This is a genomic window from Vibrio sp. 970, from assembly GCF_033339075.1.
The window spans coordinates 1-115,343 of sequence record NZ_JAWOTW010000007.1 but is presented as its reverse complement, the minus strand read 5'-3'; the positions used below and the strand labels follow the sequence as shown (position 1 = coordinate 115,343).

The 115,343-nt window shown below is 43.7% G+C and carries 89 protein-coding genes (1 of these 89 running past the window's edge); 47 read left to right on the top strand and 42 right to left on the bottom strand.

What is annotated here, in order from left to right:
* The 10 genes from R7Q11_RS12645 to R7Q11_RS12600 form a co-directional block, all read left to right on the top strand.
* Nucleotides 1–1,141, top strand: partial view of a 4Fe-4S dicluster domain-containing protein gene (locus R7Q11_RS12645; protein ID WP_225466487.1) — the 3' portion only. The gene continues 521 nt to the left of window position 1, outside the view; the window shows 1,141 of its 1,662 coding nt (coding positions 522–1,662); the start codon falls outside the window, past its left edge; it ends in the stop codon at nt 1,139–1,141.
* Nucleotides 1,142–1,150: 9 nt separating this feature from the next.
* Nucleotides 1,151–1,777: a molecular chaperone gene (locus tag R7Q11_RS12640; RefSeq protein ID WP_017820684.1), complete on the top strand. Its 627-nt coding sequence runs from the start codon at nt 1,151–1,153 to the stop codon at nt 1,775–1,777.
* Between the two features lie 73 nt (nt 1,778–1,850).
* Complete coding sequence (locus R7Q11_RS12635) at nt 1,851–2,051, top strand: twin-arginine translocation signal domain-containing protein (protein WP_005377542.1); 201 nt, start codon at nt 1,851–1,853, stop codon at nt 2,049–2,051.
* Between the two features lie 10 nt (nt 2,052–2,061).
* Nucleotides 2,062–4,917: a formate dehydrogenase subunit alpha gene (locus R7Q11_RS12630; protein WP_021033875.1), complete on the top strand. Its 2,856-nt coding sequence runs from the start codon at nt 2,062–2,064 to the stop codon at nt 4,915–4,917.
* Between the two features lie 11 nt (nt 4,918–4,928).
* On the top strand, nt 4,929–5,537 hold the full coding sequence (gene fdh3B / locus R7Q11_RS12625; RefSeq protein ID WP_005377536.1) for a formate dehydrogenase FDH3 subunit beta: 609 nt from the start codon (nt 4,929–4,931) through the stop codon (nt 5,535–5,537).
* Between the two features lie 14 nt (nt 5,538–5,551).
* Entirely contained in the window at nt 5,552–6,604 is a 1,053-nt protein-coding gene (locus R7Q11_RS12620) for a formate dehydrogenase subunit gamma (RefSeq protein WP_065274532.1), read from the top strand.
* Nucleotides 6,588–7,004 (top strand): membrane protein, encoded by a 417-nt coding sequence (locus R7Q11_RS12615; RefSeq protein WP_005377532.1) that lies wholly within the window; start codon nt 6,588–6,590, stop codon nt 7,002–7,004. Before R7Q11_RS12620 ends, R7Q11_RS12615 begins: the two co-directional genes overlap by 17 nt.
* Before the next feature lie 423 nt (nt 7,005–7,427).
* Nucleotides 7,428–11,813: an RHS repeat-associated core domain-containing protein gene (locus R7Q11_RS12610; protein ID WP_225466486.1), complete on the top strand. Its 4,386-nt coding sequence runs from the start codon at nt 7,428–7,430 to the stop codon at nt 11,811–11,813.
* Nucleotides 11,814–11,815: 2 nt separating this feature from the next.
* Nucleotides 11,816–12,718, top strand: coding sequence for an immunity 49 family protein (locus R7Q11_RS12605; RefSeq protein WP_042522968.1), 903 nt, complete (start codon nt 11,816–11,818; stop codon nt 12,716–12,718).
* Between the two features lie 342 nt (nt 12,719–13,060).
* Nucleotides 13,061–14,281, top strand: coding sequence for an ammonium transporter (locus R7Q11_RS12600; protein WP_222716693.1), 1,221 nt, complete (start codon nt 13,061–13,063; stop codon nt 14,279–14,281).
* A 32-nt stretch (nt 14,282–14,313) separates the two neighbouring features.
* On the opposite strand, the gene R7Q11_RS12595 is transcribed toward R7Q11_RS12600, so the two are convergent.
* Entirely contained in the window at nt 14,314–14,487 is a 174-nt protein-coding gene (locus tag R7Q11_RS12595) for a hypothetical protein (RefSeq protein ID WP_005377524.1), read from the bottom strand.
* A gap of 118 nt (nt 14,488–14,605) precedes the next feature.
* On the opposite strand from R7Q11_RS12595, the gene cobB reads away from it, so the two are divergent.
* Complete coding sequence (gene cobB / locus R7Q11_RS12590) at nt 14,606–15,337, top strand: Sir2 family NAD+-dependent deacetylase (protein ID WP_005377522.1); 732 nt, start codon at nt 14,606–14,608, stop codon at nt 15,335–15,337.
* 88 nt (nt 15,338–15,425) lie between these two features.
* Here the strand turns inward: cobB and R7Q11_RS12585 are convergent, their stop codons facing one another.
* The 5 genes from R7Q11_RS12585 to potA form a co-directional block, all read right to left on the bottom strand.
* Nucleotides 15,426–16,463 (bottom strand): extracellular solute-binding protein, encoded by a 1,038-nt coding sequence (locus tag R7Q11_RS12585; RefSeq protein WP_005377521.1) that lies wholly within the window; start codon nt 16,461–16,463, stop codon nt 15,426–15,428.
* A 249-nt stretch (nt 16,464–16,712) separates the two neighbouring features.
* Nucleotides 16,713–17,744 carry an extracellular solute-binding protein gene (locus R7Q11_RS12580; protein ID WP_005377519.1) on the bottom strand — a complete coding sequence of 344 codons (1,032 nt, stop codon included), beginning with the start codon at nt 17,742–17,744 and terminating at the stop codon, nt 16,713–16,715.
* A gap of 102 nt (nt 17,745–17,846) precedes the next feature.
* The gene (potC, locus tag R7Q11_RS12575) at nt 17,847–18,617 is read right to left on the bottom strand and encodes a spermidine/putrescine ABC transporter permease PotC (protein WP_054730196.1); all 771 of its coding nucleotides are present in this window, start codon (nt 18,615–18,617) and stop codon (nt 17,847–17,849) included.
* Nucleotides 18,617–19,477 carry a spermidine/putrescine ABC transporter permease PotB gene (gene potB / locus R7Q11_RS12570; RefSeq protein WP_005377512.1) on the bottom strand — a complete coding sequence of 287 codons (861 nt, stop codon included), beginning with the start codon at nt 19,475–19,477 and terminating at the stop codon, nt 18,617–18,619. Before potB ends, potC begins: the two co-directional genes overlap by 1 nt.
* Entirely contained in the window at nt 19,458–20,573 is a 1,116-nt protein-coding gene (potA, locus tag R7Q11_RS12565; protein WP_017634901.1) for a spermidine/putrescine ABC transporter ATP-binding protein PotA, read from the bottom strand. The genes potB and potA overlap by 20 nt, the downstream gene beginning before the upstream one ends.
* 400 nt (nt 20,574–20,973) lie before the next feature.
* On the opposite strand from potA, the gene R7Q11_RS12560 reads away from it, so the two are divergent.
* The 4 genes from R7Q11_RS12560 to ttcA all read left to right on the top strand — a co-directional run bounded on the left by R7Q11_RS12560 (nt 20,974) and on the right by ttcA (nt 24,369).
* Nucleotides 20,974–21,771, top strand: a complete 798-nt coding sequence (locus R7Q11_RS12560; protein WP_225466485.1) for a hypothetical protein — start codon at nt 20,974–20,976, stop codon at nt 21,769–21,771.
* Nucleotides 21,764–22,600 (top strand): glucosaminidase domain-containing protein, encoded by an 837-nt coding sequence (locus R7Q11_RS12555; protein ID WP_031778963.1) that lies wholly within the window; start codon nt 21,764–21,766, stop codon nt 22,598–22,600. The genes R7Q11_RS12560 and R7Q11_RS12555 overlap by 8 nt, the downstream gene beginning before the upstream one ends.
* A gap of 13 nt (nt 22,601–22,613) precedes the next feature.
* Entirely contained in the window at nt 22,614–23,276 is a 663-nt protein-coding gene (locus R7Q11_RS12550; protein WP_005377504.1) for a DUF2987 domain-containing protein, read from the top strand.
* Nucleotides 23,277–23,475: 199 nt separating this feature from the next.
* Nucleotides 23,476–24,369, top strand: coding sequence for a tRNA 2-thiocytidine(32) synthetase TtcA (gene ttcA, locus R7Q11_RS12545; protein ID WP_005377502.1), 894 nt, complete (start codon nt 23,476–23,478; stop codon nt 24,367–24,369).
* Nucleotides 24,370–24,509: 140 nt separating this feature from the next.
* Here ttcA and uspE read toward each other — a convergent pair whose 3' ends face one another.
* From uspE to ccoN, 10 genes are all read right to left on the bottom strand, one after another.
* Nucleotides 24,510–25,457: a universal stress protein UspE gene (gene uspE, locus R7Q11_RS12540; RefSeq protein WP_005377500.1), complete on the bottom strand. Its 948-nt coding sequence runs from the start codon at nt 25,455–25,457 to the stop codon at nt 24,510–24,512.
* A 180-nt stretch (nt 25,458–25,637) separates the two neighbouring features.
* Nucleotides 25,638–26,384, bottom strand: a complete 747-nt coding sequence (locus R7Q11_RS12535) for an FNR family transcription factor (protein WP_005377497.1) — start codon at nt 26,382–26,384, stop codon at nt 25,638–25,640.
* Between the two features lie 90 nt (nt 26,385–26,474).
* The gene (locus R7Q11_RS12530; RefSeq protein ID WP_225466484.1) at nt 26,475–27,155 is read right to left on the bottom strand and encodes a sulfite exporter TauE/SafE family protein; all 681 of its coding nucleotides are present in this window, start codon (nt 27,153–27,155) and stop codon (nt 26,475–26,477) included.
* An 8-nt stretch (nt 27,156–27,163) separates the two neighbouring features.
* Nucleotides 27,164–27,328 carry a cbb3-type cytochrome oxidase assembly protein CcoS gene (gene ccoS, locus R7Q11_RS12525; RefSeq protein ID WP_005377493.1) on the bottom strand — a complete coding sequence of 55 codons (165 nt, stop codon included), beginning with the start codon at nt 27,326–27,328 and terminating at the stop codon, nt 27,164–27,166.
* A gap of 15 nt (nt 27,329–27,343) precedes the next feature.
* Entirely contained in the window at nt 27,344–29,707 is a 2,364-nt protein-coding gene (locus R7Q11_RS12520) for a heavy metal translocating P-type ATPase (protein ID WP_213907247.1), read from the bottom strand.
* A gap of 4 nt (nt 29,708–29,711) precedes the next feature.
* A complete protein-coding gene (locus tag R7Q11_RS12515; RefSeq protein ID WP_005377489.1) occupies nt 29,712–30,188 on the bottom strand; it encodes a FixH family protein in 477 nt (158 codons plus the stop codon).
* Nucleotides 30,189–30,293: 105 nt separating this feature from the next.
* Nucleotides 30,294–31,268: a cytochrome-c oxidase, cbb3-type subunit III gene (ccoP, locus tag R7Q11_RS12510; RefSeq protein WP_005377487.1), complete on the bottom strand. Its 975-nt coding sequence runs from the start codon at nt 31,266–31,268 to the stop codon at nt 30,294–30,296.
* Entirely contained in the window at nt 31,268–31,441 is a 174-nt protein-coding gene (locus tag R7Q11_RS12505) for a cbb3-type cytochrome oxidase subunit 3 (RefSeq protein ID WP_005377485.1), read from the bottom strand. Before R7Q11_RS12505 ends, ccoP begins: the two co-directional genes overlap by 1 nt.
* Before the next feature lie 9 nt (nt 31,442–31,450).
* Nucleotides 31,451–32,071 carry a cytochrome-c oxidase, cbb3-type subunit II gene (gene ccoO / locus R7Q11_RS12500; protein ID WP_005377475.1) on the bottom strand — a complete coding sequence of 207 codons (621 nt, stop codon included), beginning with the start codon at nt 32,069–32,071 and terminating at the stop codon, nt 31,451–31,453.
* A gap of 12 nt (nt 32,072–32,083) precedes the next feature.
* Nucleotides 32,084–33,511 carry a cytochrome-c oxidase, cbb3-type subunit I gene (ccoN, locus tag R7Q11_RS12495; protein ID WP_005396488.1) on the bottom strand — a complete coding sequence of 476 codons (1,428 nt, stop codon included), beginning with the start codon at nt 33,509–33,511 and terminating at the stop codon, nt 32,084–32,086.
* 257 nt (nt 33,512–33,768) lie between these two features.
* Here ccoN and R7Q11_RS12490 point away from each other — a divergent pair, with 257 nt between their 5' ends.
* The 3 genes from R7Q11_RS12490 (at nt 33,769) to R7Q11_RS12480 (ending at nt 37,131) form a co-directional block, all read left to right on the top strand.
* Nucleotides 33,769–34,125: a hypothetical protein gene (locus tag R7Q11_RS12490; RefSeq protein ID WP_213907248.1), complete on the top strand. Its 357-nt coding sequence runs from the start codon at nt 33,769–33,771 to the stop codon at nt 34,123–34,125.
* A gap of 113 nt (nt 34,126–34,238) precedes the next feature.
* The gene (locus R7Q11_RS12485) at nt 34,239–35,420 is read left to right on the top strand and encodes an FIST signal transduction protein (protein ID WP_005377472.1); all 1,182 of its coding nucleotides are present in this window, start codon (nt 34,239–34,241) and stop codon (nt 35,418–35,420) included.
* Entirely contained in the window at nt 35,410–37,131 is a 1,722-nt protein-coding gene (locus tag R7Q11_RS12480; protein WP_005377471.1) for an ATP-binding protein, read from the top strand. The genes R7Q11_RS12485 and R7Q11_RS12480 overlap by 11 nt, the downstream gene beginning before the upstream one ends.
* A gap of 167 nt (nt 37,132–37,298) precedes the next feature.
* On the opposite strand, the gene R7Q11_RS12475 is transcribed toward R7Q11_RS12480, so the two are convergent.
* Nucleotides 37,299–37,667, bottom strand: coding sequence for a DUF3693 domain-containing protein (locus R7Q11_RS12475; protein ID WP_005389163.1), 369 nt, complete (start codon nt 37,665–37,667; stop codon nt 37,299–37,301).
* 112 nt (nt 37,668–37,779) lie between these two features.
* Between R7Q11_RS12475 and R7Q11_RS12470 the strand changes: the two genes are divergently transcribed.
* The 10 genes from R7Q11_RS12470 to R7Q11_RS12425 all read left to right on the top strand — a co-directional run bounded on the left by R7Q11_RS12470 (nt 37,780) and on the right by R7Q11_RS12425 (nt 46,820).
* Nucleotides 37,780–38,391, top strand: a complete 612-nt coding sequence (locus tag R7Q11_RS12470) for a hypothetical protein (RefSeq protein ID WP_225466483.1) — start codon at nt 37,780–37,782, stop codon at nt 38,389–38,391.
* Entirely contained in the window at nt 38,388–38,603 is a 216-nt protein-coding gene (locus R7Q11_RS12465) for a hypothetical protein (RefSeq protein WP_225466482.1), read from the top strand. The genes R7Q11_RS12470 and R7Q11_RS12465 overlap by 4 nt, the downstream gene beginning before the upstream one ends.
* Entirely contained in the window at nt 38,587–39,735 is a 1,149-nt protein-coding gene (locus R7Q11_RS12460) for a replication initiation factor domain-containing protein (protein WP_258654985.1), read from the top strand. Before R7Q11_RS12465 ends, R7Q11_RS12460 begins: the two co-directional genes overlap by 17 nt.
* 3 nt (nt 39,736–39,738) lie before the next feature.
* Complete coding sequence (locus R7Q11_RS12455) at nt 39,739–40,092, top strand: DUF1293 family protein (RefSeq protein WP_017822035.1); 354 nt, start codon at nt 39,739–39,741, stop codon at nt 40,090–40,092.
* 11 nt (nt 40,093–40,103) lie between these two features.
* Nucleotides 40,104–40,349: a hypothetical protein gene (locus R7Q11_RS12450; protein ID WP_015975174.1), complete on the top strand. Its 246-nt coding sequence runs from the start codon at nt 40,104–40,106 to the stop codon at nt 40,347–40,349.
* Nucleotides 40,350–40,359: 10 nt separating this feature from the next.
* On the top strand, nt 40,360–40,593 hold the full coding sequence (locus R7Q11_RS12445; protein WP_015975175.1) for a major coat protein: 234 nt from the start codon (nt 40,360–40,362) through the stop codon (nt 40,591–40,593).
* Between the two features lie 131 nt (nt 40,594–40,724).
* A complete protein-coding gene (locus R7Q11_RS12440) occupies nt 40,725–42,254 on the top strand; it encodes a methyl-accepting chemotaxis protein (protein WP_225466480.1) in 1,530 nt (509 codons plus the stop codon).
* Between the two features lies 1 nt (nt 42,255).
* Nucleotides 42,256–42,570 (top strand): DUF2523 family protein, encoded by a 315-nt coding sequence (locus tag R7Q11_RS12435; protein WP_017822026.1) that lies wholly within the window; start codon nt 42,256–42,258, stop codon nt 42,568–42,570.
* Nucleotides 42,567–43,709, top strand: coding sequence for a zonular occludens toxin domain-containing protein (locus tag R7Q11_RS12430; RefSeq protein ID WP_225466479.1), 1,143 nt, complete (start codon nt 42,567–42,569; stop codon nt 43,707–43,709). The genes R7Q11_RS12435 and R7Q11_RS12430 overlap by 4 nt, the downstream gene beginning before the upstream one ends.
* Nucleotides 43,710–44,180: 471 nt before the next feature.
* Nucleotides 44,181–46,820 carry an SIR2 family protein gene (locus R7Q11_RS12425; RefSeq protein ID WP_225466478.1) on the top strand — a complete coding sequence of 880 codons (2,640 nt, stop codon included), beginning with the start codon at nt 44,181–44,183 and terminating at the stop codon, nt 46,818–46,820.
* 104 nt (nt 46,821–46,924) lie between these two features.
* Here the strand turns inward: R7Q11_RS12425 and R7Q11_RS12420 are convergent, their stop codons facing one another.
* The 4 genes from R7Q11_RS12420 to matP all read right to left on the bottom strand — a co-directional run bounded on the left by R7Q11_RS12420 (nt 46,925) and on the right by matP (nt 49,007).
* A complete protein-coding gene (locus R7Q11_RS12420) occupies nt 46,925–47,290 on the bottom strand; it encodes a phage protein (RefSeq protein WP_080540156.1) in 366 nt (121 codons plus the stop codon).
* 502 nt (nt 47,291–47,792) lie between these two features.
* Nucleotides 47,793–48,116 (bottom strand): hypothetical protein, encoded by a 324-nt coding sequence (locus R7Q11_RS12415; RefSeq protein WP_054574161.1) that lies wholly within the window; start codon nt 48,114–48,116, stop codon nt 47,793–47,795.
* Nucleotides 48,117–48,230: 114 nt separating this feature from the next.
* Nucleotides 48,231–48,542 (bottom strand): DUF3634 family protein, encoded by a 312-nt coding sequence (locus R7Q11_RS12410; protein WP_225466477.1) that lies wholly within the window; start codon nt 48,540–48,542, stop codon nt 48,231–48,233.
* A 15-nt stretch (nt 48,543–48,557) separates the two neighbouring features.
* Entirely contained in the window at nt 48,558–49,007 is a 450-nt protein-coding gene (gene matP / locus R7Q11_RS12405; RefSeq protein WP_005396497.1) for a macrodomain Ter protein MatP, read from the bottom strand.
* Between the two features lie 210 nt (nt 49,008–49,217).
* Here matP and R7Q11_RS12400 point away from each other — a divergent pair, with 210 nt between their 5' ends.
* Both R7Q11_RS12400 and fabA read left to right on the top strand, forming a co-directional pair.
* Nucleotides 49,218–50,858, top strand: coding sequence for a Lon protease family protein (locus R7Q11_RS12400; protein WP_170890639.1), 1,641 nt, complete (start codon nt 49,218–49,220; stop codon nt 50,856–50,858).
* 70 nt (nt 50,859–50,928) lie between these two features.
* Nucleotides 50,929–51,447, top strand: a complete 519-nt coding sequence (gene fabA / locus R7Q11_RS12395; protein ID WP_005390081.1) for a bifunctional 3-hydroxydecanoyl-ACP dehydratase/trans-2-decenoyl-ACP isomerase — start codon at nt 50,929–50,931, stop codon at nt 51,445–51,447.
* A 140-nt stretch (nt 51,448–51,587) separates the two neighbouring features.
* Here fabA and rmf read toward each other — a convergent pair whose 3' ends face one another.
* The 14 genes from rmf to R7Q11_RS12325 all read right to left on the bottom strand — a co-directional run bounded on the left by rmf (nt 51,588) and on the right by R7Q11_RS12325 (nt 72,726).
* A complete protein-coding gene (gene rmf, locus R7Q11_RS12390) occupies nt 51,588–51,761 on the bottom strand; it encodes a ribosome modulation factor (RefSeq protein ID WP_005377453.1) in 174 nt (57 codons plus the stop codon).
* A 181-nt stretch (nt 51,762–51,942) separates the two neighbouring features.
* Complete coding sequence (locus tag R7Q11_RS12385; RefSeq protein ID WP_033905318.1) at nt 51,943–53,676, bottom strand: DUF3466 family protein; 1,734 nt, start codon at nt 53,674–53,676, stop codon at nt 51,943–51,945.
* A gap of 7 nt (nt 53,677–53,683) precedes the next feature.
* On the bottom strand, nt 53,684–55,603 hold the full coding sequence (locus R7Q11_RS12380; protein ID WP_225466476.1) for an ABC transporter ATP-binding protein: 1,920 nt from the start codon (nt 55,601–55,603) through the stop codon (nt 53,684–53,686).
* Entirely contained in the window at nt 55,581–55,823 is a 243-nt protein-coding gene (locus R7Q11_RS12375; protein ID WP_017821808.1) for a glutaredoxin family protein, read from the bottom strand. The genes R7Q11_RS12380 and R7Q11_RS12375 overlap by 23 nt, the downstream gene beginning before the upstream one ends.
* Nucleotides 55,824–55,844: 21 nt before the next feature.
* Nucleotides 55,845–57,965, bottom strand: coding sequence for a bifunctional 23S rRNA (guanine(2069)-N(7))-methyltransferase RlmK/23S rRNA (guanine(2445)-N(2))-methyltransferase RlmL (rlmKL, locus tag R7Q11_RS12370; protein ID WP_225466475.1), 2,121 nt, complete (start codon nt 57,963–57,965; stop codon nt 55,845–55,847).
* Nucleotides 57,966–58,451: 486 nt separating this feature from the next.
* Complete coding sequence (locus tag R7Q11_RS12365; RefSeq protein WP_005377444.1) at nt 58,452–58,994, bottom strand: cell division protein ZapC; 543 nt, start codon at nt 58,992–58,994, stop codon at nt 58,452–58,454.
* 168 nt (nt 58,995–59,162) lie between these two features.
* Nucleotides 59,163–60,173 carry a quinone-dependent dihydroorotate dehydrogenase gene (pyrD, locus tag R7Q11_RS12360; protein ID WP_017634281.1) on the bottom strand — a complete coding sequence of 337 codons (1,011 nt, stop codon included), beginning with the start codon at nt 60,171–60,173 and terminating at the stop codon, nt 59,163–59,165.
* 311 nt (nt 60,174–60,484) lie between these two features.
* Entirely contained in the window at nt 60,485–65,326 is a 4,842-nt protein-coding gene (locus R7Q11_RS12355; RefSeq protein ID WP_225466474.1) for an NAD-glutamate dehydrogenase, read from the bottom strand.
* A gap of 201 nt (nt 65,327–65,527) precedes the next feature.
* Nucleotides 65,528–65,746: a DUF2835 domain-containing protein gene (locus R7Q11_RS12350; RefSeq protein ID WP_005377440.1), complete on the bottom strand. Its 219-nt coding sequence runs from the start codon at nt 65,744–65,746 to the stop codon at nt 65,528–65,530.
* A 65-nt stretch (nt 65,747–65,811) separates the two neighbouring features.
* The gene (gene pepN / locus R7Q11_RS12345) at nt 65,812–68,418 is read right to left on the bottom strand and encodes an aminopeptidase N (RefSeq protein WP_225466473.1); all 2,607 of its coding nucleotides are present in this window, start codon (nt 68,416–68,418) and stop codon (nt 65,812–65,814) included.
* A 226-nt stretch (nt 68,419–68,644) separates the two neighbouring features.
* The gene (locus R7Q11_RS12340; protein WP_005377438.1) at nt 68,645–69,310 is read right to left on the bottom strand and encodes a hypothetical protein; all 666 of its coding nucleotides are present in this window, start codon (nt 69,308–69,310) and stop codon (nt 68,645–68,647) included.
* Between the two features lie 194 nt (nt 69,311–69,504).
* Nucleotides 69,505–71,511: a carboxy terminal-processing peptidase gene (gene prc / locus R7Q11_RS12335; protein ID WP_017634279.1), complete on the bottom strand. Its 2,007-nt coding sequence runs from the start codon at nt 71,509–71,511 to the stop codon at nt 69,505–69,507.
* A 17-nt stretch (nt 71,512–71,528) separates the two neighbouring features.
* Nucleotides 71,529–72,155: an RNA chaperone ProQ gene (gene proQ, locus R7Q11_RS12330; protein WP_225466472.1), complete on the bottom strand. Its 627-nt coding sequence runs from the start codon at nt 72,153–72,155 to the stop codon at nt 71,529–71,531.
* Nucleotides 72,156–72,252: 97 nt separating this feature from the next.
* Nucleotides 72,253–72,726: a GAF domain-containing protein gene (locus tag R7Q11_RS12325; protein WP_005377433.1), complete on the bottom strand. Its 474-nt coding sequence runs from the start codon at nt 72,724–72,726 to the stop codon at nt 72,253–72,255.
* Nucleotides 72,727–72,818: 92 nt separating this feature from the next.
* On the opposite strand from R7Q11_RS12325, the gene R7Q11_RS12320 reads away from it, so the two are divergent.
* The 4 genes from R7Q11_RS12320 (at nt 72,819) to rsmF (ending at nt 80,118) form a co-directional block, all read left to right on the top strand.
* Nucleotides 72,819–74,615, top strand: coding sequence for an ABC transporter ATP-binding protein (locus tag R7Q11_RS12320; RefSeq protein ID WP_225466471.1), 1,797 nt, complete (start codon nt 72,819–72,821; stop codon nt 74,613–74,615).
* Nucleotides 74,616–74,639: 24 nt separating this feature from the next.
* Nucleotides 74,640–75,890, top strand: coding sequence for a paraquat-inducible protein A (locus R7Q11_RS12315; RefSeq protein ID WP_225466470.1), 1,251 nt, complete (start codon nt 74,640–74,642; stop codon nt 75,888–75,890).
* Nucleotides 75,883–78,531, top strand: a complete 2,649-nt coding sequence (locus tag R7Q11_RS12310) for an MlaD family protein (RefSeq protein WP_017634276.1) — start codon at nt 75,883–75,885, stop codon at nt 78,529–78,531. Before R7Q11_RS12315 ends, R7Q11_RS12310 begins: the two co-directional genes overlap by 8 nt.
* Nucleotides 78,532–78,681: 150 nt before the next feature.
* Nucleotides 78,682–80,118 carry a 16S rRNA (cytosine(1407)-C(5))-methyltransferase RsmF gene (gene rsmF, locus R7Q11_RS12305; RefSeq protein ID WP_031781146.1) on the top strand — a complete coding sequence of 479 codons (1,437 nt, stop codon included), beginning with the start codon at nt 78,682–78,684 and terminating at the stop codon, nt 80,116–80,118.
* A gap of 283 nt (nt 80,119–80,401) precedes the next feature.
* On the opposite strand, the gene R7Q11_RS12300 is transcribed toward rsmF, so the two are convergent.
* Nucleotides 80,402–81,235 carry a S1 RNA-binding domain-containing protein gene (locus tag R7Q11_RS12300; protein ID WP_017633794.1) on the bottom strand — a complete coding sequence of 278 codons (834 nt, stop codon included), beginning with the start codon at nt 81,233–81,235 and terminating at the stop codon, nt 80,402–80,404.
* Nucleotides 81,236–81,427: 192 nt separating this feature from the next.
* Here R7Q11_RS12300 and R7Q11_RS12295 point away from each other — a divergent pair, with 192 nt between their 5' ends.
* A complete protein-coding gene (locus R7Q11_RS12295) occupies nt 81,428–82,780 on the top strand; it encodes a hypothetical protein (RefSeq protein WP_005377421.1) in 1,353 nt (450 codons plus the stop codon).
* Between the two features lie 33 nt (nt 82,781–82,813).
* Here the strand turns inward: R7Q11_RS12295 and R7Q11_RS12290 are convergent, their stop codons facing one another.
* A complete protein-coding gene (locus R7Q11_RS12290; protein ID WP_005377418.1) occupies nt 82,814–83,311 on the bottom strand; it encodes a DUF4442 domain-containing protein in 498 nt (165 codons plus the stop codon).
* A 371-nt stretch (nt 83,312–83,682) separates the two neighbouring features.
* On the opposite strand from R7Q11_RS12290, the gene R7Q11_RS12285 reads away from it, so the two are divergent.
* Together R7Q11_RS12285 and R7Q11_RS12280 are read left to right on the top strand one after the other, a co-directional pair.
* The gene (locus R7Q11_RS12285; protein ID WP_213914985.1) at nt 83,683–84,741 is read left to right on the top strand and encodes a 3-deoxy-7-phosphoheptulonate synthase; all 1,059 of its coding nucleotides are present in this window, start codon (nt 83,683–83,685) and stop codon (nt 84,739–84,741) included.
* Nucleotides 84,742–84,762: 21 nt separating this feature from the next.
* The gene (locus tag R7Q11_RS12280; RefSeq protein ID WP_005377415.1) at nt 84,763–85,245 is read left to right on the top strand and encodes a YajQ family cyclic di-GMP-binding protein; all 483 of its coding nucleotides are present in this window, start codon (nt 84,763–84,765) and stop codon (nt 85,243–85,245) included.
* Between the two features lie 101 nt (nt 85,246–85,346).
* Here R7Q11_RS12280 and R7Q11_RS12275 read toward each other — a convergent pair whose 3' ends face one another.
* Entirely contained in the window at nt 85,347–86,267 is a 921-nt protein-coding gene (locus R7Q11_RS12275; protein ID WP_213914984.1) for a bifunctional precorrin-2 dehydrogenase/sirohydrochlorin ferrochelatase, read from the bottom strand.
* A 460-nt stretch (nt 86,268–86,727) separates the two neighbouring features.
* Here R7Q11_RS12275 and R7Q11_RS12270 point away from each other — a divergent pair, with 460 nt between their 5' ends.
* The 5 genes from R7Q11_RS12270 (at nt 86,728) to R7Q11_RS12250 (ending at nt 91,964) form a co-directional block, all read left to right on the top strand.
* Nucleotides 86,728–87,756, top strand: a complete 1,029-nt coding sequence (locus tag R7Q11_RS12270; protein ID WP_025766608.1) for an amino acid ABC transporter substrate-binding protein — start codon at nt 86,728–86,730, stop codon at nt 87,754–87,756.
* 218 nt (nt 87,757–87,974) lie between these two features.
* A complete protein-coding gene (locus tag R7Q11_RS12265; protein WP_225466469.1) occupies nt 87,975–89,180 on the top strand; it encodes an amino acid ABC transporter permease in 1,206 nt (401 codons plus the stop codon).
* Nucleotide 89,181: 1 nt separating this feature from the next.
* Nucleotides 89,182–90,279, top strand: coding sequence for an amino acid ABC transporter permease (locus R7Q11_RS12260; protein WP_017821868.1), 1,098 nt, complete (start codon nt 89,182–89,184; stop codon nt 90,277–90,279).
* A gap of 23 nt (nt 90,280–90,302) precedes the next feature.
* On the top strand, nt 90,303–91,052 hold the full coding sequence (locus R7Q11_RS12255; RefSeq protein WP_005377400.1) for an amino acid ABC transporter ATP-binding protein: 750 nt from the start codon (nt 90,303–90,305) through the stop codon (nt 91,050–91,052).
* Nucleotides 91,053–91,301: 249 nt separating this feature from the next.
* A complete protein-coding gene (locus R7Q11_RS12250) occupies nt 91,302–91,964 on the top strand; it encodes a Bax inhibitor-1/YccA family protein (protein ID WP_005377399.1) in 663 nt (220 codons plus the stop codon).
* Between the two features lie 76 nt (nt 91,965–92,040).
* On the opposite strand, the gene R7Q11_RS12245 is transcribed toward R7Q11_RS12250, so the two are convergent.
* Nucleotides 92,041–92,415: a chromosome partitioning protein ParB gene (locus tag R7Q11_RS12245; protein ID WP_005377398.1), complete on the bottom strand. Its 375-nt coding sequence runs from the start codon at nt 92,413–92,415 to the stop codon at nt 92,041–92,043.
* A 408-nt stretch (nt 92,416–92,823) separates the two neighbouring features.
* Here R7Q11_RS12245 and R7Q11_RS12240 point away from each other — a divergent pair, with 408 nt between their 5' ends.
* Nucleotides 92,824–93,153 (top strand): TusE/DsrC/DsvC family sulfur relay protein, encoded by a 330-nt coding sequence (locus tag R7Q11_RS12240; protein ID WP_005377396.1) that lies wholly within the window; start codon nt 92,824–92,826, stop codon nt 93,151–93,153.
* Between the two features lie 2 nt (nt 93,154–93,155).
* Here R7Q11_RS12240 and yccX read toward each other — a convergent pair whose 3' ends face one another.
* Nucleotides 93,156–93,428 (bottom strand): acylphosphatase, encoded by a 273-nt coding sequence (gene yccX / locus R7Q11_RS12235; protein WP_005377386.1) that lies wholly within the window; start codon nt 93,426–93,428, stop codon nt 93,156–93,158.
* A 90-nt stretch (nt 93,429–93,518) separates the two neighbouring features.
* Here yccX and R7Q11_RS12230 point away from each other — a divergent pair, with 90 nt between their 5' ends.
* On the top strand, nt 93,519–94,922 hold the full coding sequence (locus tag R7Q11_RS12230; protein WP_225466468.1) for a methyl-accepting chemotaxis protein: 1,404 nt from the start codon (nt 93,519–93,521) through the stop codon (nt 94,920–94,922).
* Nucleotides 94,923–95,082: 160 nt separating this feature from the next.
* Nucleotides 95,083–96,276 carry a class I SAM-dependent methyltransferase gene (locus tag R7Q11_RS12225; protein ID WP_042523010.1) on the top strand — a complete coding sequence of 398 codons (1,194 nt, stop codon included), beginning with the start codon at nt 95,083–95,085 and terminating at the stop codon, nt 96,274–96,276.
* A 53-nt stretch (nt 96,277–96,329) separates the two neighbouring features.
* Here the strand turns inward: R7Q11_RS12225 and R7Q11_RS12220 are convergent, their stop codons facing one another.
* Nucleotides 96,330–105,797, bottom strand: a complete 9,468-nt coding sequence (locus R7Q11_RS12220) for a Calx-beta domain-containing protein (protein ID WP_225466467.1) — start codon at nt 105,795–105,797, stop codon at nt 96,330–96,332.
* 389 nt (nt 105,798–106,186) lie between these two features.
* On the opposite strand from R7Q11_RS12220, the gene R7Q11_RS12215 reads away from it, so the two are divergent.
* Both R7Q11_RS12215 and R7Q11_RS12210 read left to right on the top strand, forming a co-directional pair.
* Nucleotides 106,187–107,500, top strand: a complete 1,314-nt coding sequence (locus tag R7Q11_RS12215) for a TolC family outer membrane protein (protein WP_136976587.1) — start codon at nt 106,187–106,189, stop codon at nt 107,498–107,500.
* 2 nt (nt 107,501–107,502) lie between these two features.
* Complete coding sequence (locus R7Q11_RS12210) at nt 107,503–108,117, top strand: OmpA family protein (protein ID WP_005377363.1); 615 nt, start codon at nt 107,503–107,505, stop codon at nt 108,115–108,117.
* Nucleotides 108,118–108,203: 86 nt separating this feature from the next.
* On the opposite strand, the gene R7Q11_RS12205 is transcribed toward R7Q11_RS12210, so the two are convergent.
* Nucleotides 108,204–115,277, bottom strand: a complete 7,074-nt coding sequence (locus R7Q11_RS12205) for an Ig-like domain-containing protein (protein WP_318094405.1) — start codon at nt 115,275–115,277, stop codon at nt 108,204–108,206.
* Nucleotides 115,278–115,343: the final 66 nt, after the last annotated feature.

Genomic DNA, 115,343 nt, shown 5'->3' with positions numbered 1-115,343 from the left:
TTTATGTGCACACAGCTCTCGTGGCGTAAAAGGTTGCGAACGGTGTGTGGATGCTTGTCCGGCAGGGGCACTATCGAGTGAAGGCAGCGACAAAACGGGCCATCGCATCGAGATCAACCCATACCTATGTCAAGGCGTGGGTACTTGTGCTACAGCGTGTCCGACAGAAGCGATTCATTACGCACTGCCAAACCCTGAAGATACGCAAAAGTTTATTGAACGTACGCTAGCTAACTATGAGCAAGCGGGTGGTTTAGATCCTATCGTATTGATTTGCAGTTCTCGCCACGAGAGCTACAACGTGATGGCACTAAAAGCACTGCCAGATAATGTGATTCCAATTGTGGTGGAAGAACTGCCTTCGGTTGGTATTGATACTTGGTTCGCCGCGCTTGTGAATGGTGCTACTCAGGTGCTGTTTGCGGCTTCACGTTTTATGCCTCAAACCATTATTCGTGTGCTTAATAGCGAAGTAGGTATTGCTCAAGAGCTGCTCGATCAGCTTGGTATCGCCAAAGAAACCATCGACATTCTGTATCTAGAGTCACTACGTGAAGGTGCTCCGACACTTTGTACCGAGTCTTTTGATTTGGCATTAGGAGACTTGCAAGGCAACAAACGTCAGCGTCTATTTACGGCGTTGGATGCGTTGTCCGCATCACGTATTCCAGTTGAGAACATTGTTGAACTTCCAGCGAACGCACCTTACGGCACAGTCTCTTGTGAAAGTAAAGATTGTACGTTGTGTATGAGCTGTGTGGCGGTGTGTCCAACACGTGCATTGCATACGGACGGTCGATCTCCGTCACTTAAATTCGTCGAGCAAGACTGCATTCAATGTGGGCTGTGCGAGAAAGCGTGTCCAGAGAAAGTGCTGACGCTTACTCCTCGTATGAACTGGGTGAAAGAAGAACGCCAGAAAGCGGTTGTGATTCATGAAGAAAAGGCAGCCGAGTGCATTCGTTGTCACAAGCCTTTTGCTCCGCAATCGATGATCGACATGCTACAAAACAAGTTACGCGGTCACTCTCACTTCTCTGATGAAGCGGCGATCAATCGTATCGCGATGTGTGAAGACTGCCGTGTGATCGACATGTTTGAGTCGATGGCAGAAGACCCAATGAAACAACTGAAATACTAGGAGCTCGCAGTGGACACACAACAAGAACAAACACTGAGAACAGACATTTATCTCGTTCTATCTGCACTTTTTCGTAGTGCGCCTAGTGATGAAATGCTGGCGTTCCTGAAATCGCTAGAAATTGAACCGTCTGAGAGCGCGATGCAAAAAGCTTGGCTCGCACTGCAACAAGCCGCGAACGAAGCGCAGCGAGAAGCGTTAGAAGAAGAATATCAAGATCTGTTTATTGGCATTGGACGTGGTGAAGTTGTGCCATTCGGATCTTGGCATCGCACTGGCTCGATGATGGAAAAACCGTTAGCGGAAATTCGTCGCGATTTGGATCTTTTAGGCATCGAACGAGAAGAGAACGTGAAAGAGCCTGAAGACCATATTTCTGCACTGTGCGAAGTGATGGCAATGCTGACAGGTGAAGAGGAAGAACTTCAACAAGCGGTGTTTAACAAACACATCGCCCCTTGGTTCCAATCTTTTACGCGCCAACTAGAGAGCGCAGAAAGCGTGAACTTCTACAAGCCAGCTGCACAGCTTTGCGATGCGTTTTTAACGTTAGAGCAAGTGCGCTTTAGCGTGAACACCAAAAGCAGTAAGAACAAATTAAAAATTGATGTGAAAAACGTCACTGATTACGAGTAATCGAGCAGTACTTGGTCATATCGATAGAGAGGCATGAGTCTCCAAAGATCTACCGTAAGGTAAGGAAGCAATGATGAAAGATAATAAAGAAATAAACACAAGCCGTAGGGATCTCCTAAAAGGCTTCACAACCGCTGCCGTTGCCGGTGCTGTTGTTGCGGGAACCACGAAAGTGGCCGTTGCTTCAGAAACGGTTGAGCCTTCTGAAAATGACGTGAAGAAGAAAGGGTATCGTGAAACTCAACACATTCGCGATTACTACGACACACTTTAGGAGATAACGGATGAAACTTGTCAAACGCTCCGACAGTGTGAGCAAAGAAACGAATCAGCTTGGCGTATCTCGTCGTGCATTCATGAAAAACACTTCGCTTGCCGCTGGTGGCGCAGTGGTTGGTGCTAGTCTATTCGCACCGGGAATGATGAAAAAAGCGCAAGCAAAATCAGTCGATCCAGAAGCGAAAACAGAAATAAAACGTACTATCTGTTCTCACTGCTCAGTGGGTTGTGGTATTTACGCAGAAGTTCAAAATGGTGTTTGGACGGGTCAAGAGCCTGCATTCGACCACCCATTTAACGCCGGTGGTCACTGTGCAAAAGGCGCAGCACTGCGTGAACATGGCCACGGTGAGCGCCGTCTTAAATACCCAATGAAGCTTGAAAACGGTAAGTGGAAAAAGCTTTCTTGGGATCAAGCGATCGAAGAAATCGGTAACAAGGTGATGGACATCCGCAAAGAGTCCGGTCCTGATTCGGTTTACTTCTTGGGGAGCGCAAAGCACAGCAACGAACAAGCGTACTTGTTCCGAAAAATGGCATCACTTTGGGGTACGAACAACGTTGACCACCAAGCGCGTATTTGTCACTCAACAACCGTGGCTGGTGTAGCGAATACTTGGGGTTACGGTGCGATGACCAACTCTTTCAATGACATGCACAACTGTAAGTCGATGCTATTCATTGGTTCAAACCCAGCTGAAGCACACCCAGTAGCGATGCAGCACATTCTGATCGCAAAAGAGAAGAACAACTGTAAGATCGTCGTAGCGGATCCTCGTCGTACACGTACGGCAGCAAAATCGGATCACTATGTATCACTTCGTCCTGGTTCTGACGTAGCATTCATTTGGGGTGTGTTGTGGCACATCTTCGAAAACCAATGGGAAGATAAAGAGTTCATCCGTCAACGTGTATTCGGTATGGATGAGATCCGTGCTGAAGTGGCGAAATGGACGCCAGCAGAAGTTGAGCGCGTAACAGGCGTAAGCGAAGAAGACGTTTACCAAACAGCAAAACTGCTTTCTGAAAATCGCCCAGGCTGTATTGTTTGGTGTATGGGTGGTACTCAGCATACTACTGGTAACAACAACACACGTGCTTACTGTGTGCTTGAGCTAGCGCTTGGTAACATTGGTAAATCAGGCGGCGGCGCAAACATCTTCCGTGGTCACGATAACGTACAAGGCGCAACCGACCTTGGCGTACTTTCTGACACGCTACCGGGCTACTACGGCCTTTCTGAAGGCGCTTGGCGTCATTGGTCAAAAGTGTGGGAAATCGATTACGAATGGATCAAAGGTCGTTTCGATGACAACGCTTATAGCGGTCAGAAACCAATGCACAGTGCAGGTATTCCTGTATCTCGTTGGGTTGATGGTGTACTGGAAAACAAAGACAACATTCGTCAACGCGAAAACATCCGTGCAATGTTCTACTGGGGACACGCAGTGAACTCTCAAACACGTGGTGTTGAGATGAAAAAAGCGATGCAGAAGTTGGACATGATGGTGATTGTGGACCCTTACCCAACGGTTGCTGCGGTAATGAACGACCGTACCGACGGCGTTTACCTGCTTCCTGCAACAACACAGTTTGAAACACACGGCAGCGTTACCGCATCTAACCGTTCTCTACAATGGCGTGATCAGGTGATTGAACCTCTGTTTGAATCAAAACCAGACCACGAAATCATGTACCTGCTTTCGAAGAAACTGGGCTATTCCGATCTTCTGTTCAAAAACATCCGTGTTGAAAACAACCAGCCGGTGATTGAAGACCTAACGCGTGAATTCAACAAAGGCATGTGGACGATTGGTTACACAGGCCAAAGCCCAGAGCGTTTGAAAGCGCACCAACAAAACTGGCATACGTTCCACAAAACCACATTGGAAGCGGAAGGTGGCCCTGTCAACGGTGAAACCTACGGTCTACCTTGGCCATGTTGGGGTACACCGGAAATGAAACACCCAGGTACACACATTCTGTACGATACGTCTAAGACGGTTGCAGAAGGTGGCGGTAACTTCCGTACGCGCTTTGGTGTGGAATTTGAAGGCAAGAGCCTACTTGCTGAAGACAGCTATTCGAAGGGCTGTGAAATCAAAGACGGTTACCCAGAGTTCACTGACAAGTTGTTGAAACAACTTGGTTGGTGGGACGATCTAACTGCTGAAGAGAAAGTGGCAGCAGAGGGTAAAAACTGGAAGACTGACCTTTCTGGCGGTATTCAGCGTGTCGCGATCAAGCACGGTTGTATTCCATTTGGTAACGCGAAAGCGCGTGCGATTGTTTGGACGTTCCCAGACCGTGTGCCACTGCATCGTGAACCACTTTACACACCACGTCGTGACCTTGTAACGGATTACCCAACTTGGGAAGACAAAGATGCAATCTTCCGTGTTCCTACGTTGTATAAATCCATTCAAGAGCAAGACAAATCGGGCGAGTACCCAATCGTTCTGACTTCTGGCCGTCTGGTTGAATACGAAGGTGGTGGTGAAGAGACGCGTTCAAACCCTTGGCTTGCCGAGCTTCAACAAGAAATGTTTGTTGAAGTGAACCCGAAAGACGCGAACGATCTTGGCTTTAGAGATGGTGATGATGTTTGGGTTGAAGGTGCAGAGAAAGGACGAATCAAGGTGAAAGCGATGGTAACACGTCGTGTGAAACCTGGTTTGGCGTTCATTCCGTTCCACTTTGGCGGTAAGTTCGAAGGTGAAGACCTACGTCCTAAATACCCAGAAGGTACACAACCTTACGTTGTTGGCGAATCGGCTAACACGGCAACCACTTACGGTTACGACCCGGTTACCTTGATGCAGGAAACCAAAGTAACCCTATGTAACATTCGTAAAGCGTAAGGAGTCTGACAATGGCACGAATGAAATTTCTATGTGACACGAAACGCTGTATCGAGTGTAACGGCTGTGTTACTGCATGTAAGAACGAAAACGACGATGCGCTTGAATGGGGCATTCAACGTCGCCGCGTGGTAACACTAAACGACGGTGAAGCTGGTGAAAACTCTATCTCTGTTGCTTGTATGCACTGTACCGATGCGCCTTGTATGGCAGTTTGTCCAGCTGATTGTTTCGAACATACCGAAGACGGCATCGTTCTTCACAATAAAGATCTGTGTATCGGTTGTGGTTACTGTTTGTTTGCTTGTCCGTTTGGCGCACCTCAATTTCCTAAACAAGAGGCGTTTGGTGAACGTGGCAAAATGGATAAATGTACTTTCTGCGCGGGCGGCCCAGAAACAGAGCCTGGCTCTGAGGAAGAACGTCAAAAATACGGTGCGAACCGTATCGCAGAAGGCAAGTTACCGATGTGTGCATCGCTTTGTTCAACCAAAGCGCTGCTTGCGGGTGACGCAGAGAAAGTCTCTGACATTTTCCGTCAACGTGTGGTAGAACGCGGCGCGAAAAACGCAGGTTGGACAGACGGAAACGATCTTTCTTACGATGCGACGAAAAGCTAAGTAAGGAGAGGCACATGTTAAACACGCTTAAACGTGCATCTCTAGCAATGCTGTCAATGATGACGGCATTGCTGCTGACTTTCGCAATGCCTGCTTCAGGAGAGGAACAATCTTCTAAAGTTATTCAACAGGAGATCACGCAACTCGCCGGGGCAGACTATTGGCGCGAAGTCAGAGAGGGGCAAGAAGGCTACACCACGTCCCAATCGCCAGAACATGGCGTATTGATCAGTAAACCTGGTGAGACTTGGTACATTCTAAAAGAGAAATGGATGTCTCCTGCTGGTGCTGTCGCGATTTTCGGCAGTATCGCGATGGTTATCATGGCTTACGTATTCGTTGGTCCTTTGATGCTTAGCAAGCCGCGTACTGGTAAAAAGATGAAGCGTTGGTCTCGTTTAGACCGCGCGCTTCACTGGAGTATGGCGTTTACATTCTTAACGTTGGCATTCAGTGGTTTGATGCTGGTTTACGGTAAGCACTTCTTAAAACCGTACGTTCCTACTGAGTTCTGGGGCTTTATCGTCATGTTGGCGAAGCAGTACCACAATTACATGGGACCATTGTTCTTCATTTTGCTGATGCTCGTGCTCTTTAAATGGTGGCGCAAGTCGATTCCAAACATGACTGATGTTCGTTGGTTCATGAAAATGGGCGGTATGGTTGGTAAACACAAAGGCACACATCCGTCAGCTGGTTTCTCAAACGGTGGCGAGAAGGCAATCTATTGGTTGTTGATCTTCTTTGGTGCTATCGCGGCAGTGAGTGGCTTAGTTCTGGACTTTCCTATCTTTGGCCAAACTCGCCGTGACATGGAGCTTTCTAACTTAGTTCATGCGATTTCGGCACTGATTCTAATCTGTGGCTTTATCTTCCACATCTATATTGGTCTATTCGGTATGGAAGGTGCGTTAGAAGGCATGGTGACTGGTGAAGTTGACGAGACATGGGCGAAAGAACACCACGATCTTTGGTATGAGGAAGTGAAGTCCAAAGAAGCAATGGGCGAAACAGATACGGCACAAACGGAAGTAAAAGGAGCGAAAGCGAATGAACAAACCTCATAACGGGATTTGGGTTGCGTACATCCTGAGCTGTCTGACCCCGTTTACGTTTCTGATCTCAGGCGTTATCGCAATTATCTATGCGGGTTACCGATTAGATAAGGGAGAAGACAGCGACGTAGTGATTTCTCATTACTACGGTTTAATTCGCACCTTCTTTCTCTACCTGACGTTTTTTGTTGTGTTGATCGTCACCGTCGCGACTTCTAACGGTGTACTCGTTGGCGTGAGTGATTATTGGTTGCATAGTACTTTGCTTGAAACCATCGCTTACTTTATTCCTTGGGTAGGGATGGTGTTTGCTGCATTAGCCATTTTGGTGTGGTTTATGCGAATGTTTCAAGGGATGCAGCAACTGCTCAATAACCAACCACACAGACCATCGACAGGTCCAAACCTTTAATCAGTATTCTTTAAGCAAAACCGCCGTAATAGGCGGTTTTTTTGTTGCTGTTTTGTCTCAAATATGAAGCGCTGAGTCGCAGTGGTGATACTTGATGCAACTTATTGAGTGAATTTACGTAACTGGGCAGAAAATCATAGTTAAGTAAGAAACATGTAAAAAAATCGCGTCACGATGAGACATTAGTCTCACTCACGCTATTGTTCATTTACTCAGGATTCATCGTCCCGTTAAAGTACGCTGCGCTCAGAAATTCAAAGAGTTGCATACGTGAAAATTGCCATCAATACATTCAGTCTACGCATACAGAGGAATCTCTATCGGAGGATGTTTGATTAAGGCATCTTGCTCTCACAAATAAAAAGAGCGAAACGAGCATTAAATGATGCGGCAAGGTAAGAAAAGGACAAACACGTTACGGCTATGATCCCTCAATTCGTAATTCCTATCACGAATCGCTTTGGTGAAAGTTATCACTTCTCTGGTCAGTTACTTACTAGCGGCGAACCTAAAACATTCGTGACCAAACAAGAGGCAATAGAGTTTCTTGAGAGCTTTGGTGAGCTTGACCTTCGCTCTGTCGAGGACTTGTTCTATGCGATTGGTCAATTCAAGCCAAACATACCTGACGGTGAGCTTACTTCCCAACACTATAATTCAACGTTTGCCAATGCTTTGGTGAACGGTGACTTGCATGTCGCTCGAATTGTACCTACCGGCGAAAACTACGCACTCTCGTCAGCGGTTACGCCTCCACCGACTCAAAATACCGTCAATGCAAAACCATCGAAGGGAAAGGGGAAGTCGAATAAAAAGAGGGGCAGAAGTGCCGCATCCGACAAGCCTCAGCAACAAAGCAGCGAAAAACATGAGAAAGCCGGTGATCCTGTATCACTTGTGACGGGTGAAGAAATTCTCGAACTCTATGATATCGAGCTACAACAAGGTACTACTTGGCAGCGTACTTACCGCTCTTCGCAGTCGGATGTAAATCATGGAATGGGCTTTGGTTGGCGACATGCATTTCAGTTTGAATTACGCGAAAAGACGAACGAGAAAGACAATGTGATCGCTTGGGAGTTTGTTGACGATAAGGCCGATATCACAGAATTTGAGCCAGTAGATATTGGAGCAACAAGTTACCAGATATACGCTGGTGCGAGCTGTTATTTCCTAAATTCAGCAACTCGGATCGTGACGCTCGCTAATGGGCATCAATATCGATTTGAACAGAAAGATGATCGTTGGCTTGTTAAACAAGTCAGAAATGGCACGTTTTCAACGTTTCAACTGCAGTATTCTCGAAACCATCGATTGATCGAGATCGCATATAACAAGCGTTCGGTTCTTGAATGTCAATATGATAAGCAAGGACGCCTTGTAGAACTGCTTAATGCAAAGTCCCAAAAAGTTCTGACAACTTATACCTATGATGAGCACGATGATTTGGTCAGTGCAACTAATCATTTGGGCTTAAAGGAACAATATCAATATAGCGGTCATTTAATTGTTAAGCGTATACGACCAACTGGCTTTACTCATTATTTTGCATGGGATGGCGAAGGTGCAAAAGCGAAATGCATCAGAAACGTTGGGGACGCAGGAATTTATGACTATCGCTTCCATTATCAAGGAAATCACTCTTCTTATTCTGACTCGTTAGATCATCAATGGTCTTTCTTGCATGACGAGCAGGGTAACTTACTCGAGAAAATAAGCCCCACAGGTAAAACTTGGCGATGGCAATATGATGAATTAGGACGAAAAGCACAAGCTATCTATCCTGATCAGTCAACGGTCAATTATCAATATAATCAGCATGGTCAATTAGTTTCTAAGTTTCATTCCTCTGGCAAAGAAATTCAATATGGTTATGACGGCTTAGGTAAGTTAGTTAAAACGGTTTCACCTGACGGGGATATCGAGAAGGCTTACTACAATAGCCTCGGTCAAAGAGTTTGGGATACCGATCAGTTCGGCTGTGTCACGGAATATGATTACGATAAACACGGTCAAGTCGTCAAAAAAGAGTCTGAAGATGGTAAGAAAAGTCAGTGGTGGTGGGATGAACAACAAAGACTTATCGCGAATGAAATAGACGGTACATTACTTCGTTACAGCTACAACGAAGAAGATCTAGTGAATGGCGTCGCTTATCCCGATGGGTGTATTGCTCAACTCGCTTATGATCAATTTGGCAGGCGTACATCAGTTCGTTATTTTAACGACGAAGACAAAGTCGGTTATAGCGAAGAATATTCTTACGATGAGCACAGCCGTGTTGCTCAGATTCGAACGCCAGCAGGCATTACCTCGTATCAATGGGGATCACTCGCGCAACAAGAAGCAGTCATCTTTCCCGATGGCAGCCATATTTCTTACGAATACGATCAACAACGTAACCTGACTAAATTAGTTCGGAGTGACGGCTTAGAGTTCGAATTCCTGTATGACGATGAAGGCCAGCTGTCAGGAACTATCGGGTTTGATAATCTACAAAGCCAATTTGATTATGACGATATGGGGCGGATCCATCGTAAGCAAGTCGCCGATAGGACCGTGCTGTACCGCTATGACGCTGCGGGTTATCTCAAGCACGTCAAAGCAGGAAATGCTAGCGGTATTGTAGAGCACCACTTTAATTATACGCTTGGTGGGCGACTTACGTTCGCCTCCAATCGCCATCAAACATTGCAATACCAATACTCTTCATTCGGGCATTTAACAAAGCGCATTCAAGGTCAGTTTGAGATAGCGCAGGAGTTTAACAGAGTTGGCCAACGCGTATCTCAGGTACTGCCAGATAATACGGAGCTGAACTTCTCTTATGATCGATATGGGCGTTTTTCAGCGATTCGGTTTGGAAACCTAGATTTACCTCAAATCAAATTTCATTACGATGAAATGGGACGAGTTTCCCAAATTGAAACGGCACATTTTAATGAGCGCATCATTTATGATGGTGTTGGTCGTTTGGTTGAACAACATTGGCCAGATAGAGAGAAAAAGTACGTTTACAATGCGCAAAACCGTATTTCATCAATCATTGATAATACGGCAGGAGCAACGCACTATCAGTACGATGCCTTAGGGCAACTGAAACGAGTCAATGCTTCCGGAGAAGTGACTAAGTTTGAATACGATAGTTTTGGCAATCCTACTTTGCCATCTTCAGAGGTATTCGCTGATCGTATTGAAGTACACGATGGTGTCCGGTTCAAATATGACGCGCAAGGAAACCAGACAAAACGTGAGGGGCAAGGACATGTTCAGACTCGCGTATTTGATGCGTTAAATCAGCTCATTGAAGTTCACACCGACGATGGCATCAGTCAATATGAATATGATGCATTAGGGCGCAGGACGAAGAAAATTACACAACAAGGCGTTACGGAGTTCTTGTGGGAAGGGGAACGTTTAATTGGTGAACGCTCTTCATGCGCTTTCCGCTGGTACCTATATCAACCAGAAACCTACACGCCAGTGGCACTGCTAGAAAATGACGTTATTTATTGGTACCAGTGCGATCAAGTTGGTAAACCAGAGCGACTGATCGATTGCGAGGGGAATGTTGTATGGAGTGCCAGCTACGATGCTCATGGCTTTGCTCATGTACATATTGAAAAAGTAGTAAATCCACTGCGTTTTCAAGGGCAGTACTTCGATCAAGAAACCGACTTACACTACAACCTCGCTCGGTATTACGATCCTAAGCTAGGACGCTTTATCCAACAAGATCCGATATCTATTGCTGGTGGCATTAACCATTACCAATATGCAGTCAATCCTATCCAGTGGATTGATCCAACAGGTTTCCTTTGTGAAGAAGGGTTAAAACGCTTGGGTCAAATGTTGGCAGCGTATCAGGCGCAAAGCGATGTCCCCCAAGAGGTTTGCGATCAGATTTTAGAGGCAGCAAAAGAATCATCCGTCGGAGAAGATGGCGTTCGCTCGCAAGTCAAAATCCGAAAACCCAAAGGTAAAAATCATATTCGATATGAATACGATTTAGACCATATTGATTGCGAGAAAAATGAAATTACTTTTTATCGTCATATCAATCATTCAGATGGCAGCAGGCACGAAGTTCAGTATGTTGTTGGGATTGAGGAATTTGTAAATGCGCATGTTTTTGACTCAGAGAAAGTTGGCGGGGAAGAAGGTTGCACGATCTTTACTGAAGATCTTGTGCTGAATAAAGCAGAGTATAAAGAAAACTCTGAACTCAATACGAGTGATTATGAGCTAACAGAAAGAAACAAAGAAAAAATTGACGAATGCTTAAAAGAGCGTCAAGAGGCAATCGACGCTCGAGCTGGCGAAGAGGGATATAACGCTCAAATTGGTAATATTAACCAACAGTCTGCAAAAATAGGTGAGTTGGCCGCGGATGACTTTGTCCGGAGTAAACGTCCTAATGCTAAGCTGCTTCATCCCAAAGATATTGGAACCTCAATTTCGAAGCCGGGCGACTTTGATATGGTTTACGAGGTGGAAGAGCCGCCACCAGGTGAAATTATAATTGTTGAGGCTAAAGGAGGGAGCAGCCCGCTGGGCAGCCGCAAGATTGGAAACGAGGCGTATCAGCAAGGGACAAGTAAATATACGGCGGAAATAGTTAAGCTAATGTCGAAAAATTTAGAAGGAACAACAGAAAAAGTAGCTGCCGACGAAATTCAATACGCCGCTTTATCCGGTAGACCTATTCGATATATACATACGCAAGCAAGCATCCCTGAAAGTGGAAAGGCCTCGGACTTAAAGCTAGAAGTGGCAGAGTTTAAAATTAATTCCAAAGGATTAAAGTAAAAATGCAAAGTAATGAATCGAGCAAGGTTGTAGAACGCAAAGCAAATCCTGAACTTGACACACAAGCAATTGTGAGTAAAAAAAAATTTATAAATAGAGTCCTAGATAACAGAAAAGAAGGTCTTAAAGTCAGGCGGGAAAACCTAGTCAGTCTTGGTGATTTTGCCATCGACCAGGTTCGCTGGTATACATGGTTTCAAACCTCACATGAAGACGAACAAATTTGTACATTACGCCTTTATGAAACTTCATTAATGGGGGCTTGTTATCATCGGCTGGCTATGTTTCCTAATGAGCCATTAACTGTTCAGATACTAGATTATCCAGAAGTAACATGGGATGGTGAAGGTATCTTAGAAATGGGCTTCATTTGTCCTTCAATGTGGCTGGATGCTTATTTTATATCGGCAATTGTGCGTGACAGGCCAAGTATGGATGTATTGGCGAACTTTCCCATTTCTCTGATGAAACAAAGTGCCACTAGGGCGGGTAAGTTGTCTTATATGCTAGTAGATGTCATCCAGTCGTTCCATAACCGCACATCGGACTACCCTGATAAACTGGTGGCCGCGATGGACGCGGCAGTTGCTCAGGGTGATAATTGGGCGTTAGAAATCGCCATGGGTATTTTGGAAACTTTTGCTGCCCTGACAACTGACATCGGTTATGACTTTGAAGAAGTACTTATTAAGAACCTTCAGTTCCAAGAGAAATACCAAATGAGGCTCGATAAGTCAGAGGACTTGATTTCTATAGAAACTTTCATCTCTTTCCCTCTGCTTGGCATGGCTTGCATGTGGTATGACAAAGGTAACCGTTTATCTGTTGAAACTGGTTGGCTCCCTCCCTATCTTGTCGAAGGACGTTGGTTAGAAGAAGTAAAAGCAGGGAAGATCACTCGATAAACTCCTTTAGTTAGCAATTCCGTATATAAGCCACCTCTCATGGGGTGGCTTTTACGTTTATCGTATAAAGTTTGCTGTTTGTTGAGCTATATGGTGCGCATTATGTTGGTGCACTAAAACCACATTGGTGCATTTATTAGCATGTTAAACACCATTTCAAGAATACCTAATTTTATTAAAGTTCATACAAAACAATAAATTAAAGCGTAAGTGTTAGAAATATAAATTATGGAATGAGAATTGCTCTGTTAGACGCTCTATAAATCAAGTTCACCAAATTGGTGATGAGCCTAACTTTGATGCACAGGATAAGTGCGCTACAGATCAATGGAGACAATTATAATGAGTGTAACTGCCAATCAGGTACACGGCGCTGTACAAACTCTCACGCAAAGTTCCGACACACTTTTCTTACTACTTGGCGCAATCATGGTTTTTTTGATGCATGCTGGTTTCGCTTTTCTTGAAGTAGGAACCGTGCGCCAAAAGAACCAAGTTAATGCTTTAGTTAAGATATTGGTTGATTTCGGTATATCCGCCATCGCGTATTTTTTTATTGGATACTGGGTCGCTTATGGCGGCACCTTCTTTGCTGATGCTGAGACATTATCTCAAGGCAATGGTTACGAGTTAGTGAAGTTCTTTTTCTTGCTGACCTTCGCTGCAGCGATTCCCGCTATTGTTTCAGGTGGTATCGCAGAACGAGCTCGTTTTTATCCGATTCTAATCGCAACATTTTTCACTGTCGGCATCGTATACCCGTTATTTGAGGGAATGATCTGGAACGGAAACTTTGGTGTTCAAGCTTGGTTTGAAAATACCTTTGGTTATGGCTTCCACGATTTTGCAGGTTCAGTCGTTGTACATGGTGTTGGCGGCTGGATAGCGCTTGTTGCCGTCGTGTTTTTGGGCATGAGAAAAGGCAGAGTTCGAGCAGGAAAGCACACCAACTTTGCACCTTCGAATATTCCATTTTTGGCCTTGGGAGCTTGGATCTTATGTGTGGGGTGGTTTGGCTTCAACGTCATGTCAGCTCAAACTGTGTCAGGCATAAGTGGCTTGGTGGCTATGAACTCATTGATGGCAATGGTCGGAGGCATTGTCGCGTCATTGTTGGCTGGTAAGAATGACCCTGGCTTTATTCATAACGGCCCACTGGCTGGCTTGGTTGCTGTATGTGCGGGCTCAGACTTAATGCATCCTATCGGTGCTTTAGTGACAGGTGCGATTGCTGGCGTGCTATTTGTTTATCTTTTTACCCACCTACAAAACAAAACCAAGATTGATGATGTGCTGGGTGTCTGGCCTTTACACGGTGTATGTGGCGCTTGGGGTGGTATTGCCGCTGGGATTTTTGGTCAAAGCGCATTGGGTGGGCTAGGTGGCGTGAGCATTATCGTTCAGCTTCTAGGAACGCTTTTGGGCCTTTCCATCGCAGCGCTTGGTGCACTTGTAGTCTACGGTGCGATTAATACCAGTATGGGACTGAGGCTTTCAGAAGAAGACGAATTCAATGGCGCTGACCTAGCCATTCATAAAATATCTTCGACCAACGAGGATTGAGGCCAATATGGGAGCGGCATAAAGCCGCTCTTTTAGCAATTGTCTTTCTTGGCTTGGCCCGGAGGACAGAAATTACCATTACCTCGATGGTCATCATCATTGGTGCTGACTCTTACCTTTACATCATCGACTTCGCCTTCAACATTGGTAAGTTGACAGCCTGCCAAAGTCAGAAGCAATGTAAACGTTAGAGATACTTGTCTCATTGCTGTTCCTCTTAAATTGTAATTCTAATAGTGACCATTACGACTATGGTCTAATCCATATTACTACTGTTGCTATTCTTTCAGTGTTAAGCTAATGAAAAAACAGCAAGGATGAGTTATGAATTTCCCTTATAGAAATATTGTAGTACTTACTGGTGCAGGTATCTCGGCCGAATCTGGTATTCAAACATTTCGTGCGCAAGATGGCCTATGGGAGAATCACCGTATCGAAGATGTAGCAACGCCTGAAGGGTTTGCTCGCGATCCGGACCTTGTTCAAGACTTTTACAACCAACGCCGCAAGAAACTTCAAGATAATGCGATAAAGCCTAATGCAGCGCATGAAGCATTGGGTCGTTTAGAGGCTGAGTTAGAAGGTAAAGTGACGGTCATCACTCAAAATATAGACAACCTTCACGAAAGAGGCGGCAGTCAGAATGTGATTCACATGCATGGTGAGTTGCTCAAGGCCCGCTGTAGTGAATCTAACCAAGTAGTAGAGCACAATGAGGACATTAAGACCGGCGAGCTTTGTCACTGTTGTCAGATCCCTTCACAAATGCGACCACATATTGTTTGGTTTGGTGAAATGCCACTGCGAATGGGTGATATCTACGCGTCATTAGAAGAAGCAGATTTGTTTATTTCTATTGGGACTTCTGGCGTTGTGTATCCCGCAGCAGGTTTTGTTCATGATGCAAAAATGCACGGCGCACATACCATTGAAATTAACCTAGAACCTAGTGCGGTAGAAAGTGAATTTGAGGAAAAACGCTACGGAAAAGCAAGCGTTGAGGTTCCAAAATTAGTTGACGAGATACTGGCTCTAGAAGGAAAAGAAAGAGCGTAATAACTTCAACAGGAAGAGTTTTTGTCTTGTCATTAAGAACAAAAAAGCGGCTCATGAGCCGCTTTTTCATCTCTTTAAAACTAACGAATTAGTTGTTCACTTTTAGCTTTTGGAAGTACTCATCGTACATTACGCTCGCTTCGCCAACTTCATCTTGCCAAGTACCGCTGTCCATCACTTCTTGTGGTGGGAAGATGCTTGGATCATTAGCAAATTCTTTCGGTAGCAGATCGTGTGCCGTTTTAACTGGCGTAGGATAACCAATCTCAAGTGCAATCTTAGCTGCGTTCTCAGGACGTAGTAGGAAATCGATCATCTTATGAGCTGCGTCAACGTTCTTCGCACCAGCTGGAATTGCTAGGCTGTCCATCCAGAAGATAGTGCCTTTTTCTGGCCAGATGATGTCGATGTTCGCGCCTTCTTGACGAGCCATGTATGCAGAACCGTTCCAAAGCATGCCTAGTGAAACTTCACCCGCAAGGTAAGGGTTTGCAGGAAAGTCTGAGTTAAATACTAATACGTTTGGCATTAGCTTTTTCAGTTCTTCGTAAGCGGCTTTGATTTCTTCTGGGTTAGTCGTGTTTGGTGAGTAACCAAGCTTAGTCAATGCAATGTGGAATACTTCGCGAGAATCATCCATCAGCATTAGTTGACCTTCCCACTTGCTATCCCAGAAATCATCCCATTTAGAAACCGATGACTTGTCTAGCATGTCAGCATTGATACCAATACCGGTCGCACCCCAAATGTATGGGATAGAGTAGTTGTTGTTCGGATCGAACGGTTTGTTTAGGAAGTTAGTATCAAGATCGGCAAAATGAGATAATTTCTCTTTGTCGATCTGTTGTAGCATGCCTTCTTTACGCATTTTAGAGACGAAATAGGTAGACGGTACTACCAAGTCGTAACCAGAACCTTGAGTTTTTAGTTTTGCGTACATACTCTCGTTAGATTCGTATGTAGAGTAAATAACTTTGATTCCGGTTTCTTTTGTAAAGTCTTCAAGAACTTCGTTTGGAATGTATTCCGACCAGTTGTAGAAATACAGTTCTTGATCAGCAGCCATTGCAGGGGTAGCGATGAGCGTCGCTGCACATAGAGCGCTTGCGTAGAATTTACTTTTCATTTGTTTTCCGTTTTGTTTCGCGATTGGACAAGTCAATACTAGCTGGAGTTATCGAGTTGAGCCAAATCGCAGTAAGCACAAATATGTTCATTTAGCTTGAATATCGTTGTCTCCTTGTTATGAGACGATAAATCTATGATACCAAGACAAATAAACCTAGCAACGCGCGATTATATCAGCCTAAGACAAAAATAGGCAGCGTATTGCTGCCTATTTTCCTATGGTTGATGACTTGTTACACAAGCTAGATTATTGCCCCGCTTTCAGCTTGAGGAAGTAATCTTCGTATTTAACGGTTAGATCACCAACCGCATCTTGCCATTCAACGCGGTCAAGGTCTTCTTGAGAAGGGAATAGTGGGGCAACGTCTTTAAACTTAGCATTCGATTCCTCCACCGCCGTTAGGTAGCCAGTATCACGAGAGATTTGCTCTGCGATTTCTGGGCGCAGTAAGAAGTCGATCATCTTGTGAGCTGCTTCTACGTTCTTCGCACCGGAAGAGATAGCGAAGTTATCAACCCAGCCGATACCGCCTTCTTTAGGAAAAACGAGTTTAAGGTTCAGGCCTTCACTTTGTGCCGCTGCGGCGCTACCGTTCCAAAGCATACCAACGCCCACTTCACCAGACATGTAAGGTGCGCCAGGGTTGTCAGAGTTGAAAACTAAAACGTTAGGCATCAACTTTTGTAGCTCAGCGTACGCTTCATCGATTTGCTTAGGGTCTTTTGAGTTACCTGAGTAGCCAAGTTTACGCAGAGCGATATGGAACACTTCACGAGTGTCGTCCATCAACATTACTTGACCTTCAAGCTCAGGCTTCCATAGGTCAGCCCAGCTTTGGAACTCGTTTGGATCGTACATGTCTGCGTTAACCGCTAGGCCTGTAATCGCAACAACGTGTGGGATAGAGTAGTCGTTACTTGGATCGTAAGGCTTGTCTAGGTAGTTTTTATCTAGGTTGCCGAAGTTTTTCAGCTTAGTCTTATCGATCTTTTGTAGCATGCCTTCGTCACGCATCTTCGCCACGAAGTACGTTGAAGGTACTACTAGGTCATAACCTTGGTTATGAGTTTTTAGCTTTGCATACAAAGTTTCGTTCGACTCGTAAGTCGAGTAGATCACTTTGATGCCAGTTTCTTTAGTAAATTGCTCTAGGATATTACTGTTGATGTAAGGACCCCAGTTCATAAATACTAGTTCTTTATCATCCGCTGTCGCTGTACCAGAGAACAGAGAAAGCGCACATGCACTACCAGCTAATAGAGTAGCCCATTTTTTCATTGACGTTAGCTCCAAACCAAACGTTGTCCAATTTTGGACGATAGATAGAAAAACAGAATGGCATGTAACCATTCTGTTTCGTGATGTTAACAGGTGCGGATTCTACTTCACTTTTTCTCTTGCTAGCAACTGAGAAATTACTACCAAGACCAAAGAAACAATCAACATCACCGTTGCTAGGGCGTTAACTTCCGGTGAAATGCCCACCTTAACCATTGAGTAAATCTTCAATGGCAAGATTTCGTATGTTGGACCCGTTACAAACGAGCTGATGATCACATCGTCCAAAGACAAGGTAAAGCTCAATAGCCAACCTGCGGCAACCGCTGGTTTAGCGAGAGGAAGGATGATCTGTTTCAAGATAACCCACTCGCTTGCACCAAGGTCTTTTGCTGCTTCCAACATTTTCACATCAAAGCCATTTAAGCGGCTGTATACAGTTACCACAACGAATGGTAGACAAAAGGTGATGTGAGCAATCAATAGTGTAAAGAAGCCAAGCTGTGCGCCTAATACTAGGAACAGAGCAAGTAATGAAATCGCCATTACAATATCGGGAGACATCATCACGACAAACAGCATGCCGTTTACCGCACCTTTACCTTTGAACGAGTAACGGAATAGGGCAACGGCCGTTAAGCTACCAATGATGGTTGCTGCTGTCGCTGAGAATACCGCTACGTTCAATGAATGCCATGCAGCTTGCATTAGGCTGTCGTTATTTACTAAGGTTTCGTACCATTTCGTGGTGAAACCACCCCATTTCATACCAAATTTGTTGGCATTAAATGAGTTAACAATTAAGACGATGATTGGCAGATACAAAAATGAATACACCAGCGCCATAAAGCTAAATCTAACTGTGCGTCCCATTAGTCTAGCTCCACTTTCTTATTCAATAGTTTGCCTGCTCTGTAGTAAGCGTAAAGCATCACAGCCATTGCGAAGGTGAGGGCGATACTGGTCGCAGCACCAAATGGCCAGTCACGAGCGTTCAATACTTGGCTCTTAATAACGTTACCAATCAGTAGGTTCTTCGCACCACCAAGAAGGTCAGAGATGTAGAACATACCTAGTGCTGGTAGCAGAACCAACAAACAACCACCGATAATGCCAGGCATTGTAAGAGGTAGAATCACTTTCGTAATGGTTTGGAACTTGTTCGCACCAAGATCTTTCGCCGCCTCGATATAAGTGTTGTCCAACTTCTCGATTGCCGAGTAAAGCGGCAGAATCATAAATGGAAGCAGGATGTACACAAGACCAATCATTACTGCTGTTTCGGTGTACATAATACGTAATGGCTTATCGATGATTTCCATCGCCATTAATGATTTGTTCAAAATACCTTGTGTACCCAGAACAATCTTCAGGCCGTAAGTACGGATAAGAGAGTTTGTCCAAAAAGGTACAATAACTAAGAACAACATGAATGGGCGCCATTTCTCTGGCATTTTCGCTATGATGTAAGCAAATGGGTAACCAATTACTAAACACAACAACGTCGCCACAATCGCCATGTAGAACGAGTGCATCAGCACTTTCGCATACAAGGGGTCGAGTAGACGTAAGTAGTTGTCGAAAGTAAATGTCATTTCGATTAAGTTTGCTTCATCACGCGTTAAGAAACTCGTACCGATAATCATCACATTTGGTACCAACACGAAAAGTGTTAGCCAACCGACGATTAAGGTAATGATCGCGTTTTGAAGATTAATCTTCTTGCTTATCATTGAGGACTACCTCCCAGCTCTCAACCCAAGTGATAGCGACTTTCTGGCCAAGTGAGTGGTCCACATCAGGATCATCTTCGTTAAAGAATTCGCTAACCATTACACGCATGCCCGAATCCAATTGGATAACTGAATCAAGCGTCATACCTTTATAGGTACGCTCTGTTACGTGACCTACGATGCCTTTTTCTTCAGACTCTTTGATCTCTTCGATACGTAAGTCTTCTGGGCGAAGTAGTACTTGCAGTTTTTCACCTGCTTGCGCTTCCTGATCGTAGTAAACAACAGACTCGACACCTTCGATTTCTGCACGGATACGTTTCTCGTCGATACGCTCTAGCATGGTTGCGTTGAATACGTTGATCTCACCGATAAAGCGAGCAACAAATAGGTTCTTCGGCTCTTCGTAAATCTCACGTGGAGAACCATCCTGCTCAATAACACCGTCGCGCATTACAATAATGCGGTCAGACATCGATAGGGCTTCTTCCTGATCGTGCGTAACGAAGATAAAGGTAATACCAAGTTGACGCTGAAGCTGTTTAAGCTCAATTTGCATTTGCTTACGCAGTTTGTAATCAAGTGCAGATAGAGATTCATCTAGCAGCAGTACTTTTGGTTTGTTAACAACCGCACGCGCAATGGCGATACGTTGTTGCTGACCACCAGAAAGCTGATGAGGCTTACGCTGTGCCATTTTTTCTAGGCGCACCATGCGCAGTGCTTCCATTACTCGTGGTTCAATGTCCGCAGTAGGCGTTTTCTGCATACGAAGACCAAAAGCGACATTCTCATATACGGTCATATGTGGAAACAATGCGTAACTTTGAAATACCGTGTTGACGTGCCTTTGCTCTGCAGGAACCTGTGTTACATCCTGGTCATCCAAAATAATTTGACCGTTATCTGCCGTTTCAAAACCTGCAATCATGCGTAAAACTGTTGTCTTACCACAACCAGAAGGCCCGAGAATCGTCAGAAATTCACCATGATTAACATCCAGATTTAAATTACCGATGATTTCCTTACCATCGAAACTTTTACTAATACCAGATAAACGAATAACTGGCTTTCCTGCTTGCGGTTTTGCGTTCAACGTCTGTATTTCCCCCACGTTCAAGCCGGGATTATCCCAGCTGATGTGACACTAACCATTCACTTTTGAGGCGCGCATCATAATCACCAAAAGTGTGAAATTAAAGCATTTTCTTATCTTGAAACAGAAATAATTTTGCAGGAAAAAGCCATCATTCCTTACCATACTGTTTTTATGAGATTAATTGGCATCTAGACACAGTTTGATAGCACTAAACTTTGTTCAACAATTGTTTCAATTTCATGACCTTGAAAGTGGTTAATTATCAACCATACAGTTGAGATTGCAAGGATTGTAGGTGAGTTGTGATGTTAGATGTGGAAAGATTTCTTTATAATGACGATTACATTAATTGACTGGAATTCCAGTCAAAATTTTACAAGTTAGTCTTGGATAAACTATGAACGACGATTTTGAGAAAGATTTCAATCTTGGGGGGAGTGTAGAGCGAGCTTTGTCTGGCAACTACGAGCTTAAAGCTGGCGCGGTTTTTAACGAAGCTTGGCGAGCAACCATCCAGCACTTTTTATCATTTTCTCCTGCCATTATTGTATTGCTTTTTGTCCAGTTAGGTATTTTCTATATTGCATTAAAACTGCAGTTGGGCGATTTGACCGTTATTCTTGATGCGTTTGAGAACCCAGAGTCGTTCACAAACGATATTGTGTCTTCTATTTATGTCGCGAATTTCAGTTATGAGGTGATTAGCGCACCAATTTATGCGGGGATCAGCTTGATGGCTATGAGCCATGTCGCTGGCCTGAAGACTAAGTTGCGCCATGTTGGAAAGGGGTTGCAGTTCACCATTCCTGTTATTCTAGCAACGCTCATGAGCTTAATGCTACAAGGTGTGGTTGGTATGATTTTTCCTTTACTGTCGCTGTATCTTTCCTTGGCATTTAGTCACTCTATTTTGTTGATTTGTGAGAAAAGGGTGCCACCAATGCAAGCGTTGCTGTTATCACTTCGCGCAATCAACAAGAAGATTTTTGTGGTCGCGGGGCTTTACTTAGGCGTGATGTTAATGTTTATTATTGCAGCAATGTTCTACGGTATTGGCTTGATTTTTGTGCTGCCATTCTTCTTCCATTTGAAAGGCATACTCTACCGCGAAATGTTTGGAATTAAGCTTAAGACCGTTACAACACAGAAAAACGATAATGATCACGATGGTAACTCACAGGTGTTTGATGCCTAATTCTTTGAAATCAATAAGTTTACGAGTGGCGGCAACCTGTATAGCCGCCACTTTCATTTCTATAGGCCCATATTTACACTACGAGAAACAGTTTAAATATGTGGAAAATCCTGACGTACTCTCTGGCAAGATTAAGCATGTCGATTTATCACACTTGCCATACATCGGTGATATCCCAGACTTCAATTCAATAAAAGATACGAAAGAGAAAAAAGCTGCTTTTTTTGATTTTTTAAGGCCTAAAATTGCTCTTGAGAATCAACGAATTCGTCATGAGCGGGCCTTTCTTACCTCTTTAAAGGTGGGACAAGTGACGCAAGAACAAGAAGAGTATGCTCAGCGGTTATCATCTCTGTATTCGTTGCCCTTGAGTAACGATAAGATTGATCAAGCATGGCTAGACGAGATGCTTGTGAGAGTGAACGTCTTACCAGAAGCGTTGGTTCTAACTCAAGCGGCAAATGAATCTGCGTGGGGCACTTCTCGTTTTGCTACTCAAGCAAACAACTTGTTCGGCCAATGGTGTTATAAAAAGGGCTGTGGAATTGTTCCAGCGCAACGTGGCGCTAACAAAGTTCATGAAGTTGAAAAATTCGATTCTGTACAACAGTCTGTTCATGGCTACTTTATGAATGTTAATCGAAACCCAGCGTATGCAGACCTGCGTGAAATCAGAACATCTCTGGCTGAAAAGAACAAGGGCTTGTTAACGGTCGCAACCGCGTCAGAGTTAACGCATGGGTTGCTAGCCTATTCTGAACGTGGCATCGCCTATGTACACGATCTTCGCGCTATGATTCGTCATAACAACGCCTACTGGACGCAATAAAATAACGGATAAAATGAAAAAGTTAAGCCTAAGTCTGTTGGGAAGTGCGGCGCTAATTCTTGCATCGCCGATAACCCAAGCTCAAGAGTACATGTTCACGTACTCAAAGTTATATACTCAACTAAAAAACAACAATAAAGAAGGGCATGACGATGTGAAAGTTGGTGTCTTTTTTGTGGACGCAAAAACTAAACAAATTTGTACGATAGAAAAAGCTTGGATGGAAAAAGAAGAGCACTATGAAGAGTTTGTTATCCCTGCTTCACAAGAGTTGCCTTTACCAGTTGATAAAAACTTAAAGTCAGCGAATCCGTTGGTTTTTGTCGATACCCCAAAAGATACACGTTGCGATTACTCACTTGTCGTGATGACCAAAGAACCATTACAGGGTAACGTTTCTTACGAGCAACTTAAGCCTCTTCTACCTCAAATGCAGACGATGCTGGAAGATTTAGGCGGTATATTTGCGGGTTGGTTTACACCGGAAGTTCAAGGTGTGACGATGGAGTTTGCAAATCAACTGAATGATAAAGTGATTTTCTCAAACGGAACCGAAAAGCCAATTGTCAATGGCAAGATACAAGTCGCACTAAGTGAAATAGGGCAAGGTGGCACAATGACACTACCAGAACCGACGATGCGAGTGCTACCTTATCTGCCTAACGCAAAGAAGTGAACACTGAGAGTTTAGAAAGGGCTGCAATTGCGGCTCTTTTTTCAGTTGTGACCGTAACTAAAGTATCTTTCACACTCTTTTCTTAAAGACTCAATAAGACAAGCATTTAATCCTGCGTAAAAAGCTCGTATAATCCACGCCCCAAAGAAACCCATGTTAGGAAGTCCTAGTCGATTTATCGGCGATGTGAGAGCCCGCAATGAACCAAATAGATACAAGAAAAGAAACCCTAGAATTCAACAAGCTTCAGAAACGCCTGAGAAGACATGTTGGAAATGCCATTACTGATTACAACATGATCGAAGAAGGCGATGTTGTGATGGCATGTATTAGCGGTGGTAAAGATTCATTCGCGATGCTTGATATCCTGCTGAATCTTCAAAAAGCCGCACCGATCAAATTTGAAGTGGTTGCGGTAAACCTAGACCAAAAACAACCGGGCTTCCCTGAGCACATTCTGCCAGAGTATTTCGAAACACTGAATATCCCTTACTATATTGTCGATAAGGACACTTATTCCGTCGTAAAAGAGAAGGTACCAGAAGGCAAAACCACTTGTGGTCTGTGTTCACGCCTGCGACGTGGTACGCTGTATTCATTTGCAGAGAAGATTGGTGCAACTAAGCTTGCGCTAGGTCATCACATGGATGACATCGTCGAAACAATGTTCTTGAATATGTTCCACGGCTCTCGCCTTAAAGCGATGCCACCAAAGCTACGCTCTGATGATGGTCGTAACGTGGTCATTCGTCCATTGACTTACTGTCGTGAAAAAGATCTGATCAAATACGCTGAGCACAAGGATTTCCCAATTATTCCGTGTAACCTTTGTGGCTCTCAAGAGAATCTTCAGCGTCAATCTATAAAAGCAATGTTGATTGAATGGGATAAGAAGACGCCAGGGCGTGTGGAAGCGATTTTTAAATCAATTCAAAACGTAAGCCCAAGCCAACTAGCAGACCGCGAATTGTTCGACTTTGTTAACTTACCGCTAGATCGTGAAGGTAACCGCGAAGAGTATGAATTTAATGAGGCTGTCGTTTCTTCGACGAATATTGATGAATCAATGTTCATCGATGTTACGAACATCTAACTCGTAAAAAAGGAGGTCAATTAGACCTCCTTTTTTGTACCCAACGCTTTAACTGTTCCCAAACAAAAATCCCCCTGTATTGGGGGGATTTATTAGCGCTTATTTGAAAGCGCTCAATACATAGCAATACTAAGGAGAGATTAGGTTGCTGTATTTGGGTCGAGAGGGCTAATGTAGCCTTTTGGTTTTAGAGCCAACACATCGCAATTTATTTTATCAATTACGTGCTCCGCTGTATTACCAATAAAGACAGCAGAAAGCCCAGTTCGCCCTGTAGTACCTAAAATAACCATTGCAGCATTCAAGCGCTCTGCAGCTGCCGGAATGACATCTTCAGGTAAACCTTGCTCAACTATCGTTTGTTCTTCATCAAGACCATGTTTTTGGCGTAGTGCTTTCATAGCCGTTAAATGATGACCTCGCACTGCATCGGTATAAGTCGTTGGGTCAAATTCAGGAAGTTCAATCGTAATGTTCGCCGGTGTAACGGGGTAGGCGTTAACAAGATATGGCTTGGCCTCAAGCCGAGTGGTGATTTCTTTTAATCGCTCGACCATCGTATCGTTGAGATCAATATGAGTCGGGTTTTCTGAGCCCACATGTACTGAGGCAAGGATACTTGCTTGTTCCGGCCAAGCAGCATTCTTAATAAGAAGCACTGGAATAGGGCATTTTCGCAACAAGTGCCAATCTGTCGGTGTAAAAATGACAGACTCTAAAACATCATGCTTACGTGTGCCTTTGATGACTAGGTCATGATTGCCTGCATAGACTTCAGCAATAATCGCCTCATAAGGACGGTTGTGCCAGACAACACAAACATCAAAGTCGAAGCCATCGTTTAGGTATGGTTGAGCAATTTTACGCATCCACTGCTCACGCTGATGAATGACACCTCGACGCATAGCATCTCTTTCATCCACTGATAGCATTGACGTCATGTCATACGAGAAATCGTAAATGGATAAAAAGAAAGTGATTCGGCTTCTAGATACACTTTTCTGAGCTAATTGAACAGCTCTTGCAAGTGCGGGCTGCTCATCATTATTGATGTCAGCTACAACAAGGATCTTACTGTATATACTCATAACTAAGCCCACTTCTATTGCAAAACCAGATTCTGAATGTAAATTAAATCAGTATTTTGGAGTACTCACCGTACATTTTTACTGTAGCTTAGTTTGGAGAACTTTTTGAGGACTTTCGAAAGGAATTTATGAGAAATATGATGTAGCTCATTTTCGAGCTACATCAATAATTAGGGTGTATTATTCTTTAGTTACACCAGCAAGTTCCATCAATGCATCGTGGTCTAAGATAGTGATATATTTACCTTTTACGCTTAGGATCTCAGATTTCTGGAAACGACCTAACAAACGACTGATCGTTTCGACTGTAAGACCAAGGTAGTTGCCAATATCACCACGAGTCATAGTTAAACGAAACTCTCTAGGGCTGAAGCCACGCTGAGAAAAACGCGTTGATAGGTTGTAAAGGAAAGCAGCTAGTCGCTCTTCTGCGTTCTTTTTAGAAAGAAGCAAAATCATTTCCTGATCACCTTTAATTTCGTTACTCATCAAACGCATGATTTGCTGGCGAAGCTTAGGCATTTTACCCGATAGATCGTCTAAAATTTCGTATGGGATTTCACATACCATCGACGTTTCGAGTGCTTGAGCAAAGCTAGGGTGGGAGTCACCAGTGATAGCATCGAAACCGACTAAGTCTCCAGCTAAGTGAAACGCTGTGATTTGCTCATCACCTTGCTCTGTGATCGTATAGCTCTTGATGGTACCAGAGCGGATAGCGTATAGCGATTTTAGCTCATCACCGGCCTTAAAAAGCTCTTGTCCTTTTTGAATAGGCTTCTTACGTTCGATGATTTGGTCAAGCTGATCAAGTTCTGCCTCATTTAGAGTGAACGGGATACACAGTTGACTAATGCTACAATCTTGGCAATGAATGGCGCAACCGCCTGATTGGATACGCTTTGTTGCAGGTTTTTCAGAAATCATAACAACCTTTCACTATTTGATATACATCAATATTTTAGCATCGCTTAATCTTAAAGGGTAGCAAAAATGTCACCTCAATAGAGTTTAACGTTATATGAAACCGAGTAACGCTAAGGCTCCTACAGCGGTATACGTACCATAGCCAATAAGGACTAATGCTGAAATATTTCTAAATATTAATGATTTTTGTAATTTCTGAAAATGATTGGCACCGTATCCAATAATAAGCATTGCAGGTAGTGTTCCGAGCCCAAACGCAAGCATAATTAGGCCGCCGTTCATCGCACTACCAGAAACCGCCGACCAAGTAAGCGCTGAATAAACTAAGCCACATGGTAACCAACCCCAAATAAAGCCAAATGGCAACGCGTGAAGAGGATGCTTTAGTGGCAACAGATTCTTCCCTGCCGGCGAGATAAAGCGCCAGATATACTGCCCTAGCTTTTCTATTAAAAGTAAGCCTTGCCACCATTTAGCAATATACAGCGCGACCAGAATCATGAATAACGCAGCAATCAGCCTTAACCAAGCAAGAGAATGCGTTAACCCACTAAGCTCAGATAAACCTGATATAGCACCACCCACTAATGCTCCTATTAAGGTATAACTGATCAATCGTCCGAGGTTGTAGAAGAGGGGGATAAGAGGGGTGGTTTTATTTTTAGCAGAAGAGCCCATGGTAAGCAGAGACGCGATACCACCACACATACCCATACAATGACCGGCTCCTACTAAGCCGATCATCAACGCACCGATAAAATCAGGAGTCATAAAGGTCGCTACTTTTTATCACTATTAGATTGGTCTTCTTCGTCGAGAAGAATGTTGTGCCCTTGCCGTTCAAGATCTTCAAACTGATCGCTTCTTACCGCCCAAAGAAAAACGGCGACAGCAACACAAACGAGAACGATAGCGATGGGAATCAATATATAAAGACTTTCCATGTTTGCTTTCTCTACTTATTTCTCTTTGAGCAGGCGCAAAGAGTTAGATACAACGATAATTGAGCTTGCAGACATGCCAACTACTGCAATGTAGGGAGCCACTAAACCTGCGACCGCCAAAGGCAAAATTAACAGGTTGTAACCCAAAGACCAAGCCAAGTTTTCTCGAATAATCTTTCTTGTACGCAGTGCAAGCAAACGTGCTTCTAGTAGCTTTTCGAGATTATCCCCAAGTAACGTCATATCTGCAGAAGCTTTAGCGACATCTGTACCACCGCCCATTGCGACAGAAAGGTGAGCTCCGGCGAGAGTCGGCGCGTCATTGATTCCATCACCAACCATCATAGTGATACTGTTTTCGTCCAAGCTCTTAAGGTATGCAAGCTTATCTTCTGGCTTTGCTGACGCGACGATGTGATCGATACCAATTTCATTCGCCACTGGTTGGGCGTTTGAGAGAGAATCACCAGTTAGCAGGGTTGTCTTAATTCCAGCGTCAGCAAAACGTTGAATAAAGGCTTTGCTTTCTTTTCGGATAGGGTCGCGGTAGTAAAAGCTAGCGACATGCTTGCCATCAACCGACAGATAGACCGCCTGGCTTTCACCACTTTCTTTGCCTTGAACAAAAGCCGCACTGCCTATCTTAACGATTTTGCCATTCCATATCCCTTCAATCCCTGACCCAATCACGTTTTGCACATCAGACACGATAAAGTCATCATTGGCGTAACTTGCAAAAGAGCGAGCGATAGGATGGTTTGCATGAGCTTCTAATGCTGCGGCTAGAGAGAGACAATCTTCTTTTGGAAGATCACTCAACACTTTTGTATCACAGATCTCAATATCACCTTTCGTTAGAGTGCCTGTTTTATCTACAACTAAGTGGTTGATCTTACATAATGTCTCAAACACATGGCCTTTACGAAGTAAAATGCCAAAATTACCCATTCTAGAGGTAGCACAAGTGAGTGCGGTCGGTGTGGCCAGAGATAGCGCACATGGACACGTAGCGACTAGCACAGACAGCATGATCCAAAACGCATCATCTGGTTTTGTTTGATGCCAGTAAAACCAAGTACCAGCAGAGATAATAAGAATCACACCAACAAAGTAACGGGCGACAATGTCTGCAATTTCCGCAATTTTAGGTTTGGAGTGTTGAGCTTCATCTTGTAAACGCACGATGTTAGAAATCATTGAATCGGCCTTTGAGCTTACTACCTCAAGTTCAAATGATTCGTCTCCGTTTAGCGTTCCCGCATAAACAATATCGCCTTCTCGTTTCACAACATGCACTGACTCACCCGTTAGCATGGATTCATCAATATGAATACGGCCTGAAATAACTTTACCGTCAGCGGGGATATGTTCACCAGGTAGAACGCGAATACGATCGCCAACTTTTAGCGTCTTCACGGGTATCTGATCACCGTCCAGCGTTGTAGCAATTGCCGGAATCAACTTAAGAAGGTTACCACTCGCTGCAGCAGCTTTGCGACGAGCGCGCATCTCTAAGAATCGACCTACTAACAAAAAGAAGGTAAACATCGAGATAGATTCAAAGAAGACTTCGCCTTGTTCAGTTACTGTTGCAACTAAACTTGCAACATAGGCAAAGATCAACGCAATAGAAACCGGGACATCCATACCAAGGGTTCGGCCTTTGATACTGCGCCATGCGTTTAAGTAAAATGGAAGAGCGGAATAAAGCAAAACAGGAGTAGCAAAAATCAAACTTACCCAACGAAAGTAACTTTTAAACTCTGGCTCTAAATCACCAAAGACTTCGAGATACAGTGCAACGGCGAGCATCATGACCTGCATGGTTGCTAAACCTGCAATACCTAGCCGATATAGATATTGCTTCATCATTCGATGGTAAGAGGCTTCTTGCTTATCTGCTTCAAAAGGTGCAGCTTTGTAACCAAGTTTATGAATAACGGAAAGGAGCTCGCTTAACCGTACCTGAGTTTTATCCCAGGCTAGTAACGCTCGATTGGTGGTTGTATTAACACGGATAGATACCAACCCGGCCGTATTAGAAACTTGCTTTTCGATTAACCACGCACAAGCGGCACATGAAACGCCTTCCAAAGAAAGGGTTACTTCAGAAACATTTTCGCGATTTCGTACGAATTCAGATTGTACATCCGCATTGTCATAATGAATTAAAGCTTGGAGTTGCTCTGGTACTAGGTCTGCCTTTTCTGCAGGCGCAGTGCGGTATTGGTAATATGATACAAGACCACTATCGACAATAGTCTGCGCCACAGTTTCGCAGCCCGGACAACACATGTCGCGAATTTCACCCAATATTTCTACTTTGAAATCCGTGTTGGCTGGTACATCTTCACCGCAGTGATAACAGGATTTACACATATGCTTACTTCATTAACGGTGTTGAAGAGGCAGGAAACTCAACTTTACCTTGGATCATCCATTGCTTGTCGTGTGGTTGTAGTTCAACAAACCATGGTCCTTGAATAGATTCCTCAGCTTTTAGTCGGTAATTACCAGATGCATCCGCTGTTACAAGCTTTGTGAAGTCACGATCAGGAAGAGTACGATGAGTGAAAGTGGCCGTTAGAGCAGGGTAATGAGGTAGCTTCCCTTTAGCGAAAACAATCACAACATTGTTATTTTCAGAGGAAATCTCAGCGTTAAGACCTAGGTCACGAGCGACATTCATTTTACTAATGTCGATATTAATGCCTTTGCCTTTTTTATAGTAATCCTCGGCGACTAAAGAAACAGAGTTGTTCGAGAAAACGACCACAGTAATCACAGTCCAAACTACGACAGTAAGAGGAAGGATGATTAGGAACCACGGCCAAAATTGTTTATACCAAGGCTTTACCATAAAAAAGTTCTCAACAGCTAAATGAAAAAATGTAAGGCGTTAAATTTAAAGGAAAGACAGCCCCTATGAAAGGGGCTGTTATTGCTATGTTACGTAATATCTCAGTTACTTACTCTCTGAGTTACTTAAACTCCAGACATATGAGGCAACGAGCTGAACTTTATCTTCACCCAAAATGTCTTTCCACGCAGGCATTACGCCTGAGCGTCCGTTCATTACGGTTTCTGTTACAGCTGCACGAGAGTCACCAAATAACCAGTCTTGGTCTGTAAGGTCAGGCGCACCGACTGCAGGGTTACCCTTACCATCGGTACCATGACAAGCTGCACACACTACGAAGCGTGCTTTACCTGCCGCGGCTTCACGAGCATTTACTTTACGACCAGATAGACTAAGTGTGTAACTTACAACTTCTTGAACACCTTGCTCACCAAGGGCATCTTTCCATGCTGGCATTTGACCAATACGGCCGTGCATGATGGTTGTAACGATCGCTGCTGGCTCGCCACCATATAGCCATGCATCATCAGTCAGGTTAGGGAAGCCTTTCTGACCACGTGCATCAGAGCCATGGCATTGAGAACAGTTTTGCAAAAACAAACGCTGACCAACTTTTAATGCTTCAGGATCTTGCGCAATTTCAGGAATTGGGCGTAGACCACTGTCATTGTGCGCAAGTTTACGGAATGCTTCGCCGAAGTAAGCGTCGGCATCATCCAGTTCTTTTGCATATTGGTTTAGTTGCTTGTTCTCTTGTGCTGCAGCGATGGCTTCTTTTGACTCTTCTAGTGAGCGAACGGTTTGAGCCGAACTCTGCCAGTTTAAAAAGCCCTTGAAGCTACCTAGACCTGGGAATAGGGCAAGGTAAACTGCTGCGAACACAAATGTGCTTACAAACAGGTAAGTCCACCACTTTGGTAGAGGGTTGTTTAGCTCGCGAATACCATCGTACTCGTGGCCCATGTCTTCCCCTTCCTCGACGCCCATTTTATCTTTAGCGCACCAAGTCAGGAGAATCGCACAGCCTACTAGCGTACCGACAGTAATCACGATAATCCAGAGACTCCAGAATGTAGTCATTACTTCTTCACTCCTTGGTTATTAGGGGTCTTTTGTTCTTCGTCAGCAAACACCAAGTTGGCATCTTCTTCAAAGCGTGCTTTACGCTTTTTACTAAATGCCCACCATACGATGCCAATAAAACTAGCGAAGAGTACAACGGTATAAATACTATGAATTGTACCGAAATCCATATGATCCCCTTACTTCATTGCATGACCAAGAGACTGAAGGTAAGCGATGATTGCATCCATCTCTGTTTTACCTTCTACTTCTTTAGCCGAATTCGCGATCTCTTCATCAGTGTATGGAACGCCGAACTGATCACGAAATAGCTCAAGTTTCTTCTGAGTTAGCTTACCGTCTAAAACGTTTTCAGCTAGCCACGGGAAACCTGGCATGTTTGACTCAGGTACAAGCTCACGAGGATCTAACAGGTGAACACGGTGCCATTCGTCAGAATAACGACCACCAACACGAGCTAAATCCGGGCCTGTACGCTTAGAGCCCCAAAGGAATGGGTGTTCCCAAACACTCTCACCAGCAACAGAGTAGTGACCGTAACGTTCAGTCTCTGAGCGGAAAGGACGAACCATCTGGCTGTGACAGACGTTACAACCTTCACGGATGTAGATATCACGGCCTTCCATCTCCAAAGGAGTGTAAGCGCGCAGATTTTCTACAGGTTCAGTCGTTTGCTTTTGGAAAATCAGAGGAGTGATCTCTACAAGAGCACCCCAACTGATAGCAAACACGATAAAAATAGCCAACAAACCGACATTACGTTCTAAGATTTCATGGCGATTATTAGAATTATTACTCATTCTTAAATCTCCTTATGCCGGATGTGGGATAGCTTTTAGGCTTTCTTTAGGTGCACTTACCGTTTTGTACGTGTTGTATGCCATTAGGAACATACCTGATAGGAAGATAAATCCGCCTAGGAAACGTACAAAGTAGAACGGATAAGACGCTTCTACAGACTCAACAAAGCTGTAAGTTAGCGTACCGTCAGAGTTAACCGCGCGCCACATAAGACCTTGCATTACACCAGAGATCCACATCGCAACGATGTAAAGAACGGTACCGATTGTTGCTAGCCAGAAATGCACATTAACTAGACCAACAGAGTACATACGCTCTTGGCCAAATAGGCGAGGTACCAAGTGATATACAGAGCCGATAGAGACCATCGCAACCCAACCTAACGCACCAGAGTGAACGTGACCAATGGTCCAGTCTGTGTAGTGAGAAAGTGCGTTAACCGTCTTAATCGACATCATCGGGCCTTCAAAGGTAGACATGCCGTAGAACGACAGTGAAACGATTAGGAAACGTAGGATAGGGTCATAACGAAGCTTATGCCATGCACCAGATAACGTCATAATACCGTTGATCATACCACCCCAAGAAGGAGCAAATAGAACCAGCGACATAACCATACCTAGAGACTGAGTCCAGTCTGGTAGCGCTGTATAATGAAGGTGGTGAGGGCCTGCCCAAATATATAGAGAAATAAGTGCCCAGAAGTGAACGATAGATAGACGGTAAGAATAAACAGGACGTTCAGCTTGTTTAGGAACGAAGTAGTACATCATACCTAGGAAACCAGCGGTCAGTAGGAAACCTACCGCATTGTGTCCATACCACCACTGAACCATCGCATCCACTGCGCCCGAGTAAATCGAGTAAGATTTACCAAGTGACACAGGAATAGCCATGCTGTTCACGATGTGAAGTACTGCTACTGTGATAATAAAGGCACCGAAGAACCAGTTTGCCACATAAATATGTGACGTGTTTCGCTTCACTAGTGTGCCGAAGAACACCACCGCATATGATACCCATACTAGCGCAATTGCGATATCAATAGGCCATTCTAGCTCAGCATACTCTTTACCCGATGTTAAACCGAGAGGCAAAGTAATGGCTGCTGCCAGGATGATTGCTTGCCAACCCCAAAAGGTGAAGGCAACTAGTGGGCCACCAAAAAGACGTGTTTGACATGTGCGCTGTACAACATAATAAGACGTTGCGAACAGAGCACTGGTACCAAACGCAAAAATTACCGCATTAGTATGCAGTGGACGTAAGCGACTGTACGTCAACCACGGCGTATCAAAGTTTAGCTGTGGCCAAACTAATTGAGCGGCAATCAAAACACCAACAGCCATACCAACTATGCCCCATAAAATGGTCACAAGGGTAAATTGGCGAACGACTGTATAGTTGTAGTTTTGTTCAAGCTGCTTTACTTGGCTCATTTGCATGCTTCCAATTTCTAATTAACTACACTTTTACTTCCAACACGACTTGCGTCGTAACACCACCCAAGTAAACTCTAGAATTCAAGTGTTATCATCACCTTATTTCCATTGCTGACTTTAATAAAAAGTGGCATTTTCAGCGTGACACTATACTTGAATTAACAATTCAATGACAGGGTAGTAACCTTACTGGACCTCTGGAAATCATTTTTTATTTAAAAAGTTTGAAGTTTGTAACAAGGATATTAGTAATTATGCCTGCACAAAAGTTAACAAAGGCGCGACTTGCACAAATCTTAATCATGCTCAGTGTTTTAATAAGCGCATTTTTCTGGCGTACCTTTACACACGAGAGTGTTAATAGCGTTGACTGTTCACAAAAAGAACGATGCGATGTAACAATTGAAGGAGAAATAATCACGATTAATCGTGACTCAATGGGAATTTCGCTCGAAACGACAGAAAGTAGCACTCTAAAAATTGATCTAAATCAATCTGGTAATTTTATCAATCTCAACGAAAAGCATAAGTCAGTAGAATGGGACATCATGCCTGAATCGAAAAAAATCACCTTTAAAAAAGGTGAAAACATTGTTGTAGTTCAATTATAAATACGATCTATCACGAGATAATCGTAACTTATTAATGAAATTAACACCTTCTTACCTAGAGAAAATTGGTTGGAATGGTATAACAGCAGAGTGATATCCAATTATAAAATCGTATGCATTGCCAATCAGTTTTTACTCATATTAAAGATGAAGACTCAGCGATAAAAACGCTCAGGTCCGAATTGACACAACAGAACTTGTCTTACGTGATGTGTTACTACACGGAAGAATACAATTTCGAGTTGATTCGAGAAGCGTTTCTTGCGCATTTTCCTGGTGTGCCTTTTCATGGCGCCAGTTCATGTCAAGCCGTAATGACAGATCAGGGCTTTCATACAGGCCCAGTAATTGCGGCACTTGCTGTTTATGATACAGGTCCTCATGCTTATGGTACTGGTATTTCTAATCACAACTCAGGTGACAGCGTCACCAAGGCTTTGGATATGGCCCTTGAGAACGCAAACCGTGTAGGAGAGGTACCAAACTTAATTCTACTTCATGCTACACCAGGGCAAGAGGAATCAATCATTGCGTCTATAGATGAAAGATTTGGAACTCTAATTCCAATTATTGGTGGTTCGGCCGCTGATAATAACATCGCTGGGAAATGGTCTGTGATAACCGCCCAAGGTTCTCAAACTTCAGGTTTAAGCTTAACTCTCTTTTACTCCTCTCAACCTGTTGATATCGCTTTTAGCGCTGGACATACACCAACTAATATCAAAGGTGTTGCAACCAAGACCAACGATAGATGCTTACTTGAAATTGATAACGAACCTGCGCTCAATGTTTATAGAAGGTGGACAAATCACCAGGATAACCAAGTAGGTAAAGATAATATGCTGTTTACAAACTCGAGTGCTTATCCATTAGGGCGGATCGCAGGTCATCTCTATGATCGCCCATATTACAAGTTATCCCATCCGATCCGTGAGACGCAAGATGGTGGAATCGAGTTGTTTACACGAATAGAAGAGGGTGACGAGCTCACATTAATGAAAGGAAGTCGTGAGCATCTCGTTGCGCGCGCTGCAAAAGTCGTCAATGCCGCTTTTAACCAAAAATTAGAAGAGTCTCGAAAAATTGGAGTGATAAATATCTTTTGCGCAGGTCCCATGTTGCACTTAATGCAAGACATGAATAGCGTTTGTGAACAAATTAACCAAGAACTAGAACATTTGCCTTTTATTTGCCCTTTTACTTTCGGCGAGCAAGGTAGATTTATTGGTGGTGAGAATGGACATGGAAACCTGATGATTTCATCGGCTATATTCCATAAACCTTATGAAAGATAAATACTTAGACATATATCAACAGGAAGCGCTTCAAGAAGCGTTAGTTGAGCTAAAGCAGGCTAGACAAAGAGAACGACTACTCGCCGATGAAAACAAGGCCATTCTTTCCGCGATATCTGCGATGAGTGAGGCAAAGAATCGGCATGAGATATTTACGGGATTAAACAATGTCCTCAAAAAGTACATCAACTTCGATGATTTTATTGTACTGACTCGTGATGGTGAACGATATCCCTTCAAGACATTGATATCAACTAATAGCGTATTTGATAATGTATCCTGGTTACACGGTAACACCTATCAAAGAGCTCTCAATGGTGAATGCATTCTACTGTTCGAGCCAGATAAACTCGCTGAGTTTGTTAACTTAAACAGCTTTATAAAAAGCCATGTAAACTCGGTCGTTTTAACTGGTATACGTTCAGAAGTAACGCAAACCGTAATCCTACTTATTGGAGCTCAGAAAGGGCACTTTAGCATAGAGAATAAGGAAACCTTGAGGCGGTTTCGTCCCTTAATTGAAAGGGCGGTCATTGATATCGAGACCAAAGAGAAGTTACAACGTATCGTTGAAGTAAGAACAACTCAGCTCGCTAAAGCAAGAGAAGAAGCAGAGCTTGCGAACCGGTCTAAGTCGGAGTTCTTAGCGATGATGAGTCATGAAATAAGAACCCCTTTAAATTCCGTTCTTGGAATGCTAGATATACTGAAGCAATCAACCTTGTCAGAAGAACAAATTGATGCTTTGAGCCAAATGGAGTGCTCTGCAGAGTTACTTCTCGCGATAATCAGTGACATTCTTGATCTTTCTAAAATCGAGTCAGGTCGCTTTCAGCTCAATGAACAATGGATTAACTTAAGAGACACTGTCACTTTTGTTATTTCTCAGCAAAAACAAATAGCTAAGAAGAAAAATCTTAAATTCAAGCTCAACTGTACTGTCACTAATGACAAACAATTTTGGATTGACTCCACGCGGTTATCTCAAATTCTGTTTAATCTAATAGGGAATGCAATAAAGTTTACAGACGAAGGTGAAGTAAAAGTTTCTGTATCTGAGCAAGATGCTGAACTTGTGATCTCAATATCTGACACTGGAATTGGTATATCTAAAGCAAAGCAAGAGCATTTGTTTACGGCATTTCATCAAGGAGACCGTTCCATCACGAGACGCTTCGGTGGTACAGGACTGGGGCTCGCAATAACCAAGCATTTAGTCGAAATGATGCGTGGAAAGATTGCCGTTAAAAGTGATGAGCATGTTGGTTCAACCTTTACGATTTCGATTCCAGTTTTGACTCGTTGTAATCAAAATCGTCCAGTTAGAATCGAAACCAATCAACCGACAAAAGCAATGGAACTTCTCGTCGTAGAAGATACCGAATCGAATCAGTTCGTAATAAAGCTTATCTTAAATAAGCTTGGCCATAATGTTCATATCGCAAGCCATGGAGCAGAGGCATTAACATTTTTAGAAGAGAATGAGGATTTAATCGATTTGATTCTCATGGATGTCTCGATGCCAGTGATGGATGGAATTACCGCAACAAGACTTATTCGAGATAAAGGTCTCAGGACCCCAATTATAGCGTTAACTGCACATGCGCTAGAAAGCGATAGAGATAAATGCCTGGATGCCGGTATGGACGGATTCATTTCCAAGCCAGTTAGAAGACAAGATATCTTTGAAGCTATACAGTCATTTCAATAAGTAAAAAGGCGTTAATATAGATCTTAACAATCGATAGATTATTAAGATCTATATTAAGTATTTTATGGTAAATAACCATTATGTTTAATGCTAAAGCCCTTAAATTTAAAATCTGCAAGGGAATAGGAGCATACTCAGATAATATTTAGCGTACGGCGATATATAATTTAACATAACACATATAATGCGCACTGTAATAGTGGTTCCTGTGGACTTGCAATCACTAAAGCCAATCCGGCACAAACCATTGAAATGCTTGATAATCCAAGTCCGTTATACTTTTTTGCAATGCTTTCCCACATGCTTTTTATAGCTGGGTTTTCATTGCGATCAGCGTGACATCCTAGCAACGCAATCTCCGGGTCTATACCTGCGCCGTGTGCTAGAAAAACTGCTTCTTCATCAGTAAGTTGTCTAACACCTTTGCGAATTTTACTAATCTTCGGCGGGTCTAGATTCAAATCGTGCGCAACCTGCTTATCTTGTACGTAGTTTTTCGCCTTTTTGTAGGCGTTAATTAGTTCAGCTGTGTACATAAGAACCTCCATTTCTTCTCATTGTAGCCACAAAGTTGCCATAAATCGCATCTTGCAGTTGCCATTCTTCGCAACTACGATTGCCATAAATCGCAATTGGTCAGGTGTCATTATGCTTACGGAACAAATCAAATCCCTTATCGAAAATGAATGTGCGCTTAGTCCTCGACTTACTGGCGTGTTCTTCCGTAAGCACCTGAATCAATCTATGTATGATGATGACGGCCAACTCACTGAGTTCGCCATTCAATGTCATCACTACTTTAACGAACTCAAACGCGCTGCTGAGCAAAAAGCCTTTCATGCTCGTCTTGAACAGCGTCGTCTTCAACACGAACAACAGCAAGAATCCGTTAAACGCGTTAATCAGTCCGTAAAGAAATCCGCTAACCAATCACGAGCTCAGTTCATCGGCTCTCTGCGCTTTGAACTCAATCAAGGCGTTCTGATGGTTCGCTCAGTTTCCCGTTCAATGCCAACTCCAACCAAATGGATTCGTCGCTATCTCAAGAAACTTGGCGTACATCGCATTGGTAAGTCTTTGTCTAACGGGATTTTATTTTCTGGTGACGCTGTCACTGAAATCCTTGCTTGTTTGCAAGCTAAACAGGCTAAGAACGACACCGTACCGCTTGAACTGAATATCAGCGCCCTGCCGATTTTAACTTGGTTTCGTTCGCCACTCAGCTTTGGTACTCCAACATTGGAGGCTCAGTGCTCATGAACGAAGCTCAAATCATCTATTACGACTTGCTGCCTGACTACACGGTTTCTGTGTTGGTCAAAGGTTCCGACGAATGGGATTTGCTTAAATCCATGTCTCATCTTGAGTCTTGGGCTTCGTCTCAGTTCGCTTCTTATGAGTTGGTGTCCATCACCAACACGACCGTTGAACAACGTATCAATTTGGGGGTGTTTGATGACTACCGCAACTAACATCCTCAAAAAGTTCGATGAGCAAAGCGTTCATATTGATTACCTGTGTTTTACGTTTGCTGTGAAAGACTTACGTCATTGTCATGATGCCGTTCGTCGATTGCACAAGCATGAAGAATACAAAGGCTTTGCCAAACCAGGACTGTTACAGCGTCACTGTCGTGCACCTAAGTTCCCTGCTCCACCTGTGTTTAATCCGACGGTCGCTAAGACGTCTGAAGACATTGAAGCGTACAACAAAGCCTTTGATATCTGCTATCGCAACTATTTGGAAGACTGCTTGCGCATCTTCACCAATCAAGTGCTTGGTCTGTCGCTGTCTGCACCTCGCGGTTTGGGTTTTCAGTTCTACACCGAATCCATGAAACTGACTTCGCCAGATGGTGAGGACTTCTGCGGCTTCGTTGGTATCGGCGGTAACAATGACACGGTGCATTTCCAAATCAACGGAACGGGATGCAAGCATGTATTTGCCCGTCGTCCTACGTGGTCGCTGCATGACTGGCTGACTAATGTCCTTGGTGTGCAAACTCTGGCGCGTGTTGACTTGGCCTATGACGATTACGACGGCATTTTTGATTGCGAATACGCTTACAAGGCGTGGCGTGACGACTGTTTCCGCACCGCAGAACGTGGTCGTGGCCCTGTGCTTCATGAAGATATGACCATTGCCAGCATCGGCAAAGATGGCAAACCGATTTACACCAAAGAGCAATACTCGATTGGTTCGCGTACCTCGCGCATTTACTGGCGTATCTACAACAAGGCGCTTGAGCAGAAACTCGCGAACACGGGTCTTGTCTGGTATCGCTCTGAAGTTGAGCTTAAAAAATGGAATGTTGATGTGTTGCTGAATCCGGCTGGCGCGTATGCCGCGCTCAATGATTTCGCTGCGTCTATTTCTACCGCTAAGAAATTCAATACCAAACCTGTCCCGACTAAACGCGCGGCGTTAGACCTGTTGGCCTCTGCGCATTGGATGCGTCGCCAGTACGGGAAAATCCTTAATTCACTTATCGAGTTCCATGAGGGCGACATTGAAACCGTGGTCGGTTCCCTTGTCCGTGATGGAACGAAATTCACCTTCCCCGATACCTACGGCAAGTTGGTGACTCACATATTGGAGACTTAACAAATGGCTAAATCCGTTTTTGTACTTGGCATGGATATCACTTGGAACTCAGCACGTGGTGACAGTGCTCAACTGAACGTGTCGCGTCCTCTACGTGAAATCAACTCAGAGAAATTCAAACGCCGCACTATCGGTGAATCCGGTGATGTGAATCCACAGTGGGACCAACCGTTGATGATTGATCATCAATACGCCCTATTACTTGAACGTACGGGCGCCCTCGTTCCTCGCCGTGAATACCAATTGCGTTTGGAGATTAACCCAGACGATCCATTGGCAGGTGCCATTGTGACAGAACTCATCCCTGTGGATGACGACATCAAGAAACATTTTGAAGCCTCGTTAAAGGCTAAATAAGGAATTTCGTTATGCCTGTGTGTGCTTTACCTAACGCGGACGGTTTTCTCGCTGTCGTTCCTGACATTGAAGCGGCTTCATGCAGTGGTTATGTCATGGTCACGGCTCAAGAATATGACACGTTAATGAGCTACACACAGCTGACTCCAGGAGAGATATCTCAAGCGTTCGGCTTGGGTTTCACCTTGGTGTTCGTTGGCGGATATCTCTCAACTTACGCCATCAAAATGGCAATACGTTTAATAAAACTACTTTGAGGAATCTGTTATGAAACGTCTAAACGCGCTTAAAAAGTTCGGTAAACAAGCGGCGGCAACCGTCACTGTTGCGGTGCTTTCTGTCCCTGCTATGGCGGCGGAAGGTGGTGCCGCTGACCCGTTCTCCGCTATCGACTTATCTGGTGTGGCAACCAAAATCGGCGCGGCTGGTCTGGTGATTGTCGGCATTACTATGGCTTACAAATCCATCACTCTTGCTAAGCGTGCTGTGAACAAGGCTTAAGTTTATGTTGGCCGTTCTCCACGATGTCCAACTCATCGTCTTTGTGCTTTTGGGTGGCATTGCCGGATACGTGGCCAGCCAAAACTTTAGAGGATAAGGGGGCTTCGGTCCCCTTTTTTAATGGTGAAAACGTGAATAAATCACTCTTTTTGCTTCTGTTTTCGTGCTTGTTCCTGTCATGGCATGCAAGCGCAGCTCAACCTACTTACGCTGTGAGAGATGTTATCGCTTATCCCGACTGTAAGCTGTCTAGGGGGATGAGAGTTAATCCTTATTCTTATGTCTCTTGTTATGAAAATAAGTTTGTTCGATACAAAGACTTCTCCACTAAGTCATGTTACATGGATAGCGATGAGTTCGGCTTACGTATAATGTGTAATACCGACAGCTCTTCTTTCCCGAAAATTCAAACTGTATGGTTCCGTCATGATACTGCTAAGTGTCCAGCTGACTATGAAATGATAGAGGATGGTGACAGTGTCACCTGCGAACCTATCGTTCCTGCCTGTGAGTATGGTGAAAACCCTGACGGCACCTGTATGGACGCTTGCCAGTTCAAAAAATCTATTGATGAAACCAAGCTGCTTCAATGGCTGGCGTACGTCTACGGTGAACAAGTTACTGGGGCATGCTATGGCGACTTTGGTGCAACCCGATGCGAACTAGAACGCATTCCTAGTGATACCACGCTGTGTACGGGCGTTGATTCTGGCGAATGGACACAAAACACAATCTGTCATGGAACGTTCCAGTTCAAAGGCAATCAGTGTGAAGGCGGCACACTCTTCTGGGGTAAAGATGGCCCTGACACCCCTATTATTCCTGATGACCCCATTCATGAACCTGACGACCCGACAGGTGACATCGAAGACCCTAGCGTATTACCTGACGACTCAACCAATACGGTGAATCCACCGGATACCGACAGTGAGCCAGACGTGGAAGAGCCTGACACCGATGAATCGACAGACACGGCAGTTCTGAAAGCCATTACTGGGATGAATAAGGACGTCAACAAAGCCCTGAATGACATGAACATCGACATCAATCAAGCCAGTGCTGACGTTCAAAACCAAATCATTGCGCTGAATGCGTCGATGGTCACCAACACGCAAGCCATTCAAAAGCAGCAAATCAACGACAACAAGATTTACGAAAACACTAAGGCCCTTATCCAACAAGCGAATGCTGACATCACCACGGCCATGAACAAGAACACCAATGCCGTTAATGGTGTGGGTGACGACGTAGAGAAAATTGCAGGCGCAATGGATGGTATCGCGGATGAAGTTTCCGGTATTTCTGACACCTTAGACGGTATCGCAAACACAGATACGTCTGGCGCAGGTACGGGTGGTACGTGTATCGAGTCCCAAAGTTGTACTGGCTTTTATGAGTCGGGCTATCCCGATGGTTTAGGTGGTTTGGTGTCCGGTCAGTTAGATGATCTTAAACACAACACCATCGACAACTTTGTGAACTCGTTTGGTGACCTCGACTTATCCAGTGCCAAGCGCCCTTCTTTCGTGCTCCCTGTGCCGTTCTTTGGTGACTTCAGCTTTGAGGAACAAATCAGCTTTGATTGGGTGTTCGGTTTTATTCGTGCGGTACTCATCATGACGTCAGTGTTTGCGGCGCGTCGTATTATTTTTGGAGGTTAATATGGATTGGTTAGTCGATTTATTTAACAAGCTGTTGGTGTTCCTCTATCAGCTTTTAATCTCGCTGGTCAACATGCTCAAAGACCTGTTCTTTTGGGCGGTTGAGCAAATCATGGCAATGGTGAATCTGTTGCTCTCTGGTGTGTTCTCCCTATTCGCTCCGGTCGATATGAGCCAGTACATGACCAGTATTCCGCCTACGGTGGCTTGGGTCATGGCGGCGGTCGGTGTGCCTCAATGCCTGTCTATCATTCTGGCCGCTATTACGGTGCGCTTGATGCTGCAATTGATTCCGTTTACGAGGTTAGGCTCATGATATACGCCATAGCAGGAAGACCAGGAGGCGGTAAAACCTATGAGGCGGTTGCCTACCACATTATTCCGGCCATTAAGGATGGCCGTAAAGTCATCACCAATATCACCTTAAACATTGATTGGTTCGTTAAGGTATTTGGTGAAGACGTTCGAGAACTCATCAAAATTGTGGATGGCCGTTTAACGGATTTTGGTTCAACCTCGCGCCCGTTCAGCCAGATTGAAGATTACTCGGACGAATGGCGCAATGAAAAAGGACAAGGACCACTTTATGTGGTCGATGAGGCGCACATGAGCTTGCCAAGTCGAGGTTTGGCCGCGCCCATTCTAGAATGGTACTCAATACACCGTCACTACGGTGTCGATATCATCTTGCTCACGCAGAACATCCGCAAAGTGCATCGAGACATTAAGGACATGATTGAAGTGACCTACCGATGCACAAAGAACACGGCCATGGGCTCAACCAGTTCTTACACCAAGAAAGTGCAAGATGGTTGTGCCGGTGAAGTGGTGAACACCTCTACCCGATTTTATAAGTCAGAATACTTCCCGTTCTATAAGAGTCATTCGCAATCCAACAAACAAGTGCAGGAAGCCGAAGCAAAAGACATTCGCCCGTTCTGGAAGCGTTGGCCTGTCGTCGGAACGGTGGTGCTGTTATCGCTTGGGTTGGTTTTCAATATCTGGGCTTGGTGGCCGGAGCCAGAGCAACCGCCCGCCCCCGTTAAACCGCCACAACCAGTACAAACGCAACTGCCTGATGGAACGCCTACGGTAGATACGGCAGAAACCAAAGCGAAGAAGAAAAAGAAAGCATCAGGGTTTGGGCCTTTGGAAGATTACGACTTCTACATCACCGGATACGCAAAGCAAATCGCCTACGCCAAACGGCTGAAGTATGCTGCCGAACTCGACCGTGAACTGACGTTCTACAAGATATACATCGATGTGTACGATGGCCGCGACAAGCTATTCAGTTTCGATCATCTGGACTTGGTAAAGATTGGGTATCAGTTCGAAGTGTTGAGCGATTGCGTGTATCGAGTGACTTGGGAAGAAACAGAGAGGATTTTCACGTGCGGCCAAAGAGAAAAGCCATCTGACATATTGCAGCAAAACATGCCTGTCCATATCTAGACCGCTCGCCACAGCGTCGAAGCTAGCGCAGTCTGCGTAGACCGAGGAAGCGGAACATGTAGGACACCAAACCTTGGCACTTCCACACCGAACTTAATCATGGGGCTCTATACGAGCCCTTTTTTATTATGTGCGCGGTATTGCGAGCATTTTGGGAGGGGCCCGCTTTGCGGGAGGGACCTAAAAGCGGAGCAAACCCCCGAATCTGTATTACGGGGGTAAATTCCCACTCCTTAATAGCGTTGTGCACTAGCACAAAAAACGAATTAAGAAGGCTTGGCTCAATCTATTAAATATGTCCTATATACATTATGGAATTTCTTCTTATCAAAACTGAAGCAAATCAAATACAGGTGTTTGTAAGAACCTTGTCAGATCTCTTTGCTTAAGTTAGATCACATATATGTGTGTGATCACTATTCCATAGTTTTATTAGTGTTTATGATAACTCAAACCATTTAGCTTGAGGAAATGATGAAGTATCTGGAACTAAAAAAAGAGCTTGGGCATAAAGAAAGAACTATCAATGACTTGGTTTCATACCTTAGAACAAGGACGAGTCTCTCAAACCCCAATTACAGCTTACTATTGGGAGCTGGAGCTTCAGTAACATCGGGAATACGAAGCGGAGCTCAATTGGTAGATACTTGGAGAAAGGAAATTTACGAACTTTACTCTAGTGAAGAGTATATAGATTCTCAAACTGCAAAAAACTACCTGATGACTAAAGAAGGCTCTTGGTACTCTGAACAAAACGAATACTCTGCTCTATTTGAAAAAAAGTTTGATTTGCCATCGCAACGTAGGCGGTTTGTAGAGCAAGAAGTTGATCAAGCTACGCCTTCTATTGGTTACGCGTATTTAGTGTCGCTAGCAAATGAATGTGATAGGTATCTAGGAACGATATATACAACCAATTTTGATGATTTGATAAACGAAGCTTTCTACCAGTTTTCCTTGAACAGACCCCTAGTTTGCGCTCACGACTCAAGTGTGAATTCACTTAGTGTCAGTTCAACTAGACCAAAAATAATCAAATTGCATGGTGATTATTTGTTTGATGATATAAAAAGCACGCTCAGGGAAACAGAGTCTTTGGAAACAAATATAAAAAATAAATTTATAGAGTTTTCTAAAGAATATGGGTTAATTGTTGTAGGTTATGCAGGTCATGACAGGTCAATAATGGATGTGTTAAACCATTTATTAAAATCAGAAGATTATTTTAAAAATGGTATTTACTGGTGCATTAGAGATGGTGACGTAATTAGTCCTGAAGTAAGAAAATTAATTTGGAAAGAAAGAGTTTACTTTGTAAAAATTGATGGTTATGACCAACTAATGGCTGAGTTACACCATAAGTTAATAGGTGAACTCCCAGTTAAGGACAATCTTTTTGAGTCAAAGCATGAGAGAATTTTAGGCTCCTTTGCCACTGATAGAAATGAACTATCTAAAACTTCCGATTTCATTCGTTCAGACATAACGAAATTAAAGCGACATAAAAGCGAAATTGATATATCAAACTCAATCCGTGACTTAAATCTTAGTGAGTTTGAAGATGAGATATCAGAGTCAATTTTTAAATCATTACTAAAAATCGATTCTTTAATAAAAAATAATGAGTTCGAGCCTGCGCTTAGTATTGCTGAGAAGTATATTAACGAGTTAAATGGATCACGAGAAACAGCACTATTTATAAGAAAAATGATTTTCATGTGCTCGAAAACCAATAGGCATACAGATGCCATTAAGTATTGTGACATGCTAATTGATATAGACGAGTACAATCACGAGTACTACTTAATGAAAGCAGACTCTTACCAGAAGATTACAGAGACTTGTACTTTCTTAAAAGAGCACCTAAACAGATTCCCATCAAACTCCGAGTTTCTAGTAGGTATAACTAGAAGAGCCCTTCGAGAATACTCTTCAGTTAGAAGACCTACATTTGAGATAAAAGAAATCTTTGATATTGTAGAGAGCTGTCTAACTTTAGACCCTTCTCTTGACAACCCCTCGTGGAGTTTAATGCTTTCTTTGATTGAGTTGAAGTATAAAGGAAAGAACGATAAAAACTCATACGAAAAAAAGAAAGAAGAAGTTGACGAACTCATTAATCGAGCTGGGGCCATTAATCCAGATCACATCAGGTATTTGAATCTCATATCTGAAAGTGTGATACTTGATAGTAAAGAATCTATAGATAGTGCTTTGCAGCGTAACCAAAAAGTATTTGATAAGTCTAAACGTTCTAAGAAGAAAAAAATATTCTCAAATATATGCGGAGTTTATTCTTATCTCGCTGAATGCCCCCTTAATGATATAAACTCTCATGAAATGCTGCAAAACTTCTTCGAAGGAGATTTGGTTAAAGAAGCAAGCTTTAAAAAAGATATTTCTTCCTATTATTTAATCAAGGCGTTTTATGAGATTAACGTCAATGATGATTTTAAAGAGTTTAAAGACTGCGTTATAAAAGCTAGCAAGGCTAGTGATGCCTATGAATCAGCGGCAGCTATTGTAAATATGATGCTCCGCCAACTTGACAACCCAGATTTGGCTCGCTCATTCTTGAAAGAGAATGAAAGTGAACTCAACGAAGTTGTTTACTTCCACCTACAATCTGAAGTAGAGCTTTTCTTAGGTAACTTCGATTTGGCCTTAGATCATTTAGAGAGTTCATATTCATTCGGACTAACTCTTGAAAACTATATAACATCTAAATGTTTTATTTTAGTGAAGAGTGAAAAGTATAAAAAAGTTATCGACTTTGTAGATGAAAATAAAGATTTAAATCTAAGCGAAGAGCAAAAATCCATATTACTTGTGAATAAGGAATTTTCAAAGAAACAGTTAAATATGGGAATAAAAGAAGTAATTTTGAGAAATATTATTGGTAAAAAACTGGGAATGGGAATGAACGCTGCTTGCTTCTCAATTCTTGGTGATTTAGCAGCTGCACAGAGAGCTATCGATGATAACATTAAGAAAGATAGACTTAATTATGGATTACATAAAACTTGGATTGTTCTAGACAGCTCATTGTTAGAAAAGCATGACCATACTATCTCTGGATCTCAGAAAAAGCCGAACTTGGCAGTAGCTTAAAAAAAATGGCACAGTTATCTGTGCCATTTTCTTAGCATTATTCTGAAATGAAGAAAACTTAGAAGTGTTTTAAGATTACCAGGCTCCTTGTTGTGGAGCCTTTTTTACATCATTTTCTTTAGTGCTCTAGCATACCTCAACACTCGCCCTGCAGCTTCTAGGTCAGTCAAAGCCCCAATTTCTAACAATGCTATTCCGGTTAAAACTTGCTGAGCAGTAACTAACTGGCCTGTTGGAAGTTCTAATCTATCGTAATGCATTTTAAAGTGTTCCCACTGTACAGATGGGCTCAGTTCCCTTCCTTTGGTCATTCTCATGAGCCGTTTACACTCAGGAGGAATGGTTTTCCCTTTATCCCATTCTTTGACTGTTCTCACAGTTTTTAAACAAAGTTCAGCAGCTTGTTCGACGGTTAAACCACATTCAAATTCACGAAAAATATAGTTTTTAGTCATTTCGTGATACTTCATTGAATAGTCCCTCAAAAGAGAGACATTTTATAGGACTGGCATATGCAATCGCATTCAACATAAGCAGATATAATGCGCACTGAGGGGAATGTAAACTCAAAGCAATAATGTCCGGTTTTAGCTACTTTAATGTCATCCTAAGATTAACAGCTTTAACCGAGGTTTCTGTGGGCTTGCAATCGCTAGTTTGGTTTGTGGTTATGCTTACGAAGCAAATCAAATCTCTTATTGAAAATTGATGCGCGCTTAGTCCTCGACTTACTGGCGTGTTCTTCCGTAAGTACCTGAATCAATCTATGTATGGTGATGATGGCCAACTCACTGAATTTGCCATTCAATGGCATCACGATTACTAACTTAAGCGCTACCAAACAAAAAAGCCTTTCATACTCGCCTCGTACAACAGCAAAAATCAGCTAAACGCTCTAATCGCTCCGCAACGAAATCTGCCAAAAATCACGAGCTCAGTTCACTCGCTCTTAATCAAGGCGTTCTGAAACATTTATAAGCCTGTGGTTATATGGAGGCGAATGTACTTTTCGGGGTATTTGTAACGATAGCGTTTTCCTTTCTTCAAGTTGGACTTAACGTACCTACACACTTTTTGGTCACCACTACTGGTTACTCTTTTTATTACTGCGTTTTTACTTTTGTGCTCCATTTCTATCATGACGTCACAATAACCTTGATAGCCATCAAACTTATTGTCTACTTTCTTTTGAAGCTTAGTCTTAATCTTTTTAGCCAACAGGTTCGTTTCTGAATCGTCAGCAAAAACTGAATTACTTGCAAAGATCAATATCATTAAAGTTACAACGTATCTCATCGTTTTGGTCCGTTTATGTTGTTGATTGTTCAATGATAAGTAATTTTTCTGTAGATACGAAAATGGGACGCCACATTGCGTCCCATTTAACATGATGAAGTAACTGATATGTAATTAAGCGCGCTTCTTGCCTTTGTTTGCTTTGAAGCCCTGGTGCGGAAAAACGTTACGAATCCTCTGTTGAACTTTTTTGGGAATGCCTTTGGAAAAGCTTAAGCGCATTCCTGTTCGTTGGCTATACACCTTCATTTCACCAGTAAACGGGTTATGCTCACTAATATCCTGTAAGTTGTGTTTGAAAGAAGGAGGTAGATGCCCTTTTACGTTACTAATATGGCCATTATCGAACTTTACTTTTAACACCGGCCTATCGACTGCGATCAACCAAAAGATCACGATGGCTGCAATTAAGGTTACATATAACATTTGGCACTCCCTATCCTAGCTAGATAGCAATTTACTCAAATCCTCTTTAATTGAGGTAACTTTTTGACTCGCTTTTTCACTTCTCGACGCTTCGGAAAGCAAATATTCAATTGCGTCAGATAACGTACAACCAAGTTCATTCGCTCTACTAGAAAGCTTTTCCCAAACTCGGTAATCTAAATCAATGGATTTCTTCTTTGTATGGACTTGCTCTGCATTGAAGTGACGTTTCCGTTTCGCTCGGATAGCCTGCTTGAGTTTATTATCTAACTCTTCTGACATGTGGTTTTCTATCCAAGCTAAGACAAGTGTAGGCTCGTGTTCAAGGCGTTTTAGTTCTGCGACCGCTGCATCTGCTTCGCTTGTATCAATATGTCGGGTAATCGCTTCACCATCTTTCCATTTTTTGATGAGATACTTCCATTTCCACCCACATTCTAGATTCTCAAGCTGCTGATATTTCATTTGTTCCGACCCATAAACATAACCTAGTGACAGCGTAACCCAGATGGTTTGCTTGGGCAAATAAAACTCTTAGAAGTATCGATGTTGATCACTCATTTGTCTAAGTATTGTTCATTGAGAGATGAATGCCGAGAGCAAACCAAATTGGTGCTAGGGTGTTATAGTCCGTTTCGTTATAATGTCGGCAAGATTGAATTACGATGAATTTTAATGAACCAACTTAATTGGCAAGACGTAACACCTTCACTTGAGCAGTACGAAGCACTTTTAAAGTCTGCACCTTCGTTAACAAAGAAGTCTTTTACTGATCTCCAACCGAGAATGTCGGCAACGATATCTCGTTTTTCAAAAATTTCCGGATTGACGCGAGTACTACTCATTAACTGCGTAGATAATTCTGTATATAGAGAGTTCATCAGTAAAGCTCTTCAGAGCCAGTCTAACGCTGCGATAGTTTTTTCGGAATCACTTGATGCCAAACGTTTATTTGACCGTTACAGTGTTGATGTAAGTGGTGATATTGCCTTCCAACCTGGTTTAATTTCACAGGCAGATAACGGTTACTTAATTGTACCGGCTAATCTAATTTTGGCTAACCCAGGGCTTTGGCCAAATATAAAGTCTGCAATTCAACAAAACCTTATCGAGCCACTGAACCTAAGCCCTACTCGTTTACCTACTTCAGTACCGCAAGCTAAAGCTTATGATGTAAAACTGATTGTAACAGGAGAAAGAAGTCAGTTAGCAGAGCTAGAATACATCGATGAAGACTTCTGTTCTGGCTTTGCCATGTATACGGAAGTTGAAGAAGATATTCATCTGTCAGAGCAGAATTTGACAGATTACTTTGGTTTAGTGAACTGGATATGTTCTCAATATCAGCTGCCTCACTTAACTGAATGTGGTTTTAGAAGATTGTTGCTAGCCGGTATGAGATTTACTGAAGATCAACATTATCTGCCTTTAGGAGTAATGTGGCACTCTCAACTTCTAACGCTTGCCAGCCAGTTCAGTGATGGTCACGCATTAGATTACAAGTCGTTAGATAAAGCGATTGACGACAAGTATTACCGAGAATCTTACCTTCCTCAGCGTGCCGTGTACGATATTTTAGATGGCCAAGTCATCATTGAGACAACTGGGGAACAAGTTGGTCAAATCAATGGCCTAACCGTTATTGATATGGCTGGGCACCCTGTCAGCTATGGTGAGCCTGCACGAATATCTTGTGTAATTCATTTTGGTGATGGCGATGTTTCCGATGTTGAGCGCAAAGCTGAGCTTGGAGGCAATCTACATGCAAAAGGCATGATGATTATGCAAGCTTTCTTGAGCTCTGCTCTGAAACTGGATGAACCACTGCCTTACTCAGCCTCCATCGTATTTGAACAGTCTTATAGTGAAGTTGATGGTGACAGCGCATCTCTTGCAGAACTTTGTTGCTTGGTAAGTGCTTTATCTGAATCTCCAATTAATCAACAAGTTGCGGTTACAGGGGCTGTTGATCAGTTTGGTCGAGTGCAAGCCGTTGGTGGCTTGAACGAAAAAATTGAAGGTTTTTATCAGGTTTGTAAACATCAAGGTTTTACAGGAAATCAAGGTGTTGTGATGCCAAAATCAAACCTTAAACACCTTGCATTACATAAAGATGTAATAGAAAGCATTAAAAATGGTGAGTTCCATATTTGGTCCGTTTCTACCGTAGATGAAGCTATTCCGATTGTAATGAATAAACCTTTTAGAGGTGAAGACGATAGCATTATTGGCAAAATAGCGGAACGTATTGAAAACTTTGAAAGACATGAGCATCCAGAAGGAATTGTGCAGCGCATCAAAAACTGGTTTGTCTAGTACTGATCGGAGTTGTTTAGCGTACACGTGTTCACTAAGATGCAGCTATCAAAAATTGGAGTAATTGATAATGCAAAACAAACGTGATTCTTATAACCGTGACGATCTACTTGCTTCTAGCCAAGGCGAACTGTTTGGGCCTGGTTACCCTCAGCTTCCTGCGCCAAACATGCTAATGATGGATCGTGTTACTAAAATGTCTGAGACTGAAGGCGATTTTGGTAAAGGTTTGATCTTGGCGGAATTGGATATTACTCCAGATTTGTGGTTCTTTGACTGCCACTTCCCTGGCGACCCAGTAATGCCGGGTTGTCTTGGCCTTGATGCGATGTGGCAACTTGTTGGTTTCTTCCTTGGCTGGGTTGGTGGCAAAGGAAAAGGTCGTGCTCTGGGTGTTGGCGAAGTGAAGTTTACAGGTCAGATCCTGCCAACAGCGAAAAAAGTGACGTACGAAATCCACATGAAACGCGTTGTAAACCGTAAGCTTGTGATGGGTTTGGCTGACGGTCGTGTATGTGTGGACGGCAAAGAAATCTACGTAGCAAAAGATTTGAAAGTTGGCTTGTTCCAAGACACTTCAAGCTTCTAATCACGATTTTAATCGATTTATTAAGGCTCCTATTTAGGAGCCTTTTTGTTATCGAGTGTTAACCTACTTCCCTATGTCCCTATAATGTAGAAAAGGCTCCGTAGAGCCCTTTCGAATCCTTCTTTTTGTATGTGGAGAGTTTATTTGTAGAGACCAGATTGTCTTTCATCTCTGGCATCACGCCAACCACCTAACCAATACGACCGAGCATCAACTTGTTGATATGGGCAAGCCTCTTGAGACCTTCCATTCAATCCAGCTTTGTAGCCTTGAGATTGAGCTCGTTCTAGGCGATCACGCTTTTGTCTCTTCATAGTTAATTCCTCATACAGGTCCATTTACTAACGTACAGCTGTTATTGTGAAACTTTGATGGAGTTTTTATGACTCCACTTATAAGAATCGATCAAAGTAGGCAATTTCTCAAGGCATAAAAAAAGCAGAGACTCAAATGTGTGAGCCTCTGCTTGATTTAAAAATTACTGACGATTTTTAACTATTTTCTACGGAACCCAAACAATCCAAGCATGGTCAAAGCTAACCAACCAAGGCCTGCACCTTGACGCTCTGTCGTCGTTGAGTCAATGCTTCGAGATACGATGTCGTCCTTAGTTGCGTCAGCAATAGGTACTAGTTTGACTGCTACAATTTGCTCTTCAGAGCTACATGTCGCATTGTTTGCTGTTGTGCTATAACCACCTGCACATTTCATAGCAGTACCAGAGATCACACCTGCATCATTGATATCAGTTGCGTCGATAATACGGAACTGATTGTTTTGTTCAGAGTAATCACCGCCATTAGTCAAACTGTCTAGGAACCAAGCTTTTCCATTAAACAATGTTGCAGCACGTTCACTAGTCTCGCCACCTAGGCTATATGGATAGATAAAACCGCGCTTACGACGTGGCTTGCCATCGTCTTCACGAGTCGTTTCCGCATCAAGTTGCCCGACGATTTCATTGTAAGAGTTGATACCGCCCATCTTACCGCCCGCACCGCTAAAGAAAATGCCAGTAGTTGGGTAAAAAGCGCTAATAGAATCCTTACGAACATCATCTACGATAAAGAGACGATTCGGAGCAGAGCCCGTTGGCATTAAGTATCCGCCCGAACGTTTCGCTTCACCAATAGCAACAAAATTAGAGTTAACGTCGGTTAAGCGTGAGTTTGTATGAACCGTATCATCACCTTCGCGCTGTCTAGCTCCTACAACAACTTTATTTTTCCAAGTTGCGTTTTCAACGCTACCTTCGGCTTCTAGAGTTCCGACAAAAACAGTCGCATTCAGGTAGTTATCATCACTGTAAGTGTTGTAACCTACGCCATAGACCGTTGTTCCATCAGTGACAAGGTCACGCATGCTCCCTTGAGCTAACCTTTCTCCATCTTTAGATGTGCCACTAGGCCAAGCCAATTCACTGACGGTTCCGCTTTGATCCCAAATCGCTGCTTTTGATGTGTGGTGAGATCCATTGGTATTGCTTGCTGTTCGAGAAACACTGCCAACAGTAAAAATGCCGTCTGTGCTCCAAGCATGGCTTTGCACAACACTTGCGTCACTATCGCCAGTAAGAATATTTGGCTCTACTGGTGCAACTACGGTATTTCGTGTTTCTAATGTAGAAGCATTTTCTGTGCTAACTTTACTCTGATTACCGACAGCTGCACCATCCTCGGTAAGCTGGTTGATAACATTGTTATATTCATTTTTATAAGCAGCAGAATCTTCTTCTATGAACGCTAACGCATTAGAAGTAAAGTCTTTACTACGTTCTTTATTCCACGGCGTCCAGTTTACTGAAGCCCATGAGTCACAGGTGGAATAGCGAAGCTGGTTGTAACAGTAACGCTCAAAGTCTTTGAGTTCTTGGATGTAATAAAAGCCAGCGTCTAATCCGAATGGGATTTCTTCACGATAGCTGTTCCCATCCACGGCTTGTGTCGCTGAAATCGGTGTAGTGCGAGTTTCCATTGCAAGTTTAAACTGCTCTGGCGTGCAGTTTGCTGCTGCATCAAAGCAGCCTAAAGCGAAAGGTGAACCTGTTGAAGGGTCTGTACCTGCATCGCCCTGTTGAATTGCAACCCCGTAAGCCGTTTGGTAGTCACCGTTTGAACCATGATCCTGAGGTGAAACCTCAACAACTTGATACAATGCCGCCTGTGCGTTCATTGTGGTACCAACCATCATTGCAATGGCGGTCAATTTGAATTTATTACTACAATTCATTGAATTCTTAACTATCCTGTTGCATTGCTTCGAGTTCTTCCCATCTCTCGAATGCGATTTCCAACTCCTGCTCTAGTGCAGCAAGCTGTTCCAATACCGGCTGAGTTTGCTCTACAGGTTTAGCAAAGAACTCTGGATCGTTCACTTGCTCCTGAAGGCTCTCGATATCCGACTCTAATTGTTCAAGTTTAGCTGGTAGAGCCTCTAATTCTCTTTGCAGTTTATACGATAACTTCTTCGAATTGTTCTTAGGTTGCGTAGTTTTGGGAGTTTCCTCAACCACTTTCTCTTTCTTCGTTGCTTTTTCAACCTGGTTGCGCGAAGCAAGAACTTGGTCACGTTGCTGTTTAGCATCATGATAACCACCAACGAACTCTTCGATCATACCGTTACCCTCAAAAATCCAGCTGGTTGTTACTGTGTTGTCTACGAACTCACGGTCGTGACTCACTAACAATAATGTACCCTGATAATTGGCAAGCATTTCTTCTAAAAGTTCCAACGTTTCGATATCCAAATCGTTAGTTGGTTCATCAAGAATAAGTAAGTTGTTTGGTTTCAACAAGATACGGGCTAGCAATAATCGGTTTTTCTCACCACCAGAAAGTGCCTTAACCGGGGTTCTGGCGCGCTTAGGTGCAAATAAGAAGTCTTGAAGATAACTCAGCGCATGACGCTGACGTCCCCCAACCATTACTTCTTGTTTCCCATCCGCTAAGTTATCGATCACTGTCTTTTCTGGATCCAAAATCTCTCGGTACTGATCAAAGTACGCGACTTCTAATTTTGTTCCGCAGTGTAAACGACCAGACTGCGCTGACAATTGCCCTAGTAGCAATTTAAGTACCGTACTCTTACCGCAGCCATTTGGTCCGATAAGTGCAATACGGTCACCACGCATGATGTTAAAGCTAAAGTCGTCGACAATTGTCTTGCCTTCGTAAGCAAAAGATACATTTTCTGCTTCAAATACAATCTTACCTGAACGAGAAGCATCATCGATGTTTAGGTTAACTTTACCTTGAACTTCACGACGGTCACGACGCTCTTCACGAAGTTTTTTAAGGGCTCGAACACGGCCTTCATTACGAGTACGACGTGCTTTAATGCCTTGACGAATCCACACTTCTTCCTGAGCTAGTTTCTTATCGAACTCAGCATTCTGCATTTCTTCGACGCGAAGCATTTCTTCTTTGTCATTCAAATACTGTTCGTAATTACCAGGGAAAGAAGCTAATTGACCGCGATCTAAGTCGACGATGCGTGTCGCCATCGACTTGATGAATGCACGGTCGTGAGAAATAAAGATGATCGAGCCTTTGAAGTCTTTTAAGAAGTTCTCTAACCATTCGATCGTTGTCACATCGAGATGGTTTGTTGGTTCATCAAGAAGCAATACATCAGGATCACAAACCAGCGCACGAGCTAAAGCAGCTTTACGTTGCCAGCCACCGGATAGATCGGTCAGTTTGGTTTCAGGGCTTAGTTTTAAAGCGCCAAGTACGTTCTTAACACGGTCATCAAAGCGCCAAGCATTAGAATGATCAAGCTGCTCTTGAACTTTCGCCAAACGGTTAATGTTCTTCTCACTTGGGTCTTGAGCAACAAGATCGAGAAGATCGTGATAAATCTTCAATTGTTCGCCGATTTCAGCCAAACCGCCAGATACGTATTCGTAAACCGTACCCTCTTGATTGCGCGGTGGATCTTGTTCAAGCCGAGAAACTACTACGTCTTGAGTTATTTGAATCTTGCCATCATCCAACAAAATGTCGCCGGCAAGCACTTTCATTAACGTGGACTTACCTGCTCCGTTACGACCAACTAAACAAACGCGTTCGTTTTCTTGAAGAGCGAACTCCGCTTTGTCTAGCAATGGGTGGTCACCAAATGCAAGTTGTGCGTTATGAATGGTAAGTAATGCCATTATTATCCAACCAATGTGTGAGTTGTTCTAAGTCAAACGGCCAGTTCAACTCAGAATCTTGATATTTTAATACGGGTATTGTGACGCCGTAACGAGAAAATAGTACATCATCAAACGCAATATCAATGATATCTGTTTGCTCGGCCAAACCGACTTGGTCTACTAGAGCAAATGCCATCTCACAAAGATGGCATCCCTCCGTGCTATACAATATCAGCACGTATTAATCCTTTTGTTTATACTACGCGTGCGTTACTAGCCAACAGTTATGAATCTGTTTATTACGCGAAAAATCTAATGGTAACGTTTGAGAAGAAATATTCTGAGCCTTCAAACCCAATTCAGCGAGTGATTCTTCATCCATCTTGAAGTGACGTTTGTTATTTGAAAATACGATTGTGCCTTCACTTCTCAGTAAACGTTTGAGGTTCTTCATTAGCTTAATGTGGTCACGTTGTACATCGAATGATGTTTCCATACGCTTAGAGTTAGAGAACGTAGGAGGGTCAATAAAGATCAAGTCGTACTCACCTTTTGCGTTTTCTAGCCATTGCAAACAGTCCGCTTGTTCATATTTATGTTGGCGCCCTACACAGCCATTAAGCTGCATATTGTCTTTCGCCCAGTTCAAGTAGGTGTTTGACATATCGACAGTTGTAGTGGAACGCGCACCACCAACTGCAGCGTGCACTGTTGCACTACCAGTGTAAGCAAACAAGTTAAGGAAATCTTTACCCTGTGCCATTTCGCCAAGACGACGACGAGTGATCTTATGATCCAAGAACAGGCCTGTGTCTAGGTAGTCATGAAGGTTCACGATCAGCTTCACACCGTACTCGTTTACTTCGAGCGTCTCTGATACCTGACCTAATTTTTGGTACTGGCTTCGACCTTTCTGCTTCTCACGAACTTTCAGTACAACTTTGTTCGCTTCGACACCTGTCACCTGAATCGTCGCACGGATAATGTCCGTTAGACGACGCTTGGCTTTTTCTTCAGGGATGTTCTTAGGTGCTGCGTACTCTTGAATCACAATTTGATCGCCGTACACGTCGATCGCTACGTTATATTCTGGAAGGTCTGCATCGTAGATACGGTAGCAGTCTAGTTTCTCTTTACGCGCCCACTTGCCAATCTTGCCAATGTTTTTCTTCAAACGGTTTGAGAAGTCTGGTGCGATTTGAACGTTAGTATCTGCACCTTTAACTTCATCAGCGCTGCGCTCGGCAATGCTGTAGTTCTTTTGGTTACACGGTAACGCACCATTGTTCAATTTAAACTGTTTATCAGCGCGCATACGAAGGCAACTCAAGAGCTCGTCTGAGCTAGAGAAGATAGATGCTTTACATCCGCCAAACTCAGATTTTAGCTGTCCACCGAATGCGGTATAGAGCGCAATCAGCCCCGGCTCAGTTCCTAGACGCTCACCGTAAGGTGGGTTTGAAACGATAACACCGTGTTCAAATCCTGCGGGACGAGTAATAGTTGCAGCATCACCTTGCGCAAACTCAATCAACTCTTCAACACCTGCTCTGCGGGCGTTTTCTTGAGCGACTTTTAATACTTTGGGGTCGTTATCGAATCCAAAAAACTTAGCGTCAACTTTCTTGACACCTCGTCTAGCTTGAACATTAGCCTCTGATTTAATCTCAGCCCAGGTCTCCGGTTCAAAGTCTTCCAAAACTTCGAAGCCCCATTGTTTGCGCTTAACGCCAGGTGCCATGTTGGCTGCCATCATCGCCGCTTCAATAAGCAAAGTACCAGAACCACACATTGGATCGAGTAGTGGTTGATGCCCATCCCAGCCACAACGCATGATAATCGCAGAAGCAAGCGTTTCACGTAATGGCGCACGACCCGATTCTGGTCGATAACCACGCTGATGAAGACCACTACCTACCATGTCTACCCCAAGCAACGCTTTATCTTTATGCAAACGAACGTGAATACGAATATCTGGGCGTTCTTTGCTGATATTAGGACGTGGCAAGCCTTTATTCTCAAAGCAATCTACGATGCCATCTTTGACCTTCATAGCTCCGTATTGGCTATTTCTAATCTCACGGTTTGTGCCGTTAAAGTCCACAACAAAGCGTTTAGAGCTATGAAATTGGTTAACCCAGTTAATAGTGGAAGTGGATAGATACAAGTCCATGTCGTTGTTACACGTGAACTCAGATAAAACACGTACAAATCGAGACGCTAAACGGCTCCACAAACAACAGCGATAAACCTGTTCGTTTGTCGCTTTAAATTTTACGCCTGCCTGTACTGGTTTCGCATTTTCAATGCCTAGTTTAGTCAGTTCTTCAACAAGCAAATTTTCCATGCCATTTGAAGTTACCGCGAGATATTGATTCATAGTGTTCTTTCGCTGATAAAAAATGGCTTCAATTATACCTGACTTTACGATCAATGCCTCGTTTTTAAAGGTATTTTCCCACCCGTTAGTTCAAATCATCACCACTCAAATGATCTAAAACTTTCAACATCTTTAGTTTGAATGTTTTTCATTCATGAACGTATTTTGTTTCCTTTAGAAGAAGTGAATACTTATTTACATGCATTTTGGTATACACCAGTCGGGATTGGTTGATGTAAATTACTTACAAATACCCTTTATAGGGGAATAAATAGGGTTGTTTTAGGCGCTAGGTTGCCTAATTAAAGGAGTAATCAAATTGAAATAAGTAAAATAAAAGTGACCAGCTTCATGTTTGCATGCATAGAAAACAAACAGTTTCATGGTCTTTCGGATTGGAGTGTCAGAGGAAAGGACAAAAAAAATCGACCCAATAAGGTCGATTAAGGCAAACAAAGGAACGAAATAAAGAAAAATTAAACAGCTTCAACCCACCATTGCCATAGGGGTCATTGCAAAGAGGTGGTTTGCACAAGCCATGCGATCATGCATTACTTTAATCGGCTGCCCAAATTGAAGCGCCTTATTGCCATCAAGAACAAAGGCTTCTTGGTTAACATAAGCACATAAGCTCGATGTTTCGCCTGGTTCTAGAACGATGAACATACCATCAGAATATTGATTTGTGAGAAAGACCATGTCCCCTTCTTGAGGTTCATAATCAGAGGACTGTGCATCGAAGAACCAGCTCTTAGGCTGTACAGGTTTATGAAAACGCTTTGCAGCAACACAATACAGTGTTAATTCAGCTTGGCGATATTCACTGATATCGAGACAGCGAATGCGCTCATTAAACGTTTGAAATGCGCTGGCGTCATCAACGGTAAATTCACTGTTTGAGAAGGCACAGTTAACCAACAATTTTCGGGATAGATTGGTTTGGAAAATCATTTCCTCCCCCAGATCCAGCATTAAGCAAGCTTTTTGCTCGTCAAAATACCAATTCCATTTGTCGCTGGGTTTAAGCATTATTCCGTTCTCTCTTGACTAGTTAAATCAGTGGTAAAGAGGTAAGACGCTTAATTACCTACTCGTGATTTTTAAATTCTACAAACGAACGGATAAAAAAAAAGAGGAAACAAAGTCCTCTTTTTTATGTAACAGGTACTGATTTTTCAGTAGTTTTTGATGTATGTGTTAAAGATTCTTAACAATATCACGTACGAGACCTGGGCCGTGGTAAATAAAGCCAGTGTAGACTTGAACAAGTTTAGCGCCTGCCATGATCTTTTCTTTGGCTGCAACATAGGAATCTACACCACCAACACCGATAATTGGAAGTTTGTCTCCAAGCTCTTCATGAAGCTTACGTACGACCTCCGTAGAGCGTGATTGCACAGGGCGACCACTCAAGCCACCTGCCTCATTGGCGTGTTTCATCCCTTCTACGATCGTGCGATCCAAAGTTGTGTTAGTCGCGATCACACCATCTATATTGTTTTTCAATAAAGAATCGCAAATTTGGCAGATTTCATCGTCACTTAAATCTGGCGCAATCTTTAATGCTAACGGGACATACTTGTTGTACTTCTCTGATAACTCCGCTTGTTTCGCTTTTAATTCGGAAAGCAGTTCATCAAGCGCTTCACCATATTGAAGTGAACGAAGACCTGGAGTGTTTGGCGATGAGATGTTTACTGCAATATAGCCAGCATACTCATACACTTTTTCCATACAAATCAGGTAGTCCTCTGCCCCTTTCTCAATTGGCGTATCTTTATTTTTACCGATATTAATTCCGAGAACACAATTGAATTTTGCTCGTTTAACATTCTCGATCAAATTATCAACGCCTAGGTTATTAAAGCCCATGCGGTTGATGATCCCTTCTGCTTCCACTAAACGGAATAAGCGTGGTTTATCATTACCTGGTTGTGGTCGTGGCGTTACAGTGCCGACTTCGACAAAGCCAAAGCCCATGGCATCAAATGCTTCAATACATTCGCCGTTTTTATCTAAACCAGCCGCAAGACCAACAGGGTTACGGAATGTTAGACCCATACACTCAACTGGACGAGTTGGTAACTGTTGGCGGTAAAAGAGATCAAGTGGTGTGCCGTTAAAGCGTTGGAAGTTCTTGATTGCAAGATCATGTGCCTTCTCGGCATCGAGTTGGAAAAAGCCAGTTCTGGCTAGACGGTAAAGCATTGTGCCTCCGAAAGAAAAAAGCCCCGTATAAACGGGACAATATTATTTACCGTTTTTCATCGTAATTCAATGAAAATGAACGTAATAAGTAAAAACCTATATCTTTATAAGATTTTTAAATATAAAACAAACAATTACAATCAAGTTTCTGCGATAAAAATCGTAACTAACCGCTTAAAAGCAATCGATTTCACTCTGTTTTAATTTCAATTAAATGTGACAATGTAACTATTTTCGTTCCAAATGTGAATAATAGATAATAAAAAGCCCCGTTAAATAACGAGGCTTTTACTTATGACTTGATTATTCCACTACTCTTTCGATGAGCAGTTGAGGTTTAAAAGTACTAGCTCTCGAAGTGCTACAGAGAACTTAGCAAATTCGTGTACTGAGCCAACTTTGAACTCGTTTAAGATACTCTCCCAGCGGTGCAACGATTGCTCGTTAGTTTCAATCCAATCTTCTAACGCAGCCATCACGTCAAGCTCTTCGGTTGAGCAGCCACAAGTCAGTACCTGAGCGGTAAGTTGACGTTGTTGCCAGTCCAGATCTTCACGGAATGCCGCTCTTGCAAGTGCTTGCCAGTTGTTATCAACGGCTTGGCTATTAATTTGCTTCAAGAACCAATGCAACGATAAACGGTCACCCAAGTTAAAGTAGAGTTTCGATGCTTGCTCAACCGTTTTACCTGTTTCACTTGCTACTGATGAAATATCCAGTGCAGATTGTAAGCTTGATAAGCGGGCAACTTGGTGAGCGAGTTTCTCTTCAACCCCTTTCTCTATCCAACCTTGAGCCAACTCATTGTGTTCTTCAACTTCAGACTCAACTAACATAGTGTCTAGGGTTTCAGTGATAACATTGACATCTTGCTTGTAGATAGCAATCAACTCACCGACCGTGCATTTGCCGCTACGGTTACGAAGCAACCAGCGTGCAATTCGACGCAGTGCTCGGCGCACGTAAAACATAATTTCGTATTGAGCTTGCGCTGTCGCAACGTTATCAAGTTTGCGAGTTTGCTTGAGGATTTCTTCTAAATCAAAGATTTCTCTAGCCGCACTGTAAGCGTTGGCAATATCGACAACACTTGCACCAGTTTCTTCTTGCAAACGAGTAACGAAGTTACAGCCCATTTCATTAACCATCTGGTTAGCCAATGCTGTAGCGATAATTTCAGCTCGCAGTGGGTGATTAACCATTTGATCTTTATAGTTACGTCGTAACGCACTTGGGAAATATTCAACAAGTTGTTTTGCATGGAATTCATCATTTGCGATTTCATCCGTAACAAGTTGCTGTTTAAGTACCATTTTACCGTAGGCAACTAACACTGATAGCTCAGGGCGAGTCAGACCTAGTCCCTGTTTTTCACGCTCGATTAGCGTTTCATCATCAGGAATGTATTCGAGAGCACGGTCCAAGTACCCTGCTTTCTCCATAGTGTGGATGAATCGAATTTGCTCCTTAACAATGCCAACACCTTGCTGTTCAGTAACAGAGATCGACTCCGACTGACGGTAAGCATCATCCAAGACAATTTCACCCACTTCGTCTTCCATAGACTCTAGAATTTGGTTACGTTGCTTAACCGTAAGATCGCCATTTGAAACCAGTCCATTGAGGAAGATCTTGATGTTGACTTCATTATCCGAACAGTCAACGCCACCTACGTTATCAACGAAGTCCGTGTTCACTCGACCGCCAGTTAGTGCGTATTCGATACGACCAAGCTGAGTCATACCCAGGTTACCACCTTCGCCAACCACTTTGGCTCTTAAGTCACGGCCGTCAATGCGCAGCATGTCGTTAGCACGGTCACCAACATCTGTATGAGTTTCTGTCGATGATTTAACGTAAGTGCCGATACCACCATTCCAAAGAAGATCGACTTTCATTTTCAAGATCATCTTTATCAGATCGTTAGGCGCTAAAGATGCTTTCTTCGTACCTAACATTTTCTGAATTTCTGGCGTCAACTGGATCGATTTTGATCGACGAGAGAAGATGCCACCACCTTGAGAGATCAAGTCTTTGTTGTAATCTTCCCAGCTTGATCTTGGCAGATTAAACAAGCGGTTACGCTCTTCCCAGCTGCTGGCTGAATCTGGATTTGGATCAATAAAGATATGCATGTGGTTAAACGCAGCTTGCAATCGAATATGCTTCGATAACAGCATACCGTTACCGAACACGTCACCTGCCATATCACCTACACCGATTGCAGTAAAATCAGTGGTCTGACAGTTGATGCCCATTTCACGGAAGTGACGTTTAACAGATTCCCAACCACCTTTTGCGGTGATACCCATTGCTTTGTGATCGTAACCGTTTGAACCACCTGAAGCGAATGCGTCACCTAGCCAGAAGTTGTATTCTGCAGAAACAGAGTTTGCCAAATCTGAGAAGGTTGCTGTGCCTTTATCGGCAGCCACTACTAGATATGGGTCATCTTCATCGTGACGAACAACGTTTTGTGGTGGTACCACCTCTCCTTCAATGATGTTATCTGACACATCTAGCAGTGCACGGATAAAGCGTTTGTAACAACGCTGACCTTCCGCAAAAATTTCATCACGAGTGGTGAGAGATGGCTGGCGTTTACAAACGAAGCCGCCTTTTGCACCCACTGGTACAATTACAGTGTTCTTAACCTGTTGCGCTTTTACTAAGCCAAGAATCTCCGTACGGAAGTCTTCTTGACGATCTGACCAACGCAAACCACCACGAGCCACTTTTCCACCACGAAGGTGAACACCTTCAATATCTGGTGCGTAAACAAAGATCTCGAATGCAGGTACAGGCTGCGGAATCTCAGGAATATCGCTTGGCTTCATTTTCAAAGATAACCAAGGCTTAGGCTGCTTATTCTCGTCTACTTGGTAGTAGTTGGTACGAAGCGTCGCCATGATCATTTCAATATAACGACGAATAATACGATCATCATCCAAGCTCTCTACACGATCCAACTGCTCTGTTAGCTTTTTAATTAGATCGTTTTGGCCTTTCTCGCTGCCTTTGTGTTTCGGATCAAATCGCTTGGTGAACAGCTTGACTAAACCTGTCGCTAAGTCTGGGTAGTGGCTTAGCGTATCTTCGATGTACTGCTGACTGAATGGGAAGCCGACTTGGCGCATGTATCGTGCGTAAGTGCGAAGAATGGAAATCTCACGGCCAGATAAAGACGCACCTAATAACAATCGGTTGAAACCATCACTTTCAAGATTACCCGCCCAAATGGCAGCAAATGCTTGTTGGAAACGATCACGAGCTTCACGAAGGTCAACGGTTTTCTCGCTCTTATGCAGCATAGAGAAGTCAAGGATCCAGAAAGTCTGCCCGTTGTTTTTCTCGATCTCATATGGCGATTCGCCAATCACACGCAAACCAAGGTTTTCCAACATCGGCATTACGTCAGAAAGGTGAATTGGTTCATCGCGATGGTATAACTTTAAGCGGACAGCTTTGGAATCTGCACCCTCTTCTTGAGGTCGGTAGAACAACATGCCAAGTTTATTATCATCACTTAACGCTTCTAAGCGCTCGATATCTGCAACCGCAGAACCTGGCATCATGTCCTCTTTGTATGAGCGAGGGAACGCACTCATATATTCTTTTGAAAGAGGAAGGCCTTTACTTTCACCAAAGTTAGCAATGATGGATTCTTTTAGTCTGTCATCCCAAGAGGTAGAAACTTCCATTAGATTTTGCTCGATCTTTTTCACGTCTACGTCAATGTTGTTATTGTCTACACGAACAATGTAATGTGTTCTCGCTAGTGGGCTTTCTGAGAAGTACGTTGTAAATTCAACCTCTTGCTCGCAACCAAAGTACTGCTTAAGAATGCGTTGAGTTTGACGACGCAATTCTGTGTTGTAACGATCTTTAGTGACATAAACCATGCAACTGAAGAAACGACCAAATGGGTCTTTACGAACAAACAAACGCAGCAAGTCACGATCTTGCATTTGTACAACACCCATTCCCACCTCAAGCAGCTCTTCTTCATTAGCTTGAAGCAACTCGTCGCGTGGGTAGTTTTCTAAGATATTGTGCAATGCTTTGTATGAGTATGATCCGTGACGGTATCCACTTGCTTCAAGGATACGGTCAACTTTTTCACGGATCAAAGGAATACTTTGTACCGCTTGGTTGTAAACGGCGGAGGTATATAAACCAGTAAAGCGATGCTCACCTATTACTTTACCGTTTTCATCAAACTTCTTAATACCGATGTAATCAGTATAAGCTGGACGGTGGATACGAGATGCTTTGTTACCTTTGGTGATGATCAGAGCGTATGGTTTTTTCGCTTCTAATCGCGCTGAATCTGATAATTCAGAGAGCTTGACGCTACGCACGCGCTTGTCATCAGCAAACAGACCTAGTCCTTTTTCTTTAGCAGGAACAAGTTCGGTATCACCATTGACCTCTTTTAAGTCATAATCTTTATAACCCATAAAGGTAAAGTTATGATCTTCTAGCCAACGAAGAAATGCGATCGTTTCATCCATACGATCAGTTTGGATAGAAACACGATCTTTATTTTTCTCAAGTTCATCAGTAACAAACTTAAGCTTATCAACCATCTGCTTCCAGTCATCAACGACTAAGCGAGTATCAGATAGAATTCTTAACAGCTCTTCTTTAAGCGCTTGCATCTCGTCTTTACTAGTAAGGCGGTCTACCTCTATGTGGAAAAGTGATTGAAGAACACCACCCTCACCGTTTACGTCTGTAACTTGGCCTTTTTTATCACGCTGAATCTGTGTTGGGTTATTCAACATTAGGTGACAAACAAGATCCAAACGTGCTAAAGCCATTTTGACTGAGTCCACTAAGAATGGACTATCTGGAACAACAATTTCTACGATTGTGTGTGTGGATTGCCAGCCTTGACGACTTACGGTCGGGTTAAATACTCGAACCGAAATCTCTTCTGGTTTTTTTTCATTGATATGGTGCCAAAGGCTAACGACAGCACCATAAAGGTCGGATTCGTTTCGCTGAATTAGATCATCATCAGCAATGTTACTGAATAAGTGTTGAGCAAGTTTAGTTACAAGCGTTTGGTGAGAAAGCTCGAGTTTGTCTTGAATCAGTTGGTAAACCTTTTCAAGCAGAACCGGCACTACATTTTCACGCGCGGTCATATTCACACTCCACATTAGAATTGTTGTTTTGTAGGGGGACTTAGTAGCTAGGTTGTTACCTTAGAAACTAAGCATAGGTAATGCATGTGCCCATTGTAAAAGCATAATTACAAATGTTTAACAACTAATCGTAGTGGTAAGAGGTGAAATGTCCGATTCTGTGACTAAGATTCCTATTTAACTCTCTGCAAATACAATACATCACAGAGTTTCTAACTTAAGAAACTTATTATTTTGGTCAGTTGTTAGTCTAAACTGGCCTCTAACGCCCAATTGACTAAGAAATGGTCTAAATCTCGCGGCGGGTAACTGCAAACGCAAACCGTTGTGTGTGACAACTTGAACAACACTTGCCGCACCAGAATAATGAGATAAAAACGTTTGATATGAAATGTTGAGATTGAAGTAGTAATAGTTCATGAAGTGAAAACTAAGTGACATAAACAAATAAGGTGGCCTTAATGACCACCCTATTGTGTTGTTTACTATTCGTCTAGTGCTTTAGTCACTTTTTCGAATAGATCTTTAGCAAGATTATCCATTGCTTTGAGCTTTTCAAGTTCTGCACGAATCATTGCTTGGCGAGCTTCATCGTATTTACGGAACTTAAGCAAAGGATCAATCATTCGAGAAGCTACTTGTGGGTTCGAATCATTTAGTTGGCGAAGAATTTCACCGGCAAATTGGTAACCTACACCGGATTTATCATGGAAACGTACAGGGTTCGCACCTAAGAACGAGCCAATTAAGCTGCGCGTACGGTTCGGATTTTTCAAACTAAATGCTTCGTGGTTCATGGTTGCTTTTACTTTTTCAAGAGCATCCTCTGCAGGATTGCTACCTTGAAGTGCAAACCACTTATCCATAACCAAACCATCGTGCTTCCATTTATCGCTATAATCAGCCATAAGTGCTTCACGACACTCGAGCTGAGCGTTATTTGCGGCACTCATCGCAGCAATCGTATCTGTCATGTTATTTGCAGATGCGTACTGCGCGTTGACTAAATCATTACCTTTTTCCGTATATGCTAGGTACTGAAGGCAACGGTTACGTAAAGCACGCTTGCCAATAGCAGCATGGTCGATCGTATACTCTGTTTGCTTAAGCGTGTGATAAGTCGCACTTAGCTCATCTTCTAATTCCTTAGAAAGTGACACTGTAATGCTGTTTAGCACTTTGTCTACGGCATCGATATCAATTTTCTGGTACCAACCAGTAATCTCATTGATTGAAGGCATAGAGAAAACTTGAGCAATGAAAGCTGGCTCAAGCGTTTCATCCAACAGCACACCGCGGAAAGCATCTATCACACCTTCAGAAAGCGATACTTCTTGTCCCGCTTGAACGTTTTTCACATTCTGACGAATGTATTTAGCCAATAGCATTTGGCTAGCGTCCCATCGAGCAAAATCGTTCGTTGCGTGCTTCATCAAGAAGACTAACTCGTCATCGCTGTAATCGTATTCTAATTTGACTGGTGCCGAGAATTCACGCAACAAAGATGGCACTGGCTGTTCTTCGACATTTTCAAATACGAACGTTTGCTTATCTTGTTTAATATCCAGCACGTTATGAACAAATTCACCGTTACTCATCAGTGGGATAACTTGACCTTTCGAATCATACAACTCGATATCGAACGGGATATGCAGCGCTTGTTTTTCTGCTTGGTCTTGCGTCGGCTCCGTAAATTGCTCTACCGTTAGTGCGTAAGTTTTTGCATCAGCGTTGTATTCGCTATTTACGCGTAGCGTTGGTGTACCCGATTGGCTGTACCACAAACGGAACTGTTTTAAATCAACACCGGTGGCATCTTCCATTGCAGAAACAAAGTCTTCACACGTCGCGGCGGTACCATCGTGACGTTCAAAATAAAGTTTCATTCCTTTTTGGAAGCCCTCTTCGCCAAGGAGTGTATGGTACATGCGAATAACTTCGCTGCCCTTTTCATACACCGTTAGCGTGTAGAAGTTATTCATCTCAATGACTTTGTCAGGACGAATCGGGTGAGACATTGGGCTTGCATCTTCCGCAAATTGAGGACCACGAATAATACGTACGTTATCAATACGGTTATCAGCACGAGAGCCTAAGTCAGAAGAGAATTCTTGGTCACGGAATACGGTTAAGCCCTCTTTTAGACTTAGTTGGAACCAATCACGACAAGTGACACGGTTGCCAGTCCAGTTGTGGAAGTACTCATGACCTATCACAGCTTCGATGCCTAAATAATCACGATCTGTCGCAGTTTGATCGTTCGCCAGAACATATTTTGAGTTAAAAATGTTCAAGCCTTTGTTTTCCATTGCACCCATGTTGAAGAAATCAACAGCAACGATCATGTAAATATCCAGATCGTATTCCAGGCCAAAGCGTTCCTCATCCCACTTCATCGAGTTGATCAGCGATGTCATCGCATGACCTGCACGATCTAAGTTACCTTTATCAACAAAGATTTCTAAATCAACACTGCGACCTGACATCGTTGTATATTTGTCACGCAATACATCAAAGTCGCCTGCAACAAGGGCGAACAAGTAAGCTGGTTTTGGATGCGGATCCTGCCATTGAACCCAATGACGACCGTTCTCTGCATCACCTTCTGCAATTCGGTTACCATTGCTCAGCAAATATGGGTAAGCCGCTTTATCTGCGATCACTTTTGTTGTGTATTTTGCTAGAACATCCGGACGGTCTAGATAGTACGTGATACGGCGGAAGCCCTCAGCCTCACACTGAGTACAAAATGCGCCGCCTGATTTGTACAAACCTTCGAGTGCTGTATTCGCTTCAGGATCAATTTTGGTGACGATTTCAAGTTCAAACTCGGATGGAAGATCGGTCAGTACCAGCGATGACTCCTTCACCTCGTGATGAGCCCAATCCTCACCATTTACTTTTACAGCGCGTAGCTCAAGCCCTTCGCCATCGAGTTCTAGCGTTGTTGTATCGCCTTTTTGAGCAACTTTTGATACCGCCGTAACGATTGTGTCATTGTCATATAGATCAAAAGTAAGATCGATATCAGTAATCGCATGAGATGGCTCTTTATAATCTTTACGATATTTGGCCAGGGGAGCTTGAGACATGAGCATAAGTCCTTGTATGTCGAACAACAAAAATACCAGACTGCATGATCAAAAATGCAGTTCTGGTATCACTATATAAGCTATTTGTAGGGGTTGTGGTATCAGAATACAAGTCTTTCCATCAAAAAACGGAGCTTTTAGTGCTCTAGCTCCGTTTTTTGATTAACATTTAAACAACATTAATGACTTACCGTACGCACGCGTAATTTGGCGCATGTTAAAGGCATCATGGCGTAACTCTATTGAGTACGGCGTACATATCACCATTGGAATCTTCGATCGTTAGCTCATTCTTGTTGAGCTTATACGTGGTTCCATGCTCGCCATTTTCATACAACAGAACCAGAAACTCATCTTCTGTGTAAAACACACCTTGTTTGATGGACTCATCCCCTTCTTCGTTCGAAACCCTAAACATGAACACGAAATCAGGTTGAAGTATCAAATCCATCTGATTAATGTTGTTTGCCACAAGACCGTCGCCAGATACGTGAGAGCTAGACCAAATACCTGCAAGTGAATTGGATAATCCCTTAGTGAATGTTACACCATTAAGATCAAGCGTATTATGGTTGTTGCGATACGCATAAATTTGAGGCTCGTCGGTGTTTAAACCAAGAACGATGGTGTCTTCATTTGCGTTATACAGCCCTTCCCAATGGTCAACGGAATAGTCTTTCTTTTGAATATCAATAGAAAAGCTGTAGTCAGAACCTAATGAGAGTTTGATCGCGCGAAAGTTTTCAGCCGACTCTTCGGGGTTTGGGTTCATTAAATACCAGTCTCCGATGAGAAACGGCGTGTCAAAGTGACTTAATTCATCTTCTCTGGTGTTTTCTCCACCAAACACACTAAAGCAGCAAAAGCTAAGTAAAATAAAGAACCACTTCATATCGGCATCCTTATCGTTTTCTTTTAGCTTAGCCAGTAGTCCTCACTTTCGCGAAATTTTAGATGTAGATCACGTAAATTATTGGGGGAAAATAAGCGAATATCTTGCTCGATATCGAGATAGCGGAAGACAAAAAGGCATAAAAAAAGAGTGAATCTGAAAGACTCACTCTTTTTTTTCTAAATTGCCAGTTATTATGACTGATTTTCCTGCTTAAGTAGATCGACCATAATCGCGACAGACTCATCTAAATAAACATCAGGAGCCTCGTAGTCTTTTGGTATGTCATCCAATGTTTTGAATGCTTTTTTACCCAAAGCAACTTGACGTTCATTTATGCGTTGTAATCGAAGGGCTTCCGCTTTATCCGATTCAGCTTTACGAACTTTTTCGTTCAAAGACAAAGTATTATCGTCTTTTTCTTTACGATATTTCTCGATGTCTTCATTGATAAAGCGGAACTCCATCTCATCAGAAATACGCTTGTTATGAAGAGCAGTAAGTTTTTCAACTAAGGCGTCGTTACTTGGAAACGTTTGATATTGTGCTTTATCAATCTGATCCCAAGGTAAAGCATTGTCTTCAACACTTTCACCAGTTTCAGAAGCCTCAATTGGCGTTGGGTACGAAATATCTGGTGCAACACCACGATTTTGCGTACTTCCACCGTCAATACGATAAAATTTCTGAATCGTGTACTGAACATAACCTAGCTCTTTATCGAAAAGATCATAAATATGATTCAGTGAACGATGTTGCTGAACTGTACCTTTACCGAAAGAGTTTTCACCTAAGATGATTGCACGATTATAATCTTGCATTGCCGCTGCAAAAATTTCAGATGCTGAAGCACTGTAGCGGTTAATCAATACCGTCAATGGGCCATCATAACTCACTTTTCCATCGGTATCGGCATTCACCTTGATGCGGCCATAGCTGTCACGGACTTGAACTACAGGGCCTTCTTTAATGAATAGACCTGTCAATGCCGTTGCTTCTGTTAGCGCACCACCGCCATTGTTGCGTAGATCAACGATTACGCCGTCAACGTTTTTGGTTTTCAACTCAGCTAGTAATTTATCGGTGTCTTTCGATAAGCCGACGTAGAAACTTGGTACTTCTAAAATACCAATCTTCTTACCGTCTTTTTCGATGATTTCTGACTTAACCGCACGATCTTCTAAGCGAACTTTGTCACGAACAATTGTGACAATGTAACTCTTCGCATCGTTACCTTCTGGTAAGATCTGTAGATTAACCTTTGTGCCTTTAGGGCCTTTGATTAACTGAACAACATCATCCAGACGCCAACCGATCACGTCGACAATTTCTTCACCGTCTTGTCCAACACCAGTGATTCGGTCCCCTTCACCAAGTTGCTTACTCTTTGATGCCGGACCGCCAACAACAAGTGAACGAATTACTGTGTAATCGTCTGTCATTTGCAAAACGGCGCCGATGCCTTCTAGAGAAAGGTTCATTTCCGATTGGAATTGCTCGGCATTACGTGGAGAAAGGTAGCTTGTATGAGGGTCAACCTGTCGCGCGAAGGCATTCATATACAACTGAAATGCGTCTTCATTGTTGGTCTGTGTGATGCGCTTCATCGCGTTGTTATAACGCTTCTCTAAAACTTCTTTAATCTCTGGCCACTCTTTGCCAGTCAGTTTCAGATTTAACGCGTCATATTTCACACGCTTGCGCCACAACTCGTTGAGCTCTGCTTCGTCTTTTGGCCATGCGGCTTCAGAGCGGTCTAACTCTATCTCGTCATCGGTATCAAACTTGATCTCTTCATCGAGTAGAGTTAACGCATAAGCAAAACGATCGAAACGCTTCTGCATTGAGAGGTTGTAAACATCAAAAGCAATTTGGTTGTTGCCCGATTTAAGCTGATCATCAAGCTCGACTGACCAATTTTTAAATGAATCGATGTCTGCTTGAGTGAAAATATTTCTATTGTAATCAAGCAACTCTACATAGCGTTCAAAGATCGCTTTAGAGAAATCATCATTGAGGCTGAAGTGCTTATAATGAGAGCGGGTAAATCGCGAGGTGACTCGTTTGCTAGCTGTTTCATGCTGAACTTCAGGAGAAAGAACCGGCAGGTCATCTTTATGTAGTTTGGCTTCAAGAGCCTGAGCTGATGCTGCTAGCCATAAGCTAGCAGCAATCAGGGTCACTTTTGAACGGCAATTCATGCGTAGGAGTATCTCCTTTATGCGCGCAAGTGCTCCGCTTTCACAACCATTTGTAGGCCGTTAGCAAGTTGAACACGTACATCATCCTTATTGATTTCAACAATGGTCGCTGCCATGTTTCCTTTGCCCATGTTCACGTTAACTGCGTTACCTACTGTGATTTCATCAGCATTTAGAGCGCGCGTTTCTACAGGCTTAGTTGTTTTTTGTACTTTTGGTTTATTAGTACGACGAGGCTGTTGAGGCTTTTTAGCCGCAGGTTTCGCTTTCGCCTTACCCTCTTCACGAGCTTTTTGTGCTTGTTCTTTACGACGAGCCTGAACTTTCGCCTTGCTTTCTGCAAGTGTCGCTTTCGCGTGTTCAACGTGCTCTTCTTCTAGCTCACCACAAGGGTTGCCATCTAGGTCTACACGTACTGCACCTGGTTTTACACCGTGTAGGTAACGCCATGATGAAGTGTACTGTCTTAACGCTGCACGAAGCTGTGTTTTGCTTACTTTTTCGTCTTCATTTAGACGTTCCGCAAGATCTTGAAAAATACCAATTTTCAGAGGTTTTGCTTCACCTTCTAAAGTAAAGCACTTAGGGAAACATTCAGCAATATATGCAATAACTTCTTTGCTGTTTTTTAACTTTTCAGTCATGAGGGGTCCTGATTTGAGCGGATTTCCGCGAGCATTAAGAAAAAATATTCTCGTATTATAGTGACATGCCAAGGAAAAACCACACTCGAAGGCTAATTTATGCGTCGTTCGCGTGTGAATTAAGCAGCTTTTCTACTTCAACCATGAAATGAGTGAGACCTTCTTCGTCTGTTTCATTAAATCGGCCAATACTTGGACTATCAATATCAAGTACACCAACCACCTTTCCATTAATAGAAAATGGAATCACAATTTCTGAATTGCTCGCTGCATCGCACGCAATATGCCCCTCAAATTCGTGAACGTCGTATACTCTTTGTATAGTATTAGTTTGTGCAGCAGTACCGCAGACGCCTCGACCCATTGGGATACGAACACAAGCTGGTTTTCCTTGGAACGGACCAAGAACAAGCTCTTCACCTTTTGTTAGGTAAAAGCCTGCCCAGTTAAGATCGTCAAGTTCCATGAAAAGCAATGAGCTCAAGTTTGCTAGGTTCGCAATAAAGTCAGGTTCAGACTCAATTAGAGCAACAGCTTGTTTGGTTAGTCTTTGGTATTGTTCTAAGTTCATATTAACTTCCTACTTACTATAAAAGCTTCCATTCTCAATGTATGGCGCTAAAATGCAGCCCTACTTTATAATAGGACTTATTCTCAATTACAATGCTTCTGAAAAATGACACTATTAGCCGTTCTTGGTTGATAACACAAGTAAAAAAGCACAAGTCCAAGCTGATCATAGCGAACTTGATAGCGGTGCTTGCAACCTTGATTAGTGTTCCAATTCCCCTCCTCATGCCTTTGATGGTTGATGAGGTCTTATTGGACCAACCTGCAAAAGGCTTAGATGCCATGAATGCCATTCTCCCTGAAGCGTGGCACACTCCGACAGGCTATATTTTCTTCACCCTGTTCTTGGTTGTTCTTATGCGAGCTGCGAGCCAAGGATTAAATATCCTTCAAAGCCGACAATTTACGCTTGTTTCAAAAACCATCACGTTTGAGATGCGCAGTAAAATGATCGACAAACTCGGCCGTATCAGCATCCGACAATACGAAACCAAAGGTAGCGGAGGAATCAACGCACACCTTATCACTGACATTGAGACCATTGATAAATTTATTGGTTCTACGTTAGCAAAATTCGTTATCAGTTTTCTGACTGTTATTGGTACTGCTATCGTTCTACTTTGGCTCGATTGGCGACTTGGTCTGTTTATCCTGTTAGTTAACCCTATTGTCATTTACTTCTCACGTAAACTAGGCAGTATGGTTAAACATCTGAAACGGAAGGAAAATCATTCTTTTGAAATTTTCCAAAACCGTTTGGTTGAAACATTAGATGGAATCTACCAACTACGCGCAGCCAATAAAGAGCGAGAATTCCTCCAACAACTCAAAGACAGTGCGAACCAAGTTCGCGTTGATGCAGACAAGTATGCTTGGCAATCTGAAGCGGCTGGTCGCGTTTCTTTTCTTCTCTTTTTGATCGGCTTTGAATTGTTCAGAGCTGTCGCAATGTTAATGGTCATGCTCAGTGACCTTACTATTGGCCAAATATTTGCCGTTTTTGGTTACCTATGGTTCATGCTGTCTCCTGTTCAAGAGTTGCTTGGGATTCAGTTTTCTTGGTACAGCGCTAAAGCCGCATTAAAACGCATCAACGACTTATTAGAGTTAGAAGAAGAGCAGAGACCGGTTCCTAAGGTAAATCCTTTCAAAGAAGGTAGAGAAGTTGATGTTAAAGTAGAAAACATTAATTTCTCTTACAATAATGAAAACAAAGTCCTAGATAATCTTTCTTTACATATGCCGGCAGGAAAGAAAGTGGCGTTGGTTGGTGCAAGCGGCGGTGGTAAGTCGACCTTGATACAATTACTTATTGGGGTTTACCGTCAAAACTCCGGTAGCATTCGCTTTAATGATGAATTAACAGAAGATATTGGCTTTGAAGTAATTCGCGACAAAATTGCCGTGGTATTACAGCAACCTATACTATTTAACGACACCTTGAGGCATAATCTAACGCTTGGTGGTAATTTTGACGAAATGTCACTTTGGCGTGCGCTTGAAGTGGCTCAGCTGCATGATGTAATTTCCCAACTGAACCACGGCTTGGATACTCAAGTTGGTCGTAATGGCATTCGTTTGTCAGGAGGTCAACGACAACGGCTTGCCATTGCTAGAATGGTGCTGAGTAATCCTCAATTTGTTATTTTAGACGAAGCCACGTCTGCGCTAGATACCGCTACTGAAGCGGCTTTACACAAAGCACTGACCGAGTTCTTACGTGGTAGAACAACATTAATCGTTGCGCACCGACTATCCGCTGTTAAACAAGCCGATTTGATCTACGTGCTTGAAGATGGGAAAGTGACGCAAACAGGTACTCATGGTGAGTTAGTTGAGCAAGAAGGCTTATATCAAACCTTATATGGGGGCATACAGTCCCACGCTTAAATCGTTCAAGCTAGAGAGGTCGTTATGACCTCTCTGTCTAAGCACGCCATGCAACCCAATAACATACGTTTGTGCCAAGGTTGTGAATTGCCTGTCGACATCGTCGACTTACCCCATGGCAAAAATGCACACTGCCCTCGTTGTGGTACACAATTATATCGAGGAGGTAGCCCTAGCCTCTCTGGTAATCTAGCCGTCGCGATAACCTGTATCCTACTATTTATTCCATCGCACTTTTTTAACTTTATTAGCATCCGACTCTTTGGTGTGATGATTCCGGCAACCCTGCCTTCAGGGATGATCACATTGATGGAAGAAGGATTTGTTCTTCTTTCATTGCTCATTCTATTTTGTAGCTCTCTAGCGCCACTGACGGTTTGTGTTTCAGTGGTAACGGCGCATATTTCTTTACATCAACGATGGTTCCGTGGGCTTCGTATCTCACTGTGGCTAATTCAACATTTGAAGCATTGGGTTATGTTGGATGTGTTCTTAGTTAGCATCGCCATTTCCTGTTTTAAACTCCAAGATTATTCCGACATTTTCGTCGGCCCAGGGTTAATTGGTCTGGTTCTTTTGCAGATATTTACCGTTTTGTTAGTTTCAAGAATCAGCGTGCGTCGTTATTGGGAAGCTTGGAAACCAGAAAGTTTATATGCTTTTGAGCATAAAGATGTGCATTGCCATGAATGCCACTTGTCCCAGCCTGAAGGTGACCATTGCCAGCGTTGTCATCACGAGTTATATCATCGCAAGCCAAACTCCATTCAGAAAACATGGGCTTACCTCATCGCAGCAACGGTCGCCATCTTCCCCGCTAACCTGATCCCTATTTCCATCTTGCTTACCAATGGTAAGCGTTTGGAGGACACTATTTTTTCAGGCGTGGCTGGTTTGGTAAAAAGCGGCATGTATGGAATCGCTGCGATCATTTTTGTTGCCAGTATCGTTGTCCCGGTGATTAAAATACTTGGGCTCGCCTACATCATGCTTTACATCCAATTCAAACGTTCGGTGTTTAAGAGACAACGAATGATGGTTTACTTTGTTGTTAAATGGATCGGTAAATGGTCTGTGATGGATTTGTTTGTTATTTCTATCATGATGACGTTAGTCGATCGTGGTCAGATACTGGATTTCACACCAGGATATGGCGCGGTAGCATTTGGTGTTGTCGTTGTATTGACCATGCTTGCAGCAGAAAGTATTGATCCAAGGCTAATCTGGGACCAAACAAGCCCAAAACAATCAGAAAAAGAGTCAATGAATGAGTGATCAGAACAGTTCTCAAACGTCATACGTACCAGATGTAAAGCGGAGTAAAGGCATATCTCCTCTTTGGCTGTTGCCAATTTTGACCATGGTCTTAGCTGGCTGGCTTGTTGTGAAGTCGATACACGATGCAGGACAACGAGTGCAAATCTATTTTTCTGATGCCGCAGGTCTTGTCGCCGGCCGAACCACTATCCGTTACCAAGGATTAGAAGTCGGCATGGTAAGAGACATTAACCTCACCGAAGATCTCGGCAGTATTTATGTCGATGCTGATATCTATCCTGAAGCTGCAAAGTTACTGAACGATAAAACACGCTTTTGGTTAGTAAAACCAACAGCTAGCCTAACGGGAGTTTCCGGACTGGATGCGCTCGTCTCAGGTAACTACATCTCGATTCAACCCGGAGATGGTCAAGAGTTTGAGACAACATTCCATGCGTTAGACTCTGCCCCAACAGATTTACGTGTTTCTCAAGGTTTGAATATTAAGCTCAAAAGCCGTGATTTAGGTGGTGTATCGGTTGGCTCTCAAATTGTTTATAAGAAAATCCCAATCGGTGAAGTGTACAGTTACCAGCTAGATGAAGATGCAAAATCTATCACTATTCAGGCCAACATTCAGGATCAATACCGACATATCATTAACAACCGCAGTCGATTCTGGAACGTCAGTGGAATTGGTGCCAGCATCGGTTTTGAAGGTGTCGATGTAAGACTAGAAAGCATGAGTGCCCTCCTAGGTGGCGCCATCGCCGTCGACTCTCCGGATGATGGTGAACCTGTAGAAGAGAACACCGAGTTCCGTTTGTATAAAGATTTGAAAACTGCTGGTCGAGGCATCGCGGTTAAAATCGTCCTACCTGATGACAGCAAGATCAGCGGAGAAGGCGCTCCAATTATGTATCGCGGAATCGAAATTGGCCAAGTTACGGACTTGAGCCTTTCCGAAGGCCGAGAAGTGATATTGGCGTCAGCGGCAATTCAACCCGCTTTTAGTGACATGCTGACGACAGGTACTCGATTTGTCTTAGAAGAAGCAAAAGTGTCCCTTTCTGGTGTTGAAAACATTGCTAATTTAGTGCGAGGAAACTTCTTAACGATCGTGCCGGGCGCGGGTGAACGCTCTCGCCGCTTTACTGCCATTCGTAAAAACGTGTTTAACCAACAGCAAGAAAAGTCCATCGCGATTCGGTTGGTGTCCGACAATTCGTTTGGCCTAGATAGCGGTGCCAATGTACTTTATAAAGGCATCGTTGTTGGTTCAATCATCAAAGTGGGCCTAGTTAAGGAAGATAAAAAATCACAACACGAAGTATTTATGGATGTATTGATTGACCATGAATACAAACATCTGATCAAATCAAACAATCGTTTTTATGTAACCGGCAGTGCATCAGCAGAGTTAACTGAATCCGGGCTCAGCGTTACCGTTCCTCCAGCAAAGCAGTTGTTAACCGGGTCAATTAGTTTTGTGAGCGAAGGCAAGCAGGATATTCAAAAAGAGTATCAACTGTTCCAAAATGAATCATTGGCTGAATTGGCGCAGTACAATCAAAGTGGCTCTAGGGCGCTAACACTATTTGCTTCTGAATTGCCGCCGATTTCCAAAGGCAGCCCTCTACTCTATCGTAATCTTCCAGTTGGTAACGTCTCCGATTTCCAACTAGTTGATGGCGGAGTACTAATTAAGGCTACTATCGAAAACCGCTTCGCTTATCTTGTAACGCCACAAACCGTTTTTTGGAATCGTTCAGGGATTGAGATAGATGCATCATTAGCTGGCGTCAGTGTGAAAGCACACCCTTTGAAGTCGTTAATCGAAGGTGGCATTGCTTTTGACTCCGTGCCAGGCGTTGAAAACAAAATCGGAGAAAACTGGAAGCTGTATTCTGATCAAAAAACCGCTCGCAAGTTTGGGCGCGTCATTGCTTTAGAAACCGACGGTTCGCAAGAGATTGCTAAAGGAATGCCGATTGAATATCAAGGTGTTAAAGTTGGTGAAATCACTCTGGTTGTACCGAATTTTCGTCGTAACATGGTTGAAGTCACTGCAAGGATCCTACCTGAATACGTAGAAAACATTGCGGTTGAAGGCTCACATTTTTGGCTAACTGAACCAGAAATTGGTTTAGGTGGCGTTAAAAACCTCGGAGCGTTGGTGTCGAAATCCATCAGTGTTGAACCAGGTAAAGGTAAAGCCAAATTTGATTTTCAGTTAGAAAATAGTTCAGAACGCGTGCATGGAATCATGTTTACGTTACAAAGTGAACAAAGAGGCTCAGTACAAGTCGGTACACCTATTCTTTACCGCCAGATGGAAGTTGGCCAAGTGACCGACGTAAGCCTAGGAGAATTTGCTGATCGCATCGTCACGACTATCAAAATACAGCCTGAATATGCTTACCTCGTTCGTCAAAACAGTGTGTTCTGGAATGTTTCAGGAGTAGATGTTTCCATCGGGCTTACTGGCGCTAACATCAAAGCGGGAACCTTTGATAGTTTAGTTCGCGGAGGAATTGCGTTTTCAACGCCAGAGCAATCGACTATTCCACCAGCGGCAAAGAGTGGGCAATCTTTCTTTTTGTATCCACAAGCTGAAGAAGGTTGGACTCAATGGCGTACAGCGATTCCTAAGCCGTAGAATAAAGCTCAATTCACGTACAATTGAAGTTTGATCACTTTAAAAGAGCAGCAATCGCTGCTCTTTTTTATTGCTCGGCCCTTGTCACTATTCGTTTCTGCTTCGCTTTCGTATATTATTTGCCACAAATTCTGCAAACGAGATCCCACATTGCATCCTAATGTTTACATCCCAGACGCGTTTCTGGAAAAAATCCAAACGATCCTTCCTGCTCACCTCAATATGGAAGACTTTATCGCGTCTTGCCAAAAGCCACTGCGCAAAAGTATTCGAGTTAATACGTTGAAGATCAGCGTTGAAGCGTTTTTAGAACGAGCAGAAACAAAAGGCTGGAAGCTTTCTCCTGTGCCTTGGTGTGACACGGGGTTTTGGATTGAAGCGGACGAGTCAGTTGTACCATTAGGCAACACAGCAGAACACATGTCTGGCTTATTCTACATTCAAGAAGCCAGTTCAATGATGCCGGTATCTGCTCTGTTTATGAATGATGAATCTTACGATGCCGTGTTAGATACTGCAGCCGCTCCCGGCTCAAAAACTACTCAAATTGCAGCTTTAATGAACAACGAAGGTGTACTTGTGGCCAATGAATACGCCGCAAGTCGTGTAAAAGTACTGCACGCTAATGTGGAACGTTGTGGGGTACGTAACGCCGCACTAAGTAACTTCGATGGACGCGTTTTTGGCGGTTGGCTACCAGAACAATTTGATGCGGTTTTGCTCGACGCGCCTTGCTCTGGAGAAGGCACCGTTCGCAAAGACGAAGATGCGATGAAAAACTGGACGCAAGCTTCCGTACTCGACATCGCTGACACACAGAAAGATCTTATTGAAAGCGCCTTCCATGCATTAAAGCCCGGTGGTGTGATGGTTTACTCAACATGTACGCTCAGTACAGAAGAAAACCAACAAGTTTGTCATCACTTGAAAGAAACCTTTGGAGATGCTGTAGAGTTTGAAAGCCTTGAGAACTTGTTTGAAAACGCAGAGGCAGCCCTAACTGAAGAAGGCTTTTTGCATATTTTCCCACAGGTCTACGACTGTGAAGGGTTCTTTGTTGCAAGAATTCGCAAACTGGCTGCTGTTGAGGCGCCAGAAGTCAAAAAGCGCATGGGGAAATTCCCCTTTGCTAAAACTTCAAAAAAAGAATCGACAGAAATTGCTCAACAACTCCAAAGCGCGTTAGGTATTAAACTTCCAAATGACAGTTCTGTATGGCTTCGCGATAAAGATGTCTGGTTATTCCCTAATGCTTTAGAAGCGATGATCGGCGAATTACGCTTCTCCCGTATGGGTATAAAGATCGCGGAAGCCCATAAAAATGGCTACCGTTGGCAACACCAAGTCGCGACTGCCCTGGCGACAGGTTCTGAAAGCAACGCCATTGAACTCAGTATTGAAGAAGCGCGCGAATGGTACATGGGGCGTGATGTTCGCCCACAAACCATTCCTGAGGGAATGAAAACAGGTAAAGGCGAAGTGCTTGTCACCTATCAAGGCGCAGTTATTGGCCTTGGCAAGTGGGTAAGCAACCGAATAAAGAATGGTCTCCCTCGCGAATTAGTACGAGATAAGAACTTATTTTAAAAGACGTAACGAACCATAAATAAATGAAAAGCCATCGTATTTGCGATGGCTTTTTAATTCGGAAGTATGAAAGCAAGTGGGCTCGCTAGCGATCCGGACACGCTGTACTAAACTAGTTGTATCAAAGTAATGCTTTGATGTGGCATTTCTCTCTATGTTCACCAACAAAATTATTGTTGGACAAGTTTAGCGCAGGCTCTGCGGAGCCGTTTCCCCTAGGCCCAAAAAAAGGAAAAGTTTGGGCCGTTTTTTTGGCTGTAGTTCCACTATACGTGAGTTTGGACTACGCTAGACGAATACCGTCTTTCTCAATGACAATTTTACCCTGCTTGTATAAGCCACCGATGGTCTTTTTATAAGTCCCTTTACTTGTGCGGAAAGCATCAAAAATCGCTTCAGGAGAAGACTTGTCATTCAAAGGCAAAAATCCGCCTTTCTTCTCTAGCAAGTCAAGGATCTTACTAGAAAGATCGTCCATTTTCGCCACACCGACTTTTTGTAGAGCAAGGTCGATTTTGCCATCTTCACGAATGTGCTTAATAAAGCCTTTCAGCTTTTTACCGATGTAAAGCTTACCAAAAACATCCGATGGGAAAATCATGCCCCAATGCTTACCATTAACGATAGCTTTATAACCAAGTTGACTACGCTCTGCGATGATCAAATCAACTTGCTCGTTAACTTCATAATTCGCTGGAGTTTTATCTAACCATTTATTGAACTTAGTCGTACCAACAATGCGACCTGACGCTTTGTCGGTATAAACATACACTAAAATGGTTTGTCCGGCAGAGAAGCGAGTGCGTTGCTCACTAAAAGGAATCAGTAAGTCCTTTTCTTTGATGCCCCAATTTACAAAAGCACCTGTCGCATTCACACCCTCAATCTTCATTAAACCCCATTCACCCACTTGGGCAATTGGTCTTTCAATGGTCGCAGCAAGTTGGCTTTCTGAATCGAAGTACAGAAATACGTCTACATGCTCACCAATTTCAGTACCCTCTGGTACATACTTACTAGGTAGTAGAACAGAACCGTAATCATCGCCATCCAGAAATACGCCAAAATCAGCCTTTTTAATGACTTCTAAGCTGTTAATTTGACCAATTTTAATCATTGATTTTGTCTCTTTTTAAATTTACGTGGAATTATACCTAAACTAACAAGAAAATCAGAGAGAAAAGCATAGTGCTCTGTTATGCTGTTGTCGTTCAGCTATATGCCCCAGTCACTCTTTTAGCACTCTTATACTTACCTGCTCAACGGAACGCATAAGTTAAGAATGCTTTAGCAAAGTCAGGAGCTTTCTTTGGTCACCGTCGATAAACAAGACTCAATAACATTAAAAATCAGTCATGCACTCGCAAAGAGCAAAAGTGTCGACCTAGATATTTACTTTTTTATACCTGGTGAGCTTGGTTTAAACGCCGATATCATCAGTGAATCCGAATTTTATTACACCTCGATCACACAGCAACGATCTTATTACAGTACTGAAATCCTTCTTCCGCTAGTACACAGTCGACTTGCCAAACGTGGACGCCTGTCGAATCAGCAATACCGAGTAAGTTTGAGTTTGTTCGCTTACCAATACGTTATCGCGCTAGACAAAGCGGTAGCAAGTTTAAACAAGCATGAGAACAACTCCGTAACGGAAGATGAAGTGGACGAAGTTATCGAGCTCACGCTTGAGATCTTAAAGCGCTTGCGGCGTTCTATTCCTTATGAAGAGAACTTAAAACGCTACTACGTTAACATCGATAACTATCTGTCTTGGTATACCGAGCAAAAGTTCCTGTCACTGGTGGCTCATCTCCCACGTGAAGGCGACTATGGCACGATCAAGAAGCGCCTGATCACGCTATGTGAGAAAGAGCAAGCCCATCGTAAACTCAACAAATACAACTCATCAAGAGTCGTTGAAGACGTTACTCGCCTATCTAACAAAATGCGCTTGCTAAGGCGATTGATTGAACACCCTATCGTGCTTCGTGAAGAAACCATATCGATGGGTAACAACATTAAGCGCGCTATCAAAGGTATTGCAACCGGTTTAGTGATGGTTGTCGTGACCTCGACAGTGATTCTCGCTCGCGATTATCTGGGGGAAATTTCTGCCTCATTCATTATCGCGATGTCTTTTATTTACGCTTTACGAGAAATCTTTAAAGATGATTTACGCGATGCCATGTGGCGATGGATCCGTAAAGGCAAGCCAAAATGGCGTAAGAAGTATGTTGATCCAACGACGAAAAAAGTGGTTGGCAAAAAATTGGAGTGGCTCGATTATCGTACCTTAAGTAGCTTGCCGGATAAGATTCAAAGAATACGGAAAAAGCGCGTCGTGCAACGTGAAGAGCAGATTCTTCATTATCACGAGAAAACCGAAATGGCGACCTCTCTTTTCTTGAGTGGTTACGAACAAACGAGAGAAACATTGAACATCAGTTTACGCCCTATCATCCGCTTGATGGATAAAAGCTCAAACCGAGTTTACCGTTTAAATGAAGGTCAAGTAACCAAAGAGTCAGTAGAAAAACGTCATTTGCTCAATGTGATTGTCAAAGAGGACAACCACACCGATGAGCCTGTTTATTACCGCTGGAAAGTGGTCTTAAATCGCTCCAAAATCGTCTCTATCGAGAAGATTGAACTCAATTAAGCCAACGCCTTTAAACAAACGAGCCACAAACCACTAGGCAGCCTCTTTTCTTTGTTGGGCTGCTTTTTTTATCGAAAGAGTAAGCGAGAATTCAGCCATTGGCTCGTCACCATGTAAGTTAGGACACAGCGCGACAATTTTTACGTCACGATTTACTCGTTCACCCGTTGCCAAGGTGTGCTCGAGCATCTCATCAATGACATGACCATCATTGCAAACAAAGTGCACATCGGCTTCCGGGCGCTTTAAAAACTCGGCTTTCACACCTTTAAATGCTAGCGAGATCGCTTCTCCCTTTTCTTGCGCTTTACTCATAGCAAGAAAACCACCAGCAACATCAGCGCCAACGGCTAAAGCGCCGAAATACATGCTATTCAGGTGGTTCTTCGTCCTTCTGCGCAATGGGATACGAACCTCAACATGCTTGCTATCTATCGCAATGATTTTAGGGTGGCAAAGCCAAATCAGCGGCACTTTTGAAAAGCCAAACAGATTTAGATACAAATTCGCACGACGTAGAGCTGATAACATTTTGGTCTCCTTACCAATCTAGTCAGACCAGTTAATCAACGAAAGAAATAGATGTCAAAGAAATGTTAACAAAAGTCGATCTCACGAGTTATTTAACCTTCAGGAAGTGACGGCGTCACCCGTGAGGTATGAAGTTTATCGCAGTTACTTAGGTTACCTTACAGCGAGATAGATAAAATGGTTATAAATTCAAATGTATATATATTGATTTAATGATCAAGTTTTGTCATTTATACATAAGTCATTTAAATGAATACCTACACCTTTGTATACAATTCGGTATTTCCTGGCGAAGATTCCCGTGAAACGGTTTATTCCTGCCTGTAATTCCGTTATCTTTACCCCTTCGCAATAGAGAATAAAGCTATAACATGCCTATAAAAACAGATGAATTGAGAACCCAACCTTTGGGTCCAATGCCTACCCCAGCAGAGCTAGGTAGTGTACATCCTATTACGGATGACGTTGCAGACCGTATCGCTCAATCTCGTCGTCAGATTGAAAACATTTTATCGGGTGAAGACGATCGCCTTCTTGCGATTGTAGGTCCGTGTTCTGTTCACGACACTGAAGCTGCCATTGATTACGCCACTCGCCTGAGTGAAATCCAAGACAAGTACAAAGACGAACTGTTTATCGTGATGCGTACTTACTTTGAAAAGCCTCGTACAGTAGTTGGTTGGAAAGGTTTGATTACGGACCCTAACCTAGATGGTTCTTACGCACTTGAAGCTGGTCTTCATAAAGCTCGTAAACTACTACTGGATATCAACAAGCTTGGTCTTGCGACTGCTACTGAGTTTCTTGATATGATCACTGGCCAATACATCGCGGATTTGATCACTTGGGGCGCGATTGGTGCTCGCACAACGGAATCACAAATTCACCGTGAAATGGCGTCGGCACTATCTTGCCCAGTTGGTTTCAAAAATGGCACAAATGGCAACGTAAAAATTGCAATTGATGCAATTCGCGCATCGAAAGCATCGCATTACTTCTACTCGCCAGATAAGAACGGTCGAATGACGGTTTACCGCACAAGTGGCAACCCTTACGGTCATATTATTCTGCGCGGTGGAGAAAAAGGCCCTAACTTTGATGAAGCATCAGTCAAACAAGCATGTGATGCTTTAGCTGAGTTTGGATTGCCACAACGTTTGGTTGTGGATTTCAGCCATGCAAACTGTCAGAAGCAACACAGAAAACAAATCGACGTAGCTCAAGACATTTGTAACCAAATTAAGTCAGGCAGCACTCGTATTGCGGGTATCATGGCTGAAAGCTTTATTCTTGAAGGCAATCAGCCAATGACTGACATCAATAACCTAACGTATGGTCAGTCTATTACAGATCCATGCCTAGGTTGGGAAGACACTGCTACAATGCTAAATATGCTGGCAAGCGCTGTTAAGTCCCGAAAGTCCCTATAACAAAATAATCAAGGAATCTTCATGCCATCGTTTGATATTGTTTCTGAAATCGATACGGTTGAACTACGTAACGCCGTTGATAATGCTAACCGTGAATTGTCTACTCGTTTCGATTTCCGCAACGTAAATGCGAGCTTTGAGCTAGTAGAAGAAAACGTAAAAATGTCTGCGGAAGGTGACTTCCAACTTAAGCAAATGCGCGACATTTTACGCGGCCACTTAGCGAAGCGTAACATTGACGCGAACGCAATGGATGCACAAGACCCAGACGTTACTGGTAAAAACTGGCACCAAACTCTGCTTTTCCGCCAAGGTATTGATACTCCAACGGCGAAAAAAGTAGTGAAACTTATCAAAGACGCAAAGTTAAAAGTACAAGCTTCTATTCAAGGCGACAAAGTACGTGTTACTGGTAAGAAACGCGACGACCTGCAAGCGACAATGGCAGCGATTCGTGAAGCAGAGATGGGTATCCCATTCCAGTTTAACAACTTCCGTGATTAATCAATCTGAGAAGTAAATAAAAACGCCAGCGCATAACCGGCTGGCGTTTTTTATTGGCTTTAGTGTAACGAACTACGTATCCACTTTAGCATTTGGCATTGCTAGATAACTAAGTCCTGCCCTTGCAACAATACGAATTCGCTCGTTCCTTGTGGTATGAACACGCAAATACGAAGCTTTTCAGCTTTAGCCTTGGCCAGCATATCCGAAAGCTCAGCAGCGCTCGAGAAAGCTTCTCTTTCTGCATCTCTTCGTATTAGTTCTAACACATTCGCTTCACATCGAGTTGAGTACAGAGCCAGCTCCGCTTGTTGCATATAGCGTACGGCTTTTATTGGCAACATCTCAACATCTTTCCCAACATGTATCCAAGTACAACTTCCCTTTTCATCTAAAGGTGTTGCCATGGTCGCTTGGTAAATTGCTTCTAACTCACGATTATCTCGCGCGTTTTCCACCTCGGGATTCGAGAAAAATTGCTCCCAAAACTTGCGGCGTAAATCGACGCTAGGCAGTGCCTCTTTAATTGAGTTTCGCTTTGAGTTAGCAAAATCCGCCATCAACCCCATGTTTTGTGGCAGTATCGATTCAAGTTTTTCACGGATGTTTCGAATTAAAACTGGCGAAGCTCCACCACTAGAGATAGCGATTTGGATGCGGCCACGATTAATCATAGACGGCGTGATGAAATCACAATAAGGCTTATCATCCACAACGTTAACCAAGATGCCTAGCTCTTTGGCATCTTTGTACACTTGGTGATTTAGCTCAGGATTGTCTGTCGTCGCCCACACTTGAACAAAGCTTTTAGTGACAATGTCACTCGAATAGAAACGTTGTACCCAGCGCAGTTGATGCTCAGAAGCAAGCTTAGACAGAAAATCAACCAACGTCGGAGAAACGATAGTCACATCCGCCCCAGCCTTTAGCAACGCTTCCACCTTTCGGCTTGCCACCTCACCGCCACCCACGACGAGAACGGGTTTATTAATTAAATCTAAGAACAGAGGAAAATATCGCATTTCAATCCATGATTACTCTAATTAGCTGTTGTAGACCATGCTACCAAAAATGGGGCAAGCTCATCACCCTGTTTCGGTATCACAAATAATTTTTGTTTGAATTTTTACTGAACTTCACCTTGCTCAGCTAATGACAGTTTTAATAACAACTTTTTATTCTTTTGTATTGTTCACTCTTCTATTGATTGTTCTGATGCACCAAATTGTCCATGAATTGCACTATTTACAAACAATTAACATTTCGTCATTCTAAATCTCAAGGCACTTTGTAAGTTCTCTCAAAACTTCATTTAAATTATATATTTGAGAATTAACAGATCCTTTCCTACGCTTATAACTGGTTGATCTATCGAATGCCGTTTCTTCGAAAATCAATCACGTAGGACGATAACTCTAACGAATTGGACACGTTATTTCAGGTCACTCCTGATTAAACATGGATCATACAGGAAGGATACAAATGGCAAATAAACTCACAGTTCTTGCTTCCGTCGTAGCGGCTTCTACTGCGATGATGGCAACATCAGCTCAAGCAGCAGACACTACTCTGGACAAAGTCACAAAACAAGGCTTTCTTACTTGTGGCGTAAGTACCGGTCTACCTGGTTTCTCTAACCCTAACTCAAAAGGCGAATGGGAAGGTATCGACGTAGAATATTGCCAAGCACTGGCTGCAGCCGTTCTTGGGGATAAAACGAAAGTTAAATATGTACCCCTAACCGCAAAAGAACGTTTCACTGCGCTTCAATCTGGTGAGATTGATGTGCTTTCCCGTAACACGACCTGGACTCTCCACCGTGACACAGCTCTGGGCCTAAACTTCGTAGGTGTGAACTACTACGACGGTCAAGGTTTTATGGTGAAGAAGGAACTTGGTATATCAAGTGCTAAAGAGCTTGATGGTGCGTCGGTATGTGTTCAATCAGGTACAACAACCGAGCTAAACCTTGCAGATTATTTCCGCAACCAAGGCATGGCGTACAAACCAGTGGTATTCGACACAGCGGCGCAAACTTCGAAAGGTTTTGATGCGGGACGCTGTGACGTATTAACAACTGACCAATCTGGCCTTTATGCACTACGTTTGAATTTGAAAGATCCGTCCTCTGCGACCGTTCTTCCAGAAATCATCTCTAAAGAGCCACTAGGTCCAGTCGTTCGTCAAGGCGATGATCAATGGTTTAACATCGCTAAGTGGACATTGTCTGCGATGATTAACGCTGAAGAATACGGTATTAGTTCGAAGAATGCGGATGAAATGCTGAAGTCAACAGATCCAAACATCAAACGTATCCTCGGTGTTGATGGCCCTAAAGGCAAAGGGTTGGGTATCCGTGACGATTGGGGCTACCAGGTTATCAAACAAGTTGGTAACTATGGTGAAAGCTTCGAACGTACAGTCGGTACTGGTTCGCCATTAGAAATCTCTCGTGGCGTTAATGCGCTATGGAATGCAGGCGGCTTTATGTACGCGCCACCAATCCGATAGAAAGAGTTAATCAGGGCGGTTCATGCCGCCCTTTTTCTTGATTATATCTCACTGTATGAGTAAGGATCGCTCATTGGATGGCGAAAAGCGCTCGCTTTGTGGAACGGCTTTAAAGGTTCGTAAGCCGCTAGACATGAGAGCGTTATTCTTTAGCCAGCAAGGACGAAACTTCGTTATACAGGCCGATATCTATAACTAAGGTTTGAGGTTATCGCTGTATGAAACCGACACAAGATGCATCGCCAAGTACGATGTCCAAACCAAGCGGAAGCAAGAGCCTGATTTATAATCCTGCCTTTCGTTCTGCTATTTTCCAGATCATTGCCATTGCTGCACTGGTATTTTTCTTTTACACGATTGTAAACAACGCTCTCAATAACTTAGATGCTCGTGGTATTGCAACGGGCTTCGGTTTTCTGAATCAAGAAGCCGGGTTTGGTATTGGGTTAACATTAATTGAATACGATGAAACGTACTCTTACGGTAGAACATTTATCATCGGCCTTCTTAATACGGCGTTAGTCTCTGTATTAGGTATTATTCTGGCTACTGTGATTGGCTTTACCGTGGGGGTTGCCCGCCTTTCTTCTAACTGGTTAGTTAGTCGTTTAGCGGCAGTTTATATCGAAACTTTCCGAAATATCCCCCTTCTTCTGCAAATATTCTTCTGGTATTTCGCTGTTCTTCAAGCATTACCCTCACCACGCCAAAGCTTAAGTCTTGGTGAAGCTATTTTCCTGAACGTTCGTGGCTTATATTTCCCTGCACCGACTATGGAACCTGGCAGTAGCTACGTTATTGCCGCGTTAATCTTCGGGGTAATCGCAAGCTTATTAATTAATGTATGGGCGAATAATAAGCAACGTCTCACTGGGCAACAAACCCCAATGGGAAGAATAGTTTTGGGTTTAGTTGTTGGCCTTCCATTGGTTGTGTACTTCCTTGCTGGTATGCCAATTTCACTGAATTATCCTGAACTAAAAGGGTTTAACTTCCGAGGTGGTATTAGCATTATTCCTGAATTGGCTGCGCTACTTTTGGCATTGAGTGTTTATACAGCTTCTTTCATTGCTGAGATTGTGCGCTCTGGTATTAATGCGGTTAGCCATGGTCAAACCGAAGCAGCGATGTCGCTAGGCTTACCACGCTCGAAAACTTTAAAGCTTGTTGTCATTCCTCAAGCGTTACGAATTATTATTCCACCTTTAACCAGTCAATATCTCAACCTCACCAAAAACTCATCGTTAGCGATGGCGATTGGTTACCCAGATCTTGTCTCTGTGTTTGCTGGTACTACCCTGAACCAAACGGGACAAGCGATTGAGATCATTGCGATGACGATGGGCGTGTACTTGACATTAAGTCTGATTACGTCTGCATTAATGAACTTGTATAACCGTAAAGTCGCGCTGGTGGAGAGATAATATGAGTACTCATCAATTTCAACCGGATCTCCCGCCACCCGCCAATACTGTAGGCTTCGTTGGTTGGATGCGGAAAAATCTATTTAATGGCCCTATCAATTCCATTGTTACTGTCATTCTTGCGTATATTGTCGTAACTGCAATATGGTATATCGTGGATTGGGCGTTTATTAACGCAGACTGGATTGGCTCAACGCGTGACGACTGTAGCCGAGATGGTGCTTGCTGGGTATTTATCAGCGTGCGCTGGGAGCAGTTCATGTATGGTTTTTATCCAGAGTCCGAACTATGGCGCCCTCGCCTTTTCTATATCACATTGGCCATGTTTACTGTTTTACTCGCGTATGAGAAGACACCGAAACGGATGTGGATTTGGCTTTTCTTCGTAAACATCTACCCATTCATCATCGCTGGGCTGTTGTACGGGGGTGTCTTTGGACTAGAAGTGGTCGATACACACAAATGGGGTGGATTACTCGTTACGCTCATTATTGCGTTAGTTGGTATCGTAGTTTCACTGCCAATTGGTGTGGTACTTGCGCTTGGTAGACGTTCAGAGATGCCGATCATTCGCAGCATTTGTACCGTCTACATTGAAGTTTGGCGTGGCGTTCCGCTGATTACGGTTTTGTTCATGGCTTCGGTTATGCTTCCATTATTTATGTCTGAAGGTTCAGAGACAGATAAACTGATTCGCGCCCTTATCGGTGTGGTTATGTTTGCCTCCGCTTACATGGCAGAAGTGGTACGCGGTGGTCTACAAGCCATTCCGAAAGGTCAATATGAAGCCGCTGATGCGCTTGGGTTAAGTTACTGGAAAAAGACTGGGCTGATTATCTTGCCACAGGCGCTAAAGATTACTATTCCTTCTATCGTGAACACCTTCATCGGTTTGTTTAAAGACACCAGTTTGGTACTCATCATTGGTATGTTTGACGTACTCGGTATAGGGCAAGCAGCAAACACCGACCCTGAATGGTTAGGTTTTGCTACAGAAAGTTATGTATTTGTCGCGTTAGTGTTTTGGGTATTTTGTTTTGGCATGTCGCGCTATTCGATATGGCTTGAAAACAAACTTCATACCGGTCACAAACGATAACTCATCAAGATCAAGGACGTATTATGACGCAACAACAAGATTACATGATCCAATTGAAGGACATGAATAAATGGTATGGTGAGTTTCACGTACTAAAAAATATTAACCTCGACGTTAAGCGCGGGGAGAAAATCGTTATCTGTGGCCCATCTGGGTCGGGAAAATCAACGATGATTCGCTGTATTAACCGCCTTGAAGAGCACCAAGCAGGCAGCATTTACGTCTCTGGTACGGAATTAACTGAAGACTTAAAGAACATTGAAGCAGTACGCCGAGAAGTGGGCATGTGCTTTCAACACTTTAATCTCTTCCCTCATTTAACCGTACTGGAAAACTGTACGCTCGCGCCTATCTGGGTGAAGAAGATGCCAAAAGATGAGGCAGAAGCAGTTGCGATGAAATATCTGGAACGTGTTAAAATTCCAGACCAAGCGGAGAAGTATCCCGGTCAGCTGTCTGGTGGTCAGCAACAACGCGTGGCGATTGCTCGCTCTTTGTGTATGAACCCTAAAGTCATGCTTTTTGATGAGCCAACATCTGCACTCGACCCGGAAATGGTTCGCGAAGTACTGGATGTAATGGTCGAACTCGCCGAGGAAGGCATGACTATGCTTTGTGTGACACATGAAATGGGCTTTGCTAAAGAAGTTGCCGATCGTGTGATATTCATGGACGCAGGAGAGATCATCGAAGAAAACAACCCTGTTGATTTCTTCGAAAATCCTCAATCGGATAGGACCCAAAATTTCCTAGCGCAAATCTTACACCACTAAGATTTAGCCGAATCGACATAAAAAAGCACTGGTTTCTATGAAGCCAGTGCTTTTTGTTACTAAATTCAAAAATCTGTGTAAGAATCAACATAGCTATGCTAGGCAGTAATATTGTGTTACAAGTTGCCAAATACATAACATCTTATTTCTATTATTATTTTATCTAAGTTACGTATGGTTAGGGCTTGATTTTTTGAACTTTCAATCCCATAAATGTACTTAAAAGAAAGTCTCTTATCGAGGAAGATTATGAACAGTCCAATGTTTACCCGCACTTCAACTCAAGAAAGTGCTCTACAAACGAACAAAGTATTGCGTAATACTTACGCTCTACTTTCAATGACACTTTTATGGTCGGCAGTCGTTGCTGGCGTTGCAATGGCATTTAACCTTCCACATCCAGGTATCATCCTAATGCTGGTTGGTTTCTACGGCCTATTATTCTTAACAGAAAAAAACCGTAACAACAGTCTTGGCCTTGTGTTTACGTTCCTATTTACTGGCTTCTTAGGTTACACCGTTGGCCCTATTCTAAACATGTACATCGGTGCCGGCATGGGCGATATCGTATTAACCGCACTCGGTGGTACGGCACTATCTTTCATGGCAGCATCGGCATACGCACTAACAACGAAACGTGACCTATCGATGATGGGTGGCTTAATGCTATCACTATTTGTTGTGCTGGTTGTGGGCATGATTGCAAGCTTCTTTATTCAATCAACCCTTTTACACTTGGCGTTGAGCAGCTTGTTTATCATTTTCTCTACTATGGCGATCCTGATGACAACACAAGGCATTATTCGTGGCGGTGAAACAAACTATATCTCTGCGACAGTAACTTTGTATGTATCAATCTACAACATCTTCATCAGCCTACTAAGCATTCTAGGCATCATGAACGACGATTAATCGTTTCTCGTTAAGTAGAATCAAAAAGCCCGAAGGTAATTCCTTCGGGCTTTTTCTTTGTGTGCAATTCAGTGTATTACGCCTGCTCTACTGACAACTCGATAACTTCGTCAGCTTCTGGATTTTCTCTAAAGCGTCTCACTTTGATCGTTTCCTCTCCTAACATGATTTGCTTGGCGATTCGGTGCATACCGTCAAAAACACGATAGTCACTGGTTAAGATTACCGGATACGACAAATCAGCATTGTTGATTCGTTGGCAATGTTTTGCAATTTCACGGCAGGTTGGCTGTGGCCCTTCATGACTAAACCAAGTCACTTCATTTGGGCCTTTGATATCATCAATCGAAATTTCTTCTACAGGTAAGGATTCTGCAAGTTGCCAAATACGCTCGATGGACCAAGTGGATTTTACATTGTCATTAATCTCAATGTAACGTTGTTTCGACATGACTAACTCCTTGTCATCATTGTTGTTTCTAACCTGAATACAGGCTTTTATTAATCCAATGAGAATATCGGTCTATGAAAACAAACACAACGTTTAAGCTATTCATTCACCCATAAAATCCCATAATCAGACAAGTAGCCAAGAAAAAACCAAAACAAAAACGAATAAGCCTGGGTATCCATGCAATTTCGTTGGTACTCACCCCGTAAAATTTCTAACAAACTGAATAGTTTCCTATTTATTTGAATAAAAGAGCATTTATATCAAAGTGCCTAGCTCTGTCAAAAAGCACTCACCATTTTGTACGCTTTTGCTTCGCTCGATACGACTTCGAGATTCTTTTGTTGAGAACATTCTCGGCTGTCGCTAATCTATAAACATCCATGTTTACTTAACGGATAAAACGTTATGTTCGTTTACAACGGCAAAGAAATTGAAACGGATGCTCAAGGCTACTTATTGGATCATACTCAATGGGAAGAAGGTATGATTGAGCTTTTAGCAAAAGAAGAAGACATCGAGCTTACGGATGCTCATTTGGAAGTTGTGCATTTTGTGCGAGACTTTTATGAAGAGTTTAATACCTCCCCTGCAGTGCGTATGCTTGTGAAAGCGATGGAAAAAGCGCACGGCCCGGAAAAAGGTAACAGTAAGTATCTATTCAAGCTGTTTAAAAAGGGACCAGCCAAACAAGCAACCAAATTAGCCGGCCTACCAAAGCCAGCTAAATGCTTGTAGATTCATAAAATTTTAAAACCGCGTAACGGCTTATACGACGCAGGCTCCTGCATCACTTGCTCTACTGTTGCCGTTCGCGGTCCTTCTTGTAACCATTCCGAAAACGCAACTATTTGCGCGTCTGTTCCACACGCCATCACTTCAACATCACCATTGTTTAGGTTCTTCGCATAACCTGTTAACCCTAGCTTCAATCCTTGATGGGAAGTATGGTAACGAAAGCCGACGCCTTGAACGTGACCTTTTACTATAAATCTCTCACACTTTACGTTCATCTTTGTACCGCTTCTTTTTACTGAGTGATATATTCTTTTCGTCTATTCACCCCACTAAGGATAGTGGGTTTTTGCACGGTTATTATAATTATGAAAGAAATTCCATTCCGCTGGATTGATAAGTATCTCATTCACTTAAAGATTCAAGAAAAGTTCTATTTGCTCTTCGTTCTCCCTCTTCTTGCTTTAGTCATTCTCACTCTCGTCCTTAATAGCGCGGCTAATACACTGATCTCAAGTATGTACCAAGAAGAGCTCATGCTTATGAAAGGTCTGATAGAGGCAGGCAACCTTTCTCAATCTCAAGTAGCAAGCCTCATAGCGGGTTCAGAAACCGTTTCTATTGGCTCTGGTTCGCAATCCGTGTCTGTTTTAAATGGTGCGTACAGTTTGGTTGCGAACCATGAACTTTCTTTATGGACTGCCCTATCAACGACTCAAGTAAGCATCATCTGTGTGAGCTTGTTTATTCTCGCTCTTGGCGTTTACTACATCATGACGTTTATTGGCGGCGCGATGTTCACGATGAACAAAGCCTTAAACACTCTTGCTGGTGGCGACCTAACTGCGAGAATGAACTTCTTCCCTGTTCGCGACGAGTTTAGTGAAATTGCTATTACGATAGACAAAGTTGCAGAACGAGAGCAACAAATGGTGCTGTCGATTCAAGAGTCTGTGGCGTTAATGCAACAAATTAGCTCAGACCTGAATCAATCGATTCATCACAGTTCAGATATTTCAGCGACTCAGCAGGAACACCTCAACTCTCTTGCGAGTGCAACTGAACAGATGGCATCAACGATTCGAGAAGTCGCGACACTAGCTCACGATTCAAGCACGCAAACCGATGATGCACGTAACGTGGCTCAGTCTGGACAAGTGAAAGTTGAGAATACGCTTCACTCGATTTCGAACCTTTCTAATGAGATTCAATCTGCGTCTCAAGCCGTTGCCGAGTTAGATACCAATGCAGCACAAATTGATGAAGTAGTGACAACAATCAATGGGATCTCCGAGCAAACCAACCTACTTGCTCTGAACGCGGCTATTGAAGCTGCACGTGCTGGAGAACAAGGTCGTGGATTTGCGGTCGTTGCGGATGAGGTTCGCGCTCTTGCGGGACGCACTCAGCAAGCGACAGTTGAAATCCAAACGATGATTGAATCATTACAGCGTAACAGCCAGTCGCTTACTAAGCTGATGGAAGTGACAGTTAATAATGCAAATGAGGGACAAAACCTCATGACGGAAGTGAATCACGAAATCGGCTCTTTGGCAGATAAAAATCAAACTATCTCCGACAGTAGCATTCAAATTGCAACAGCAGCTGAAGAGCAAGGTGTAGTCGCGGACAATATCGCCTCAAGCGTTGAAGAAATTCGAGTTCAAGCAGATAACGTGTGCAATATGATAAGCACGACTTCACAAAACGTAGATCAACTGCGTAAGCAAAGCGACACAATGGAAGCACTACTTACTGGACTTAAAGCATAGCAACGGAATCTATTACAGCAAATTCAATAAAAGGGTCACTTTAGTGACCTTTTTTGTATTTAAAAGTCACTACAATGTACTGGATTGCCGAGGGATATTGCTTTTACCATTTACATCCCGGACAATACGCCCCTTTCAAAATTCAACAAGAGCTAATGAAATGACAGCTGCTATCTATTTGGTTAAAGGTCGTGAGAAATCGGTCAAGCGCAAGCACCCTTGGATCTTCTCTCGAGGCATCAACAAAGTTGAGGGCGAACCTGCTCTTGGCGAAACGGTTGATGTATTCACTCACGACGGTAAATGGCTAGCTAAGGCGGCATATTCGCCAGCTTCACAAATTCGTGCTCGTATTTGGAGTTTTGATAAAGAAGAAATCGACACCGCGTTTTTCGTTAAACGACTTAAAGACGCACAACTTCTTCGTGAAGACATTATCAAACGTGATGGCCTTACGGGTTATCGCCTTATCGCAGCAGAGTCTGACGGCTTACCTGGCGTTACGATCGACCGTTACCAAAATTTCTTTGTGTGCCAACTTCTCAGTGCTGGCGCAGAACACAATAAGCAGGCTATTGTTGACGCTCTGGTTGAGTGCTTCCCTGATTGTAATGTGTACGAGCGCTCTGACGTGGCCGTTCGTAAAAAAGAAGGTTTAAAAGAGATCACGGGCGTCTTGCACGGCGAAGAGCCACCTAAATCAGTCGTCATCGAAGAAAATGGCGTAAAGATTAGTGTAGATATCGTTGGCGGACACAAAACAGGTTTCTACCTAGATCAACGTGATAGTCGCCAGCAAGCGATGAAATATATGAAAGGCAAAGAAGTTCTTAACTGCTTCTCTTACACAGGTGGCTTCGGACTTTACGCTCTAAAAGGTGATGCAAAGCGTGTGATTAACGCTGACGTGTCGCAACCTGCTTTAGATACCGCAAAATTCAACGCAGAACTAAACGAGTTTGATATTTCGAAGAAGCGTGCCGTGTTCCTAAATGCAGACGTGTTTAAGCTACTTCGTGAGTATCGTGATCAAGGAACTCAGTTCGATGTGGTTATTATGGACCCACCGAAGTTCGCAGAGAGCAAAGCACAACTAAACGGCGCATGTCGTGGTTACAAAGACATCAACATGCTTGCAATGCAAATTCTAAAACCGGGCGGCACGCTACTGACCTACTCGTGCTCTGGCTTGATGGATCAAGTTCTGTTCCAGAAAATCATCGCTGATGCAGCCGTAGACGCTAACCGCCAAGTAAAGTTTGTGGAGCGCTTTGAACAAGCCGCTGACCACCCAACCGATACAGCATATCCAGAAGGTTTCTACTTAAAAGGTTTTGCATGTAAAGTGCTTTAGGCTACGAATAAGTAAGACAAAGCAGAAGAAAAGGGCCTACTGGCCCTTTTTCATTATGGCTCTAAGTTAACCTTAGTTAGTGCGGATAACACATCTCTCTCAAAGTCCGCATTTCCCACGATTAAATCACTAAACTCTGTCGCCCCGTTTTCTATTACGATAGTTTGAATTGAGTTTCCATCGTTATGGGTTATTTCTAGAGATAAGTCATCGCCATCAATGTTCAAGTCAATACTATTGAGAAGTTCTTCTATCGTATTGTGCCCTGCATCTTCAACGACTTCACTCAGATCTAAGGTGTCCAAATCTCTCTCAAAACCTCTAATTAGATCTGTTCCTGTATCCAAGGAGTCGTTGACCCATTTAAAGACATCTGCCTCGTTATCATTACCGATCAAGATGTCATGACTTACGTCCACTTCAGCTTCAATAATATTTGCAGAGCCATTACTTGAAGCATTTACTCCTCCGTTTTCATCAATAACGAATTGCAGGGTGTTCTCACTTTGATCACCATCGTTATCCGTCAATACATAATCGAAGTCTAACGTTTCAACTGTATCACCCACCGCACCATAAAATGCATACGCACCATCGTTTAAGTCGATTTCCAGAGTATGTTTGCTGTCGATATAGATAGTAAGCTGCATCGTTGTGTCGTCAAATGCATGCGAAATACCATCGTTATTGTCAGTTACTATTAGGTCTGTACCATCAAACGAATAAGTGACACCGTCATGTTCTATTTCGCTAATATAACCACCATCTGCCCCAATACCTGTATCTGGAGAAGTGGTATACATCAAGTTCCCCCCAACAGGTTGAATCACTGACTGCAACATAACCGGAGGTAATTGAGTTACGTCAGGAACCACAACACCATCAAGGTCTTGATTCAAAAAGCCATCATATGCTACGCGATCTAATTGCTCCGGCATAAGATTAACGCCCATACCATACGCTAGGGCTGTTATCTGATTATCAGGATCGGTTAGGTGATCAATCCAACTCTGCTCGCGAGCGTCGTTTATAAATGATGACGCAGGGTTTGGCTGACCATCTGACAAGAAGTAACTAACATTCGACGCACTGGTTAACTTACCTACATCATCCCATGACTGTTTTGCTTCATTTAGCGCGTTGTTATAGTTAGTCGCGCCACCCGCAGTTAGCGTCTCAATATACGCTTTGGCCTCCTCGACCGTCAGCCACGTCGCAGCACCTATAGCGTAAGTGGATGCTGTACTGCTATAAGTAATAATTTGAACTCGCGTTTGACCGATAGACTCATATTGATTCAATAACTGAGTTGCCGAATCTTTCATTATCTGCAAGCGATTATCCGTTCGCATAGAACCCGAGACATCCATTATGAGCTGAACGTTGGCACTTTCTTTAGTTTCTGCAACTACATCGTGAATAATAGATGCAGAATCTGGTGAGTCATCTTCCACAATAACGTTGACCGTTGTTGAGTTAGTGAGACCACGAGCATTCGAGACAAGCACAGGCACCTCAATATTTAAGGTGTCTTCTCCAGATGGGTTGGAGTGATCAATCGGACCAAGAAGCTCCGTAGATACCACTCCAGTATCATTGACTGATATTTTGATAACCTCTTCACCGTTCGCTGAACCGATAAGCATTTGGTCGTTATTTGATAACGTCCACGTTACAGAGATCCCGTTACTAGTAAGAGCTGTAGATGGTTCACTGAGCGTAACAGAATCAACGGTTTGACCCAGCGTCAATTGTTCTACATCAGTACTCGAGTCAGTTGTGTCATCAAAGCCGTTTAGAGCAGAGTCATCAGCAATGGCGTTGCTTAAGCCTTCCTCAGAAACGTTTAGTGTTACACCTTCTACAATTGGTGGGGCGTAAGGGTTGACAGAAAAGTACCCCGTTTTACTGTCACCATCATTATCAGTAATCGTGTAGTTAAAATCGATATCCCCATCGCCATAAGGTGAGGTCAGGGGCAAGTATTGGAAGAACTCCCACTTTCCAGTGCTAGGTGTAAGTTGAACTTCGAATGCAAGCTCTCCATCAGCCTCTGCAATCAGCCTATTAGAGTTTTGTGGATCGACGTATATCAACACGTCTTTACCATCTAGAGTCTCTAAACCAGCCTCACCTCCATTTAAGACTATAGAACCAGGGCCATCAGCTCCATATACAGCACCGAGGTTCCCATCCGCACTAGCAATTGGCACGCCAGAGTACGCACCTGTAAAGGTTATTGATTTAACGGTAAAGTCACTGTTGTCTTCAGTATCCGGGCCATTGCCATTACTGGTTGCCTCGAGGATGATTTTATCAAAGCCTCCCTGTTGAACATTGAAATTTGCCGCGTAATCACCACTGCTTGCGTCAGAGCTGAACGATTGCTGAGCAATTAATACACCATCTCTATAAAAAGATGCGATTCCTTTCTCAAGTTCACCACCAAACATTTTCTCAAATTCTATTTCTGCTCCGTAAGCAACTTTATTGCCTAAGTCTATGATTAACTGCTCTGATACACCCTCATTACCCGCGAATCGATAATCGACTTCGTTTTCTAATTGGAAGCCGTTGTTACCAGAACTTTTAACGCCAATCCCTTCTGATGATTGATTGATTTCAGCTGTTCCCAGCATCACAGATTCGTCAGACACAAAACCGTTTGCAGTCACAACAACGTCCCCAAATGTTCGACTGGTTGCATCTGCCTCACTTCCTGCAAAATCTATGCGCCCTGTCAGAACGTTAGGTGCACCAGTAAGCGACACGTCGACGGGTTGAACAACCACAGGCACGTATGGGCAATCATCTTCAACGGCCACATTTAAGCTTTGAGATGTTGTTGTTTGTCCATCACTTACAGAAATCTGTAAATCAAAGTTGATGATGTCTTCCACATCATTAACAGGATGATCAAGTGGCTCAAACAGAGTAATAGTATAGTCCCAAGAGCCTTGACCTGAAGCTGAAGGCTCGCTCAGCACAACAGTAGCAACAACGCTCAGGTGAGCTGTTTTCGCAGTCAGCGTTTGAGTACTGTTGTCCCACGTCCACGATATAGGCTCCCCTCCTGATGTTAGGTTGTTAGGGCCTGCCAATACCACTGAAACATTCGCCGTGTCTGGATCGGCAACTGTGAATGTTCCTGAGAAACTTGCGGAGTTAGTAGTGTCTGAAGGTGATCCTGTATTATCAGGGATACCATTAGCTAAACCTTCTTCCGAAACAACTGCATTCACAACATTTGAAATAGAAGGAGGAGCATCATTATCAATAATCGTTGCCGTACCGGTATCGCTGCCTTGCACCGCCCCAATGCCGGTCACCGTCACACTGAAATCTTCAGGGCCTTCGTACACCGCATCATCAATGGAAGCGATACGCACATCAAACTCAGTTTGCCCTGCTGGCACCGTTACTACGCCATCGTTTGGTACTGCAACCCAACCGCTTCCGGTGTTGTATTCCAAGGTACCTAAGTCACCGGCTTCGGTATCGCCGAGATTAAGACCCAGCTCCACTTGCGTTTCCGCTTCAGACGCGTTCGATAAAGTGACTTTGAAGTTCGCCGTATCCCCCTCATTGATGGTGCCAGCGTCTGAAATAGTCACATTCGGGCGGTCATCATCCGGATCAGGACCTGGACCACTGCCGTCATCCACAATCGTTGCCGTACCGGTATCGCTGCCTTGCACTGCGCCAATGCCAGTCACCGTCACACTGAAATCTTCTGGACCTTCATAAACAGCATCATCAATGGAAGCGATACGCACATCAAACTCGGTTTGCCCCGCTGGCACCGTTACTACGCCATCGTTTGGCACTGCAACCCAACCACTTCCCGTGTTGTATTCTAGGGTGCCTAAATCTCCAACTTCGGTATCGCCGAGATTAAGACCCAACTCCACTTGCGTTTCCGCTCCAGAGGCGTTCGATAAGGTGACTTTGAAGTTCGCTGTCTCACCCTCATTGATGGTGCCAGCATCTGAAATAGTCACATTCGGGCGGTCATCATCCGGATCAGGGCCTGGACCCGTGCCATCGTCCACGATCGTTGCTGTCCCCGTATCACTGCCTTGCACCGCACCAATGCCAGTCACCGTCACACTGAAATCTTCTGGACCTTCATAAACAGCATCATCAATGGAAGCAATACGCACATCAAACTCAGTTTGCCCTGCTGGCACGGTCACCACACCATCGTTTGGCACTGCAACCCAACCGGAGCCTGTGTTGTATTCTAAGGTGCCCAAATCTCCAACTTCGGTATCGCCGAGATTAAGACCCAACTCTACTTGCGTTTCCGCTTCAGACGCGTTCGATAGCGTCACTTTGAAGTTCGCCGTATCCCCCTCATTGATGGTGCCAGCATCGGTAATAGTTACGCTTGGACGGTCATCATCCGGATCAGGGCCTGGACCACTGCCGTCATCCACAATCGTCGCCGTACCTGTATCGCTGCCTTGCACTGCACCAATGCCAGTCACCGTGACACTGAAATCTTCTGGACCTTCATAAACAGCATCATCAATGGCAGCAATACGCACATCAAACTCAGTTTGCCCTGCTGGCACGGTCACCACACCATCGTTTGGCACTGCAACCCAACCGGAGCCTGTGTTGTATTCTAAGGTACCTAAGTCACCGGCTTCGGTATCGCCGAGATTAAGACCCAGTTCCACCTGCGTTTCCGCTTCAGACGCGTTCGATAAGGTGACTTTGAAGTTCGCTGTCTCACCTTCATTAATGGTGCCAGCATCTGTAATAGTCGCGCTTGGGCGGTCATCATCGGGATCAGGTCCTGGACCACTGCCGTCATCCACTATCGTTGCCGTACCGGTATCGCTGCCTTGCACTGCACCAATGCCGGTTACTGTCACGCTGAAATCTTCAGGGCCTTCATAAACAGCGTCATCAACAGAAGCGATGCGCACATCAAACTCAGTTTGCCCTGCTGGCACCGTTACCACGCCATCGTTTGGCACTGTCACCCAGCCACTTCCGGTGTTGTATTCCAAGGTACCTAAGTCACCGGCTTCGGTGTCACCCAAGTTCAGGCCTAGCTCGACTTGAACAGTGGACTCGGAGGCGTTCGACAACGTCACTTTGAAGTTCGCTGTCTCACCCTCATTGATGGTGCCAGCGTCTGAAATAGTCACATTCGGGCGGTCATCATCCGGATCAGGGCCTGGACCCGTGCCATCGTCCACGATCGTTGCTGTCCCCGTATCACTGCCTTGCACCGCACCAATGCCAGTCACCGTCACACTGAAATCTTCTGGGCCTTCGTACACCGCGTCATCAATGGAAGCAATACGCACATCAAACTCAGTTTGCCCCGCTGGCACCGTTACTACGCCATCGTTTGGCACTGCAACCCAACCGGAGCCTGTGTTGTATTCTAAGGTGCCTAAGTCACCGACTTCGGTATCGCCGAGATTAAGACCCAACTCTACTTGCGTTTCCGCTTCAGACGCGTTCGATAGCGTCACTTTGAAGTTCGCCGTATCACCCTCATTAATGGTGCCAGCATCGGTAATAGTCACGCTTGGACGGTCATCATCCGGATCGGGACCCGGACCCGTACCATCATCCACTATCGTTGCCGTACCCGTATCGCTGCCTTGCACCGCCCCAATGCCAGTCACCGTCACACTGAAATCTTCTGGGCCTTCATAAACAGCATCATCAATGGCAGCGATGCGCACATCAAACTCGGTTTGCCCTGCTGGCACCGTTACTACACCATCGTTTGGCACTGTCACCCAGCCACTTCCGGTGTTGTATTCCAAGGTACCTAAGTCACCGGCTTCGGTGTCACCCAAGTTCAGGCCTAGCTCGACTTGAACAGTGGACTCGGAGGCGTTCGACAACGTCACTTTGAAGTTCGCTGTCTCACCCTCATTGATGGTGCCAGCGTCTGAAATAGTCACATTCGGGCGGTCATCATCCGGATCAGGGCCTGGACCCGTGCCATCGTCCACGATCGTTGCTGTCCCCGTATCACTGCCTTGCACCGCACCAATGCCAGTCACCGTCACACTGAAATCTTCTGGGCCTTCATAAACGGCGTCATCAATGGCAGCGATACGCACATCAAACTCAGTTTGCCCCGCTGGCACCGTTACCACACCATCGTTTGGCACTGCAACCCAACCGGAGCCTGTGTTGTATTCTAAGGTGCCTAAGTCTCCAACTTCGGTGTCACCTAAGTTCAGGCCTAGCTCGACTTGAACTGTAGACTCGGCGGCGTTCGACAACGTCACTTTGAAGTTCGCTGTCTCACCCTCATTGATGGTGCCAGCGTCTGAAATAGTCACATTCGGGCGGTCATCATCCGGATCAGGGCCTGGACCCGTGCCATCGTCCACGATCGTTGCTGTCCCCGTATCACTGCCTTGCACCGCACCAATGCCAGTCACCGTCACACTGAAATCTTCTGGGCCTTCATAAACGGCGTCATCAATGGCAGCGATACGCACATCAAACTCAGTTTGCCCCGCTGGCACCGTTACCACACCATCGTTTGGCACTGCAACCCAACCGGAGCCTGTGTTGTATTCTAAGGTGCCTAAGTCTCCAACTTCGGTGTCACCTAAGTTCAGGCCTAGCTCGACTTGAACAGTGGACTCGGAGGCATTCGACAGCGTCACTTTGAAGTTGGCTGTCTCACCCTCATTGATGGTGCCAGCGTCTGAAATAGTCACGCTTGGACGGTCATCATCCGGATCGGGACCCGGACCCGTACCATCATCCACTATCGTTGCCGTACCCGTATCGCTGCCTTGCACCGCCCCAATGCCAGTCACCGTCACACTGAAATCTTCTGGGCCTTCATAAACAGCATCATCAATGGCAGCGATGCGCACATCAAACTCGGTTTGCCCTGCTGGCACCGTTACTACACCATCGTTTGGCACTGTCACCCAGCCACTTCCGGTGTTGTATTCCAAGGTACCTAAGTCACCGGCTTCGGTGTCACCCAAGTTCAGGCCTAGCTCGACTTGAACAGTGGACTCGGCGGCGTTCGACAACGTCACTTTGAAGTTCGCTGTCTCACCCTCATTGATGGTGCCAGCATCTGAAATAGTCACATTCGGGCGGTCATCATCCGGATCAGGGCCTGGACCCGTGCCATCGTCCACGATCGTTGCTGTCCCCGTATCACTGCCTTGCACCGCACCAATGCCAGTCACCGTCACACTGAAATCTTCTGGGCCTTCATAAACGGCGTCATCAATGGCAGCGATACGCACATCAAACTCAGTTTGCCCCGCTGGCACCGTTACCACACCATCGTTTGGCACTGCAACCCAACCGGAGCCTGTGTTGTATTCTAAGGTGCCTAAGTCACCGACTTCGGTATCGCCGAGATTAAGACCCAACTCTACTTGCGTTTCCGCTTCAGACGCGTTCGATAGCGTCACTTTGAAGTTCGCCGTATCACCCTCATTAATGGTGCCAGCATCGGTAATAGTCACGCTTGGACGGTCATCATCCGGATCAGGTCCTGGACCCGTGCCGTCATCCACTATCGTTGCCGTACCGGTATCGCTACCTTGCACCGCCCCAATGCCAGTCACCGTCACGCTGAAATCTTCTGGGCCTTCGTACACCGCGTCATCAATGGAAGCAATACGCACATCAAACTCAGTTTGCCCCGCTGGCACCGTTACTACGCCATCGTTTGGCACTGCAACCCAACCGGAGCCTGTGTTGTATTCTAAGGTGCCTAAGTCACCGACTTCGGTATCGCCGAGATTAAGACCCAACTCTACTTGCGTTTCCGCTTCAGACGCGTTCGATAGCGTCACTTTGAAGTTCGCCGTATCACCCTCATTAATGGTGCCAGCATCGGTAATAGTCACGCTTGGACGGTCATCATCCGGATCAGGTCCTGGACCCGTGCCGTCATCCACTATCGTTGCCGTACCGGTATCGCTACCTTGCACCGCCCCAATGCCAGTCACCGTGACACTGAAATCTTCAGGACCTTCATAAACGGCGTCATCAATGGAAGCGATACGCACATCAAACTCAGTTTGCCCCGCTGGCACCGTTACTACACCATCGTTTGGCACTGCAACCCAACCGGAGCCTGTGTTGTATTCTAGGGTGCCTAAATCTCCAACTTCGGTATCGCCGAGATTAAGACCCAACTCCACTTGCGTTTCCGCTTCAGAGGCGTTCGATAAGTTGACTTTGAAGTTCGCTGCCTCTCCCTCATTAATAGTACCAGCGTCTGAAATAGTCACGCTTGGACGGTCATCATCCGGATCAGGGCCCGGACCACTGCCATCATCCACTATCGTTGCCGTACCGGTATCGCTGCCTTGCACCGCCCCAATGCCAGTCACCGTCACGCTGAAATCTTCTGGGCCTTCATAAACAGCGTCATTAATGGAAGCGATACGCACATCAAACTCGGTTTGCCCCGCTGGCACCGTTACTACGCCATCGTTTGGCACTGCAACCCAACCGCTTCCCGTGTTGTATTCTAGGGTGCCCAAATCTCCAACTTCGGTATCGCCTAAGTTCAGGCCTAGCTCGACTTGAACAGTGGACTCGGAGGCATTCGACAGCGTCACTTTGAAGTTCGCTGTCTCACCCTCATTAACCGTACCTGCATCACTCATCGTTACCGCTGGGCGATCATCATCAGGATTTGAGCCAGGTCCACTACCATCATCTAAAATAGTGGCAGTCCCAGTAACAGGTGTGCTTTGTTCTTCTGTCGTGCCAGAGAGCGTAAACGTTTCTGGGCCTTCAAATACAGAGTCGTCAATAGAGTCTATAGAGACCGTAAAGTCACTTTCACCCGGTGGGATCGAAATGGTAAAGGTTCCGCTTTCACCGACTGAAACTTCTTCTGTTGTACCATCAGAAAATGTTATGAGGACACGCTCATTGACGTAGTCACTCCCGTTCTCGTCAGCTGAGCCGCCTGTTGCGGTTCCATCAAGGAGAGAAAGAATGACATCAGTGTTGTCTTCAGTTGTTTGACTTAGAGTAATATCGAATACAACTTGGTCACCTTCGTTGATAGTCGGACTAGATATTTCTTGAACTAAGATAGTCGGTGGTACAGGGCCATTAATTACTCTGAAAAGATCCAACAAAGATAGTGCTTGAGTTGTAGATAGTCCGATTCCATCAATACCGACGGTCTCAAAATTCGTACTAGCCAACAATTCAGCGCCAGTACGATCTATTGCACCAGTATTTTGGGGACTAGAACCACTTTCCTCACCTGCAGCTGGCTCAAAATCCTCACCAAGAGCAGTAGGGTCTTCTCCACTAGCGATAGCCTCGATTAGCGCAGTGACATCATCAGTAACGTTAATTGAACTACCTTGCGGTGTTACCTGTTGTACAATTAATTCTGATGTATCAGAAACTTCCTCAATAATTAATTCACCAGGCTGAGGTAGCTGACCACTTTCAAGACTTCTCAGGTTCCCATCAAGCCCTATAACCACGACATTGCTCATCAATGAACTTAACGCTACTCGATCCATGCTCTTCATCCTTGTATTAGTTTAATTAAAGGCTTGTTACTGCACTAAACACGTCTATAGTTTAGACAAAATATGAATTTTTCGTTTTATTCCAAGAGGATTTAGTTTTTTGAGAGTAATAAGGAAAATAACCGAAGAATTTGCCTTCATTTAAACCAGTTTCCGCTATGCTCTTAAGATAAAAAGGTTTTCTACGAAAAAATCGACCACTTACCAAGCAAGCTTTGCCTCGTATGCTAGAGTTTAGAGAGTAAGATTGTTGTTTTTTATTGAATTAAACATTTAAACATCAACAAGTTGATAATACGCACTAAGAAAATTCATTGTTTGTAACTTCTCGTCTCAAATATGAAACAGAATAAGAGCGACATGATTTTAGGAGAACTAACGTGAGATGGAATCGAGTACATATAGCCAGCTGTTGCTTAATAGTGTCTTCACCAGTTTTCGGTCAAACTCTAGAGCAAGCGGTTGCACAGACGCTACAAAATAACCCCGATATTAAGAGTGCATTTAACGAGTTTATGAGCCAGAAGTACATAAATGAAGCTTCATCAGGTGCTTACCTCCCCTCTGTTGATCTAGATGCTGGAATTGGATATGAAGGATTAGACCCGTCAGATGAAGTTGGTCGAGGAGACACGGATTACACTCGAAAGGAAGCTTCAGTGACACTGACCCAACTAATATGGGATGGTAGCGCTACATTAAATGATATTGATCGAACCGCAGCTGATGCTGAATCTGTTAGATTTCAACTCTTAGCAGATGCTTCAGATAAGGCACTTGAAGTGACTAAAGTGTACTTGGACGCTGTTAAAGCGTATGAAGTCCTAAAGCTTTCAGAAAACAACCTTGCTGTTCATAAAGATATTTACGATGACATTAAAAAACGAGTCAACTCGGGTATCGGCTCTACTGCTGACTTGACGCAGGTAGAAGCACGTTTGGCAAAAGCACACGGAAACTTAGCTGCTGCTCAAAATAACCTGTATGACTCTCACACGATGTTCACTCGTTTAGTCGGTCAAACACCACAAGGGTTAATCTTTCCGAGAGCGGACCAAAACTTTATCCCGTACACGGTTGATGAAGCGGTAGGCTTGGCATTTGAACTTCATCCCGTTATTCAAGTGGCGCTCGCAGACGTAGACTCGGCTAAGTTTCAATACAAACAGTCTAAAGGTGTTAATTACCCAACCATTTCAATTGAAGCTTCGCAAACATGGCGTGACGACGCTGATGGTTTAAAAGGTCGAAGTGATGAGACACTTGCCATGCTGCGTCTACGCTACAACCTATTCAATGGTGGCAGTGATGCAGCGAACTCAGAAAACTTTGCCTACCAGCTAAATAAAGCAAAAGACTTGCGTGAAGGTGCCTATCGCAATGTTGAAGAAGGGTTAAGGCTTTCTTGGAGTGCGCTTGATTTAACATTACAACAAAAAGAGTTTCTATCAGATCATGTAGACTCTGCGTCTGAAACCGTAATTGCTTACGAGAAGCAATATCGCATCGGTAAACGAACACTGCTTGATCTATTGAACACTGAAAACGAGCTCTTTGAGGCGCGTAAAGACTACTTAGATTCTAAATACGCAGAGCAGTACGCCAAATATCGAGTGATGAACGCAACTGGGCAACTGTTGAGTGCATTAAGGGTTGAAATGCCTAAAGAATGGCTAGAAGAAGTGGAGTATTAATTATGAAACACATAGCTTTTATTACACTCTCATTAATGCTCTCCGCATGCAGTTCATCAGATCGTGGTGATGAATATGATTACATAGATACCCCAATTGCCGATCAGTGGGCTGATCATATAGATGATGACTCTGACGGAGTCATTAACGAGCGAGATTTGTGCCCGGGTACACCTTTGGGTGCCGAAATAGACAACGACGGTTGCGGTTCGTACGTTGACTCCTCACAAGAAATGCAAATTCGAGTACTATTTGCGAACGATTCCGATGTGATCAACCCTATCTTTACGCAACAAATTCTTGAACTATCCGACTTTTTGAAAGAGTACCCGAACACGTCTATAGAGATTCAAGGTTATGCTAGTCGCACTGGTACTGCAGAACATAATCTTGACTTATCTAAGCGCCGCGCTGAAAACGTTAGAAAAGAGCTCATGAAGAACGGCATTAGTGGAGATAGAGTTACCATTGTCGGCTATGGAGACACAGTACTTGCGACACAAGGTACAGACCAAGTTAGTCACGCATTGAACCGTCGAGTAACCGCAACAGTGATTGGCCACAAGGGTGAAGTGAAGAAAGAATGGACCGTTTTCACAACACTTCCAAAAAGCTAGCACAACAATAAACAGACCGTAAAAATAAAAGGTCTAGCAAATTGCTAGACCTTTTTGATTTTAAATTTGACTACAGTTTAGCGCTACTACATGTCTTTGTACTGAGCTTCTAAACTCGCAATTAAGCTTTGAGTCACATCATCAACACTTGCACCGTCAAAATGGATGTCCAATGTCGAGCTCCCTTTTGTAATACTCAGGTTTGCCTCAGATCCCCCGTCTGGTGCCACTTCTACATGATACTCTCCGACATCACCAGTATGATCACCTGATTGAAGATCATTAAGAAGCTCTCCAATTTCATCTTTAGATAAGTCGTCAAACAGATCTGAGAAGTCTAGAGCGTCTTCATTTTTATTGAAGTCAGTGACAGTATCAACATCGTTAGTGACTTCACTCCACTTAAAGATGTCGGCCCCTTCTGACCCTGTTAAAGTATCACTACCTAAACCACCAATCAGAATATCATCCCCTTCACCGCCAACGAGTATGTCGTTGCCACCATGACCAAATAGTAAGTCATCACCAGCGCCGCCATATAAATTATCCGATTTATCTCCTTGGTGAGTTTGGTTGAATTCTTCCAAGTTATTTCTAACGTACTCATGTATATCTTCGCCGTCAACGGTAGACACATCCTGACCCGTTTGCTGCGCCACATGTGATTGAATCGCACTTAAGCCTTGTTCATTACCACCAAACTCAATTAAGTCACCTAACAAGATATCGTTACCTTCACCTCCTTGAATAGTGTCTGAACCTTGTTTGAGAGGTACATCTTGACCCAATATCGTTTCAGCAAGCTTAGTAACATCAATATCTGACTCTACCACACCATCAGTGTCATACTGCTTGAGTGTATGTTCATCAACGCCACTCCCAAGACCTATCGCTTCTATAGAGGACAATGCCGCTAGTACTTGATACATGTGTTGAGCTTGTGTCGAGCTATTCCCTTCATCGTAATAACGGATAGAGCCATAATATCTGTCGATATCGCCAAGGATTCTTCCTGTTAGCGGTGAATAAACCTTACCGTAACTATCTATAACGACATCACCTTTGTAGGTAACTGTTTGTCCGTATGAGTAATTGTTTTTACTCGCAATATCTTGCAGGGTAACAAGCTTGCCAGAATTATCGACGTCCAAAATCACTTTCGAGAATTCACTCGGTGCTACACCATAGAGGTATGTTGCTCTATTTGGTTGACCATCCGTAACAAAGTACGTGATATTTTGGCCATTAGGGTTAGGTTGACTGCTGAACCATTCAACGGCCGACTGTAAGCCCGCCTCATAGTTTGTGCCGCCAGAACCCTCATCATCAATTACACGATTCAACTCTTCTACAAACTCTTTTCTTGCTGTAAGAGAACTCAAGTCAACAGAAATCACCGCTGATGCACTTGAAGCAAATTCACTAAGGTGAATATTCACTGTCCCTGGCTTCTCTCCTTGATTTACCGCACTTAACAGCTCATCAAACACATCTAGCACTTCTTGCTTCGCAGTTCCTACCCAGTTACCCATGCTCCCTGAAGTGTCCAGAACAAATGCGATGTTGTAGTCCTGACCTGCAATGATCTCCAATCCTTGAACATCACCAACAATAATATCGTGATCGTCACTACCCGTTATCTGATCATTCCCATGCGATCCCGACTCCAACACATAGTCACGAGCTGTAAGCTCAACGGATTCAGTTGTTGAAGCTGCGTCATTATTTGATCCTTCAACAGACGTAGCAGTAACGCTTAGCGGGAACTCTAAGCTGCCTTCATAATCGAATGGCACTCTGATATCCAGGGAAAGCTTACCATCTGTACCAAGAGTGACAGGGTAATCTCCATTTGAATCTTGCTTAATTGCGACACCATCAACATACACGTCAACACCGTCTGGTAGATCTTGTACAAGAGCAGTCTGCGCTAAATCCTCACTTCCATCGACATCAACTAGATCAACATCCACATCGACCGAAATCCAGCGATCTTGAAGCACTTCATAAGTGCCATCAGGTTTCAAATCAACAATTTTGTCTGCAAAAACAACGCGTTCAATTTCATATAAATGATCACCTCGGTCATCACTACCTGTATGATCGTTTACCGAATCGATAGAACGACTATCTAATAAAATCCAATATGGAACTTTACCTCCATGATCGTCTTTGAAGGTCATTTTGTAGTCATCAAAGTTCCCTGTTAAGTAGACTGTATCTTTACCATCATGCAGAGTAAGACTGGTCGCGTCATCACCATAAAACGTATCATTGTTACCACCGCCAACAAATACGTCATCGCCACCGCCACCATAGAATACATCGTTGAAATCTGTCCCAACAAACAAGCTGTCGGTGTCACTTAAGTCAGTATTGACTCCCAACACAACACCAGCGTGTGTATTAATTTTAGGTACTGCATTATCCAACCCAAGGTTGGCTGCGACAGCCTCATTTTCGGTATTGGTATTATTTATTGCCGATGTAGCTAAGTGATGGTTTGGATCAATAGCATCTCGTTTAACTAAGTCGCCAACATTGATCGTGATCGTAGGTGCATCTGCGATAGCAACAACATTGATATCAAGTGTATTTGTTACGCCAGTATTTGTGGTATAGCTAATTAATGGAACGTCACCTGACCAATGCTCAGCAGGTTCAAATATGTAACTACCATCTCGGTTTACTAGTAACGTACCACTAGTCAAAGAAACACTTTCGCCTACCTCGTAATCAGCACCATCGATAGTAAGATGATCTACCATCAGAATATTGTCGCCGTCAGAGTCATTAAGCAATACATTCCCTTGTAGAGTATTGTCTTCTATGGTTTCGCCCAAATCACTTTCCGTTTCCGTAGGTAAGTTCTCATGTACTACAACATTGATCGCCAAGTTAGATTCTGCTGAATCACCATTCGAGCTTTCTGTACTCGTTGCAGTCAAATTGATAGTGAAGTCATCATGGGAGCCCGCAGGTGGAGTCACAGTAAGTGCATCTAATGCCCAACTTGTCACGTCCAGTTCTTCATCAATAGTTGCGACAGTAATAGAACTATTTCCATCTGAAAGGATCGCACCTACAGGTAAGCCAGTTAGCGTGACTTTAAGTGATTCAGAGCCATCTGTATCATTTAAGCTTGCTTTAATTTCAGAGAGCGGTATCGCTGTATCTTGTAACCCTTCGTTCAGCTGGTATGTTTCGTAAAACGCAACACCATTAACTTCTTGTAGTTCAGACGTTCTGATATCAGTTGCTTCTAGTGCACTTTCATCACTAACTACGTAAAGACTACTATTGCTCAGGTTGACAGGCGCTTGTCCATTAATGGATACATCCACATTAAAGTTACCCGGACCACTTTGGTTATGGTGATAAATTTCAATTGGATAAAAGCCAGATACCGAAGGGGTAAAGCTAGCTCCCTTAATATCACCACTGTCGCTCCCCCAACGAGCTTGATCAAGTAACGTACCACCCAACTTGATTGCAAGGCTATCATCGGCTTGACCGACAAAGTCGTAACTCGAGCCAGCTTCGAGATAAACAAGAGATGTGACTAGAACGGCCTCATTTGCCAAGGTTGCATGAGTCCCTAAATCTTCCACATTTGCCCAACTCAATCGAGTACCATCGGCTTCATTAAGAGCGTTGATCGCTGAGATTAGAGTCTCTCCATTGACCCCCATACCATCACTAGAACCAACTTGAACATTACTCCATGTCGTAACGTTAAACTCTTGTTGAGGCAATGAGTTTAATGGCGTCACTGCAATTAAGTTCGGTTTGTCAGCTACAGGGTTCACGTCTATTGTCAGTGTCGACTCTTGACCAGAGCTCTGCCCATCTGTCGGTTTAAAACCAATTTGAGCGTAACTAGATTCCTGATCTCCGACTTGATTTCCGCCGAAGCTGTCACTGCCTGATTCATTTAATTCAGGTACAAAACGAACACCGTTTTCCTCAAAAAGCGATTTATCGAGGACTTGATCGATTTGTACAGACTGCCAATCGCCTTGCGAATCTCTGTACTCTAATGAGCCATCGCTAGGAAGCGTTGTAATTTGGACGGATAGATCTGATACATCAGAGTCCACATCGCTAATACCGAATGATGACCAATCAAGCATCACTTGAGTATCTTCATTCATCTCAACCACTGAAGGCGAAGATTCAGGAGCATCATTCACATTTACCAGAGAAACATTTACCTCGGCAGTATCAATCCCGCCAGTTCCATCGATAACCTCAACCTGAAGCGTATAATCGCCCAAGTCAACATCATCGATTGTCTTGTTCAATGAAATCTCTCCACTTGTCGGGTCGATATCAAAAATACCATTAGTGCTCGAGCCATCTGCAAAACGGTATACAAGCACGTCATTATCGTGATCTTCAGCAACGACCGTGCCGATAACGGCCCCAATCACCGTGTTTTCGTTAACTGACCCGAAGTCGTAAACATCATCATTTGGTTTGTCACCAGCACAATCGCCGCCAGAAATAAACTCTGGAGCGTGCTGAGCATCTATAATAGAGACTGTTGCTTCATTCGAGTCACTTGCAAGCGTCGAATCTGCACCAACCGTATCAATTAGAGTCACGGTTAGGTTTTCAAGATCTTCGTAAATACCATCATCGAGAGTTTTTATATCAATCGGCGCCAACGTTTTACCCGCTGGAATCGTGACTGTGTACGTACTTGGAGCAATATAATCTTTGTCATCAACATTCCCTCCGATTGTGAATGTTACCAGTACATCTTCATCTGCTTTTTGGTCAATGTTGACGATAAATTTTGCATCACTACCTTCATCAACTGAGGATTGATCTGAGCTAATAGTCACTTTCGGTGCACTTTGGGCATCAACGATCACAACACTTGCGCTGTTATTTGAAGCAATGCTCGCATCAGCGCCATCAACCTCTTTAATGGTTACTGTGAAAGATTCTGCGCCCTCATAAATACCATCGGTGACCGTCAGTAAGTCAAGAGCAGCTGAAGATTGACCCGCAGGAACTTCAACACTCAGAACGCCAACAAAATCTTTTCCATCTTGGGCCACGCCACTATATTCGACATGAACCGTAACACTCTCATCTGCAACTTTATCAAGTGTCAGCGTAAAGCCTGCCGTTTCACCTTCATTTACGCTATTTTGATCGGCACTAATACTAACTAAAGGTGCAGGATCAGAATCCACAATATTTGCGTTACCAGTTGCAATACCATTACTGGTGACACTACCGATTTCCGTAACCGTAAGACCAAAGCTCTCATCACCTTCATGGACATTATCTAGTTTGGTCGGGACTGCGACTTTAATTTCAGCGACACCTGGAGGTATAGTAACGTCTCCATTAGGCGCTATATCTAATGTTTGAGTTTGACCATGAGTATCCACATAGGTCACTACCATAGTGCCTAGATCAACATCTTCCGCAGTATAGCTATCATTTGTTGTTGACTTCAGATTGACGACAACGGCCTCTTGAACAGGGTTAGAGAGTAAAACGGTAAATATTGCGTCAGTTCCTTCAATGACATCGCCGGCATCTACTACGCTAAGTTTTGTACTGTCATTATCAAGAACTGTTGCCGTCCCCGTTTCACCGCCGATCTCAAGAACGATCGTTTCGCTGCTTTCCACAACCAAGTCATCAATAGTCGGAATCGATATTTCGAAGCTACTTATACCTGCAGGAACAATCAAGTAACCACCTAAGAAAACAACACCATTTGTATAGGTTGCATTTGATAGATTTACGTCATTCTTATCAACTGAAGAACCTTGAGCAAGCATATCAACTTGGTACTTAACGGCAGTGCTAGTGGTTTCATTTAGAACAACCGAGAACGTGACATTGTCACCCTCAGTCACGCTATCACCGACCACAGACAGGCTTGGCCCATTTTCAGCAATATTACCATCTAGCATTTCATTAACGATATTGACTGTAGATGGATCGCTAACGCCATTTTCAGAGTCGACTGCCACATATCCAAAGCTGTCTTCGGCAGGTACACCTTCTACATAACGTAACTCCCAGTTCCCTTCATTTTTCGTAGAAAAATCTAACTGAGTAATGACCGAACCTTCAGGAAGAGCTAGATCTTTCCCATAACCAACGCTTGTTTCTTGGAATAGCATGAAGTTGCCTTCAGGCTTCAAAAACTCGAACGTTTGAGTCTGTTGGACATTATTTGAATCTAAGTATGTAACCGTAATAAGTGCTGCGTTGTCATCACCGTAATCAAACAATCCACCTAATCCATCTAAGCCAAGGTTTACGCTGCCCACAGGATTATTAGACAAATCGATCGTAATCGTTTCACCTTTCTCAATACCCTGCCCATCATTGTCAGCGATACCATTGCCGATGTGTGACACCTGGCGGTTGTACTGCGCAAGCTCACCGCTATCAGAAGAAATGGTGATAGAAGCTCCATTTGCTAAATGCTCAGTACGGGAGTGTGATGGACCTCCGTCCTCACTTAGCCCCCAATTATTGAAATCTGTTGTAGACTCGGAACTATTTAGTGTATCTGGGCGATCCTTGATACCTAATAAGAAACCCACATTATCAGCTTCATAGTAAAGGCTGTCTTTGTCATAAAGCGTATCGCTTACTTCTTTAATTTCGTGCAACTCACCATCACTATCTTTAAAGAACAACGTACCTGAGGTTGGCAGTTCAGTAATTCGGACATGTAGATCGTTGCCTTTTAAGTCGTCTTCAACATCCGCGATATGATCTTGAGAGTCACCGTGACCCAGAGGCTTCGTATCGGTATCAAACACAACGTGCGTAAGCTGATCATCGGCCACATGCGTAAAGTCTTCACTGTCAGGTTTGTCGTTTACTGGCGTGACATCGACGTTAACAATGGTGGATTCACTGACACCACCGGAGGTGACGATGTAGGTGAAGCTGTCTGCCCCGTGGAAGTTGTCGTTTGGCGTGTAAGTGACGCTGCCGTCCGGGTTGACCGAGACCGTGCCGTTAGCTGGACCGTTATTGCTATCGAGCGACACCACTTTGTCGTCGCCTTCGAACGTGTCGTTACCTAAAACCTTGATGATGGTTGGTGTGTCTTCCACAACCGTCGCGCGGTCAGATTCAATATCTGCCACAGGCGCCACTGTGAAGTTCACCGTTTGGCTAACGCTTTCACCGCTTGGATCGGTGGCGGTAAAGGTTAGGGTTTCTGAGCCGTTCCA

Excerpts from the sequence above, each read along its gene's own strand:
- R7Q11_RS12635 (WP_005377542.1), top strand. The coding sequence starts at position 1,851 with ATGAAAGATAATAAAGAAATAAACACAAGCCGTAGGGATCTCCTAAAA.
- R7Q11_RS12630 (WP_021033875.1), top strand. The coding sequence starts at position 2,062 with ATGAAACTTGTCAAACGCTCCGACAGTGTGAGCAAAGAAACGAATCAG.
- fdh3B (WP_005377536.1), top strand. The coding sequence starts at position 4,929 with ATGGCACGAATGAAATTTCTATGTGACACGAAACGCTGTATCGAGTGT.
- R7Q11_RS12620 (WP_065274532.1), top strand. The coding sequence starts at position 5,552 with ATGTTAAACACGCTTAAACGTGCATCTCTAGCAATGCTGTCAATGATG.
- R7Q11_RS12615 (WP_005377532.1), top strand. The coding sequence starts at position 6,588 with ATGAACAAACCTCATAACGGGATTTGGGTTGCGTACATCCTGAGCTGT.
- R7Q11_RS12610 (WP_225466486.1), top strand. The coding sequence starts at position 7,428 with ATGATCCCTCAATTCGTAATTCCTATCACGAATCGCTTTGGTGAAAGT.
- R7Q11_RS12605 (WP_042522968.1), top strand. The coding sequence starts at position 11,816 with ATGCAAAGTAATGAATCGAGCAAGGTTGTAGAACGCAAAGCAAATCCT.
- R7Q11_RS12600 (WP_222716693.1), top strand. The coding sequence starts at position 13,061 with ATGAGTGTAACTGCCAATCAGGTACACGGCGCTGTACAAACTCTCACG.
- R7Q11_RS12595 (WP_005377524.1), bottom strand. The coding sequence starts at position 14,487 with ATGAGACAAGTATCTCTAACGTTTACATTGCTTCTGACTTTGGCAGGC.
- cobB (WP_005377522.1), top strand. The coding sequence starts at position 14,606 with ATGAATTTCCCTTATAGAAATATTGTAGTACTTACTGGTGCAGGTATC.
- R7Q11_RS12585 (WP_005377521.1), bottom strand. The coding sequence starts at position 16,463 with ATGAAAAGTAAATTCTACGCAAGCGCTCTATGTGCAGCGACGCTCATC.
- R7Q11_RS12580 (WP_005377519.1), bottom strand. The coding sequence starts at position 17,744 with ATGAAAAAATGGGCTACTCTATTAGCTGGTAGTGCATGTGCGCTTTCT.
- potC (WP_054730196.1), bottom strand. The coding sequence starts at position 18,617 with ATGGGACGCACAGTTAGATTTAGCTTTATGGCGCTGGTGTATTCATTT.
- potB (WP_005377512.1), bottom strand. The coding sequence starts at position 19,477 with ATGATAAGCAAGAAGATTAATCTTCAAAACGCGATCATTACCTTAATC.
- R7Q11_RS12560 (WP_225466485.1), top strand. The coding sequence starts at position 20,974 with ATGAACGACGATTTTGAGAAAGATTTCAATCTTGGGGGGAGTGTAGAG.
- R7Q11_RS12555 (WP_031778963.1), top strand. The coding sequence starts at position 21,764 with ATGCCTAATTCTTTGAAATCAATAAGTTTACGAGTGGCGGCAACCTGT.
- R7Q11_RS12550 (WP_005377504.1), top strand. The coding sequence starts at position 22,614 with ATGAAAAAGTTAAGCCTAAGTCTGTTGGGAAGTGCGGCGCTAATTCTT.
- ttcA (WP_005377502.1), top strand. The coding sequence starts at position 23,476 with ATGAACCAAATAGATACAAGAAAAGAAACCCTAGAATTCAACAAGCTT.
- uspE (WP_005377500.1), bottom strand. The coding sequence starts at position 25,457 with ATGAGTATATACAGTAAGATCCTTGTTGTAGCTGACATCAATAATGAT.
- R7Q11_RS12535 (WP_005377497.1), bottom strand. The coding sequence starts at position 26,384 with ATGATTTCTGAAAAACCTGCAACAAAGCGTATCCAATCAGGCGGTTGC.
- R7Q11_RS12530 (WP_225466484.1), bottom strand. The coding sequence starts at position 27,155 with ATGACTCCTGATTTTATCGGTGCGTTGATGATCGGCTTAGTAGGAGCC.
- ccoS (WP_005377493.1), bottom strand. The coding sequence starts at position 27,328 with ATGGAAAGTCTTTATATATTGATTCCCATCGCTATCGTTCTCGTTTGT.
- R7Q11_RS12520 (WP_213907247.1), bottom strand. The coding sequence starts at position 29,707 with ATGTGTAAATCCTGTTATCACTGCGGTGAAGATGTACCAGCCAACACG.
- R7Q11_RS12515 (WP_005377489.1), bottom strand. The coding sequence starts at position 30,188 with ATGGTAAAGCCTTGGTATAAACAATTTTGGCCGTGGTTCCTAATCATC.
- ccoP (WP_005377487.1), bottom strand. The coding sequence starts at position 31,268 with ATGACTACATTCTGGAGTCTCTGGATTATCGTGATTACTGTCGGTACG.
- R7Q11_RS12505 (WP_005377485.1), bottom strand. The coding sequence starts at position 31,441 with ATGGATTTCGGTACAATTCATAGTATTTATACCGTTGTACTCTTCGCT.
- ccoO (WP_005377475.1), bottom strand. The coding sequence starts at position 32,071 with ATGAGTAATAATTCTAATAATCGCCATGAAATCTTAGAACGTAATGTC.
- ccoN (WP_005396488.1), bottom strand. The coding sequence starts at position 33,511 with ATGAGCCAAGTAAAGCAGCTTGAACAAAACTACAACTATACAGTCGTT.
- R7Q11_RS12490 (WP_213907248.1), top strand. The coding sequence starts at position 33,769 with ATGCCTGCACAAAAGTTAACAAAGGCGCGACTTGCACAAATCTTAATC.
- R7Q11_RS12485 (WP_005377472.1), top strand. The coding sequence starts at position 34,239 with ATGCATTGCCAATCAGTTTTTACTCATATTAAAGATGAAGACTCAGCG.
- R7Q11_RS12480 (WP_005377471.1), top strand. The coding sequence starts at position 35,410 with ATGAAAGATAAATACTTAGACATATATCAACAGGAAGCGCTTCAAGAA.
- R7Q11_RS12475 (WP_005389163.1), bottom strand. The coding sequence starts at position 37,667 with ATGTACACAGCTGAACTAATTAACGCCTACAAAAAGGCGAAAAACTAC.
- R7Q11_RS12470 (WP_225466483.1), top strand. The coding sequence starts at position 37,780 with ATGCTTACGGAACAAATCAAATCCCTTATCGAAAATGAATGTGCGCTT.
- R7Q11_RS12465 (WP_225466482.1), top strand. The coding sequence starts at position 38,388 with ATGAACGAAGCTCAAATCATCTATTACGACTTGCTGCCTGACTACACG.
- R7Q11_RS12460 (WP_258654985.1), top strand. The coding sequence starts at position 38,587 with ATGACTACCGCAACTAACATCCTCAAAAAGTTCGATGAGCAAAGCGTT.
- R7Q11_RS12455 (WP_017822035.1), top strand. The coding sequence starts at position 39,739 with ATGGCTAAATCCGTTTTTGTACTTGGCATGGATATCACTTGGAACTCA.
- R7Q11_RS12450 (WP_015975174.1), top strand. The coding sequence starts at position 40,104 with ATGCCTGTGTGTGCTTTACCTAACGCGGACGGTTTTCTCGCTGTCGTT.
- R7Q11_RS12445 (WP_015975175.1), top strand. The coding sequence starts at position 40,360 with ATGAAACGTCTAAACGCGCTTAAAAAGTTCGGTAAACAAGCGGCGGCA.
- R7Q11_RS12435 (WP_017822026.1), top strand. The coding sequence starts at position 42,256 with ATGGATTGGTTAGTCGATTTATTTAACAAGCTGTTGGTGTTCCTCTAT.
- R7Q11_RS12430 (WP_225466479.1), top strand. The coding sequence starts at position 42,567 with ATGATATACGCCATAGCAGGAAGACCAGGAGGCGGTAAAACCTATGAG.
- R7Q11_RS12425 (WP_225466478.1), top strand. The coding sequence starts at position 44,181 with ATGATGAAGTATCTGGAACTAAAAAAAGAGCTTGGGCATAAAGAAAGA.
- R7Q11_RS12420 (WP_080540156.1), bottom strand. The coding sequence starts at position 47,290 with ATGAAGTATCACGAAATGACTAAAAACTATATTTTTCGTGAATTTGAA.
- R7Q11_RS12415 (WP_054574161.1), bottom strand. The coding sequence starts at position 48,116 with ATGAGATACGTTGTAACTTTAATGATATTGATCTTTGCAAGTAATTCA.
- R7Q11_RS12410 (WP_225466477.1), bottom strand. The coding sequence starts at position 48,542 with ATGTTATATGTAACCTTAATTGCAGCCATCGTGATCTTTTGGTTGATC.
- matP (WP_005396497.1), bottom strand. The coding sequence starts at position 49,007 with ATGAAATATCAGCAGCTTGAGAATCTAGAATGTGGGTGGAAATGGAAG.
- R7Q11_RS12400 (WP_170890639.1), top strand. The coding sequence starts at position 49,218 with ATGAACCAACTTAATTGGCAAGACGTAACACCTTCACTTGAGCAGTAC.
- fabA (WP_005390081.1), top strand. The coding sequence starts at position 50,929 with ATGCAAAACAAACGTGATTCTTATAACCGTGACGATCTACTTGCTTCT.
- rmf (WP_005377453.1), bottom strand. The coding sequence starts at position 51,761 with ATGAAGAGACAAAAGCGTGATCGCCTAGAACGAGCTCAATCTCAAGGC.
- R7Q11_RS12385 (WP_033905318.1), bottom strand. The coding sequence starts at position 53,676 with ATGAATTGTAGTAATAAATTCAAATTGACCGCCATTGCAATGATGGTT.
- R7Q11_RS12380 (WP_225466476.1), bottom strand. The coding sequence starts at position 55,603 with ATGGCATTACTTACCATTCATAACGCACAACTTGCATTTGGTGACCAC.
- rlmKL (WP_225466475.1), bottom strand. The coding sequence starts at position 57,965 with ATGAATCAATATCTCGCGGTAACTTCAAATGGCATGGAAAATTTGCTT.
- R7Q11_RS12365 (WP_005377444.1), bottom strand. The coding sequence starts at position 58,994 with ATGCTTAAACCCAGCGACAAATGGAATTGGTATTTTGACGAGCAAAAA.
- pyrD (WP_017634281.1), bottom strand. The coding sequence starts at position 60,173 with ATGCTTTACCGTCTAGCCAGAACTGGCTTTTTCCAACTCGATGCCGAG.
- R7Q11_RS12355 (WP_225466474.1), bottom strand. The coding sequence starts at position 65,326 with ATGACCGCGCGTGAAAATGTAGTGCCGGTTCTGCTTGAAAAGGTTTAC.
- R7Q11_RS12350 (WP_005377440.1), bottom strand. The coding sequence starts at position 65,746 with ATGAACTATTACTACTTCAATCTCAACATTTCATATCAAACGTTTTTA.
- pepN (WP_225466473.1), bottom strand. The coding sequence starts at position 68,418 with ATGTCTCAAGCTCCCCTGGCCAAATATCGTAAAGATTATAAAGAGCCA.
- R7Q11_RS12340 (WP_005377438.1), bottom strand. The coding sequence starts at position 69,310 with ATGAAGTGGTTCTTTATTTTACTTAGCTTTTGCTGCTTTAGTGTGTTT.
- prc (WP_017634279.1), bottom strand. The coding sequence starts at position 71,511 with ATGAATTGCCGTTCAAAAGTGACCCTGATTGCTGCTAGCTTATGGCTA.
- proQ (WP_225466472.1), bottom strand. The coding sequence starts at position 72,155 with ATGACTGAAAAGTTAAAAAACAGCAAAGAAGTTATTGCATATATTGCT.
- R7Q11_RS12325 (WP_005377433.1), bottom strand. The coding sequence starts at position 72,726 with ATGAACTTAGAACAATACCAAAGACTAACCAAACAAGCTGTTGCTCTA.
- R7Q11_RS12320 (WP_225466471.1), top strand. The coding sequence starts at position 72,819 with ATGCTTCTGAAAAATGACACTATTAGCCGTTCTTGGTTGATAACACAA.
- R7Q11_RS12315 (WP_225466470.1), top strand. The coding sequence starts at position 74,640 with ATGACCTCTCTGTCTAAGCACGCCATGCAACCCAATAACATACGTTTG.
- R7Q11_RS12310 (WP_017634276.1), top strand. The coding sequence starts at position 75,883 with ATGAGTGATCAGAACAGTTCTCAAACGTCATACGTACCAGATGTAAAG.
- R7Q11_RS12300 (WP_017633794.1), bottom strand. The coding sequence starts at position 81,235 with ATGATTAAAATTGGTCAAATTAACAGCTTAGAAGTCATTAAAAAGGCT.
- R7Q11_RS12290 (WP_005377418.1), bottom strand. The coding sequence starts at position 83,311 with ATGTTATCAGCTCTACGTCGTGCGAATTTGTATCTAAATCTGTTTGGC.
- R7Q11_RS12285 (WP_213914985.1), top strand. The coding sequence starts at position 83,683 with ATGCCTATAAAAACAGATGAATTGAGAACCCAACCTTTGGGTCCAATG.
- R7Q11_RS12280 (WP_005377415.1), top strand. The coding sequence starts at position 84,763 with ATGCCATCGTTTGATATTGTTTCTGAAATCGATACGGTTGAACTACGT.
- R7Q11_RS12275 (WP_213914984.1), bottom strand. The coding sequence starts at position 86,267 with ATGCGATATTTTCCTCTGTTCTTAGATTTAATTAATAAACCCGTTCTC.
- R7Q11_RS12270 (WP_025766608.1), top strand. The coding sequence starts at position 86,728 with ATGGCAAATAAACTCACAGTTCTTGCTTCCGTCGTAGCGGCTTCTACT.
- R7Q11_RS12265 (WP_225466469.1), top strand. The coding sequence starts at position 87,975 with ATGAAACCGACACAAGATGCATCGCCAAGTACGATGTCCAAACCAAGC.
- R7Q11_RS12260 (WP_017821868.1), top strand. The coding sequence starts at position 89,182 with ATGAGTACTCATCAATTTCAACCGGATCTCCCGCCACCCGCCAATACT.
- R7Q11_RS12255 (WP_005377400.1), top strand. The coding sequence starts at position 90,303 with ATGACGCAACAACAAGATTACATGATCCAATTGAAGGACATGAATAAA.
- R7Q11_RS12250 (WP_005377399.1), top strand. The coding sequence starts at position 91,302 with ATGAACAGTCCAATGTTTACCCGCACTTCAACTCAAGAAAGTGCTCTA.
- R7Q11_RS12245 (WP_005377398.1), bottom strand. The coding sequence starts at position 92,415 with ATGTCGAAACAACGTTACATTGAGATTAATGACAATGTAAAATCCACT.
- R7Q11_RS12240 (WP_005377396.1), top strand. The coding sequence starts at position 92,824 with ATGTTCGTTTACAACGGCAAAGAAATTGAAACGGATGCTCAAGGCTAC.
- yccX (WP_005377386.1), bottom strand. The coding sequence starts at position 93,428 with ATGAACGTAAAGTGTGAGAGATTTATAGTAAAAGGTCACGTTCAAGGC.
- R7Q11_RS12230 (WP_225466468.1), top strand. The coding sequence starts at position 93,519 with ATGAAAGAAATTCCATTCCGCTGGATTGATAAGTATCTCATTCACTTA.
- R7Q11_RS12225 (WP_042523010.1), top strand. The coding sequence starts at position 95,083 with ATGACAGCTGCTATCTATTTGGTTAAAGGTCGTGAGAAATCGGTCAAG.
- R7Q11_RS12220 (WP_225466467.1), bottom strand. The coding sequence starts at position 105,797 with ATGGATCGAGTAGCGTTAAGTTCATTGATGAGCAATGTCGTGGTTATA.
- R7Q11_RS12210 (WP_005377363.1), top strand. The coding sequence starts at position 107,503 with ATGAAACACATAGCTTTTATTACACTCTCATTAATGCTCTCCGCATGC.